Source organism: Ensifer adhaerens, assembly GCF_013283195.1.
GTDB classification, from domain to species: domain Bacteria; phylum Pseudomonadota; class Alphaproteobacteria; order Rhizobiales; family Rhizobiaceae; genus Ensifer; species Ensifer adhaerens_G.
In genome coordinates this window covers 442,994-554,387 of sequence record NZ_JABEKT010000003.1, presented here as the reverse complement: position 1 = coordinate 554,387, position 111,394 = coordinate 442,994, and the positions used below count along the sequence as shown (strand labels likewise).

Genomic DNA, 111,394 nt, shown 5'->3' with positions numbered 1-111,394 from the left:
GGATCGGCACCACACGGCCCATTCTGGCTTCATCGTGTTGCGCTCTTCGCCGAACTGCATCCGAATGAGGTTCTGGATGAGGTTCTGGGGCGCTGTATTCGGCCTTGTCCGCCGATTGGTTCCATAATTCACCTTACGCGATTTTTCATATCCCATTGATATAAAACGATTATACGCGCTTATTGAATGTTGCCGTCTTGTACATCGTGGGCGCAAATACGGTATTGATCTGCTGTGGATGATCATGTGCCTGAACGTTGCAGCAAAGAAAGCAAACCAATCCCGCTTCTTGAGATGGCGTCCTGGACCAGGTCCGGATCTACGTCGATCAACCCATGAAGGGTCGGCTAGCGAGCTGCCGCCGCTCCGCTTTCGTCTGCGCGGTGATCGCGACCGTTCCTGTTCCTTTTGAGGAGCCATCAGCGGGAATTGACCCGCTCCGATGGAGCACTCGACCATGGCACACGATCTTTCCCTCGCCCAGGCCCACGCCTTCCACCTCTGCAATGACCTGAGGGTTCCGATCACCCTTTTCAAATCCGGTGACGAATTCGGCGTCCTTCCGTCCGACGAACTCGATGACAAAGACGATCTTGAGATTGTGCATGAATATTTCCCGCGCGGGTTTCATTGAGACCCGCATTTTCCTGCCGCTGGCGACCTGTCGGCCGCAAGGGAAGCTTCGCCGCTGCACCTCGCTGCAACTTTTGTCAGTTGCATGCAGCGCCCTTGCCCCCTCCGCTCTTAGCGGCGGGGTGGAAGGTGACCCGCAACATGCGGGAATAAAGAAGGGACGGCCGCTCTGCGACCGAAGAAAAAATGAAACGAGAAGAATTAGAGGCGCTGCGCGCCAAGGTCGGTTGCGAAGCCGTGCTGGAACAGGCCGGATACGAAATCGATATAAAGGAAAGCACCCGCCGCGCCGCCAAATACCGGCGTGGCGGCAACATCGTCATTGTCACCCATGACGGACGGGGCTGGTTCGATCCCCTCAGCGACGAGAAGGGCGATGTCTTCGGCCTTGCCATGTTTCTGGATAGGATCCCCTTTCCGCATGCAGTGGAAGCTGTCGCGTCGCTGGTCGGGTTTCAAATTTCCCGACCAGAATGGAAACCCCAGCGGACGTCGAGGCGGGTGGAAGACATTGTTGAGCGTTGGCGAAGCCGGCTCACGCCGTCGCGCGGCTCAGGCGCCTGGCGCTATCTGTGTTGGGAGCGCTCAATTCCGGCCGCCATCGTGCAGCAAGCCATCCGGGAAGGCCTCCTGCGGGAAGGACCTTTTGGCAGCATGTGGGCGGGCCATGTCGATAGTGATGGCCGGATCGTTGGCTGGGAAGAGCGCGGTCCCGATTGGCGCGGATTTTCCACTGGTGGCTCCAAGGTTCTATTCCGGCTAGGCCCGACCGATGCCAGCCGCCTTTGCGTGACTGAAGCAGCAATTGACGCGATGAGCCTCGCCGCGCTCGAGGGGTCGCGCGAGGAAACTCTCTATCTCAGCACCGGCGGTGGGTGGTCTCAAACGACCGATGTGGCGCTCGCCGAACTTGCTGTTCGGCCGGGACTAACCCTGGTCGCTGCCACGGACACCAATTCCCAAGGGGACGTCTATGCAGGACGGTTGCGCACGCTCGCTGAGGCGTCCGGCTGCGACTGGCAGAGACTACGCCCGCCGGCGGAGGACTGGAACGGGGTCCTCCAGAACAGGGAGAAGGAAAAACGGGAAAGAAAGGGGGGAAGTAGGCAATGGCCTGCCGCATGCGCGCCGGCCGCATCAAGGGAAGCTTCGCCGGGCATGCGCCGGCCCTTGACCCGGCCGGACACGGACGCAGCAACGCGGAAGGGGTCATGAAGGACTGAAGAGGATAGTGAGGTCGAAACGCCACCGCTGCCTTCGGTCCACAACCCCGGAAGGACCAAGCTGATGACCTCGATATCCCTCCCGCGCAAAGTGTTTCAGGGCGTTGCCAGGCGCGCCGACATGTTCCGCTTGTTTGACCGGCACGCCAAGCGCCCCGACCGTTTCGATGGTGATCAGTCTGCCGTCTATGCCGGCGAATGGTTCGAGATCGACAAGACCTCCTACAGCTACATGCTGGACATCCTGCCGCCGCTCTCGATGCGTGGAGATATTTTTGCAATGCGGGAATTTATGACCGATTCCGTGACCTCGGTATTCTGTGCGATCCGGATCGATGAAGCCGTTCGCTATTTCCACACTTACTGCGACCTCTCCTATCCGAGCTCGGTCGAGGCGATGCGTGCCGCGATCGTCGATCGGGAGTGCCAGCCGGTGCGGGCGATGAGCCGCGAAGAACGGCTCGAACATATCTGGAGCACGACCACCGATGACTATCGCGGCTACGCCGGCGACCGCTGGCCGACAGTGATGCAGGGCCACCGCACGGTGGTGCTCTATGGTGGGGCGGAGGGAACCTTCCTGAAACTGCTCGATGCCCTGACTGATGACGAGATCGCCGCCAAGCTGCCGGTGCACCTTCGCCACCTCCCCTCGCCGCTGGCCGCGTAGAGCCAGCACACCCCTCCCCAATCACAGCGCATCCGGCCGGGCGGTTCGGCTGGTCGATGACACGCGCACTCATTCCAAAGGAAACCTCACCATGAGCAATGATCCATTCACGCTCGACATGTTTGGCAGCTCTGCATTGTCATCCGGCCTTGGGCTTGTTGTCACCGCATTCGGCGGCTTTGACCCGGTGGCTGCCAATGACGACGACCCCGATCCGACGCCGCCACCCCTCGCCCCGGCTTTGCCGGTTGCATCCTCGCCCAACAACCGGGGTGGCCGGCGCCGAAATTTTTATCTCGATGCTGACCGCGGCCTCGGTTTTTCCTGGAAGGATCGCGCCCGCGCCAACGTAGCGGCGATCCTGGTTGCCGACGTAGTATCGAAGCAGGCGCGGCCGGCAACCGCCGAGGAGCAGGCCCAGTTGATCCGCTTCACCGGCTTTGGCGCCTCGGAACTCGCCAATGGAATGTTCCGCAGGCCGGGCGAGGTCGATTTCCGTGATGGCTGGGACGCGCTCGGGTTGTCGCTGGAAACCGCGGTCTCGGAATCCGACTATGCATCGCTGGCGCGCTGCACCCAGTATGCGCACTTCACCCCGGAATTCATCATCCGGGCGATCTGGTCCGGGATCCAGCGCCTCGGATGGCGTGGCGGCCGGGTGCTTGAACCCGGTATTGGCACGGGTCTCTTCCCTGCCCTCATGCCTGCCGATTACCGATCGAGCACTTACGTCACCGGAATCGAGCTCGACCCGGTCACGGCACGGATCGTGCGCCAGCTGCAGCCGCGGTCCCGTATCATCGAAGGTGATTTCGCTCGGACCGATCTGGCGCCGATCTACGATCTCGCCATCGGCAATCCGCCCTTCTCCGATCGCACCGTCCGCTCGGATCGAACCTACCGCTCGCTCGGCCTGCGGCTGCATGACTATTTCATTGCCCGCTCGATCGATCTGTTGAAACCGGGCGCCTTGGCTGCTTTCGTGACCTCGCACGGAACGATGGACAAGGCGGATCCGACGGCACGCGCGCATATTGCCAAGTCCGCCGACCTGATCGCCGCCATCCGATTGCCCGACGGCAGTTTTCGCCGGGACGCCGGCACGGATGTGGTTGTTGACATCCTCTTCTTCCGCAAGCGCAAAGCCGGCGAGCCGGAAGGAGATCGGATGTGGCTCGATGTCGATGAGATCAGGTCGGCCACTGACGACGAAGGCGCGATCCGCGTGAACCGCTGGTTCGCCCGGCACCCCGACTTCGTGCTCGGCACCCACACCCTCACTTCGGGTCCGTTCGGCGAAACATATACCTGCCGTGTCCGCGACGGATCAAGTCTCGAAACCGCTCTCACGGCTGCCATCGATCTGCTTCCGGCCGGCCTGTATGACGGCGAGCCCTCCCCCATCGATATTGATTTGGAAGAGGAGCTTCATGAGATCGTTGATCTCAGGCCAAAGGACAGTCCGGTCCGGGAGGGTAGTTTCTTCGTCGACCGGGCTAAGGGCCTGATGCAGATGCTCGACGGCTCGGCCGTGCCGGTGGCGGTGCGCAAGGGCCGATCTGCTGACGGCATTCCGGAAAAGCATATCCGGATCGTCTCGAAACTGATCCTCATCCGGGATGCCGTCCGCGAAGTGCTGAAGGCGCAGGAGACTGATCGCCCATGGCGCGACCTTCAGGTGCGCTTGCGCCTCGCCTGGTCGGCCTTCGTCCGCGACTTCGGCCCGATCAACCACACGACCGTCTCGATCCATGAAGACGCCGAGACGGGTGACGTGAAGGAAACCCACCGCCAGGCAAACCTGGCGCCCTTCCGCGACGATCCCGATTGCTGGCTGGTCGCCTCGATCGAGGACTATGATCTGGAGACTGACACCGCGAAGCCGGGTCCCATATTCAGCACCCGTGTAATCGCTCCGCCGATGTCGCCTGTCATCATCAATGCGGCTGATGCGCTGGCGGTCACACTCAACGAGCGTGGATATGTCGACCTCGATCATATCGCCGAGCTGCTGCATCTCGACGTTGCTGCCGTCATCGATGCGCTCGGAGATGAGGTGTTCCGGAATCCCGCTGATGGATCCTGGCAAACCGCGGACGCCTATCTCTCAGGCTCGGTCCGCACGAAGCTCGCCGTTGCTCAGGCCGCGGCCGAGCTCGATCCGGCTTATCAGCGCAACGTGCGCTCGCTCCGTGAGGTTCAGCCTACCGATCTCCGTCCATCGGATATCACAGCCCGGCTCGGTGCGCCGTGGATCCCGGCCGCCGATATCGTCGCTTTCGTGAAAGAGAGTATGGAGGCGGATATCCGCATTCATCATATGCCGGAGCTCGGGTCCTGGACGGTGGAGGCGCGCCAGCTCGGCTATTCCGCAGCGGGCACATCGGAATGGGGCACCAGCCGCCGGCATGCCGGAGAACTGCTCGCCGATGCCTTGAACAGCCGGGTGCCTCAGATCTTCGACGTGTTCAAGGATGCCGACGGCGAACGGCGCGTGCTGAATGTCGTCGATACCGAGGCCGCTCGCGACAAGCTGCAGAAGATCAAGCAGTCCTTTCAGGACTGGGTCTGGACCGATTCCGATCGCACCGACCGGCTGGCGCGCGATTACAACGATCGCTTCAACAACATCGCGCCGCGCAGATTCGACGGCTCCCATCTTAAACTTCCCGGCGCCTCAGGCGCCTTTGTTCTTTATGGGCATCAGAAACGCGGCATCTGGCGGATCATCGCTGATGGCTCGACGTACCTCGCCCATGCCGTCGGCGCGGGCAAGACGATAACCATGGCGGCCGCGATCATGGAGCAGCGTCGGCTCGGGCTGATTGCCAAGGCGGTGTTGGTCGTGCCCGGCCATTGCCTGGCGCAGGCCGCTCGCGAGTTCCTGGCGCTCTATCCAAGCGCGCGCATTCTCGTTGCCGACGAGACCAATTTCACCAAGGACAAGCGCGCTCGCTTCCTGTCGCGGGCAGCGACCGCCACCTGGGATGCGATCATCATCACGCATTCGGCGTTTCGTTTCATCTCCGTGCCGTCGGCCTTCGAACAGCAGATGATCCAGGACGAGCTGCAACTCTATGAGGATCTTCTGACCAAGGTCGACAGCGAAGACCGCGTCTCGCGAAAGCGCCTCGAGCGATTGAAGGAGGGATTGCAGGAGCGGCTCGAAGGGCTCGCCACCCGCAAGGACGATCTCTTGACCATCTCCGAGATCGGTGTCGACCAGATCGTCGTCGATGAGGCGCAGGAATTCCGAAAACTCTCCTTTGCCACCAACATGTCGACGCTGAAGGGTATCGACCCGAATGGCTCGCAGCGCGCATGGGATCTCTATGTCAAATCCCGCTATATCGAGATGAAGAACCCCGGCCGGGCACTGGTGCTGGCATCGGGCACGCCGATCACCAACACGCTCGGCGAGATGTTCTCGATCCAGCGCCTGCTCGGCCACGAAGCGCTCCATGAACGGGGCCTGCATGAGTTCGATGCCTGGGCGTCGTGCTTCGGCGATACGACGACCGAGCTCGAAATCCAGCCGTCGGGCAAATACAAGCCGGTCAGCCGCTTTGCCTCCTTCGTCAATGTGCCCGAACTGATCGCCATGTTCCGCTCGTTTGCCGATGTGGTGATGCCGGACGATCTGCGGCAGTATGTCAGAGTCCCCAACATCTCGACCGGCCGCCGGCAGATCCTGACGGCCAAGCCGACGGCGCTGTTCAAGAGCTACCAGCAGACGCTTGATGCCAGGATCAAGGCGATCGAACAGCGAGAGGGACCAGCCAAGCCCGGTGATGACATCCTCTTGTCCGTTATCACTGACGGGCGCCACGCCGCGATCGACCTGCGCTTCGTCATGCCGGCGGCCGGTAACGAGGTCGACAATAAGCTCAATCTGCTGGTCCGCAATGCCCATCGGATCTGGAAGAAAACTGGTGAAACCATCTATCGCCGCCCCGATGGCAAGGACTTCGATCTACCGGGGGCCGCGCAGATGATCTTCTCCGACCTCGGCACGATCAATGTCGAGAAGTCACGCGGCTTTTCAGCCTATCGCTTCATCCGCGAAGAACTCATCCGTCTCGGCGTGCCTGCCTCCGAGATCGCCTTCATGCAGGATTACAAGAAGACCGAGGCCAAGCAGCGATTGTTCGGTGATGTGCGCGCCGGCAAGATACGCTTTCTGATCGGCTCCTCCGAGACGATGGGGACCGGCGTCAATGCCCAGCTCAGGCTGAAGGCGCTCCATCATCTCGATGTCCCCTGGCTACCGTCGCAGATCGAGCAGCGCGAGGGCCGGATCGTGCGGCAAGGCAACCAGCATGAGGAGGTCGATATCTTCGCCTACGCAACCGAAGGCTCGCTCGACGCATCTATGTGGCAGAATAACGAGCGCAAGGCGCGATTTATCGCTGCTGCATTCTCCGGCGATACATCGATCCGTAGGTTGGACGATATGGGCGAAGGTGCCGCCAACCAGTTCGCCATGGCAAAAGCCATTGCGTCCGGCGACGAACGGCTGATGCAGAAGGCCGGGCTTGAGGCCGACATCGCGCGGCTCGAACGTCTTCGTGCCGCCCACGAGGATGACCAGTATGCCGTCCGCCGGCAGATGCGTGATGCCGAGCGGGAGATCGAGGTCTCGACCCGGCGCATCGGTGAGATCGGCCAGGACATCGAACGGCTGCAGCCGACCACGGGCGAGGCCTTCACCATGACCGTCCTCGGTGACACCTATGCCGAACGAAAGGAGGCCGGCCGCGCGCTGATGAAGGAGATCCTCATGCTTCTGCAGCTTCAGCAGGAGGGCCAGGTTCATCTGGCCGCGATCGGCGGGTTCGATCTCGTCTACGAGGGCGAGCGGATCGGCAAGGGTGACGGCTATCGCTACGAAACTCTTCTGCAGCGCACGGGAGCCGACTATGAAATCGAGCTCGCCATCACCGTCACTCCACTTGGGGCAATCTCCCGCCTCGAACATGCGCTCTATGGGTTCGAAGAGGAGCGCCGGCAATATCGCCGGCGTCTCGAAGATGCCGAGCGTCGTCTGGCCTCGTATCGTTCGCGCCAGAATGAAGCCTTCGCCTTTGCAGATGACCTCAAAGACAAGAAAGCGAACCTCCGCGACATTGAACATGAGCTCGCATCAGACTTGGCAGACCCGACCAACGCAGCCGCTTCATAGCTGCATTGCACAATAAATGTTTTCCAGATGGTCAAAAATTAGGCATAACGCTTGCAGCTGATGCAGATGGCGGCTTCCTCCCAGTTCCGCCGCAGCAGCTGTTCCCCTCTGGAGGTCAAGGATCTCCACACTTGATGGGCCGCGGTTTACTCCGTCGGCCCTTTTTTCTGTCCAGTCTTGGGCAGAGAGGCGTCAAAACGTGTCGCTCAGACTTGGTGGGGTACCGTCCTCGCATTCCCGTTTGCAGATCGCTCTGTGTGAGCGTCACCACGGATGACACGCTGATCCCTTGAAATCTCCCACCCCCGATATTACCTGACGATCACTTCCCGTTTTGATGATGTCCTGCTCGCGGCGTTTGGTCCGTGGCTTTCGATGTTGTCCGGGATCAAAAAAGGGCGCTCCCCTCGCGGGTCGAGCGCCCTTTTTGCGTTTCAGTTCCTTGGCAGGGTCCTGCATGCCATACGCGCCGCAGCGTGCACGGAGCGGTTTTTAAGGAGAGAAACGGAGAAATAAACGGAGGGAGAAAACCCATCGCCGACCGGTCCTCCTGGCGACGCATGCGCTCAACCGCCGTCTGCGCAATCCCGGCCACTTGGTCCTTGGCAGGCCTGTGAGCCCCGCTTGTCCTTCGCAGCAGGGATGCTCGACCGCAGTTGCGCCCGTCCGGCCGTTCGGCGGTCCTGGAGGTGTCTTCGGAAAAAAAGAAGACGGGAAGGGTCGGCAAGGTGCCGTCCCTCAGACCTCGAAAGGACAGATACTATGCAGATCGTGAAGGTTGACCCGCGCGCTTTGAAAGAAAACCCCGACCGGATGCGCCAGTCGAAGTCGTCGCCGCAGGCCGATGCGCTGATGCTTGCGACGATCAAGGCCGTCGGCATCGTCCAGCCGCCTGTGGTCGCACCGGAAGCCGATGGTGGTAATGGCTACATCATCGACGCTGGTCATCGCCGTGTCCGCCTTGCCATCGCCGCCGGTCTCGACGAGATCGAGATCCTCGTGGTCGATGCCGCCAACGACAATGGCGCAATGCGCTCAATGGTCGAGAACAGCGTTCGTGAAGCGCTGAACCCCGTCGATCAATGGCGCGGCATCGAACGCCTCGTCGCTCTGGGGTGGACCGAAGAAGCGATCGCGGTCGCACTCGCCCTGCCCGTTCGACAGATCCGCAAGCTGCGCCTGCTCGCCAACGTATTGCCGGCGATGCTCGAGCAGATGGCACTAGGCGACATGCCGTCCGAGCAGCAATTGCGGGTCATCGCGGCCGCCGGGCAGGTGGACCAGAAGGAAGTCTGGAAGGCGCACAAGCCGAAGAAAGGCGACACCGCGGCCTGGTGGCAGATCGCCAACGCGCTCACGAAAAAGCGCATGTATGCCAAGGATGCGAGCTTTGGCGACGATTTGCGCGAGGCCTACGGGATCGAATGGGTCGAAGACCTGTTCGCGCCGGCCGACCAGGACGGTCGTTACACCACCAATGTCGAGGGCTTCCTCGGCGCTCAACACGAGTGGATGACCAGCAATCTGCCCAAGCGCAGTGCAATCGTCGAGGTCAACAGCTGGGGTCAGCCGGAACTGCCGAAGAAGAGTGCTCAAGTCTACGGCAAGCCGTCCAAGTACGATCACGCGGCGCTTTATCTCGACCGCGATGGCAAAGTGCAGACTATCCATTACCGTATGCCCGAAACTGCGAAGCCGAAAGGCACTGGCAGTGACGGATCGGTTGCCGGCGGTGCGGGCGGCGGCGCCATCACTGTCTGCAACGTCCGGCCCGAGGTCACGCAGAAGGGCCATGACATGATCGGCGATTTCAGGACCGATGCTCTCCACGATGCGCTCGGCCGGGCTCCGATCGAGGATGACATGCTGATGGCGTTGATGGTTCTGGCCTTCGCCGGGCAGAATGTGCGGGTCGACTCCGGTGCGGATGGGACGTTTTACGGAGGCAAGCGCTTTTCCCGTCACACCGTTGGCCTGTTTGATGAGCATGGCAAGCTCTCCTTCGATCAGGATACGTTGCGGGTCGCCGCGCGCTTGGTACTGATCGACGCCCTTTCGTGCCGCCGGGGCATGTCCAACAGCGGGATGGTCTCGCGCATCGCGGGCGACGCGATCGGCGCCGACGCGTATCTGCCGAACATGGGCTCAGAAGACTTCCTGTCGTGCCTGTCGCGTCAGGCCCTGGAAGCGTCTTGCGCCGAGGCGGCTGTCCAGCCGAGGTCGAAGGTTCGCGAAACCCGCGCAGCGCTCGTCGAGCACTTTGAAAACGAGCACTTCGTTCACCCGGCAGGCCGCTTCGCGCCTCCGGCTGACGAGTTGCTCGACTGGATAAGGGTAGGCGCTGCCACTGATGTCCTTCGCACAACCTCTGAAAATGACGCCGGCAATCAAGGTGGTGACACCATAGAGGGGGAGCAGGAGCACGACGTTACAGGTCAGGACGATCTGCAGAATAGTGACCTCTCGACTGACGAGGCCATTGACCAGAGGGCTGCAGCATGACCGCCGCCACTACGAAAACCATCGCCGCACCCACCCCCGAACTGTCGGGGGTGGAGTTTGCCACAAGCAAGGACGGCTTGCCCGTTGCCCGCATCGGTGACCTTGTTCTTGCCATGGTCACGGCGCCCGGCGGCTTCGCGTTCATTGCGAGTGCCGTCGCATTCCATCGTCCACTGACGGAGCTGACGCGTGCCGATTTCATCGGCCATGATGGCCGCATCGCCAACGAGGCCGAATTCCGGCAGCGTGTCGCCGAGACCGCCAACCATAAACGTGAACTGGAAGGTCTGCACCGCGTCCAGGGGCGGATCGCGGCCAGCACTCCCTGGGGCGGATCGCAAATGGCAATCATCTATGCCGAGGGCGTCGTCGCGCACATGACGGCCGGCCACGGGGGCTTTCACCTTTCTGCCGATCGCAACGCTACAGTCCATCCGTTGCTGCGCAAAGACAGCCCTTGGTACGAGGAAGATTGCGAATGGGCGATCGTTGCGATCAGTTTTCCAGATCTGTTCACGTCGTATGAGCGGTTGACGGCAGAGAAAACGTTCCGCAATACCTGGCCGGACGCATGGGAGACGATCCGCGGTTGCTCCCTTGCCCCTGGTGAAAGTTGGACCAGGGAAGGCGAGGTGTTCGATAAACGTCATGGAAACGACTTCATCGTGACCTCCGCGATCCGGTCAGATCAGAACCCGGGCATGACGGAGGTTGTGGCGAGGGTTGGCGGCGGCCGTATTCGCGGCTCCGAGGAACGCCGTTTTCTGGTTCCAGCGGACGAGTATTCCGCTCGAGGGCGGTTCGGTTTTGTGATCGATCCCGGTCGCCATCCTGAATATCAAGGCCCCTCCTCCTTCATCGGCTGGCAAGCCGCGTTTCAAACCCGCTGGCAGAGGCAATCAGCGCCCGGTGCGAGACACAGCGCTATCTCGACTGCGTGACGCGCCAGATTGCGGCGCGTGCCAGAAGGCAGGCCATCACAAAGACTGTCCGGAGCCGGATGCGACGCCTTGTCAGACCCCGTCTCGACCAGCGAGAGTTTATCGAGCGCCTCGTCTTCGAACGGTGGGGTGAACTCGATACGATCGCATGCAGGCTAACGATACACGAGCAGGTCATCGGTGAACTCCAGCATCGCGACCCTAAGCTTGTATCTCATCGGGCGGCATAGGCCGGTACGGGACGCAGCAGTTGTCGATGTCGCACGTCGGCGTCGATCCGCCGGCAGGGCGGGCTTGGCGATGTTCCATTCTCTCGGCTTGGGGCTGATGTCGGACCCGTGCCGGACTGCCCTTCTTGTTCGCTGCGGTCTGAACCGGCGGCCGGTCGTTTCAAGGCCGCTGTCGCGCCGCGGGGCGGCCGACCCAGCCTCTCTGCGCGAGGGCAGGCTTGCGGTCTGCTCAGGTCAGGACCTGCTGGTCCGCAAGCCTGCCCTGCTTGTTCTGCCGGGTCGGACCTGTGAAGCCGCCCGTCCCTTGCCGGTTCTTGAGTGTCCGCATCGAAGGGCAGACCGGCACGAGCCGGAACCGCTTCGGCAGCCAAGGAAGGAACAGACATGGCCAAGCCCTCTACCCCCAACCGGTCCAACGCCAGGTCCTCGCAATCACGCAAAGGCGCGACCCTCGAAATGGTCCGCCTCTCCTGCCCCGACGCGACCCAGGCGCACAAGATCGCGGAGAGCTTCGGCACAGCGCTCGTCGACAGCGACGGTATCCGTAGCCTCCACGAGCGGTTGATCGTCGACACAGCCGAAAGCCTCTCCGAAGGGCTTGGCGAAAAGGCGATGCAGATCCACCTCCAGCGCATCGTCGGGGCTTTTGTCGGATCGGCGCATGGGGCCGGGCAGTTCTACTCTCGCGCTGTCACCGAAGCGCGCGACGCAACTGCCAAGGCGTCGAACGACGCCCGCGATGAGGACCTCGACGGTCCCGTCGGCTATGACAGCGCCGCTCAGCGCAAGCGCGAGTTTGCGGCCGACATGGGTGTTCAGTCCCATGCGCTGCGCATGGCAGCCGAAGGCGCCGTTGCGGCCTACGAGCAGGTCGTTGGCGAGAACTGGAAGCCCTTCGACCGACCTGTCGAAAGCCCGGGCGCATCACTCGACCGCAAAGCTGCCGAGGCCCAGATGGCAGCGCTTGGATGAATCCGTCGGCGGGGTGAAGAGCCCCCGTTCCACTTTTCCCAACGCCGGCGCGTCAACGCGCCGGCCTTTTTTCGGGTCTGAAACAAATGGAGCGCACCCAACGCGGCCCGTCCCGGTGCATGCACACCCAACAGGCCCCTGACTTCGGACCTCCATCGCGGACCGCGATAGGCGCGGTTTCAGAATGGAATAAGGAGAAACAAATCATGAGCAAGAAAGTGGGAATCGACCGAGCCGACATCTACACGAAAATCAGCGATCGGATCATCGAGGATCTGGACAAGGGTGTGCGTCCCTGGATGAAGCCATGGAGCGCCGCCAATATGCATAGTCGTATCACGCGGCCCGTGCGCCACAACGGCCTCCCCTATTCAGGCATGAATGTGCTGCTGCTGTGGTCGGAGCAGATATCGCGGGGCTTTTCCTCCTCGATGTGGATGACGTTCAAACAGGCCCTGGAACTCGGAGGTGTTGTCCAAAAAGGCGAGACAGGTTCGACGGTCGTCTTTGCCAGCCGATTTACCAAGTCGGTGGCCGACGGAAACGGAAACGATGTCGATCGGGAAATTCCGTTCCTCAAAGCGTATTCCGTCTTCAATATCGAGCAAATCGACGGTTTGCCCGAAAGCTACTATATCCCGCCGGCCACGGTATGCGATCCCGTTGCGCGGATAGAAGCCGTTGATCGCTTCTTCCGCAATACGGGCGCGGTGATCCGGCACGGCGGTAACCAGGCCTATTATTCGCCGGTCATGGATTACATCCAGATGCCGCCCTTCGAGGCGTTTCGCGATGCAGCCGGGTACGCAGCCGTCCTCAGTCATGAGGCAACCCACTGGACAGCGGCGCAACACCGCGTCGGCCGTGACTTGTCGCGTTATGCGAAGGACCGGACAGACCGGGCGCGCGAAGAACTCATTGCCGAGCTCGGCAGCTGCTTTCTCTGCGCCGATCTCGGGATCGCGCCCGAACTTGAGCCGCGGCCGGACCATGCTGCCTATCTGCAGTCATGGCTCTCGGTTCTGGCAAACGACAAGCGGGCGGTATTCCAGGCGGCGGCACATGCGCAGCGAGCCGTTGCATTCTTGCATTCGCTGCAGCTGGAGGCAGATGTGAAGGCGGCGGCCTGACATCAATGGATCAGGAACGGGCGTCATCACCTTTGGCGGCCGCTTGATCCACGTTCCGCTCGTCGTTCAGACCTTGAGCAATATCAGCACCCAGCCTCCCCCATATCGACAGCCTCTGAGCATCAGGTTTGGGTTTGCGGGACGGTTTGCGTTCGATGATGAACGGCTTTGTCTGCTGACGCATTGATCCTCCAGGCTGCGATCGCGACCTCACGATACCGCATAGATCGTCTCGGGCAAGCGGGCTGTTCGAAGGTCAAATCCCGGATATTGCACCTGATGTGATGGATATCGGTGGGAAGAAGGAGCAGCAGCCGTGCAGCGCTTCCTATGCGGTGCTGAACGCCTTTGTCATATCCTTTCACTTCAGAGTTTCCGGCAACCCATCTGCGGGCTCGATGAGGCATGTCTGACCGGAGACCGGCTTCGCCTCGATCGTCTTCCCGCAACGGCAGTCGCAGATTTCTTACCCCGGATCCCTACGGTCTCCTCCTCGCCAGCTAACAAATCTGCGACTTGCCGCCCTCCATTGCATTGCGGCCCAATCGCCACCCCAACGCGCGAGCGCGATGGGGACCCCGGCTGGGTGCGGTCCGATCGTCCCCGGTCTTTGCGACTGCCATCGAGGCCGCGATAGGCGCGGCCCGAACTCGAAAAGGAATACGACAATGGCAACCATCGGCACCTTCACCTCGACCGAAAACGGCTTCACCGGCTCCATCCGCACCCTCGCCCTCAACGTCAAGGCGCGCATCGCCCGGGTCGAGAGCCCCTCGGACAAGGGCCCGCAGTTCCGCGTCTACGCGGGCAGCGTCGAACTCGGAGCAGCCTGGCAAAAGACCTCCGAGCAGGGCCGCGACTACCTCTCGGTCAAGCTCGACGATCCGAGCTTCCCTGCCCCGATCTACGCAACGCTCGCAGAGGTCGAAGGCGAGGATGGCCTCCAGCTGATCTGGTCCCGCCCGAACCGGGACTGAGTTTCTCAGGGGCTCCGCCGTCGGCGGGGCCTCGTCTCTACATAGAAGACAAAGCCAGACCCGGCATCGAGCCAGGTCCGGCTTTTTTGGTGGCATACGGTGAGCGGGGAAGCTGCTCAGAGTGAGTGATCCTACCAAGCTGGCATGTCGGCCCCAAGGATGACCGGTTCCCCCAATTTTCTCCGCCCGCCCAGAGGGCAGCCTACGCAAATCGGCTCCCCCACTCCCCGGCTTTGCCGGTCGCTGGCGCGATCCCTGACCCCGCCATCCCGTCTCGGGGCCGCCGGTCATCTTTCGCAAACGTCAAGGAGACGAAGATGACCTACAAACTCGAAATCCAGATCGAAGAGCTGCGGGCCGAGCTGCGCAACGCTGTCGATGGCGCGGAGCGCCGCGAGATTGAGACAGAACTCGAAATCGCCCAGGCAGAACTGGCCGTCGCGGCCGCCGAGATGTTTGGCTTCGCAGAAGCCGAGCCGCCTTTTTGAGCCGGGCGACGTCATCCACGATCATCATGATTGATCTGCTGCAGTTTGCTGTCGATCTCATTTCATCGACACAGGGAAAGATGCGGATCGTTCGCCCCGCCGCAACCTGATGACGGCAGAATTTTCCTTGGCCGCGGCTCCTTGCGAAACAAAATTCAGCCGCCATCAGATCCTCCGCTGCTACGGCCGTACGCGCCTTCCCATTGCGCAAGCGCAACGGGGTCCCTCGGTGCTGCCCTTCTTCCCGATCCGCATTTCATCCTCGCGACGAAACGCAATCGACAGGAGAAATCAAATGCAACAACTCGCCAAATTCCTAGCGCAACAGGCCGCCGTCTTCGGATCCTTGCAAAGGTGGTCTGTCACCTCTTTCGCAAGGCCAAGCTCGGACTGAAGATCGCGATCAAGATTCCGTTCTTCGTCAAGGTCGAAGTCAATTTCGAGACCGACTGGGACCGGCGGCGATAGCCGCCGTATCGGCCCGGTTCGCCGGGCCGATGGCCCTCAGCTCAGCACCATGGCTCTCGTCTGCCACTCCATGTTCTGGCGAGGCCTTCTGAGACGAGAATGTCACCGAGGCTCCTGCCGTCGCGAATGAGAACGCGCAGCTTACGACCATAACGGTCAGTATCACGGCCCGGCCAGGCCCGGAGTTCGAAAGGGCCATCATTGATGAGCTCGAGCATTCTGTCCGTGGCGTGGTTTCCAAGATCCAGTTCGGACGAACATTTCGGTTCGCTCACCTCTGGCGTGTCGATATCCGCGACACGGATCTTCTGGCCGCCCAACCAGATCGTATCTCCGTCAACGACGCATGCCGTGCGCGAGCCGTCGACGCATTTTTGAAAATGCAAACTTACCTTTGTCCTGGCATCGCGAGTGTCCGCATAATCGTTTGCCGAGCCGCTGAAAGCTGGGAGGATTGTGATCGTCGCCAGTACGATCAGTTTGACGAAGCCCCTCATTCGCCGATGTAGGATATCAACAGACCTAGTTTTCATGCCTATGCCCCAAATTCTATGAACAGGTATCAATCATGGGGCGGCGGTCCATGCACAACTGCGGAATAGCCGCGCCGCCTCTTCTGCCGGAGGAGATCGAGAAAAAGGACGACGGCCTCGCGCTCGGATGCAAAATGGTGGCACATCGTCTGCCCCCTCGTTCCGATACGTCCCCAACACCGCGTCAGGCAAGTCTCTCCGAACAGGTTCGGCTCGATGGCCATCGAATAAAACCGGGCCATGTTTTTCGACGCGTCCGTTCTCTCGGCATAGAGGCGGTAGGGCTGAGTGATCATGCTGATATGATCGTGTTTCTGGAGTACTCTCGTCCAACGAGAGTTATGAATCACTCAGTGTCCTTCGATTCATTTTGGTGATGGAGAGACCCTGGCAAGGCTGAGCGGTCCGCCTGCGGCGTACGGCTCTTTTCGCTGAAGCGAACGAAACCCGCACGCGGCCTTCGCCCATCCGAGTTACGATCCTTCCGCAGAGAATCCGGTTCCCGCCGTGTCCTCTTTGCTGCTGCTCCACTTCTTCATGGATGGAAGCGACCGTCTTCAACACATGCCCTCATCTCCTCCCGGCGAAACCATATCGCACGCCCGCATCGCAGCGGTGCGTTGCCAGCCGTGAACACGATCTGCTCGTCTGCCCTCATTCGAAGGACTTCATGCGGCTGGATCAGTGGCCGGGCCGCTAACTGCTTTGACCTTGTCCGCGATGATCCGCGTGATTGAACACTGCGGCTAACCTGATCGATCTCGACTGTCGTCATGCCGCAGCGACGCGAGATGTAGTCAGCAGTCTCCGGATCGTTGATCGCGGCGAAACTGATCCAGCTCGCACTCTCGAACCACTTGCTCGACGCGTCGCGGCCGCCATAGGTCTCGCGCAGTTGGCCGATCGACTGGTAGATCATCGTCAGCGTAATACCGTACCTTCTACCTGCATCTCGCGCGGTCTCCAGAATTCGCATGTATCCGAGGCGGGCGACCTCATCGAGCAGGAACAGGGTGCGCCCTTCCATCGCACCGTCGCGATTGTAGATCGCGTTCAAGAACGAGCCGATCACGACTCGCGCCAACCCGGCATGCGTCTCTAGCGTCTTCAGGTCTATGTTGATGAACACGTCCGCTTTGCCGGACGCGATATCCTCGGTTCGGAATGTTGTTCCTGAGACCAGCGCCGCGTAGTTTTGGTACGAAAGCCAGTGCGTTTCCTTGATGGCGTTGGCGTAGACACCGGAAAAGGTTTCCGGCGTCATGTTGACGAACGCGGCGACGTTCTCTTTGACAAAATCCGACTCCGAATTGTCGTAGATGTCCTGCAGTCGCTGCCGAAGCTTAGGTTCCGGCTCAGATAGATTGGCGCGCACCTGGCGGAGCGTTTGCTGCTCTACCGGCGTGTGGCCGGATAGGCAGACGTCGGCAATGATTGCCGTCAGCAGCTGCAGGCCGGAGGCTCGGAAGAAGTCGTCTCGCACCCCGCTCGCGCGAGCGCTATCGCTCATAATCCATGACGCGACCGATGCGATATCCTCCTCCTTCGTGCCGCCAAACTGGCCGACCCAGTCCAGCGCATTGAAGCCGGTTGCCGGTTTCCTGGGATCCAGGATCCTGACACGGCGTCCGGCTCCCTCCCGATGTTTCGAAACCATGGGTGCGACCTCGTTGGAAGGGTCGAGCACAACAAGGGATCCGCCCCATTTCAGTGCCGTCGGGATCGTCACCGAGGTCGTTTTAAAACCGCCGGAGCCGGCAAAGACGATCCCATGGGACGAGCCGAAGGATCCATCGAAGCAGAGCAGCGGAGCCTTGCCCCCGTCACCCCAACTTTCCCTGTCATCGGCACGGAACCCTCGCGCCGCCGCGCCATTGTGATCGACGCGATAGCGCTCCCCGACGACGATGCCACCAGTATCAGCGAACAGGCGTTCGGCTTCGCGCATTTTCATCCAATCCGCCTCGCCATGGAGGGCGCGCTTTCCGACAATCCGCTTGGGCTCCGGTTTGAGGAAAGCTGCGTTTCCCATCACGGCAACACGAAGCGCGAAACAACCGGCCATAAGCACTCCAGCCGCACCGATCATGGTTGCGGGATCGAGATAGGTGAAGATCGACTTACTCGTGCGAACCTTGTCGGCGAACGCAGCCAGCCGCGATGTCTCGCGCGCCGCCCCTACCAGAATTGCGCCGGCACTCCCGGCGACCACGCTCCAGCCAACGAACCGGATGCTCGCCGATCCCGCCGACGCGAAGAGCCAGATCAAGCCAACTGCGGCGGCTGCAATGTACGGTATCGCAATCCCTGCCCGGCCCAAGGAAAGCTTTGCCGCTTCGGTCTTCCCGAATTCAGCAATCCACGTTTCGATTCCCGTCATCGCGAGTAGCGTTGTGATCATCACTACGATGGGCACAGCGACAAGGAGGATCTTATTCGCCTTCATTGCCGAACGCCTCCGCCCCGATTGCGGTCAACCGTGCTCTTAAGCCATCGTCGGACTTCAACCGTTGCTGCAGTTCAATCAGCGCGCCGAGCAAAAGCACCCGCTTTTCGAAGCGAAGGCCCGCTTTGACGATGAGGCCGCCGAGTTCGATTTTGTCGCGCGTATCCTTCTTTCGAGCGTTAGACGTGGCGGTTCTGTTCATCCGCTCAAACCTCACTAGAGCTGCTCGAAGCCGCGCCAGCTGGGTTCGCCGACGTCTGCCCTGCGCTCGCCCCTCCCCTCTCTTTCCCGCTCGATCCGGTCTTGCCTCCGCGAAACCGTTTCGCCAGATCTTCGAAGGCCACTTGCAGGTCCGACTCGTCGATCTCGATCTCTCCGAGGCCTGCCCGGAGTGCGATACGCCCGATGCGCTCTGCTTCTCTCGTCTCCGCGTGCTTCAACTGCTCCTGGAGCTTGGCGATTTCTTCCCGGATCTTGGACGATGGCTTCTTCATCTACGGTCTGTCCTCTGCCGTGTTTATCTTGTGACGAAAGCAGAGTTCTCCAGATCGGCGTGCCGATCTACTAACAGAAATGCGAGTAGGCGCCGCCTACGCTTTTGACCATGATCCCGACCGTTCCGAAGGAGCGGATCCGAAGGGCGCAATTATACGTCGCTGATGCGACGCTCTGCTTGTGCCAGTTTGCGGTGCCTTCCGCTCCTAGCGAACCCGTTGAATTCGTTGGAGCAAGGAGCTTTTACTATCAATGGCCGTCCCGCACTTTTCAGTCAGCATCGTTTCCCGCGGATCCGGCCGCAGCGCGGTGCTGTCTGCGGCCTACCGGCACTGCGCCAAGATGGACTATGAGCGGGAAGCCCGCATGATCGACTACACCCACAAAAAGGGATTACTTCACGAGGAGTTCGTCATCCCCGCCAATGCGCCCGACTGGATCCGGCCGATGATCGCGGACCGGTCTGTGTCGAGCGCGTCGGAGGCTTTTTGGAACACGGTCGAGGATTTCGAGAAGCGATCGGATGCGCAGCTCGCCAAGGACATTACCATAGCCCTACCGATCGAACTGTCGGCCGAGCGGAACATCGAGCTCGTCAGGGAGTTCGTGGCACGGCACGTCACGGCACAGGGCATGGTGGCCGACTGGGTCTTCCACGACGCACCTGGCAATCCGCATATTCATCTGATGACCACGTTGCGGCCGCTGACCGACGAAGGTTTCGGCTCTAAGAAGGTGGCGGTCACTGGACCTGACGGCAAGGTGCTGCGCAACGATGGCGGCAAGATCGTCTATGAGCTTTGGGCTGGCGGGCTCGATGACTTCAATTCGTTTCGCGACAGTTGGTTCTCCTGCCAGAACCGGCATCTGGCCCTCGCCGGTCTCGATATTCGTATCGACGGTCGGTCCTTCGAGAAGCAGGGCATTGAGTTGACCCCGACCATCCATCTCGGTGCCGGCACGAAGGCGATCGAGGGGAAGGCAGAGGGCGCGGCCGAGAAAGCTGCGCTCGAACGTCTGGAGCTGCAGCAGGAGCGGCGGGCGGAGAATGCCCGCAGGATACAGCGTCGCCCGGAGATCGTGCTCGACTTGATCACGCGGGAGAAGGCTGTCTTCGACAGCCAAGATGTCGCGAAGCTCCTCTATCGCTACATCGATGATGCGGACCTCTTCCAGAGCTTGATGGTGCGCATTCTGCAGAGCCCCGAAACCTTCCGGCTCGATCGCGAGCGGCTGGACTTCTTGACCGGGATCCGGGCGCCGGCAAAATACACGACACGCGAAGTGATCCGACTTGAAGCCGAGATGGCCAACCGTGCGATCTGGCTCTCGCAGCGGTCATCACACGGTGTTCGGCAGCCGGTGCTCGAGGCGACATTCGCGCGTCACGATCGGCTGTCCGACGAGCAGCGCATGGCAATCGAACACGTTGCTGGCAACGAGCGCATCGCAGCCGTGATCGGCCGGGCGGGGACCGGCAAGACCACAATGATGAAGGTGGCACGTGAGGCCTGGGGAGCCGCCGGATATCGTGTCGTCGGTGGCGCGCTTGCGGGCAAGGCGGCGGAAGGTCTGGAGAAAGAAGCCGGCATCGTCTCGCGTACGCTGTCTTCCTGGGAACTCCGATGGAGCCAGGGGCGTGGACAGCTCGACGACAAGACGGTCTTTGTTCTCGACGAGGCGGGGATGGTGTCGTCGCGGCAGATGGCGCTGCTCGTTGAAGCCGTCACCAGTGCCGGTGCCAAACTCGTACTCGTCGGTGATCCGGAGCAGCTTCAGCCGATCGAAGCCGGTGCCGCGTTCCGGGCAATCGCCGATCGCATCGGCTATGCGGAATTGGAAACGATCTATCGCCAGCGTGAGCAATGGATGCGTGACGCATCGCTCGATTTGGCGCTTGGCGAGATTGGCAAAGCGGTCGCAGCCTACCGGGCAAATGGCAAGATTATGGGTGCCGAGCTGAAGGCTGATGCCGTGACGCAACTCATCGCCGACTGGAACCGTGACTACGATCCCGCCACGTCGACATTGATCCTCGCTCACCTGCGTCGCGATGTCCGGATGCTGAATGATCTGGCCCGCGCCAAGCTCATCGAGCGCGGCATCATCGAGCAGGGTTCGCTGTTCAAGACCGCCGATGGAAACCGCAGCTTTGCAGCCGGTGACCAGATCGTCTTTCTGAAGAACGAGGGCTCAATCGGCGTCAAGAACGGCATGCTGGGCAAGGTGGTGGGGGCTGCGCCCGGACGCATCGTGGTCGAGATTGGCGAGGGCGAACGTCGCGCGCAAGTCTCGGTCGAGCAGCGTTTCTATAACAATGTCGATCACGGTTACGCCACCACCGTGCACAAAAGCCAGGGCGCCTCTGTTGATCGGGTAAAGGTATTGGCATCGCTTTCGCTCGATCGTCACCTGACTTATGTCGCGATGACCCGTCACCGCGAAGATCTCGGCGTCTATTACGGCAGCCGATCCTTCGCGAAGGCAGGCGGCCTGGTCGAGATCCTGTCGCGCAAGAATTGCAAGGAAACGACGCTCGATTATGCCGGCGGCAGTATTTACGGCCAAGCCCTCCGCTTTGCCGAAGCACGCGGGCTTCACATCGTCAACGTTGCCAGGACCGTCGCGCGCGACCGTCTCGAATGGACGGTGCGGCAGAAACAGAAGCTGGTGGATCTCGCCGGCCGGCTCACGGCCATCGGTGCCAAGCTTGGCTTCTCAATTTCGAAGGCCAGAACAATTTCCATAGCAGCAAAGGAGGCAAAGCCCATGGTGGCGGGTATCACCACCTTCCCGAAATCGATCGACCAGGCCGTCGAGGACAAGCTCGCGGCCGACCCTGCGCTCAAGACGCAATGGGAAGAAGTTTCGATGCGCTTCCATCATGTCTACGCGCAGCCCGAAGCCGCATTCAAGTCGGCAAATGTCGATGCGTTGTTGAAAGATCGGGAGGCCGCGGAGAAGACGATAGCGAGGATGGCAGCAGAGCCAGAAACGTTCGGCGCGCTCAAGGGTAGAATCGGGATCTTCGCGAGCCGCGCCGACAAATCGGACCGGGATCGGGCGCTCAGACACGTCACGCCGCTTGCGGATAGCATAAGCGATTATCTACGCCTACGCGGTGATGCCGAACGCCGAAATCACGCCGAGGAGTTGGCAGTACGCAAGCAGGTCGCACTCGAGATCCCCGCTCTCTCGTCCAATGCGAAAGGTATTCTGGAACGCGTTCGCGATGCCATCGACCGAAACGATCTGCCGTCGGGTCTGGAACATGCACTTGCGGACAGACAGGTAAAGGCCGAGCTCGAAGGTTTCACCAAGGCGGTCACCGAGCGTTTTGGAGAAAGGACGTTCTTGCCGCTCGCGGCCAAGGATACAGGCGGCGAGGCATTCCAGCGGGTCACCTCGAACATGAACGCCGCGCAGAAAAGTGAAGTCCAGCGGGCTTGGAACATGATGCGGACGGTACAGCAGCTATCGGCCCATGAGCGTGCAGTGACGGCCCTGAAAGTTTCGGAGTCCATCCGTCAGACGAAGAGCCAGGGGTTGGGGCTGAAATGACGGTTGCGGTTGAAAAGGCCCCGCCGCTGCGGCTCCGTCGTCGGGCTGCGGCTGTGTCTCTGGGCGCCATGGTAATCATGACGTTCGTCGGGATCATTGGCCTCGGCGCCGCCGGCTTCCGGGTCAACCTCACGCCGAGCGAGCCCTTGGGGCTCTGGCGAATCCTGCGGCTGGATCGGCCGGTAAAGGTTGGCGATCTTGTCTTCGTCTGCCCACCAGTCTCGGACGTCATGCACGAGGCGCGCGCGCGCGGGTATCTTCGCCATGGGCTTTGCGCCGGCGGCTTCGCGCCGCTGATCAAAACCGTGGCCGCGACCCCCGGTCAACACCTGGAGGTCGACGATATGGTGCGTATCGACGGGCGATCACTTGCGCACTCGCGGTTCATGACACGGGACGGTCGGGGACGAGAGATGTTGCCCTATGGCGGAGGCGTCATTCCGTCAGGAGAAGTCTATCTCCATTCCGATTTCGCCGGTTCGTTCGACTCTCGGTATTTCGGACCTCTTCCCGTCAAGAACCTCCTCGGACTGGCACGGGAGGTATGGACCTATGCGCCTTGATCATCTTCGCACGACAGGTCTTATCGTAATATCAATTGCAATCGGGTTGATCGGCTGGAGCGGCAACACTCTGCTCTTTCCGGTCGCGACTCTGTTCCCCGCCATCTGGGCGATTGCAAGAACACGCTGGCAGGCGGCCGCCGTTTCCGCTGCATATTTCCTGGCCGCATCGCGAGGCTTGCCGCAGGGCGTGGCGAACTTCTACTCGTCCGATATCTGGCGAGGTCTCCTGCTTTGGCTGATCGCTTCTGCAGGATTTGTCATCGTGCACGCGGCACTCTGGACGCCCTGCGGCGGCAGGCGAAAACCACTTCGCTTCCTGATGGCCTGTGTCGTCATGGCTGTCCCGCCCTTTGGAATAACAGGCTGGGCGCATCCGATGACGGCCGCCGGGATCTTGTTTCCGACTTGGGGCTGGTGGGGTTTGGCGGCGATGGCAGCCGCCCTGGGCGTGATGACGACGCGCTGCTGGCCGGCTGCAGTGATTGCCATGACAGGCTTCTGGCTCTGGTCCGCCGCTCAGTGGACGGCTCCGAACTTATCTGCGTCGTGGGTGGGTGTCGACCTTGAATTCGGTGCATCCTTGGGGCGCGACGCCGGTCTCGAAAGGCAACGGGCTCTCATTGATGCTGTTCGAGCCCATCCGCCGGGGTCCACGATCGTGCTTCCAGAAAGCGCCCTCGGCTTTTGGACCGTGATTGTTGCAGGGCTCTGGCAATCAGCACTGGAAGGCACGGACATTACCGTGATCGCGGGAGCAGCTGAAATCAATGACAGCGGCTACGACAATGTGCTTGTGAAAATATCGTCAGGGGGCAGCGAGGTTCTCTACCGTGAACGCATGCCGGTTCCCGGATCGATGTGGCAACCGTGGCGCGCTTTGCATGATGGCGGTGGAGGAGCCAAGGCGCACTTCTTTGCGAACCCTGTTGTCGAGATCGAAGGTATCAGGCTCGCACCGCTGATCTGCTACGAGCAGCTTCTCGTTTGGCCTATCCTCCAATCAGCTCTACACGAGCCCGACGCTATCGTTGCGATTGGAAACGGTTGGTGGACATCAGGTACGTCGATCATCGACATCCAGCGGGCGAGCAGCGAGGCCTGGGCCCGTTTGTTCGATCTGTCTCTCGTCATCTCATTCAACACTTAAGATTAGGAGTTCGCATGCTGGATGCTGCACTGATCAAGGAATGTGCCGACCCCTCATTGAAGCCGGCCATTGTCGAACAGTTCGTAGAAGCGGTCGGCTCGGACGATCCCCTCGCCGTTACGGTCAAGTCAGGCGGTCGTCTGATCCTCGTTCCCAAACCGAAAACGCCTGAGGAGGCAATCGCAATTGTTCGCCAGAACATCGGCAGCTCCGTCGTGCGGGTCGGTCTCACCCAGATTCCGGCAGGCATTGGCTTGAGAGACAAGTCGGAGTTGAAAGCAGATCTCGTTGATCCCTGCGCCAACCTTCGAACGGGGACAGCAATGTTCTCCAAGGTCATGCGTATCGTTGCCAAGTGGTATGGAAATCCGACAGCCGAAGACGCGTTCCCGCAGCTGTTCGACGATGCGGTACACGCTTGGCAAACCGGAAAGTTCGAGGGCGAGAGCGTGTTCCAGGCACAGGATCCCGGTGGTGCGGTCGTGCAGCGATCCCCGGCGGAGGTCGACGATGCTGAAGAACATGGCGAAGACCGCCCCGGTTTGATGCCGGAAGAGGATCCAACTCAACCCCACAAGGCTGGTATCCGTGTCGATCTCTCGGGAATGGTGGGCAGAGATAAATAGAGAGCGGATCGCTGTTCCGGCGGTGGAAAGGGACGTGACCGCAGTGCTCTCAAATTACCGGAAAAGAGTAGCGGGTGAGGGCCGCTTCATCGTCTTGGATGCTGGTCTCGCTTACCTCGTTGAGATACTCGCCGCCGCCGGCAATCTCTTGCAGATTGAGTTCGAAAAGCTCTCGCTGCAACGCTTTTGACGACTTCAGGTACGATGATGACCAATCCGTCATGGAGCTATTGCCTGCCGAAGATCTTTCGGAAATCCCGCGCGTTGTTCGTCACGACGATGCGTGTCCAGCAGGATCTCGATCCTCTTTGTTGCTCTAGCCAAGCCAATGATGTGAAAGCCATCCTGGCCGTTATCGTGAGCAACGGCCGCGAGCGACGTGTGCAGGCATTCATCGATCAGGAGCGTTACGGTTTGAGCCGCATAGCCGCAGGACCGTTTGTTGGGGGCCCACGGCAGCGAGAGACGCTTTGCCGATTTCACGGTAACACCAAAGTCAGACAGTTTGCGCGGTCAGCCTAGCGCCTGGTGACAGGCAGTCCAGATCTCCGCAAGCTCGACCACACTCACGGTGAGCGACGGATAACCCTCGACGGTCTCCTGTGTGGTCGCACCCCCGAGCCTGCACGGGGGCAATGGTCCTAAGCCGCAGCATCCGTCAAGGGGCAAGACTTTCAGCCTTACCATCATCTCGAGTTCTAACCGTTGCCTGGGGGCTTATTGGTGTAGTGCGCGTTTCCAAGGCCCGTGCCAATGGTTACCACACCCCAATTGCTCACGCCCGTGAGAAAGGGTAGCTGCGACAGTCCCTGTACTACGGCATCATTGTGCATAATGAAAAAACTGTCATGGTCACCGATCTTCGGCACGACCTTGCGCAGCGCTTCGGGAAGATTGAAATGATCACCCTCCCAGTTGCCGCCGGGCAGGTTCTGGGCGCCGCGGGCTATCGACCCTTCTTCTTCGACTATTCCCGGACAGGCGATACCGACCGCCGGCGCCAGGTCCAGTTTCTTTTTGCTGGCGACTGCAATCATATCAGTCAACATTGCCGCCAGCCTATCTACGCTCGCCGTACGGCTTGGCTTTTCATCACGATGACGCCAGATTCGGGATTTGTAGACTTTCGCGTGGGCCAAGTTCTTCGCCTTGTTGCGGTTCAGCAGTACGATGCCCACGCGGATGTTGGTGCCGCCGATATCAATTGCCAGAATTGCCTTGTGCCCCTTGAGCATCCACCGAGGCAACAAGTGGGCACTCCCCACGAGCCCCGCGTCATCAGGATGATGTCGAATTTTGATCAACTCGACGGCGTTACCTTGCTCGCCCAAAATCAATTGCGCCCGCGCTATGCTGAGCGCGCCAGCAGCGCTTGAGACAAAGCCGCCTCCAACTATGATTTTCTCTGTCCCCTTCCAGCTCTCCTGCGCCAGAAAACGGCTCAATACCTCCGATAGTTCGTGGGCGAACTCCTCGACCGCGCTCCACACGACCGCGGCGGTCATGGACTTGTCTTTTGTCAGGAAATGATCGATCTCGCGTTTCGACAGGTCGGCTGTCGGTTTTCGCCCCAAGGGGTCGAGGCCGTTCCCCCGTGCGCCCTTTCGCCAGCGCTCGAGGATTTCCTGGAACGCACGCTTGTTGGCTTTGTCGCCGATGAAGCCGTCTCTGTTTCGCAGTTCAAAATTGTACTCGTTAACGTGAACCGCCGGCAGGTCACCTGCCCCATGAGTAAGAGGCTTGCCCTTACCCTTTTCCATCTCACTCCTTGCCCTGGTCTTCGCAGCCATTGTAATCCCTCTCAAACGCGCGCAAGCGCTGGTATTCAACAGTTGCCTTCTTTCTTGTCGGCTTGGTCGTGGTATTGGCACGACGATTTCCCTACGAAAAACTCGGCGCGCCATTCCTCGTGCACGGTGTCGGCCGGCTGACCAGCTATTAGCTTAAGAACCAGTTCACCGGCACGTCTCCCGGCGCAACGCAAGGAAGCACGCGTGGATGTCAAAACTGGATCCATGTGTTCGGCGCGCATAGCTGCGAGCCTGTCGTCGTGTGCAACAACAGATAGATCTCGTCCCACGATCAGGCTGCAACTGCGAGCAGCACGATAGATGCCAAGGGCGCTTTCCGTCGTGCCCGTGACAATTGCTGTTGGGCGCGTTGGGAGATTGAGGAACGCGCGAGTGAAGAGAAACCCGTTGGTTTCAGTCAGATCGCCATTTGCAATGATCTCCGGATCATAGCTGATCGCTGCGGCATGAAGAGCCTGACGGTAACCTGCTTCACGGCGGCCCGACAAATACTGGTCGGAAGGGGCGTTTATCATCGCGATACGACGATGCGCGAGGCTGATGAGGTAATCCACGGCGCGTCTTGTCAAGGCGGTGGTGTCAATGTCCAACCAGGCGTGAAGGGGGTATCCGGATGCCCTCCCGAAAAGAAGACATGGCAGGCCCTGCTCTTGCATCGACATCAGGCGATGGTCGCCAGTGACAGGCGCACACAGGATGGCAGCATCGATGCGGCCGCTCTTGACCAATCTGTCGCATGCTTCGACATCGCGTTCTTCGGATCCTGACGCCAGTGGTGCGACCGAGAGTTCGGATCCGCATTCCACCAAAGCCTCACCCACGCCTGCGATGAACTCGACTGAATGGGATTGCATCGCGCGGTCGAAAATCACGCCTATCGCCCCCGCTCTGCCGGTCGCAAGACCTACTGCCGCACTGTTGGGACGATACCCGTATCTGGCGGCTTCCCGCAGGATGCGGAGTCGGGTTTTTGCCCTGACCTCGGGATAGCCAGCAAGTGCGCGGCTGACGGTCGTAGGTGATAGACCAAGCTTATCTGCAAAATCCCTTAATCTCATAGGGCTCGATTCCATGGGGCCGTTGGATACGGGCAAAACGACCAGCTCGGCAATTTGATCCCTCTTCCCGCTTTTCATGGAGAGCAATAGGGGGCGTCGACTTTCACAGGCGTTCGTGCGTTTCCACGGCCACGGTCACTCGGGCGACGGGGAACCACGGAACGAAGGAGCCCGGATGCGCGTTGATTGTGGTAACGGAGGTTGAGGAAAACGATGGTAACCGGATCGGGAAAGGAGTTTGACGTAGTTGGCCTGTTGCCTTCGCTCAAGGGGTTTGCAAGTTCCCTTGAACCTGACCCAGAGCAATCCCGGCTCCTGGTCCAAAGGACACTGCATCGCGCAGTTCGGGAACTCCCATCTTACCGGATCGGAACCGACCTTCGAAGATGGCTCTTCCGCCTTATGCTCGACATTAGAGAAGTGCGTGCGTCACACGGCAAGATGGGTGCTGCACACTTCGATTGCGGTCAACGCGGCCGTCACTTGGATGGCTGATCCCAGCTGACGACGCTCGCTCCCTTATGCTTCTTTCCTTTTTCGTGTCTTTCCGGCATCCGATGGCTTGTTCCGTTCCGTGTCGGTCAGGACTTCTCCCACGGCATCTCGATCGGTGTCGGGACAATCCTTGGCAGGCAAGTATCCTCGTGGGCGGGTCTCTTTGGGCCCTTCCCAACGGGGTGATTGGTCGGTCGTTCCAGGTTTGCCGTCCCGTGGTTCCTTCATTTCAACCTCCATATAGGTTGCAGCCACCTTTACTGCGGACGTAGTTTCCCGGCCAAGGCGGCCCACTTGGCATCATTGCTGTAGAGCTGGCAGAGCATCTAAACCGCGCAGAACAATTGGAGCTTGCTCGTGCGACGACACAGCCGGACTTCAATACGAAGTACATGTCTCGGCCAGAATGTAGAGCGGGCGACCGTGATCGTGGCTGAGCCCATCTCCTGACCTTCAACTGGTCCAACTGTTTACCTTGATACCTGCATCGCGCGCGGCGGTTATGAAAGCCTCGCGCGCTTTATCCGGTGAGGCATTTTCACTCAGAACCGTCTTGCAAATTGCGAGTGCCTTGTCGCGAGAGGCGCCTTCACCGACGTTCCAATAATTCCTTAGCAACAGATAGGCGTCCCGGGTGCTTTGAACACGCAGCGTCCGCGGACCATCTTCCAGGAAGATCTCCTCATCCCATAACCGATCGTATTTGAGTTCCTCTGTCATGTCCCGGCCTTCACAAAATCGGCCGGTTCGCGGTCCGACTCCGTTGTCTTGGTCAGGATCATGCCCGCTAGCTGCTCGTGAGTGCGTGCAATATCCGCAACCGCGATCACGCCGACGGCGTGGTGCTTGTCATCGATCACGACGAGACGCCTTAGCTTCCGGTCTGCCATCTTTTGTGCGGCGTTCAGGAGGCTGTCTTCGCGCCTGCACGTCTCTGGGGAAATGGTCATGAACTCACGCACTGCGCGTGTGGTCGCCATTCCCTTCGCGAGCACCGAGACAACAATATCGCGGTCGGTTACAATGCCCAGGATCGTTCCTACGCCAGGAGCTTCGACTGGAAGCATCCCGGCACCTGTCGCAGCCATCAGCCGAGCTGCTGACTGAGCGCTATCATTTGGTGAAATCGTATAAAGTGTAGGTGTCATGAGCGAAGCAACTGTCTCTGCTTCATCAAAGCTTGCCATTGATCAGGCTCCTGCCATTGATTGAGGCTGGTACCGCGATCTCCTCCGCCGGAGATTTAGGTAGATTTAAATCTACTCTGTGGGGCGGTACGATCTGGACTACCGATACTGCATTCCGACGGTGAGTAACTGGCCCAAAAAACTCCGGCTTGGGAAGTCGCGGGGGTGGGCGCTTCAGTTTGAAACGAAGGCGCATTGATCAGCTCCTTTTGAATTATTGTCTAAAACCTAACTCCACGCCGCCATTTTGGTTCCGGCTGGACTAAATCGCCGAGCAATCGAGGGTGCCCTTCGGTAAGCCGGAAGAGAGTTCCTGCTCTTCGCGGCCGACAACTCTACTTCGGCCCCATTTGACGCCGACGATCTGGTTCAGGAGACGAGGCTTCGGGCAGTGGAGCATCGGTCCCTTCAGGCGAGGGGGACCAATCTCCAATCCTGGTTGGATGCACCATACATTCCGCACCTATCTAAGGTTCGTGGGTGCAAGCCGCCCGGCCCGACCGGTCGCGTTGAGTTGCCGCTACTACCGGTAGGACACCCGGGCTGGTGCGCGATGGAAACTGATCTGCCGCTCGCGCTTGGAACTGACTCCGGAAATTCGTGAGGTACTCGTTTTGGTAGCAGGCTACGGCTTCAGCTATGGGCGCGGCCGCCCACCTTGCTTGCGCCCTCGGACCGATCGAGAGTCGCCTTGACCCGCGACGAGACGATCTATGGAACTCCTTGCTTTGAAGCGCTTTGCGTTTTTGTCGAGCAAGTGACCCTCAAGCAGTTTAAGACCGTGTCGATACTTGCGTGTGTCGAGGCCAGCCGATCGCGCCTGCGAAAGATTGTCCTCCAGATCGGCCCGCTTGACGGTAGTGCTAAGTTCGCTCGAACATGCACGGGCGATAAATGTTTCCTCGTCCTCGTGCTCGCGCCGGGTCAGCGCGAGGACCGCGTCGAGTATGCTCGACGAAAATCCTTCCTGACGGAGACGTTCGATATCCCACGCTGCCGATTTTTCCAAGATATCGTGAAGGTAGGCCACAGTCTTGGCCGGAGCACCGGCCACGTTTTCCGCGACCCTCTGACAATGCCCGAGATACGGTCCGCCGGTCTTGTCCAACTGACCCTCATGCGCATTTGTGGCGATTTCGGCCGCTCTCACGCATTGCGCCTGGGCTTCGACGCGAGGAACCTCAACCATAATCTTCCCGCTGGCTGTGAAGCCCTCCCGGTTCTGTAACTCCCTTAAGGCCAGTCCCGGCAATCCAGCTATCCGTACGTGCGGCGTCAGCCAGTGATACGACGCCCACCAATCTTTTTTCCCTGTTCACGACAGGAAGTCTGCGAACCTGGACGTCAGCCATATTTCTTGCCACATCGGAAACTTCCTCGTCGTCGAAGCAGTATCGGACATCATTGGTCATGATTTCCGAAACTGGCATGTCGCCGTCCCTCCCCTGTGCCACGCAACGCACAACGATGTCTCGATCGGTAATCATTCCGATCAACCTGTCATTCTGTCCAACCGGAAGGAAACCGATGTCGTGTTCGGCCATGTGACGGGCAATCATCCCCACCGTGTCGTCGGGACTTGCGACGTGGACGTTATGCGTCATGATGTCGGCAATACGCATGATGTTTTTCCTCGTCTGATCAATTACGCAAGTATGGTTGCCCACCCCCAACAGGCGGGCTCGACTGATCGAATTGCGTCTGGTCGGAGGAGGTGTCGAGCCCGTCAGCATCGCCTGCTTCGCCCGGCGCCATCTCGCGCACGGCTTGCTCCCAGTGTTCCTTTTCCTGGCCATCGGGTCGGCCGGCAATCTCCCACAGCGCATAGGCTCGCCGACGTATCATTTCGTCCCTGTCGCTCATCTCGATATCTCCGTTGAACGTACCCGCTTCGCAAACCACGCGACCCGACTATTGTTCCATCCTTGCCAGTGGAGAAATTTGGCACCGATCGTTGATCACGCACATTTGAGGATAAATCTGGAGAGCGCCCGCCAGGGGCGGTACCCCGAAGAGAGGGACGGCTACTCTTCGTGTCGGCCTGTTGGACGAAAACTACGCGCCGCTTGTTGGCCAACGCGAACCAACAAAGGCTGATCTCCGGAACATATCCACGAGCCGATGATTGGGTGATCTCATGCGAGGTGGAAGTTATGCCGCGACTCGTCAGGTTCACAATTGTCCACATGTCGTATGGCGGCCTGGTAGGAATCCTCACTGCGACCGCAATGATGATGATCCGACCAGAGGCATTCGGCCATGGCGGCGGCGTCGAGTATATCGCTCTGATGCTCCAATTGTATGCCTTTGCTGCCACGTTTTCTCTCGGAAGCCTTGCCACAGCTCTCGCGCTGCTTCAGCGGCCCTGAGTTACGGGCAGGTCCTATTTTTTTGCCGGGCGCCTTTTAGCGTTTCGCCATCAGCCCCACGAGCGCCAAAGCAAATAGACATGTCGACGCCCAAGCGCCCTAACCCCGATGAACAACCCCCATGCCAGCTCCAACCTGGATCCCAAGACCGATCGAAGAACCAGAACCCGACAAACTGCCCGACGAAAAGAGAAATCCTAACCCTGATGAAAGTCCGCAAACGCCCCGTTATCTCCAGTGCGTGAGTGACCCAGGTGCCTGCACGGAACCTGTCACTCACGCACTTCGCAGCGGTGTCGATTTAGGGAACCAATCGCGAATTGGCGGGTTGGGAAGCCGAGGCCAAGGATGGCCCCATCGCAAAAGAGGTAGATCGATGAAACGAGCATTAATGATTATCCCGGCGCTCCTTTTGGCTGGTTCGCCAGCCTTGGCACAGACTACTCCGTCGACCGATGGTGAAGCCCCGGCCGTCGCAACGCCAGAAACGACCAATCCGACCGCACCCGTTGCTGGTGCAAACAGCTTTACCGAAGCGCAGGCAAAGGAACGGATCGAAGCGGCCGGCTTCTCCGACGTGAGCGCTTTGAAGCTGGACGATCAGGGCGTTTGGCAGGCGACTGCGATGAAGGATGGTAAGTCAGCCGCCGTAGCCCTCGACTACCAGGGTAACGTCACCACGAAATAATCAGGAGACATCATATGAGAACCGTATCTGGTCTTTTCGACAATTACGACGATGCAACGAACGCCGTGGTTCAACTCGAGGCCGCGGGTGTGCCCTCCGCAGACATCAGCATTATCGCCAACAATGCCGACGATCGCTATTCGGATCGTTACTCCGACAGAGATTCGAATGCCGGGGAAGGTGCCGGAGCCGGAGCGGGCCTCGGTGCGGCCGGGGGCGGTGCTGTGGGACTGTTGACCGGGCTTGGGCTGATGGCAATCCCCGGCGTTGGACCAGTTGTGGCGGCCGGATGGCTGGCGGCGACTGCAGCCGGGGCAGCCGCCGGCGCTGTTGCCGGTGGCGCGGTTGGTGGGATCATTGGCGCCATGACGGATTCGGGTGTCAGCGAGGACGATGCCCATCTCTATGCTGAAAGTATCCGTCGCGGAGGGAGCGTAGTGACCGCTCGCGTCGATGAAGGACTTGTCGATGAAGCCGAGACAATCCTGCGCAACAATTCGGTCGATCCTGCCGGGCGCCGTCAAGCATACGCAGCTGCCGGCTGGCGCCGGTTCGACGACCGTTCGGCGCCTTATACGTCGACCGAAATCGAAGACGAACGTCGGCGGTATGGTACAACCCTCTAACGGGGACCAAAGTCATTCCTCGCAGGCGCTATTCAATGGCGCCTGTGAGGAGAAGTGTTTCGATACCAGCCACATGTCCTCATCCGTCAGGTTACGTGCCGCGAAAGCCATCCTTTCCTGATTAACACTCTCAACCCGATTTCCTCCACGAAACAGCGCCAGCTGAGTGGCGATATAGGCAGCCGGAAGGCCGTCGAGCACTGGATAGTCGGGTCGTTTCCCATCGTGGCACCCATTGCAAGCGGGTATTTTTCGCACTTCATCTCCCTCAACGACTAGCGTGGGGGCTGAAGCGGTCCCAATATGGCGACAGTTCCTTGCAGTCTTGGAATATTCACCTGTTATGTTCGCAATCTCCTGCAGATCCATTCCCGCGACCACCACCTGCATGATGCCGCTTGATCGCTTTCCTTCCAGGTAACCAGTCAAGCTGTTGCGCAGGTAAATCTCACTTTGGTTCTGGAAGTTAGGGGCGAGCGCATTTTTCCCATCATGGCACTGCGCGCAACTTCGACCTTTTTGAATGTGCCGCGCATTCAAAAGATTTGAGTAACCCGCAGGATCAAGCCCAGGAAGTTTTCGAAGAAATGCGACCATCGTCCAGACCTCGTCGTCGCGATGGGTCGCGGGCCAGGCCGGCATCCCCGTATAGCGGATCCCGTCCCTGACGATCACGAACAACTCCTCGGCGCTCCATGAACCAATGCTTTGCGAAAGGTCGGGAGGAGGCGGAAGCATGGCGAGTACATCGGGGGACTGTTTGCGCCGTGGCGAACCGTGGCAAGTGGAGCAGGCCCTCTCAAAATGCACAGCGGCAATAGTCATACCGCTTTCGGGAGCTCGCGTCTTGGGAGCCTCGATGCCTATTGCCGCTGTGCGAACCGATGCGCGCATGACGCTGTGCAGGACCCACTCCGTCATGGCATAGTGGCCGCTCGCCGCCCCGACATCGACGAGACCGAGCCCCGCGATACTTAGTCCACCCACTCCGGCAATCACCACAGCGCCGGCGATACAAGTCAGGCAGCGCTTCATGATCGCCTTTCCTGCCATCGATCTGCATTGGCTAACTGCCTCCCCAAAAGGATCAGTGCGCCGACCAGGTAGCTCGCTGCCCCTACTAGAAGCATGAGGATCCCTCCGAGCTGTTGATCCTCCAATGGGGTCAAGGTCAGGCCGAGGCACGTTACTTCTGTCCCGCCGTAAAGAGCCCGGGGTGCCATGGTCAAAAGGACGCCGAGCAGGGTCATGTGCATCGAAGTCAGGAGCAACGCGCCGATGCCTGCAAGTGTTCCTCCCTGCCGCGGAGCGCTATTCATACAGGCGAGCCAGAAAAGGGTGGCGACGGTAAGGAAGCTCACCAGTTCAAGCGTGCGCACGGCGCTCGACGTTTCCGCGGCCTGGCGAATAGCCGGAAAATGCCAGGCCCAAATAACAACCAGCTCGATCAGGGAGAGCAGGAGCGTGCTCGTCGCCTGCCAATGGCGACTGACGTCGACTGCGGTGCCATGAAATGAAATAGCAAACAAGGGTGCGCAGATCGCGACAAGGATCATGTGGACGCCCATGTGGCCGACGAAAGCTCTGGCGACCAGGGTCTGAAGGGAGGCCCCGAACGCGAGTGCTGTGACCAAAGCCGCCAGACAGAACCAGTGCTTTCTCATGACGCGCACCTCTCGATGGCCGCAAGCGGCAATGCGACAAACAGCACAGATACGAAGCTGAGCGCAGACAACAACAGCGTTGCGAACCCTTGAAACAGTCTGCGATCCTCGCGCGTCGGCTCTTCATGCGGCGGCTCCTGCGTTCCAAAGCCCCATTGCCGCCAGGCGAGTGTTGCCGACAAAACGATGGTGGCAAGCGCCAGGACCGTCGCGACTGCAAGCATAAAGCGGATCGCCGCAAGCGATGCGCCGGGATCGACCTTAGCGCAGTGGATCGCCACGGTCAGATAGCAGACGAGGAAATGCAGCGCCCAGACAACCGGCGCCGTAAACAGCGTCCAAAGGGTCTCGAGCTCGCGTGGAAGTAACCGCATGAAACCTCTCATCGCAGCGCCGGGAAAAAACCGACGACCGTTAACGTTGTTAACGCGGTAATGGTGAGAAAGTGCCAATAGAGCACTACGTTGACGAGGTCTCCGTCATGCTCACGGTTCATCAGCCCCCGGAAGCTGCGAGCCGCGCAATAGAAGATCATGAGTGCACCGACCAGCGCATGGAGGACTAGCCAGCCAAGCAGGATCCATACGATTGCGGGATAAACATGGACGACCCGGTCCATGCCGGTTGTCGTGGGGCCGACAAGCGCGCTCGCTGCAGCCGAAAGGTCCAGGATCAAAACGAGCCCTAAGAGCAGTCTCGTGACACCTGTTGACCCGGCCCGGTTCGCCCTGCGCGCCGCGATCAATGCGACCCACGCCGCCAGGAACAAGAGAAGGGATATTGACGGCCACACCCATCCGGGACCGGGCAGGCCTGCGGTGAAGTCGTCGTGTATCGTCCAATAGAAGAAGTAACCGAAGATCAGGCTTCCGAATGCCGTACCATCCCCCACCATGGTGATAAACATGGCCCACCAACCGACAGAAGCCGGCCCGGACACATAAAGTGGCAGGCGCAAACCGAGGCCAACGTTCTTGTCGACATGCTCTGGAATGGCTCCCGTCCCCGTCCAAAGCCACCACCAGACCGCCACGATGAACACCATCCCGCAAACGCCGGCCACTACCCACCAATGGAATGTGGTGGCGACAAAAACACCACCGAGTGCAACCGCGCTCAGAATAGTCAGCATCGACGTTCCGCCGACCCTCAGGCACTGGATTGGCTCGGCATCAAGCACCGAGGTGACCAGTGTCTCACGATAACCTTCCCTGGCATCGGGAAGGTAGAAGTCACCCGCGTTGATTTTTGCTCTTAGCTCTGGCTGATCCCAAAGCGGATAGCGGCTGGCAATGATCGGGATCGAGCGAACGCCCCAGTTTTCCTCCGGTTCGCTGATCCACTCGAGCGTGCCGGCATTCCACGGATTGAACTCTTCCTTGGGTTGGCGGTGTTTGGGCCTGACCACGTCGGCAACCACGATCAAGACACCAGCCGCGAAGACAAAGGCACCGATGGTCGATGTCAGGTTCAAGACATCGAGACCCGTTCCCTCCTCGTAGGTGAATACCCTTCGCGGCATTCCCCACAATCCCGACAGGTGCATCGGGAAAAACGCCACGTTGAATCCGACGAACATGTGCCAGAAGGCGAACTTGCCGAGGCGGTCGGATAGCTTCCTGGCGTTCACCAGGGGATAATAATAGTAGAGCCCGGCGACGATCGGGAAAAGCATCCCACCGATCAGAACGTAATGAAGGTGAGCCACCACGAAATAGGTGTCGTGAGCCTGCCAGTCGATCGGCACCAGGGCGACCATCACCCCGGTCAGCCCGCCGATTATGAAGATCGCCAGCCCTCCCGTGCCAAACAGCATGGGTACGGTGAACAGGACACGGCCGGCGAGCATGGTGGCGATAAAAACGAATATCTGGACACCGGTCGGAATTGCGACCGCCTCGGATGCCGCCGAGAAAAAGGCGAGCGAAATCTGCGGAAGCCCTGTTGTGAACATGTGATGCACCCACAGCCCGAAGCTGAGGAAGCCTGTGCCGACTGCTGCCAGCACGATCCACGAATAGCCGACAATCGGACGTCGGGCGAAGGTGGGAACAATCATGGCCATCAAGGCGATCGCCGGCAGGAAGATGATATAGACTTCCGGATGGCCAAATATCCAGAAGAGGTGCTGCCATAACAGCGGGTCGCCTCCGCGCGCCGCGTCGAAAAACGGCCAGTCGAACATTCGTTCCATCTCGAAAAGGATGTCGCCGGCAATCAGCGGCGGGAAGGCAAACAGGATCATTCCTGCAACGATCAGGAGATACCAGGCAAACAGCGGCATCATGTTGATGCGCATCCCCGGAGCGCGGCATTTCATGATGCCGACGATCAATTCCACCGCTGCGGCAATCGAGGCCACCTCGATGAAGGAAAGTCCCAGTAGCCATATGTCGGCCCCGATGCCGGAATAGGCCTTGTCGGTGGCAAGCGGGGGATACATGAACCAGCCGGCGTTTGGCGCGGCATCGAAGAATATGGAACCGCACACGAAAACACCGCCCAGAAGAAAGCTCCAGAAGCCGAAAGCCGAGAGGCGCGGAAACGGCAGTTCGCGCGCACCGAGCATTGGTGGCAGAAGGAAGATCGCGATCGCCTCGAAGATCGGAACGGCGAAAAGGAACATCATGACGGTGCCATGCAGGGTGAAAACCTGGTTGAAGACCTCCGCGGTGAGAAAATCGTTTCGCGGGGTCGCCAGCTGAACGCGGATCAGCAGTGCCAACACGCCTGCAAACAGCATGAAGGCGAAGGCCGTCGCACAGTACCAAAGCCCGATCTGCGTGTTGTTGACAGTCGTCCAATAACGCCAGCCGGGTGGATTGCTCCACACTGCGCGCAGGCGTGCCTCCTCGCCTGCCCTATCGCGGCTCGTTTCGTCAGGGGCCGATATTGTCCACGTCATCTCGCGGCTCCCAGATAGTCGCTTATCGCACGCAGGTCGCTTTCGTTTATTTCCGGGAAGGCCGGCATCAACGCACCGGGCTTGATGGCGCCTGCGTTTCTAACAAAGGCCATGCGGCCGCTTGGGTCGTTGGCACTTGCGCCTGCCCCGATCCGATCGCGTTCAAAAAGCCGGGTCAGGTTGGGGCCGAGCCGGCCGCGGGCAGCCGTACCATCGATTGCATGGCAGGCGCCGCAGCCGTGTTGCAGAAAGGCTTCCTGCCCGTGAGCCCTTGCATCTGCCGGAGACTTGCGCGCAGAGGATACTTCCTCCACCCAGGAAGCGAAGGCTTGAGGTTCAAGCACCAGGGCCTGCATCGACATTCGCGTATGCGAGGTGCCGCAAAACTCCGTGCAAGGTCCGCGATAGATCCCCACGCGTTCAGGTTCGAGCCAAAGAATATTGGTTCGGCCAGGGATCATGTCCATCTTCCCGGCAAGTGAAGGTAGCCAGAACGAGTGGATGACGTCATGCGCCCTCAGCAACAGTCTTACTTTCCGGCCCGCCGGAAGGCGTATCTCGTTGGCGTTTTCAAACAGAACGTTGCCCCGTTCGTCGAGATAACGAACGCGCCACCAATACTGCTCGCCGGTAATTTCGATCTCGACGTCGGCGCGGCTCTTCTCGAACCACGGACGGGTAGCCGGCATGGAAAACAGCACATAAGCAAGGAGTATGAAGAGGAGACTGGCTGGCAACACCACGCCGCCCCAGGCGATAACAAGGCCTGCACTTTGCTCTGCCATCGGCTCGCCGCGTCGGGCAGCCGCGAAAAGCATCAGGCCGACGACGCAAACCCAGACGATTGCCCCGGCGGCGGCAGTCACGACGATCAGATGGGCAATATCCTCTGCTTCGCTGCCGGCCGTGTTTAGCGTCGATTGCTCGCCTTGACACGAGATTATCAACGGCAGCGTCAAGATCATAACGCTCGCTCGAGGGCAAACCGTTCGTTTCGGTGCGCTGCCACGGGTTTCGTCATGGATTCTTGCCAATCACCCACCGCCTCCCCGCCGGGCATTTTATCAAGAACCGCTGCCGACGGTCGAAGTTCCCCTGTGATGATCCGGTTTTGGTTGAAACGTTTGGGCGAGTTGCGAGTTGGAAGGAAAACGCCTGCAGCAAAGGGAACCTTCATGCGTCGTGTTCTTGTCGCCATCGCCGCAATCTTCATTCTCCTTCTCGCGCTGGGCGGGGTGCTTGTCCTTCTCAACCGGGAAGAGGCGACCGTCTCCGTCGAACAGGGCTACGGAACCTCGCCTGCCCTTCCCGCGCCGAACCCCACGCTATTGCCCACAATAAACGTCGCCGATGCGGCCATGTGGGGTGAAGGGGAAACACCGGTGCCTGTGTCGGGAATGGCCGTCGGTTCCTTTGCCACGGACATGGACCACCCTCGCTGGCTCCATGTTCTTCCCAATGGAGACATTCTGGTTGCCGAAACCAACAAGCCACCCAAGGAGGACGAAAGTTTCAGTCTTCGCGGCTTCTTCATGAAGGTATTCATGAGCCGCGCGGGCGCTGAGGTTGCAAGTGCAAACCGCATCACGCTGCTGCGCGATACCGACAAGGATGGCGTCGCGAACGAACGATACCCCTTCCTTGAAAACCTGAACTCCCCGTTTGGTATGGCTCTTTCTGGCGGCGTCCTCTACGTCGCCAACACGGACGCGATCCTGGCGTTCCCCTACCAAGATGGCGTCACCACTATCCGCTCGCCCGGCGAGAAAATTGCTGATTTGCCGGCTGGCCCCATCAACCATCACTGGACGAAGGATATCATCGCCAGCAGCGATGGCAGCAAGCTATTTGCAACCGTCGGCTCAAACAGCAATGTCGGCGAGAATGGCATGGAGGCGGAAGCAAACCGTGCCGCCGTTCTGGAAATCAATCTTCACGACCGAAAAGTGCGCCTGTTCGCGTCGGGGTTACGCAATCCCAATGGCTTGGCATGGCAGCCGCAATCCGGCGAACTATGGGTGGCCGTCAACGAGCGTGACGAGATCGGCAGCGATCTCGTGCCGGACTATATGACCTCAGTGAAGGATGGCGGATTTTATGGTTGGCCATACAGTTACTTCGGCCAGCACGTCGATATCCGCGTGACCCCGGCCCGGCCGGACCTGGTTGAGAAGGCGCTCGTCCCGGACTACGCGCTCGGCCCCCACACGGCCTCGCTTGGACTGGTCTTCAACGGCGGAGATCTCTTTGGACCGGAATTTAAGCATGGCGCCTTCGTCGGCCAGCACGGCTCGTGGAACAGGCGTCCACGCAGCGGTTACAAGGTCGTTTTCATCCCCTTCGCGCAAGGCAAACCCTCCGGTGCACCCGTCGATATCCTGACGGGTTTCATCGGCAGCGACGATAAGGCACGCGGTCGGCCCGTCGGCGTTGCGATCGACCGTGAGGGTGCCCTGTTGGTTGCCGATGATGTCGGCAATACGATCTGGAGGGTAACGCCCGCCATTTAGTTTGCGTGCCGCTTCACGCGGATCTGCGTCGATGACTGAAAGGATGTGCAAATGAAACAGAGTGAAATCACAAGCCGGCTCAAGGATCTGGCCGCGCATTACATCACGCTTGGCGGACAGCGCAAAACCGCACTCGACGACAATGAAATCTCTCTCCGGCTCTGGGAGACTGAACCTCCGGAAGCGGAGAGGTTCTGGCAGGAAAACATCGCCTCCCTGCCTCGGCAAAAGCGCGAGGAGCTGGAGACATTTCTCCCGACAATCAACCATCTATGAGGCGTTCATCATGTCGAACAACATTCAAAACCCGGACTCCGAGGCAAAGTTGAGCGGTGAAAGCGACACGACGTTTGGCCGCTCTACCGAAAGTCAGGCGCAATTTAATGATGCAAGGAGCCTGGCTTCAGCCACCGTCGGCATCGGTGACCCGCTGAACGTGTACAGGCTCGTCCCGACCGCGCCGCAAAGCGATCCGAGATGGCGCAATTCTCCATTTCAAGGGGAGGTGGTTGTCGCTGCGCGCACGGCCGGCGACGCACGAGTAGTCGCGTCGGGATGCGAGCTTGATTTCATGGAGGTGGATGCAGCACCGGCCGAGGGCGTTAGCACGGCAGATGCGAGCGCGTTTCGTGACGAAAAACTGTATTCGGTTGTCGAAATCGAGCGAGGACGGCGCGACCTCCTTCGGGGAAAGCTTGAGGGCACCGTCTCCGTCGCGACCATCAAGCCCGTTCAAATCTAGCGCGTTTGAGCCCCGCTTTTATTTCTCGAGATGTGTTTGGTCGCCGGCAAGCTCAGCTGCCTCGACAGGGAACAAAGACGCCCCTTCGTGGTTGAGCAGATGGTTGATGCTATGTTGGCGGTCGACGATGTCTCGATGAGAACGCACGGGAGGAGGTGCCATGAAAGAAGTAACGACCCAAGGGCCGACGCCAGAGGATGTCGCCATGCTGCGAAGGGTTCACGACCGGGCGTGCCTGAGCGCCAACATCCAGCGCAGGGGAGCGCGCGGTGAGTATGTTGCAAGGTTCATTGCCGATGAATTTGCCATGGGAAACCGCGACGAAACCTCGCTCTCGGAATGCGCTCTCTGGCTCGTTCGTCCACGAACGCACACGGCTTCGGACAAAAGTTATCGTATCGATATCTCAATCTATGCTTTGTATTGAGGTCAGCCGTCGTTGCCCTCCGGGCCGCTTTCCCAACCGAACACGCTGCGCCCGCCCAGTGTAAAAGAGCGGTCGAACTCGCCTGCGACAATGTCATTTAGGTCCGGTCCGGTCGCATAATGCTCCAGGCGCCGCGCTTGGTCGTCCAGGCGTTTCAAGGCATTGAGTTCCTCGCTTCTCCCCAGACGGGCGCGACGGACCGCCGACTTCATCACACGTATTGTTTCATCGTAGACCTTAAGCGGAACGGGAAAGGGATGGCGATCCTTGCCTCCATGTGCGAGCGAGAAGCGAGCCGGGTCGGCAAAGCGGCAGGGAGCGCCATGGATCATTTCAGCCACGAGCGAAAGTGCTTCAACGGTTCGCGCGCCGATCCCCGGCGTCAGAAGCAATTCCTGAAAATCCTTCGGGCCGCGATCTGCTGCCGCAGCCAGAGCGGCGTGCAATCGTTTCATATTGACATCACTTTGACGAACGTCGTGATGAGAGGGCATTACCACGTGCGGCAGCAACAACTGGTCCGATGGGGGTGATGATTGGCCGCTCGTTCCTTTCAGACCTACCAGATCTGAAACGATACGATCCGGCCCGGCTTGGGATAGAAGATCCAATTGGCGTTCCCGCGAGGCATTTGCACGGCTGTCTGACAGGTTTAGTATCCGCCCCTGGTTCTGGCCATCGATTGCCGCATGGGGTGAATCAAGAAAGTTTTTCATCCCTTCGGCGAGCCAGTGGTATCGCCTTGCAGTCTTTTGGGCCCCGTTCATGCCTTGTTGAACCACCATCCACTTCCCGTCGTCGGTCACGACAAAGCCATGCAGATAAAGATCAAAACCGTCCTGGACCGCGGCGCTGTCGATCTTGGCGACCAGGCGACTTGTCTTGGCCAGTTCATCGCCGTCGATGCCGACCTTCGCTGCTATTGCGAGGAGTTCGCCGGGGGTCCTGCGCGACTGAGCGCCACGACCGCCGCAGACGTGGACACCGAGTTCGCTGGCCCTAGGCTGTAGCCCACGTTTCAGCGCGCCGACCACACTTGTAGTGATCCCGGACGAATGCCAGTCCATGCCCATGACGGAACCAAACGACTGGAACCAGAAAGGATTGGCCAATCGACGCAAAAGCTCATCGCGGCCGTAGTGGACGATGATAGCCTCGCTGAGGACCGCTGCCAATTTCGCCATCCGATCAGATAGCCAGCGCGGCACGCGGCCCCCATGCAGAGGCAAGTCGGCGCTGCCCGTTCGATTTGCCATTCCTGTTGTCTCATTTCTTGGCCGGCTGCTAATGGCAATCAAGCGGAGCGGGTGCCTCGTGCTTGACGCCGTCAGTTAATTGAGAATGGTCGACTAAGGAATTGAGAGCCTCTCTCACCGAACCGCCATGGTCGATCAGCGTCCTTCGTAATGCCAATACGCACCCCTGTCACCACCTCTACTGGCACACTTGCGGGCTGAAGCTGAAACGGCGCCATTGTCAGCGGTGCTCCATCCAGATCCCCGGTAACACCCAATGCCTGTGCCAGGCGACCTGGTCCGGAACAAAGGGCGCGCGCCCTCCCACCTCCCCTCCGGCTTTCCATGTCGGCCAATCCCGTGGTTGGTGCCAACGCCCTGATCAAGACCGCGCTTCCCGGCAGACAGACGAAGTTTAGACACCAGTGAATCCCATAGGTCCTGTAGACATAGGCGTGGGCTGGATTTCCAAACATCGTTGCATTTGACCCTGTCGGGCCACGAAAGCTATGAGACGCGCGGTCGTTTTCCGTGTAAGCCTCTGTTTCGACAATCAAGCCACCTACGCCGGCCACAAGAAGCGGGCAGCCAATGAGCTCACGAGCGACCTGAACGGCGTCCCTCGAGAAAAAACCAGAATCCAGCATTCGCCGCGAACGCTCCTTTGTAGGCGCGAGGTCAACGAGCTTGGGAACTGTCCATCGGCATTGCAACCTCGATGTGCCATTTCCGGCGGGTGGGTTATCTTGGCTTCGAACACTAAGGCAAACAGGTTATTGCTTGAAGCCGGCCTCCTCCACTGCGTTGACGAAAGCGATGCGCGACAGGTAAGCTGGGGCGTTTCCGGAAAGAACCTGTGAACATGCTGCCAAAGCGGAGGTGTAGGAGGCGCCAGTAGAATGCGCCGGCCATCGGCGCGAGAGGATCTCGTGGGCTTCCCGCGCATTGGCGACGATCTCGGCATTCTGTGCATCGGGCAATTGTATGAGAACAGGTTCGTTCCACGGTCCGGGATTTGGTGACATCGACGATAGTCCTTTTCATCTCATGAGGGTGCGTGCCATCACCTGTGTCATCCACCCGCAAGGGGGGGTGAACATGTGACACTCCGCAGATCGCGTCGACGCAAACTTCTGCTCGGCGTTTGTCCTGAGGAGACCCGCGCGGGCCCTTGCCACGGAACCGATCCTTGCGCCGGCGCTGTTTCGCAGCTTCGTGGCGACCCGGATGCAACCCCATCTCGCGCCTTTTCTCAGATCGACGTCTCAAGGGCGCGGCCGTAGCGTTCCTCGCCTTCAAATCCGTGTTGTGCCATCGGAGTGTCTCCTTGAAGGACACACAACAATGTTTGATCCATTCTGTTCCGCGTCGACCGACAGAACAATCACCTTTGGTTAGTCGAAGGTGGATTGATCGTTGACAATGTACGAACAGCAGTTGCCCCTCTCTCAGGCTTTGACGGAGAAACGGGCAAGGAGCGGCAGGTGGTCAGACGCAAGCCTGGCCAATCCGGATTTGACAGTTTCGATCGATAAGAGTTGCAGCCAACCATTGTGCATAACGTGATCGAGTTGCAGAATTGGAAACCGGGATGGAAAGGTAGGGCAACGCTGCACCCTTGCCGAAAACAATACATCGGAAAATCTCTCGAAGGCCCCGGACCCTGGGACCGCATTGAGATCCCCAACGAATGCGGTCGGCTTGTCAACGCAGCGCTCGTTCCCAAGCCAATCATCGCCGAGCAACGCGTTCGCTTGAGCGATACGCTCCCGCCGTCTCAAACCCAAATGCGTATTGACCACGTTCACACTCCTGTCGGCGATATGGATTTCCACCCACAAGGCGCCCCGCGGTTCGCCGATAGACGGCAATGGGCCTGCCCGCACAAGTTCGGATCGGTGCGCTGTCAATACGGCATCTCCATACAATTCCTCTTCAAGGTTGAAAGCGGGGTGAAAATGAGACCGCATCTGCAGGTGTTCGGCGATGGCTTCGGCTTGATCAATCGACTGTGTGCGTTGCCGTCCAACATCCAGTTCCTGCAAAGCGATCACGTCCGCGTCGCATGATGCGATCACGTCTGCCACTCGCTTGGGATCAATGCAGCGGTCGGTGCCCACACAGCTGTGGACATTGTAGGTCAATATAGAGAATTCCATTGGACAAGCCCTGTGAGATTTCACTTTGACAGGAACAGGCGGGACCGGCTTTCGTTCCGCCCGCGGCATCGTGTGAACAGCCGGACTCCTAAAATCCCCGCTTCCTGCACGCTCGCAATGGAAACTGCCTTTTCCTATTCTTTGTCGTGCCCGGCTGGGTTGAATGCCGCCTCCTCGGCGAAAATTGTCCAGGCGGAGATAAAGAGTGCTGCGATCAATGGTCCAACCAGCAAGCCATTTGCCCCGAGGACCGATAGACCACCGAGCGTCGAAAGCAGCACGACAAAGTCGGGCATGCTGGTTTCGCTACTAACCAGCCGCGGGCGAAGAAGATTGTCGACGAGTCCTATTGCCAGAACCCCCACAAACACGAGGAGCACGGCCTTCAGCCACAACCCGCCAACAGCAAGGTAAATTGATGCGGGAGCCCAGACGATAGCGGTGCCGAGGACCGGAAGAAGTGAGAAAAAGAACATCACAACGGCCCACAGCATTGCCGGCTCCAAGTCGAGAAACCAGAAGGCAAGCCCTCCGATCGTGGCTTGGACCAAGGCAATGATGAGGCTGCCACGAACGGTGGCTTTAACAACAGCAGTGAATTTATCTGCGAATTTGCGTGTATGATCATCACTGAGAGGAACCGCGTTGCGGACAGCTCGTACGAGCTCACGGCCGTCCCTGAGGAAGAAGAACAGGAGATAGAGCATCACGCCGGCCGAAATAACAAAACCAAACGTATTTTGGCCCAGGCTGAGCGCGCGACTGGCAAAAAAGCCCCCTCCCTCGACAAGTCCGGCCGATAGAGAGGCATTCAGGTCCTTGAAGCTTTGGATGTCCAACTGTTGCAGCCAGGTGGTGACGAATTCCGGCAAGATGGATTCTAATTTTTCCGCCAAAGGCTGCAAGTCAAGTGAGCCGCTTTTGATCTTTGTGTAGAGCTTGCCGCCTTCCTTAAGCAATGCGCCGAGTACTGCCAGTCCCGGCACGATGACCAGAAAAATGCAGCCGCCGACACTGATGGCGGCAGCCTGTTGGATCTGCGACCCCATCTGTCTTCGACAAGGCGATGGAGCGGATGAAACACGATGGCCAAGACAAGCGCCCACAGGATGGCGGAAAAAAAGGGCACCATAATCCCTACGAACGCAAGCGTGACCAATGTAAGCAGCAGATAAAAGCAGATCCGATGTAGGGCCATTGGCGTCCTCCAGGGTAAGGCGTTTGGCTGCCGCGCAGTCATCCCTTCAGATGGAAACGCCTGGGCTCAGGGATCGTTTCGATGCTTCCGAACGCGTTCGGGGAACGATCGCTACGGGCGGAGGTTGGAGTAGCCGAGAGCGTTCTTATGAGTGCCCCGGTATGCCTATCCAATATGCAGTCCGGGAGATTGATCGTGAGGTGTCAGATGGCAAAAGAGAAACGAGCAAAGAAGAAAAATTCAAGGAAAGTCACAAAAGAAAAGATCGAGCCGATGAGAGCAGCCGAGATGTCAGCGCCCCAGCAGGCTTTCGAAAACAGAACAGCCTCGCGGTCGATGGTCGCACGCCAGTACGTCCGTTCGAAGTTGGTTCGATCGATGATGTCGCTTCTGTCTTCCTATATCAACCAGGCAGGCCAACGTTTTTGGCTAAAACGAATGCGGGACGATGTGAACAAGCGCGAAAGGCAAAAGGTCCGTGGTTGAACCGGTGCGATGCCATGTAGAACCGACATCGAGCGTGCTTTAGACAGCAATGGAAAGGATCGAAACGAGAGCCGAAACGAGTTGGTCCTCGTCGGCGGGCTTCTCCAGGCTTTTTACCGCAAAAAACTCTTGCGGAACCACCGTTCGGTCATATCCAGTGAGGAAGATAAAGGGAATTGAACGACGCGCGAGTTCACGCGGTATTTCAAAGGACGGACCTGCACCGATATTGATGTCCACGACCGCTGCCGAAATATACATGGAAGAAAGATGCATCATGCAGCCGTCGATCGATGGACACGGACCGACCACTTGTGCGCCGGACAGACTGATCACTCGAACGATTTCGTCCGCCTGAAGAAAGTCATCCTCCAACACAAGGATTGTTTGTCCGGCGAGTTGCATGAATGGATCCTTGGCTGGTCGACGATCAATGGGAGTGCAAAGCATCGGGCTAAACGGACTGCTGCTCTATAACGCCCCAGACGTCCAAGAGTTCAAACCAGCGAGTTCGCAGTTGCCGCCAGCGCGATGTACGCACGCAGAAGACTTGGCGAGCGCAGCCTACCCCGCGCGCACGTTGCCGATGACGCTTCGCCCACGCGGATGGAATGTCCGCCCAACGCGTTGGCTGCTGCAAACATCGTTTCGTCCGTCAGGTCGTCTCCAATCGCCAGGGGAAGTCGGCCCCGGAACGTTGGCTCGGCCATGAAGCGCTCCAGCGCGTCGGCCTTCGAGGCGCGAGACGGTCGAAGTTCGCAAACCATCTTGCCCAGCTGCAGGGCCCAATCAGGTCCAGCCATTTCGGCGTACCGCCTCATCATGCCTTCCACTGTAGCAGCCATCGATGGAGCCAGTCGGAAGTGCACGGCAATTGCAGGTCCTTTATCCTCCACCATCACGCCCGACAATTTTCTCGTTTCAGCAAGAAGGTTGCCTTTCAAGACAGCGAAGGCTTCAGGGACCTGACGCAGCGTGAGTTCCCCGGTCGTCCCCCGCAATTCTCCCCCGTGCAGGCCGGCCATGGGAAACTCAAAAGGGTGAAACAGACCTTCCGCGTAAAGAAGCGCGCGACCCGTTACAATTGCCAACGCGCCGTCCATTCGCCGCGAAAGTCGGTGGAGGTGCTCCCCTAACTCCGCTGGAACACGAATAGCGTCCGGCGTTTCAGCGATGTCGAGCAAGGTGCCGTCAATATCCAGAAAAAGAGCCCAGTGGCCCGGGCGACCTAGTAGATGCAGTAGGACGGGATCCAGATCGGATGTTTGAAGGTCCACCGGCACTTCGTTGCGAGGGGAAGTCATCGTCTACCAGATAGGATTGTGTCGCTTACCGGCAAGTGGGGTGAACGGAAAACTTGGCGTTCGTCTCTTGGCGATCGCACCTCAGGAACAATGAAGCATCTGGCGAATTTGGATGATAGCAATTGCAAGGAGGTCGATATGTTGGAGAGCCCTTTCTTTTCCCCGGAGGAGATAATCACCGGGCTTCTCGCCACGGACGTTGATAGGGTCCTCAAGGCGGGTTCACTGGTCCTTGCCAAAGCTGCCGGACTACCGTCGGAGGAAATCTTGAAGGCAGTGCGGGAAAGTGAGAAGCTAGGTTCCACTGCTAATAGTGCTGGCGTGGCAATTCCGCATGCTTTTCTTCGCAAACTGCCGGAACCACTCAAGCTTTTGATCCTTCTTCGGGACCCCGTTATCTTCAACCACGACATAAATGTACCCGTCGATGTCGTCATCATGTTGATCTGGCCGACGTCGCGCCAGAATGGCTTTCTGCCTGCACTTGCCCGTCATTCCCGAATCTTTCGGGACCCAGAACTGTTGGCGCGGCTGCGCGCTGCGCGCGACGTGACCGATGTTATCGTTGCACTTGGCGATCACAGTCGGGGGACCCCTACAGTGCGCAGCGGTCAGGGACTGTCGTTACGATGAGGCCTGCTCAACTCAACCCGAAGAACGAGAGAACGGCGATCACGATGACGACAAGTCCGACGAGATAGACAATCTGGTTCATATCCACACTCCTTTGCTGTGAGGTCGTAACAACGAGCGAGACGGTGTGTTCCCCGGTGGTAGCTCTTTCTGCCCATCAGTGTGGAACACTTGATCGGTTGGGCTGTTCTAGTCCTCGCACGCAACAAGGAATTCCCATGGCTCGTTCACCCGTGGCGCTCGTGACCGGCGCCGGCTCCGGCATCGGCAAAGCCGTAGCGCGCCGTTTGGCTCGCGAGAAAGTGGCTGTCGGCGCGCTAGGACGTGGCCTTACCGATTTGCGCCGAACGGTCGACACCATCAATGCGGAAGGTGGTCGGGCTATGGTGCTTGAAGCAGATATAGCTGATGAAAAACAGATGAGATCGGCTATCGAGCTATTAGTCGATCAGGAAGGGCACCTCGATTTCGTTGTCGCCAATGCCGGCATTAATGGGGTCTGGGCGCCCATTGATGACATTAAACCTGATGAATGGGATGAAACGATCGCGGTCAATTTGCGCGGAACGTATCTTACGCTCCATCTGACCATACCGTATCTAAAGGCGAACGGAAGCGGATCCATAGTTGTCATTTCCTCGATCAATGGCACTCGTACGTTCACCACTCCTGGCGCCACCGCCTATGTTGCAAGCAAAGCCGCCCAAGTTGCAATGGTGCAGCAACTCGCCCTTGAATTGGGCAGGCATCACATTCGGATCAATGCCGTTTGTCCAGGAGCGATCACCACAAAGATAGGCGATAACACGACCTTGCGCGGCGAGGAAGAAACGGCCATCCCGGTCGAATGGCCAGAGGGGGACGTTCCGATCACCGGGGGGAAGCCGGGGTTGCCTTCCGACATCGCCGATGCCGTCTGGTTTCTGTGTTCAAGCCAGTCACGACATGTCACCGGCAGTCCCCTTTGGGTCGATGGAGGCCAGGGGCTTCTTCGCTGACGCGAAGTTGGCCGAAGTCTCCCATCGTTGAAAGGATCGAAAGGGCCCCCACCAAACTCCACTCGAATCTGCGACCGAGGGAACATTGTCAAGCAGAGCGCATTCCTTCTGATGACACTCCCTCCTAAAGAGACAAGGTGGCGTTTTATGACCATACATGCTGAACGAGAACCAGCTGCGATCGAGGACCAGGTGGTGGATCTAATTCCGGCCTTACGGGCCTTTGCTCGTACCTTCGTTTCTTCGCGATATGAAAGTGACGATCTGGTGCAGGAAACCCTCTTTCGGGCACTACGCAGCATCGACCGTTTCGAGGTTGGGACAAACCTCAAATCCTGGCTTTTCACGATCATGCATAATACGTTCCGGACACAGTACAAAGTGCGCAGACGAGAAGCTCCCGGCGTCATTGATTGTGCCGACATGCCCATCGCGATCCCGCCGTCGCAGGAGTGGTTCGTCCTGGACCTGGACATGCGCGCGGCGCTGCTGGCGATGTCGCCAGAACATCGTGATGTCCTTGTACTCGTCGCTGGGTATGGAATGAGCTACAAGGAAGCCGCTGATGTATGCGACTGTGCGATCGGTACCATCAAAAGCCGCCTCAATCGAGCTCGCGAGGAACTCACGAACAAAATGAGTGGCAATCCAATCCTTTAGGTCAGATCAAGGCGAGCCAATGCTGGCCCTATCTCTTTGATATCAGTTCTTTTTCACAACGCTTAGGTTCGGGCATGTCGCGATTTTTGTGCGCTTGGCGCCCGAAGCCGAAGTCCGCGCAAGCACCGTCGAGGCTACGTTTGGAGTTCCCCTTTCCTGTCGAATAGTGGAGTGGTGTCCGTCGATTCCGCGGCTCGCTTCTTCGCCGTTTCGCCGTGACGTGTCGCCTAGCATTCAGGAAGACTCCTCGGTTTCCCAAAGCCAATACGCCAAGCGCTTTATCATCTCTCATACCATGCGGTGCGGCAACCGCCATCGACCGCTCATGTTCCAGATGTCCTAACCTCACCCGACGCGCGATGGTGCTTTAGGACCCCGCGGCTTGCGACAGGAAGACGGACACAGACTGGCCCTCTATCATATCGACCTCGCCACATTCCGGTATTGTACTGGTCTTGCCAGAACTGTCGAATGCACGCTGCCACGAGCGATGGGCCGGTTCAGGCAGCTTCAGCTCACACGCGTCACCCGCATTGAAGACCAGTAGAATCTGGGTGCCTGTCAGTTCTTGATGTCCGGTCAACAAAACGACCAGATGGTGCCTGTCCATTTCATGCCAGTTCTCCTCCTTCAGCGGCCGCCCATCCAGACCCAGCCACTGGACAGTCACACTGTGTGGATCGCCGACCTCGCCGGTCATAAACCGGTCGTGGCGAAGCAACTGAAAGCGGCCTCGAAACTCGATCGCGGCGCGACAGAATGAAAAAAAGTCGGGGTCCCCGCCGTCCCAGTCGATCCATCCTATTTCGTTATCCTGGCAGTAGCTGTTGTTATTGCCGTTTTGGGAGTTGCTCAACTCATCGCCCCCGAGCAGCATTGGCACGCCTTGACTGAACATCAGCGTGGCCATCATCGCGCGCCGACGCCGGGTTCGCGCCGCCAGAATATCCCTATCCTCCGTTGCACCCTCCGCGCCGAGATTGTGCGAGTTATTGTTGGAATGTCCGTCCTGATTGTCTTCACCGTTTGCGTCGTTGTGCTTTTCATCGAAGGCCACAACATCGGACAAGGTGAAGCCATCATGCGCACTGAGGAAATTGATGGAGGAAGTCGCGGCCCGCCCGGAGTGATCGAACTGGATTGGGGAGCCGACTACGCGTTCAGCCAGCGTCGGCAACACGCCTTGGTCTTGTCTCCAAAAGCGACGAACATCATCCCGAAACTGATCGTTCCACTCGCGGAAAGGATGGGGAAATCCGCCAAGCTGATATCCGCCCTCCCCAATATCCCAAGGCTCCGCGATAAGCTTGACGCCCGCGAGGACCGGATCCTGCCGGATTGCATCGAAAAAGCCGCCGTTCCTGTCAAACCCATCCCCCTCCCGCCCGAGCGTGCTTGCGAGATCGAAACGGAAACCGTCCACATGCATGACGGTGACCCAATATCGCAGGCTGTCGAGAACCATGCGCATGACCATCGGGTGGGCGACGTTGAGGGTATTGCCCGTTCCAGTCGTGTCAAACGTATGACGCATCTCATCTGGCGACTGCAGATAGTAGCTAAGATTGTCGATGCCCCGAAAGCTCAGCGTCGGACCACGTTCGGAGCCCTCGCCGGTATGATTGTAGACCACGTCCATTATGACTTCGATGCCAGCGGCGTGGTATGCCTTGACCATAGCCTTGAACTCGCCAATGCCCTCGGAAAGATATCCAGGTTCGGGCGCGAAGTATCCAAGAGGCTGGTAACCCCAATAATTGGTGAGGCCCTTCTCGATGAGGTGCCTGTCATTGATGAAATGCTGGATCGGAAGCAGCTCAATGGCTGAAACCCCCAAGCTGGCGATATGATCGATCGTTGCGGGGTGGGCCATTCCCTTGAAGGTTCCGCGGATGGCGTCCGGCACTTTCGGGTGAGTCATGGTGAGCCCGCGCACATGCGCTTCGTAGATGATGGTATCAGTCCAGGGTCGACGAATTGCCTCCTCTCCCGACCAGTCAAACTCCGGGTCCTCGACGACGGCCTTGGGCATGAATGCAGCGCTGTCGCGGTGATCGAATGACATATCGCAATTCTTGTGACCGATCGTGTAACCGTAAAGTGCATCGTCCCACTTCAGGCTTCCGATGATCTGTTTCGCGTAAGGATCAAGCAGCAGCTTGTTCGGATTGAAGCGGTGGCCCTTTCTTGGTTCGTATGGTCCGTGAACGCGATATCCGTAGACGACGCCGGGTTTGATCCCCTCGATGTAGCCCGTCCAGATATCACCCTCCCGCTCAGGCAGTGGCATGCGCGCTACCTCTTTTTCTCCATCGTTTGAAAAGAGGCACAACTCAACCTTCTCGGCATGTGCGGAAAAGAGGGCGAAATGAGTCCCTTGGCCGGTGTATTCGGCCCCGAGTTCCGGCTTGAGAAAATCGAGCTTAGAAAAAGTCAGATCCATTGTGACCCCGCGGCTCAAAAATGCAGCCCAGTACGAGACCAGCTGGCGAGGCTTGAACGCTGATCCACCCCCTTTGTTCCCGGCGGCATTTTTCTCTTTTGTCAGGAACGTTGGAGTGCTTCCCGGGTTTGTGTGGTGCAACGCAGGGAATCTACGGAATGCTTATCCAAAAAGTTGAAGACAATCTTTCCCCAGTCTGGGGAACGTCCATAACGTCGCCGCCCGGCAAGACATTGTTTCGCATCTGGGCGCCTGACGAGCAGCGGGTGGGCCTTGCCTTGTGTGGGCAGGAGCTGGAGATGTCGCACGCTGGGGACGGTTGGTTTTCCTTGCACTGCGATGTGCAAGCAGGAGCCGAGTATCAGTTTGTTCTAGCCGACGGAACAATGGTAGCTGATCCTGCCTCGCACGCCCAAGTGGGCTCGCTTGAAGGTCCTTCGCTCCTGGTCGATCATTCGATCTACCAATGGAAGCATGACGACTGGCGTGGGCGCCCTTGGACCGATGCTATCATTTCGGAGATACACGTCGGAACGTTTTCGCCGGAAGGAACGTTCCTTGCGGCGATACCTCGACTTGCCGAACTTGCCGAGATCGGTATCTCGGCAATCCAGCTCATGCCGGTGGGACATTTTCCGGGAGATCGCGGATGGGGGTATGATGGTGTCCTCCACTTCGCACCCCACAACGCCTACGGCACCCCGGATGATCTCAAAGCACTCGTGGACGCCGCCCACGGACTTGGCATGATGGTCATTCTTGACGTGGTGTACAATCATTTCGGTGCGCGAGGAAATAAGTTGTCACGCTATGCCTCCGCATTCTTCAATGGCGATCGAGATACACCGTGGGGCGCTGGCATCGATTTCGATCGTCCCGAGGTCCGTCGATATTTTCTTGACAATGCATGCCATTGGCTGGGCCGGTTTCGTATTGACGGTCTGCGGTTCGACGCGGTGGAACATATCACCGACACAGGAAAGCCGCCTTTCCTGGAACACCTCGCTGTATCATTGCGTGAAAGCTTTCCCGATCGAAAATTGCATCTGATCGTGGAGGATGCCGAGCGGCGACCGCGGTTGGTGGCCCATGACGAAGACAGACCTTTATTGTTTTCGGCGGGATGGAACGATGACTTCCACCACGCTTTGCACGTTCTGCTGACGCACGAACACCATGGTCACTATAAACCGTTCGCCGCCGAGCCGACGGAAGTTCTCAAGGAGGTGCTGGCCACCGGCTTCAACTCTCGCACGTCAACTGGCAAAAAGGCGCGAGTTCCGCTCTATGCCCGCGTCAGTTTCCTGCAAAACCATGATCAGGTCGGCAACCGTTTGCTGGGCGACAGGCTCGTGAGCCTTATCGGTCAGGACAAGATGGATGTCCTCACATCTTTGCTGCTTCTCACTCCTCACATCCCGTTGCTGTTCATGGGTGATGAATATGGGGAAACAAGTCCGTTTCACTTCTTTGCCGATTATGGTGGAGAGATGGCGACGTCCATTAGAATGGAGCGCCCGCAAGAGGCACGTAACTTTGGTAACGTCCCGCGCGATCTGAAGATCGAGGACCTGCCAGACCCCATTGGGCGCGAAACCTTCCTTTCATCCAAATTGGACTGGCAGAAAGCGGAGAGTGCCTCGGGGCGCAGGACGCGCAAGCTAATTCGCGAACTAACACATCTACGGTTCAAGCATGTGGTGCCGCTCCTTCCGATGGGGCCACCGCTCGTACAGGTTGCAGCTACCCGTGCGGGTATCATCGCTGTTGACTGGCAATTCGGTGATGACTGTCTGCAGTTGCGTGCAAATTTTTCCGAAATGCCGTGCAACGCCACGCCAGTCAGTGGTTCGACCATATGGCGGTGCGGTGGCAAATTCCATGGTCCAGAAATGCCACCGATGTCACTCTTGATAGCGGTAGATAGCAAAAGCCCAAGGTCCGACCGCTGATTGGCCGCAACCTATCGCACTACCGCAGCCATACCGGCAGCTGAGAGCAGTCGACAAGTTGTCGGTTACGCCCCTTATAGCCAAGGGTTTCCCAGGCGAACTCCTGGGCTGCCCGCCGCGCAGCGTCGCGGTCTGGATATTGGTCGGGCAGGACATAGTCCCTCGATCCGCACGACAGCAACGCGCGGTGACTTAGCAGGTCGAAGTGCAGCTGCAGCTTGTCGGCGGTATCCATGTCCAATCTCCTTCGTATCCTCAACAGCGACCAGTCGCGAAAGTTCCGCCGCTCAAAATACCGTCATCCAGATACCTCGCCAAAAAAGTGAGTTGGGATCCTCCATTTTTTCCAGCTGACCGGCGGCCTCCAGACGGTCCAATCGGTCAGTGCGCGGCGGGATGGGATCCTCCCGTTCGGCGCTCTTTTCACGAGAACGACCAATCACGTTCTGGTTACCCGTCAAAATCCATGGCATCGAAGTCCCTCACACTCCCTGGAGCCTCGACCCGTTGCCCGGTTAAAGGGCAATGCGCGACGGAAACAGTGTCTCGTCGGTCCCGTCTACGGTTCCTTAACGAACAAGCGATTCAACCGTTTGTTCCCGGAATCGCCAATATTCCTTTCAGGCCTTTTTACCTGGAACATTCCGCCCCCGCGCTGGGTTGGACCTCGGTCTGGAGTGGTGACCGGAGCATAAGAAGGGATGGCGGATATGAACATTCTTGCCGTGACAGCAGAAATCTTCCCCTTGGTGAAGACCGGTGGACTGGCCGATGTCGCGGGTTCTTTACCGAAAGCCTTGGCGGCATTTGGAGTGCGCGTGAGAACGCTCGTCCCTGGATATCCGACAATCCTTCGCGCCTTGCCTGAAGCATCGGTTGTGAGGAAGTACGATGATCTTTTTGGCGAACGGGCAAAACTCCTTTCCGCTCAATTCGATGGACTGGAGCTTCTGATACTCGACGCTCCAGCGTTCTTTGACAGGACGGGAGGGCCGTATCTTGATGTTCATGGAAAGGACTACGCCGATAACTGGAAACGCTTCGCCGCACTCTCCGCCGTTGGGTCGGATATCGGGGAAAACGGCGTCGCCGGTTGGAGGCCATGCATCGTTCATGCGCATGACTGGCATTCGGCGCTGTCGCTGGTTTATCTCAAATATGGGCGACAGCCCGATATCCCTCGAGTGCTTACCGTTCACAACCTGGCGTTCCAAGGTCAGTTCCCCGCCTGCCACTTTGCCCGGCTAGGGCTGCCAGACGAAGCTTACGCCGAGGTGCTGGAATACTACGGCGAGCTCGGTTACCTCAAGGCGGGCGTGATGAGTGCTCACACTATCACAGTGGTCAGCCCCACCTACGCGCGCGAGGTTATGTCGCCGGAGGGAGGGATGGGCCTTGATGGCGTGATGAACGCACGCCATGACGATGTCGTGGGGATTGTCAACGGGATTGACCTCGACGTTTGGGATCCGTCCCGCGATCCCCATATCAACTACCCGTTTTCGTCTCGCACTCCCCTGAAGCGCCTTGGTAATCGTAAAGACCTGCTGGACCATTTCGATCTTGCGGACCGCAACGGCCCAGTGTTTGCAAGCGTCAATCGCCTGACTTGGCAAAAGGGAATGGACCTCCTTGCCGATGTCGTCGATGAGTTTGCCACGCGGGGTGGAATGCTGGTCGTTCATGGACAGGGAGATCCCGCCATTGAACGGAAATTTATCAACGCTGCCCAGAGGTACCCCGACCATGTCTCCGTTCGCATCGGCTATGACGAAAGGCTCGCCCATCTTATCCATGCCGGTTCCGACGCGATGCTGGTCCCGTCACGCTTCGAGCCCTGTGGCCTCACGCAGTTATACGCGATGCGGTACGGTTGCGTTCCGATTGTCGCGCGTACGGGCGGCCTTTCCGAAACGATCATTGATGCCAACGACGCCGCAGTTCACGCGCAGGCCGCGACTGGCATTCAATTCCTGCCCATAGACCACGCCGGACTAAGGCATGCCTTGAGGAGGGCCTTCAAGCTATATCGCAGACACCGATCCTGGGACAGGCTTAGACGACAAGCGATGAAGGCCGACAGTTCCTGGGAGCGAAGCGCTAGTCAATATTGCCAACTCTATTCCCGACTGCTGAGCAAGGAGGAGGAGTTTCGGCGCACTGCCTGACGCTTGCACCCTGAGGGGTGTGTGGGGCGCCGGTCGAAGTTGATCCCATGGAACAAGCGTACCCCGTGCCCCGTTGGCCACACTAACAAACCGGTTGTTGTTGATGGAAAGTCGTCTTGCTGACTTCGCTGCGGTGTCCGCTCTTCTGAACCCCTCTCACTGTTAATCCATTACGGCCTTTCGACCCCGGGCGTGGTCGTCCTGCTCGCTATGCGCTGCTTGTTTTGGTGTTCGTCACGCTGTTTGGCCAGTTCGGGTGCAGACGACATCGATTGTAGTGGCAGTGCGCGGCAGGCCTGCCGGTCGGTCTGGCAGTCCACGGAACATTGCAGGAGATCGCAGCGGGGATCATGCTTCTCGTCTCGCTCCATCATCTCTTCGAAACGGAGCTGCTGACCAAGGATTGTCTTTACCTCATGGCGCCAAACTCCACGACCTGGAACACCCCGATCACAACCATGGCCTTGAGTTGCAAAGGCGGCTGCCATCGCCAATCACGTCACGTCACTGTCGGGAAAGTGGGCGCAAGGTTTTGGCTTTCGAGGCGACGAGCGCGTGACGGCTCATCCCGGTCCTCACATCCATGCCCATGATCTGACGGCGGAAAAACAGACGTGAAACCGGAATATGGGGCACGGGCCGTAAAATCGACAAAGGCGAAGGACGAGAGCATTGCAGGGGCAAAACGAGAGCACGCTGGTGCCGGCGTTGCTTTGAAATGGCTGGATCGGGGCAGGTCCTGCGTCCTCGACTAATCCCGGTCGATAAACTTGTTGAAACGGCTGAGCTTTCCGTCCGACGTCTTTTCCTGGTGCAGGAATTGCAGTTTGTTGTGATCGAAGATCGTGAAGAACTCATCCCAAGAAATGGTTTCGAGGTTTTCCTCCCGCTCACCAAAGTCTATGCGCAACACGCCGTCGCTCGACGCACCCTTGACGCGGGATGGACGGCCTTTTCGCTTTTCCACCCACGTCCTGATGGTTTCATGATCCTTTGTGGCAACCGCTTCGCTCATTGCATCCTCCATTGTTGCGGCAATCGAACCTTTAGGGACGACGTTTGTTCCCGCCACATCGGGCCCGGCTTCCACGTGAGGCGGGTGCGTCCCGCAGTGTGCAAGTCGATCGTGACTATGGAGTTTGGAGCCTAGTTTGGTCCGAAGGGGCTCTGGGCAAAGACGGCGAGCATGATCTGGTGGAGCCATGTATCCAGGTCTTGGCCCTCAGCTCTGGCTGACACCTCGCAAATCGCCCTCTCAAGCGTCCTCTCAACCAAGGCGTCCGCCGCGCGCGGAGAGGGCAAGAGCAAACGAGCACGCAATCGAAGCGCAGGCACGAGTTGAAGAACGCATTCCTCAAGTCCCTCGCGCCTCATTGGAGGTAAGGTCGCCAGGCTCCTGAGACGCTGTTCAAACACTGCATTCACGAGATCGCCGGAGCTTGCCGACTTGCTGATCTTCATTGCGCTCGAGAACCGCTTCGGAACTTCGAGGTCATAACCGGTATAAAAGACCACCGGGACGTCCCGTCTCGCGAGCTCGTCTGCAACGGGATAGATGAGCTCGCCGTTCAAATTGATGTCGAGAACGGCAACATCGATCTCGGGCGCCCCCTTGAGTCGTGCCAGTGTCCGCTCAACCGAAGGCAAAGGACCGACAACGGTAGCACCCGCGCGTTCTAGCCACGATGCTATGTCGTCCGCCAACAGGAACTCGTCCTCCGCGATCAACACGCGCATCGGATGGCGATCTGACATTCCTGCACCTTCCTGGGCTGACGTTCAATGTTCGGTTGCGCGGCTCTTTTTTATGGGCGCGGGCGTCGAACGCGCGTCAAGCGCCTTCTGTAGACGGTTTGCAAGTAGCAAAAGCGCGTCAGGCGTGTCATCGATAGCGACGCCGCGATCTTCTTCGCTCAGGGAGCCGGAATCCGCTTCAACGCCATAATCGCCCTTTTTTTCCGATACCATCACACTCGCCTGAGTTTTCTTGATCGCGTCCTTACCGCCATTCCATCACGATATGATTTCCTCGCTTACAAGCCAAGAAAACTTTTCGGGGCGCGTGGAACGGCGACCTCCGCTGAACGTTGAAACGACGAAACGAACGTTCGCACTTGAGGCCCTAATGAAATGCCGTCTTCCCTGGCACATAAGTCTACCTATGACCCAGCCGAGGAAATCCCGTCGGTTTGGCTTTGCCTTCCCGGCGGCGCTACGATTACCTTGAAGTGCCCAGCGAGATTTTTGAGGCTTTCAGTCAGCCTTTGCCCAGGGTCGATTCATCAATGACCATGTTCGCAATGAATTCAGGTCCAGGTGCGGTGAAGATATTGGTCTTTCCTGACGACGTCTGCCGGCCGGCCAGCATGTTTCCAGCGGTCCTAGCGCACAAATCTGAGCAGAAACGCCAATGCCGCCTATAGCCGGAAATTGCGGAACATGGCGTCCATCTTCCAGTTCGGTCCCATTTCGTTTCGCATTCCGGGAGGGCGACATGGAAGAAGAAGTACAATTGGATCTGTACAGATCTGAGCTGGAAGTTCTTGATCGAGTCTTCCAGCGTGCGTGCCTCCTTGCAAACAGGCAAGTCCGTAAAGACGACGCTGAACGCCTTGTGAGGTTTATCCTTGAGCAGTATCGGCAAGGCAACATCAACGAAACGACGCTGAGTGCCTGTGCCATATGGTGGTTGCATAACAGGTTCCATCCTACGTTCATGCAAGGTGAGTGTATCGATATTTGGTTCGAGCGCTGACCACCCTCGAATCGAGAATGTCGTCCGCCAGTTGACCGCGGAGTGAACGCATCGCGCGCTCACGCGTTACCTGCTTAAGCATGGTATGGAGCGCACAGGATGCGTGGCGTATTCGTCAAGCCGGGAGCCGACCAACCTGGGTTCGCGGTGGAACTTGAATATGATCGTGGAACTTTGGAGAGGTTCCGTCAGAAGTTTCCACGCGCTCGTTGGCGCCCTGAGGAAAAAAGTTGGTTCGTACCGGGCACCACCGCGGCTCGGCGGGTGGCGAGCTTCCTCGAGTTCGAAGCCACGCGCAGCGACCGCTTTGCCGATGAAAAGGGTCGTGACGGTTTCTCATTTGAGCCCATCGTCAGTCCGTATCTGGAAGCATCATCCGATCTGATTGTAAAAACGCCCTTTTCGCACGGGGTGGTGAAACTCCTGCGTTCGCTGCCTCTTGCTCGATGGGATCGAGTGGAGCGCGCTTGGCATTTGCCTTTCCGTTCTTTCGAAGCACTAAAGGCCCTATGGCCGAGCCTCGAAGAGGAGGCTCACCGCGCCGAGCCAGGAGAGAGGCGCCGCCGGCGCGAAGTGGAACGTGGAACCAACAAGGCGATGCTCGCCAGGAAAAGGGCATCGGAGCTTGCAAGAAGGCGCCATCCCCTGCTGGCAGCCGCGTTGCCAGCCCTCGGGCGCCCCGTGGATACCGCAACATGGGGCATGGTCTCGTTTGAGAAGGTGACCGGAGAGGTGGTGGGCACGGATGTCTTGGAGAGCCTTTATCCCGACCTTTATCGTCTTGCTGGGGCTGGCCATTACGTGTGGGGAAAATGGCGACGACCGTCATTGGCGGAGCTTGTCCGCGAATGGCCCGCACGAGACCCTCCGACCATTCAGCAAATGCGGCGAGGATGGTGGCGTCCACTGCGCCCCGAACTCACTGAGGCCCGGCGGAAGGCACGCGCCCGCGAGCGCCGTTAGTATGTCAGTGGTACCGTGTCCTAACATTTGTTGCGATAGTTTGAAGGGAGTCGCTGATGCCGCTCATCCACGAAATTTACACCCTCGCGAACTAGCCAATGCAGCGGCCGGATGCAGAATTGCTTGGCGGCTCTCGGGCCATTGCTAGCGGACTTCACCGGCAAACCTGACTCTCTTGGTGCGGAACCGGCCGGATACATCGGCGATGATTTCCGTCCAATGCGCCCGAGCGGCTGGATGGGAACCTGAAGGCATCGGGGTTGCCCTCGTGGCCTTGGCGGGCGAATACGAAGCGGCGGAGCTGCGCTCGTTGACTGAAGGAGCGCGCCCTGTCTTCCGTTTCATGCAGGTTCCCACTTATCGTAGCCTCCGAGCATAAACCAACATCGCCAAGCCGAGAACGGCGATCGCGATCCCAGCTGTGACCGGCGTTGCTCATACGGCGGGAAGGCCGCACTCACTCCACCTGGTTTTGCGGCAGCCTCAAAGAGATTGCCATGACTGATGCTGGCCAGGGCTACGCGTTGAAAATATCTAGCCACGATTTTCGCCAGGATCCACGCTGAAAGCTTGAGCGCCACAAAGTGGCCAAGGCGCGCCGCGAACGCCATCGCGTCCAGTGTAAGCGACGCGAGAGAAACTTTTGCCAGATGAAGGATGGCGCGGACGGCGCGGCGCATCATAGACCGGCGGAGGTGCTGTCAGCCTGTGACCGGTATAGTTCGCTCCCCGTGCGCTATCCCTGCCGCTTCCATAAACGTTGGATATCATCGTAGATGTGAATGTCGCGATAGGATCAAAGCTCGGCGCGAAGGGATTGGCTGAACACCGTGAGGCCGAACTTAATTGCAGAATAGGTAGCCGCGAAAGGGGCGCAGGCAAGCCGCCAAAGGAAATCATGCGCCATGTTTCTGACGTTTGAATATCGGAGTAACAGCATACTCGTCGTTGAGATGTCCAATGAGGTTCGTTCGGATCACGTGCTTATGGACATCTTGGGGCGTTTCGTCGAATGGGGCTTGGTGACGTCGGTGGGGACCACCAGCACTTCGGCTCGTTCCCGGCATCGCACGGCGACCGGATGGAATGCCGAAGCATTCCGTGCCGTAATCAGCAGTCTGGCGCTTTGGCGAGAGAATGCTTCAGCGTTCGCTTGCCCGATACCTGATGATGCGGCAGTGATCACGACGACGGGTCGTTTCTTATTTTCGTTCTCTGTCGCGTCCTTTACTTAAACGGCCTCCCCCGGATAAGGGGCATCCGCAAGCAGCCTTGCGAGGTGGCTGGCGTTGCGGGCCAACATGCTGGCCATCTTCTCAACAGGCTCGGGCACTTGCTTGAGATCGGCAAAATTTGTTTCTCCCATGGCCTCGCCAACCCAGTAGCAGACTGCATTGGCGGGGATGGAGAACCCCACATCGTTCAGCGCCTGAAAAATCTCGGCTGATACATGGTGCGCACCATCCTCGTTTCCGACGACTGCGACAGCTGCCACGCGGCCATAAGAGATCATGCGGCCCTGCTCGTCTGTTTCGTCCAGGAAGGCGTCCATACGCTCAAGCACCCTTTTGGCGACGCTGGAGGGCTGGCCAAGCCAAATGGGAGTTCCCAGGATCAGAATGTCGGCGGTGAGGATCTCTTTACGGACGTCCGGCCAGTCGTCGCCTTCTCCTTCATCTGATGTCACACCGGGCAGGATTGCAAGATTGGCAAGACGGAGGTACTTGGTCTTGACACCGCTTTTCTTCAATTCGCTGGCAACCAGTTTCAGCATCCGATCGGTGGACGATGGCTCCCCAGAGCGGGTCTTGAGGGTGCAATTCAGTGCTACGGCTTGCAGCGGCATTTGGGGTTCCTCTGAGTGGCGAACATGTCACGGGCAATTCAAGTGCCTCTTCAACCAGCCGATGACCAAAGTGTTCCAAATTGCTGCATCGGTATCGGTACTAACGTGGCGTAGGGGAGATATTTCTCGATGAGCCCTGCAAAGGAGGGAACCTTTGCGCCGTCTGCTGGTTTGACACCGTGCCAGGGAGGCGCAGGCGAATATGTCCAGGCACGCCAAGGGTACCGATGTCATCAAAAGTCCGAACCGGCCGGTCTATGACGTTGTGCAATATTGCCGACAGCAAGGTCTTCCAAGCGAGGTCAGGCGACGCGTGGTTGCTTTACTCGGCGCCTATGCGAGCCGGCATGAATTGGAAGCGAATGTCCCCTCAAGACGGCAGAAGTTAGATGAATGAAAACGGTGACAAGCGGCCCATCGATGCCACTGGCCGCAGAGAAGTGAAAATCGGTGCGAGCGCCGGGCATTCACTCGATACAATTCATTTTCTCCATTACGATCTTGAAGAGTTCATAAGCGCCTATCGCCTGACACCGCTCGAAGGGCGAAAGATCTTTGTGGAAATCGGCCCACGTCGCGATGACCTGGATCTTCATATGACCATGAAATGCAATGATGGCACCCTGCAGCCGGCCCGAGAAGACTAAAGGCGCTCGCCAATTGCGCTGATTGTGATTATTGTTCGATGTCTGTCGTAAAACCGGAAAGCTGGCCCTGCAACGTCCAGTTTAAGCGAAACTTCTCGCGAATGATCTCACCCGCCGACCCGAGCGCTTGCGGCGCGACTCTTCTCAAGATCACCGATCCAAACCCCGAGCTTGGCTCCCCGGCAGCAGGAAATGGGTCAGACGTCTTCTCGTCCCATTGGACAAAGAATGTCTTCGGGTCCGCTGCTTGTCCCACGTTCCAAGAAATCGTGATCGTGCCCGGCTTTCCGCTCAAGACGCCGTGCCTTGAGGAGTTTAGTGCCAATTCATGAAATGCCATGCCGAGGTTCTCGACAGCTTTCGGTGTCAGCATCACGGCAGGCCCACGAAATGCTATGACGTCGTCATGACCAAAGGGTTTGAGCTGTATCGCAACCAGGTCGGCAAGTGCCGCACCCTCCCAATCCGCAGACACGATGAGGTCATGCGAGGCGGATAGCGCCATGATCCGTTCCGCGATGTGACGCTCGAAGGTTTGCGGATCCGTCTCGGTCCATCGCATCTGTCTTATCATCGAGAGAATGATTGCATATTGATTTTTGACGCGGTGGTTGACTTCTCTAAGCAGTACTCGGATCCGCCTTTCGCGGTCCCTAGAGGCCGTGATATCGCGCGTGATCGCCGAAGCCCCCACGATATGGCCCTGAGCGTTCTTGATGGGGGAGAGCGTCAACGATACCGTGATATAGCTCAAATCCTTGAGTTGCCTGACAGTCTCGAAAGCGGGTATATGGTCTCCGACGCCAACCCTGGCGAGGATTTCCCGTTCCTCATTTTCAAGATGCGGCGGAACTATCTTGAAGATCGGCGCCCCGATCATCTCCTTCGCGCTGTAACCGAACACCTGTTCCGCCGCCCGGTTCCAGGTTCGAACCGTACCATCCAGATCCTTGCTGATGATCGGATCGAACGAAGAATCGACGATTGCCGCCAATCTGGCACGATCAAGCTCGTGAGCATCGGACTTCGCCATTTCCCTCTGTCTTTTCATTGATTTTGTGTCCGCCCCAATCATCCCCCGGAAAGCTGGGGATCGTTCGACGCGGCCTAAACGACCAAAGAGGCCCAAATGTTCCACGCATCAGGTCTGTCGTCGGGGCGATGGCGCCGCCACGCTCACGCTCGTCCAGCCTTGAACAGCCAGCCGGAGGGAAACAAAATGCAAGGCGAATGGTTTTAACTGGCTGGTGGGCCGGGTCTGATCGGGAACTTGTGACGTGGCGGTCGCTAACTTAGCGGCAGCGACAAATCCCGGAAGGAGTGCATATTGAGCAATCTCGAAATGTCCTGGAGTTCGAATTTCGCCGGCAAGCGCGTGCTTGTGGTGGAGGATGAGTTCTTGCTCGCCGATGAAGCACGCGGAAAGCTGGAAAGGCTCGGCGCGGTCGTAATTGGTCCAACTGCGCGTGTTGACGATGCTCTTTTGCTCATCGACCGTAACACGATTGACGCGGCAATCCTTGATATCTTACTGGACGGCAGCGAGGTGTTCCCGGTTGCCGAGAGGCTAAAGGAGCGCGGGATCCCTTTCGTCTTTGCAAGTGCTTTCGGATCATCGGCCATCCCGGATCGTTTCAGAGGGTATGTCTTGTGTGACAAACCACTCGAGCTTGAAAATATCGCACGGGGTCTGTTCGTGCCCCCGGGTGGTCAACATTGATTTGAGAGGCGTTCATGCGGTTCGTGAGGCAAGGCAACCAGAATTGCAGTCGGTCCACCTTCCAGCGCGCGATCAAGTCTAATCGTCCGCTTCAGAAAGGTTCGGCCTGTCAGGAGATCGATGTTTTGGTGGCTGAGGCCCTCAGGGAGTTCCACGATGGTATCTTGCCAGAAATCCCGCTCCGCGCAGAGTGTATGGGAATGGACATGACGTAACATCTGCGTGGAACCGATTGCTACCACCTGCTGGTGCCGATCGTATCGAGCAAATGCGATGACTTTTTCCGCTCGCCTACCCATCGCGCGCAAGGGGACGTAATCGCCTCGTGCAAACAGCTGAGGCCAAGCGCGACGTAGATTCAGGCCTTCTTTTATTAACCGGTACTTGGCGAGGGAGGCCGGAGAATTGTCTGTCGACCCATCGGGGTAGTTCGCCTGGAGAGGCTGCCGATTGTCCGGATCAACAAGTTCGAATTTTAAATTTTCGCATCCCTGATAGAAATCGGGAATGCCGGGCGCCACTAACTTCAGCAACGTCAACACCTGTGAATTGACAAGGCCAGCCAGCATGAACGGTGTTGAAAAAGTGTGGAACTCTTGAAGATGGGATATTCCCTGCGGCGAGAATATCCCCTCGACGAAGCGTCGCAACCGCGTCTCGTATTCCTCATTTACAGCCAGCCAGGACGTCCCCATCTTCGCCTCGCGCGCCGCCTTCACGGCATAGGTTAAGAAGCGTTGATATAGGCTGGCGAGCGAGGCCGAAGAAAGCTCGGCCGGCAAAACGGCAAGCAGCGCCTGGAACAGCGTCCACTCGGTATTCGCATCAAGCCGATCCTCAAGGTGGGACAGGGCGCGGCCTTTCCATCTTTCGAATTGCGATGACCAGGATCCAGCGTCCTCGGTGATCGCCCACAGCCTGCAACGCGCATCCTCGCTCCATTTGGTGTCATGGGTGCTCGTGGCCGACAGACCCGATGGCTGTGCTGAAAGGCGTTCAAGCATCTTGGCGTGAAAGCCGTCGATCCCTCCTGACGGAAGTTCAGCCTCGCATCCGACCTCGTTTAGGGCAAGACAGCATGTATATCGATAAAAGAGGGTATCCTCGACCGCCTTGGCGAGCACAGGACCGGTAAGCTGTTGGAACCGATTGCGAAACTTAACGCCTTCTTGCCCGGCAGGCGCCAGAAGGAGTTCAGCAACTGTATCCAAGAGCGCTGCGTCATCTACTTCGCGTAATGCGCTTGCGACAGCCTGAGCGAGAATGCGTTGATCGGCGGTCGATGAAACGGTATCGCTCAGGTAGGTCCTGTAGCGCGGAAAGCCGATCAGCACTTCCTCGATCGCTGGTTTCAGGCCCGTTTGTCCAGACGCTGTTTCGGCGATTTCGACAAGGCGTTCAACTTCACCAACGAAGTGCCTTCGCACCATCTCGCTTTGCGCCTTTCTTCTTGCCAGTTCGAGGTCAGACGTCTCCGGTGCTATCCGTTCATAGGCATCGCCAAGTTCGCGAAGCCCCTCTCTTGAAACAAATACTCCGCTCGATGCATCGATGAATTCGTACCCGGTCGTGCCCGCAATCGACCATTGCGGCAAACGCTCACCCTTGACCAGGATCTTCTCCACGACGATGAAAATATCGGGGCCTGTGGCCGCGCGCAGCCGATCAAGGTATCCCGCCGGATCGACAAGCCCGTCGACGTGGTCGATGCGCAGGCCCCCTACCTGGCCGGAGTTTACCATTTCAAGGACAAGCCGATGCACGTCCTCGAACACTTGCCGCTCTTCCACCCTTAACCCTACAAGTCCGCTGATTTCGAAGAAGCGTCGATATGACAGCGCGCGGGAGGCATCCCTCCATGGGATCATTTCGTAAGCTTGGGCAGCATGAAGCTGAATCATAAATTCCTTCGATCGCGCCAGTGTGTCGAGATCGGACCCGCTCATGACTGCTGAGGACAATTCGCTGCCGGAACATAAGGGGTAGGACACATCACCATATCGGATACACGGGCAATCTCGTTCGATCGTCAGCGTGAAAGCGCCGCGGGAAACCTCGTCGCAATACTGTTGCCGCAGGACTGGAAGTGTCAGGCGCCGACGCCAATCGATATCGAAACATTGAGAATATGGGCTTGCCATCCCGTGTGCCAGGACATCATGCCACCAGGGGTTTTCGACCGAAGCAGCCATATGGTTCGGCACGATGTCGACGATGATTTCGAGGCCGTGGCGCCTAAGGACATCACAAAAGACGTTGAAGCCTTCCATCCCGCCCAAAGCTGGCTCGATCATGTTGAAGTCGACCACATCATAGCCGTGTGTCGAACCCTTTACCGCTTTCATGATGGGGGAGGTATAAACATGGCTGACGCCCATACGCGCCAGATATGGAACAAGCTTGCTCGCGCGCCTGAAAGTCATCCCCTGGCGAAACTGAAGTCGATACGTTGACGTGGGCAAGGCCATGGCGAAGTGTCCGCTTAACGGTGAAAGCGGGTATAAGAGACAAGGCTCCTAAAGGTTCCGTCTGGCGCGTCTTGATTGAAACCCTTCAGAAAAATTGGAACCAGTTTGCCTGCCTTTCGTTGGGCCCCTACGAGGCTTGACGGACGGTTCTCATGCGATTGTTTTTCAGGATAATACTCGCCGTGGCGTTTTGCGGAGCGATCTTCCTCCTCTACCGAACGCTTCGCGAATATCGCTACACCGACATCAGCTCAGCCCTTTTTTCGCTCCCAGGCAGGAATATCACGTTCGCACTCGTCTTTGCTGCTGCGTCCTACGCGTGCCTATCATGTTTCGATGCGCTCGCGGTTCGCTACGTGAGAAAGCCGCTTGCGTTGCATCAAACCATGCTAGCCTCGTTTGTCAGCTTGTCGATCGGTCACAATGTGGGCGTGGCCGCCTTGAGCAGCGCTGCCGTGCGCTACCGCTACTATTCGAGATGGGGGCTTTCGACCGCCGACGTGGCCGTGGTCGTCGTGTTTTGCGGCACGACCGTCGCCCTCGGGCTTGCAGCGCTGGGTAGCGTCGCGCTCCTCCTGCGCCCGGGGGACGCAGCCTCGATGATAGGGGTCGGGGAAGGAACGGTTTATGCCTTGGCGATCGCCGCCGGGCTCTTTCCAGTCGTTTATCTGGTATTCTCCGCTACATCGCGTACGCCATTGACGGTACTGCGATGGAGCTTCAGGTTTCCTCCTCTGATGACTGCGGCTCTCCAGATCGTGGTTGGTGTGCTCAACTTTGCGTTTGTAGCCGCCTGCCTTCATCAGACGCTCTCCGCCTTTGCCGAAGCCAGTTACCTGAAGGTCGCCACAGTTTCGATTGTCGCCAACGTGGCGGCAATCATCAGCCATGTGCCCGGGGGAATAGGCGTGCTGGAGGCGACAGTCGTTCAGATCCTACCGGGCGCTGAATCCGTTGCAGCGGTTATCGCGTTCCGTACCATCTACTACTTCGTGCCGATCATGATCGGGTTGCCCCTTCTAGGCGTGAGCGAACTTGTGATCAAGGAACGCGACGCGTCAGGCCCCAAGGCCAAACAAGCGTGAGATCACACGTTCTACAAATCCGCGCACCGTCGCGATGGGGTGAAATGGGCGGCGGGGGTCGGCTAGGGCAGTGCCCGCGACGGCCTGCGTTGGTCCACGTGCAAGGTCGATGTCGAAATGGCGAAGCCCACGCGTGGATCTGTTCAACCGTCGAATTGTCTCCCTCAATGACCCCGTGGCCTCAAGCACATTGTGCACCTCGCTCGGTGTCGAGGCGAGATGTTCGGCAAGAAGGCGCGCGCAAACACTGGCAATTCCTTTCCGACATCCATCATCGCGACCTTCAATCGAAAAGTCGGCTTCCGTATCAAGTCCTTCCGATCGGCGATTGAGGTTGGAAGAGCCCACGCGCAGGAACAGATCATCGACGATGAGGACCTTTGAATGGACAAGGATCTCTCTTTCGGCCCCGGCCGTGTCAGGAACAACGGGGTACATGACCCACAAACGATCATGGCGGTCGGCGCGCTTGAGCTTTCGGATCAAGCGGTCCCGGTTATCGCCCATGACAAGCTTCTCGATTAGGCCATGCGAGGAGCGGGTCACCACCACTACGATTTCAGGTCCATCTTCCTCATAAAGCCGCTTGAGCAAAACCTCGGCGAGCCCGAACGACGCAAGATATTGAGCTTCGATGTAGATATGCTTTCGGGCTTGGCGCAAAACGTCGTGGATGAGGTTTATCGATTCGCGGCGTGAGCGCAGCCGATCGCGGTGCGGCTCGGTACGCGACAAAGCGGTCTGGCAGCCGCTAAAGTCCGCAGGCAGGGATGCGGGCCACTGGTCCGCGTTGGTTTCAACAGGCTCAACGACCTCTCCCGTCGCATGATACCAGCGCCGGCGTACCAACGCGCGGATCATCTGCGTTGCCGGTCCTGAAACCGCAGCCTGTACATCGTGCACAGGGTCATAGGGTTTGCCATCTGGTGTAACACGCATCGGATTGTCAGGCCGGTGATCGCTGTCATCCCATCGTCTAGCGGTCAGATCCATCCCGCCCACGAAGCCAAGGCCTGCATCGATTGTGACAAGTTTTTGATGGTGGGACCCGAAAAATGGGTGACGCAGATCGAAAGCGATTGTCACGCGCTCATGGGAGAGTATCCCGCGCTTGCGAAACAATTTCAGTGATTTTCCGGAGTAGAGAGGTCCAAACGCCCAAACGAGGATCCGGACCCGTAAATCGGGAGTTCTGTCCAGGGCACGTTCGAGCAGATGCGACAGCGTCTGCGGATCGTGGGCAGCAGGATCAATCAGAATATCCGGATCAAAGTCCCATCCCACAATCCAGATCTCTCGTTGCGCCTGTTCAAAGGCCATCTGTATCTGGCGAAAATACGCAGCAGCGTCGACAAGTATAGCCACCTTTTCGGCCCTCGCCGTCTTCCACACGTTATGTCCGAGATTAAAGAACGAGGAATCCTGAGAGGAGCCAAGCGCGCCAATAGGTATCGTCCGCTTCTGGGGGGCAAAGTGTTCGGATGTCATGAAAAATGCCGTAGCTGTTCGAGTTCTGCTCCGAGCACAGTTGCCACGGCATGAGTTGTACGCAGGCGGATAGCACCCGCAAGGCATTGGGTAAATGAACGACGCGAGCACCCCCCTCGTGCGTGGTCGGCGGGCTGCTTCTTCGTCCGGCAACGGTCTGCCTCATCTCTCATAAAACCAACACCTCGGTAACACATCGCTGGATCTGCTACCCAACCAGGTTTGTGGGGATATTGTTCCGGAAACCCAGAGGCTGGCTTTGAGCCGAGCGTCGGTTAGATCAGCGCACGGTGCGGCAGTCGCAGGAGTTGTCGTCGCTCTGCATGCCTCCAATGCCTCGACCACCGTGTCGATACACATTGCACATGGGCAGGATCGCCGGCAATGCCATGTGCTTGCTTTTGATCAAGATCGAATATCGCCCCCACCAGGTAGGCACCAGTGATCAAGTGATGCGTCGCCTCACGCGGCAGCAACCCCGAGGTTCCAACTGCTAAAGCCGGTTTTTCCGGGAACGGAAGCACTCCAGCGCGGTTTTGTGCGTGTCAATAACGGCACTTGGGCCGTTTGAAAGGAGAACGAAGATGTTTCTGAGAACCCTGACCGCCTTGACCTTCGCCGCAGCTCTGGCCGCTCCCGCCCTGGCGCAGACCGATCTGGTCTGTGATGCTGCGACGATGACGAAGACTGAACAGCAGATCGGGCAAATCTCCGACGGTGCAAAGAAGATCGAAGCGTCAAAAGAGCTCACGATGGCGAAGGATGCCATGTCCGCGAATGACCTGGAAAAATGCAAGTCGCACCTGGGCAATGCCGTCAAGGGCATGGATGCTATGTAGCCTGTGAGACGTGGGGCGGGATTTCCCGCCCCACGTCGCCTCCAGAGGTGTTTTAAGACCGAGGTCGATAGAAGCGTCAATTGGGTGACGAAGCGATCTCCAAGGGAGCGATGCGCCGCTTCATACGCAGCGTCAGCGCCGGTGCAAATCGCATCATCCAACAAAATCCGATCCCGATATCAACTACCATCAGGTCGGTGCCCATCTCCATTCTCTCCCGATCGCGATCCGAGACGAACGGTCCGTTTGTCGAGGATTCCTGGCTGTGAAATCAGCCGAGTTCGGGGGGCGGTTGGCGATATCTTCCACGTTTGTAAGCGTGTCATCTACTCCACCTCCACAGGGTCTGTTCGTTGAATAGTCGTCGCATGCCGACGCAAACACACATCCAGCGGCCAAGGTTGGTCAGGATAACACGAAGGAGGAGAAAGCCATGACGAAAGAACATTGTTCCGCTGACCGTGCCGTATCGCGAGTGCAAAACCACGCGTCACTACCTGCCAGGATGAAGCAACCAATGCGCCCCTGACTGCAGGAAAGAACGACCGGGAACTCAATCGCCGAACCCGAAAGCCCCCTGAACCAGAGTTCAATGGGTGATCTGGCGATCGCCCCATCATCAATGACGATCGCTTATGCAGAACTTTACGACGACCCGGTCTCCGAGTTCGGCGCCTCGACCGATTTTGATTCCGGCGAGCCTCTGAAGCGCAGAAAAATCGAGAGCACGACAAGCACTGCAGTCGAAAGAAATTCCGATTGCCAGTTTTGAAACGACTCGAACCAGAATTCCGCGCTTGCAATGTGCGCCACGAGGCTGACCCCTTCGTTTCCGTGAGTGGCGGCTTCCACATTGTGGGCGGCTTGGCTGAATTTGAGGTGGAGGACGAAACTGAGAATGAAGAGGCCCATCAGAGCCAAACCAAGCGAATAGGCATAGATGGTTTTCAGCATGCCTCCTTTCCTCTCTGGACTGTGTGGTAAAGCGATATGGCTCGGGCTCGCTACGAGGTCTGCTTCTTTCTCTTGGTCAGGATCTCGCGATTCGGCAGAGCCCCTTTGGAACAAGAAGGCGGTCAACACGACATAGGCCGACATTTGCAGGAACTCACTTTCCCAGTTTTCAAAGAGCGCCGAGAGAAAATGTCCGCTGGCGAGATAGGCGGGAAAAGATAATGGTTCGGTACTATGTTGCGCGAGTTCGGTGTTGTGAACGGAGAACCCCGACAGAACCATACCTGCGACCGTCACGCCCGTTGCAAGCAGGAGGACGATGGTTAACCCGTGATCACGCCAGTTCATTCCTCATAATCCTTTCGAACCTTTGAGTTCATGCAGCGTCCCGTTGGCAACGCAAAGGATCGAACCTCGAGACCCCAAAATTTGTTCCGGGTCGCGAGAAAGCCCCAGTTACAGGGATCGGGAACATCGAACGCTTGGAAGTGTTGTTTGATGATGCCTCGTTGCTTTCATGAACTGCCGAAATAGGAGGTCTTCAAAAATGCAGCATATTGGCACGACAGTTACCCGCCAGGCGGGGCTGGCAACGGTTCGATTCACTGGTGAGGGTGGCGAATATGTAGATGTCGCTCTGCGTGATGACGCGCGACCGTGTGATGATGAAAAAATGATCGAGCGCGCCAAAGCGGCGATGGTCCACTTGACCGCCTTCGGCACCAGGGATGGCGGAGGAAGCCTGAACGCCTATGACGCCTTGAGCAATGGTAACCTGGATGCTGGGGAGCCCCTGATATGCGAGCCAAGCCCACCGCCTGCCGGTAGTGAGGAGCCACGCGGATGATGGATCGTGTTGGAAACTGCCTTGGTGGGGGACGGGAAATACCAAGTCCGTGCGGATCCGCTTCAAGTGAGATCTGCGACTGCTAGCAGTGGCGGCAGGGAAGTGGTTCGGCATTCGCGTTTTTCAGTGGCAAGCGTCATTTGGGCTAGCTCAGCCGCAGACCAGAACTGGGAAGATCGACAGCCGATCGTTCCAAAGGGTCATGAACTGGCTGGACCTTTTGGCCAATCATAAGACGCCCTGTTGCGCAAAACCTGAGTGCGTGTTTACGAAGGCAGTCCCGTCATTCGCCGTCACAATGGATTTGCCTCAGGCAAGGCTCCAGCGCACTGTCCGGTTGTCAAGCCGTAGCTCGGCGTCTCGTCACTACACCATCTCAGCGATCAATCACCATCGCAATCCTGTCAATTTTGGATTTCCTTGGCTTTGGAACCTATGTGCTGCAGACAGGTTACTCCAGCATGCACATCATCAAATTATTCCAGTTGCTACCCTATAGCTAACCTCGTCCCATCATTTGAAGGACCGACCATGCCCATCTTCTACTTCCGCACCACCGATCAGGAAGGCTTCAGCGCCGAAGACCGGGGTTTCGAATTCGACGATGAGGAAGCTGCTCTGCGCGAAGCGAAGGTGGCGCTTGCAGAGATGGCTGCAGACGGATTGCCCCAGGATCCGGTTTCGATGATCGGAGTTCAGGTGTTAAATGAGGATCATATCTTGCTGGTGGAGATGAGGCTGGTGCTCAAGACAATTTTCCACGGCAACACTGCTACCCCATGACTTTGGGTTTGGGGAGCGGGAACGAATAAATAGGAGAAGCATCATGCGGGACCCAAAAAAATCGCCGGCCGTACAATCCTTGCGCAAGGAGCGCGCCGAACAAGACAGCAAAAAGCAAAAAGGAAAACTGGAAAAAGGATTGGAAGATACGTTTCCGGCCTCCGATCCGGTGTCAGTCACCATCAGTTCGGTTCCAAGTGGCAGGACCGATGCCGCCGAGGCTGAGAAGGTCAAGCAATCCAGTAAGCTGAAGAATTGATTGCCTTCTCAGCGCCATCCGGGAACATCCGATGGCTGCGGACGTTGGAAGAAAGAACACCGCGTTGTCTTTCGTCGACAAGGAGCGGGCGCACGACTAGAGGAACTTAAATGGAAACGGTCGGCACTCTCTTTATCAACCCTGACCGCCTGGCTGACTGCCGGGACATGGTGGAGGACGAACTGCGAGAGTTGATAGCGAACGCCTTGAAATCAGCTTACGCTCCGCACGAAGTTTTGGTCGCTATTAGCGAGCTGACAGCAGAGGAGCTTGGTCCGACCATCGGGCTTACAAGCATCCATTAATTACGCTTATCGCCTAGTCCCGCCGATAATTTCTTGCCGTCGGCGGAACATATGTCTCACGCAAAGGTTTGACGATAGCAAGTGAGCCGGACGGTTCATTGTCCCACCCGCGTTAGCCCCCCGCGAACCGTCCGGTTTTCTGGTCTTTAGGAAATTCGGACACCAGTTTCTGTTCGCGTCGGCGGGCTTACGCGGGTAGACGAAGCTTCCAGAGAATGTGACAGAGAACATCTATCGGTCCCGAAGGCTTGTTGCCCGGTTCAACCGGAGGAACGCAGATGTCGAAGCGATTCCTTTCCTGCCAGTCTGGTGCCGCAATCCTGCTCCTCGCTCTCTTTCCCTCGGGCAGCGTGGCACAACTGAAGGGCACTGCCGCAAAGTTTTCCGATGTCGTGATCCAAGGGCCTGTGATCGAACCTGAAAGAATGGTCATTGATGATAACAAATGAACTGGTTGGGATGATCACGGCACCACAGGGCTTCAAGGTAGACGTTTTGCCAAGGTGCTCAATCCAAGGATGCTTGCCGCTTCCAGGAGCGGTATTATCAACGCGACCCGACGGTCCATCGGTGATGTCATCATGCTCAAGGATGGAAACGGGGATGTCGAAGCTGATAACAACGGTGGCAAGGCGCCCCGGCGTGCACGGCATCGCCTTTGATGATGAGAATGTCTTTCTGGTTACCGTCAATGACGCTTAATGCGCACCCTATGGGGAAGGTGTATCGCGAGCACGTGGAATTCGCAGACACCGAAACACGGGCTGCACACGGCCGCTTCCGAATCCTTCAGAAACCGCAGGCCGAGGATAAGTGCGAGTTTGGCTTGCGAGTGGAACCAAAATCGGCCAGCCCAGTTTTACCTATGCACGCGCAAATCGGTTCCGATGATTGATCTCTCCGAATCGAGTGCAGGATGGCCTCTCGCAGGAGAGGCCATCTTCTTGGGATGACCCGACGTCGCGCATGCTGTCTAGTTTTCGATATCAGGCGCGTCGATGATATTTCGATCGAGTTGATCCAACTGCGCGCCCGCCGCCACCTGCTTGCCTGATCGAGTGGTGAGGACCGCCTCTCGTCGTGTGCAAGCGGCGTCGTGGCGCGCAGCATATGTGCCTACCATACTCGCAAGTAATGCGACTGAAGACGATGAAAATCGACCCCAAGACCGGGCGTTTCAGCGAGCATTGCCGGGGCCATTACCACCATGCGATATGTCTTGGATATTGCGTCCGGTCAGGTGTGCTCACCGCGTGATGAGCCGTTGACTAGCAGGCCCCGCGAAGGTCGGTCGAAAGGTAGATATGCCGCCGCCGCCCGGCTGATTGCTCTCTCGCAAAAGGACGCCCTCGAAATCATCGTGGGAACGTTCCTCACCATCCTTCCGCATGGAAATCCTCCGTGGTCGTTCTTCGTGCGCTATAAGCGATAGTTAAAAAAAGTGAGCAAATTCGGGGGCTAGGGTGAGCGCGTCTGCCGTCATTCATGCACGAATATAACAGCGACACCTGGCTTCACCATCGAGGCGAGTTCCTCTGCATCCCAGTTTGTCAATCGTACGCATCCGTGAGAGCCGACCTTGTCGATCAACGAAGGTTCGGGTGTCCCGTGAATGCCGTAGGTTGGTTTCGTAAGGTCGATCCAGACCGTGCCAACCGGATTGTTAGGGCCGCTTGGCAGCGTCAGAACGTCGGCATTCTTTCCCTGTTGGAAGTTTACCTTGGGGTTGTAGGTGTAGTCAGGTAAGTGCGCCACTCCCTTTACCTTATGGTTGCCCGTGGGCGCAGGCGTCTCTTCGCTGCCGATCGTGGCAGGATAGGCAGCGATCAATAGACCGTCCGCCTCGAAGGCGCGGGCTTGCCCCCTTCGACTGTCAACCTCGATGCGGGCGACCTGTCCCGTCTTTGGGGACCCGGTGCCTGTCACGCGTACTTTTCCGCCAACGGCCAAGGTCGCGTGCGGATTGAGCGCGTGAAACAGGTCTATGTCCATATGGAACCGTTCGGAAAGCCGTTCTGCGACACTTGTGAACCCCAGGTGGTCCATTCTCGCCATTTTAGCGAAGTCGTGCGGAATGCTTTCTGTCAAATTCTCCAGGTCGGCATCCGAAACGACATAGGTAATGATAATTGGTTCCCTCGTCTCGAGACGCGCAATGGTTTCGCGGTCCAGATCGCCGTCGACAGGCAGCCCCTGCATCGCCTCAAATGCGGTAATCGCCTTCTGGACGTTATCGCCGGCATGGCCGTCGATGACGCCTGGCGACGCACCCGCGCGATCGAGAAGCACTTGAAGACGGATGATGGCGGGATCGGGCGCCTCGGATTGCCTAGAATGAAAGGGTTTTGGCTTGGCTGTCAAAATCTCCAAAAGCGCCGTGGTGTTGACCATATCAGCCATTTCTTCTGCGTGAACAGGAGCGCAGGTGAACGTCGCCATGACGATGACAGTAGACATGATTGTGTTGTTCATGTTGGCTACAAGAAACAACATGCAGATTTGTTCCACACGAGCTGTCGACTACGTGCAGGTCCCGTCAACACCTTCGCGTGATATTTCACGGCTGGGGTTAAAATGCTTCAGGCCTGCTCCTCGCCTGGCAGAGGCCGCTCAGCAGTTGAAGGACCGCTACATCATCGATCGGTTTTTCGCAGCGCGGGATAGCGTCGAAGCGCTGTGGGATGATCGATTGATTGTAACCGGTTGTGAAAATGAACGGGACGCCAGTTTCTGTCAGCTTATCTGCAACGGGGAACACTATCTCGTTGTTGAGGTTGACGTCCAAAATCGCCGCTTCAGGATTTTCAGAAACAATCATTCCAAGGGCATCGCTAGCGCTTCCGGCGGGTCCTATGACGGTGGCACCGGCGTTCTCAAGCGTCCGCTTTAATTCCTCCGCCAAGAGATACTGATCTTCCACAAGCAAGATCCGTCGTCGCTCGAGTGAACGCGCCGCAGAACGCGGACCAGTCATTTAACCTCCTTCTCCCCTCCTTTCGATCAGCCAGAAGCCGGGAGAGGTTACCTTCCGGTCGCTTTCGAGATGCCAAATCTGCTCAAAGTGGCAGCACCATTTTCAGACAAAGCCCATCGGGCAGGAAATCTTGCTCTACTGATCCCGCGAACTCGCGCGGTATGTCCCGTTCGATCAAATGCGTGCCGAACCCCCGAAGCTTCGCTGTTCAGCTATTTTCTCAAGGCCGGTCTCACGCCAGATAAAATGAAGGAACTTGTGGTCCATATCCGTCTTCCAGGTCGCATCCAGTTGGCCACCGTAGGATCACACAGGGTTTGGTGCTCCAGTTCGGTGTTGATCTCCGCCCCGCGTATCGTATCAGGATGATGACTGAGCTCGTCTTCTCATCGTTTCGGGGAGACAGTGCAGTTGGCGGCGCCTGAACATCGCTTTCTATTGTTTGGTGCCGGGCTCCTCCCACAGTCCTAATTGGGCTTCGTCCGCAGACTGCACCTCGTGTTCGGTTGGCGTTGATACGGTGGGGAGAGGGGCACCCGCCTGCCCGGCCGCCTCTGATTGTGTCCTCACATCCGAGGGTGTCAAATCGTTACCCATCGGCACAGGCGTCTGTCGGCCTGAATAGGCCCTAAGTCGGTTGCTGCTGCGGGAATGGTCCCTGTACATTTGCTCGGCGGCTGGAGCGGCTGATGAGGGCGCAATAGCCTGCAGAGCGCTCCCATGCGCAAGGAGCGGGTCGCGGTCACCTGGACTCATTCCCGACCAACCTTCGTCAAACCAGACATCGACCCTCTCATCGAGATTGATTGCACCGTCATCATCGAGGATCTCGCGGACAGCGGCATACTCGTCGCCGCCAATCCCTGCTACCGCCACCAGATATCCGCCGCGGTTGAGCCCTTCGGCGTAGATCTTGCGGTCCTCGGCTGGAAAGAAGAAATTCTCCAGCGCCGACCAGAACGGTGTGATTGCCTCAATATCCTGTTGAGAGCCAGACCCCATCACCAGTTGGACACTAGCGGATCCAAGCTCCAGTTCTCGCAATCGCTCGACGACTGCTTCTGCAAGCGAGCGGCTATCAAAGAACGCAGTCATGGTACACGTGCGTCTGTCTGGGTCTCGAGCGTTGTTAAACATAAAAAGCTCCGATCTACCTTTGCCAAAAGGAGGTGCGGTTTCAAACGATGACCCGATTTTATTGTTCCGAAATCCGAGAGCCAAAGCGGTAAGTCGATCGGAACCAATCAGCGTTCAGGCGGTTTGTCAGGCATCGTGAAACCAGGAGACCATCCTCATGCGCATTTTCTTGACAGCTACAGCGCTGGCGCTTTCCATTCCGCTCGCGGTACCAGCTTTCGCTCAGTCGACGACAACTGTCGTGCTCCCGGGTGAGGTCCGCACCTACGTGCTTCAGCAACAGGCACCCTCCGTTGTATATGAAGGCGAAGTGGTTGTAGGGCAGCGGTTGCCGGATACCGTTAAGCTTTACCCGGTTCCCGAGCAGGATTACAGCTATGCGATTGTTAACGAACGGCGAGTGATCATCGATCCGCGCACTCACGCCGTCATCGAGGTGCTGGAGTAGCCCATGAGCTCCGGAACCCTTGGGCTCGATGTCCCTGCGCCAACCCGGCAGGCCGCTGATCCGGACTATGATGTGGAGTGTCAGGCAGCCCTCGATGCTCACCTTCGCGCCTTGTGCGACAAGGCCGGCATGGCAGGCTGGGATCAACGTGCGATCCTACAAGCAGCCGGGACGATTATCGAGAGACTAGGGCGCGAATACGCGGAAGATCCCGATCCTGCGGACAGCTCCTCGGAGAGTTCGCTTGACCTCTCCCAGCTGTCGTAAGGACTTGCTCGGTGATCGTCGCGCCCAAAGCAATGGAACGTCGAGGTGGTATACAGCTTTTATTGCGGCATGAAGCTGAAATGCGGCTGGCTATTCGTCACCGCCGCCGTCGTGATTCTCGGCTCAGCAGAATTCGTGCGCTCGAGCGACACGCGCAGCTTGCTTGCCGTAGATACGTCCTGGCTCAGTTCGCGCGCAAAAAGCATTGCCGCAACACGCAACGAGGAATTCGAAGAAACCAACCGTTAAAGTCGACCCACCGAGCCAGGCCAACTTACGGATTGTTCAACTCGGGCGGCCCTTTTCGATTGGAGACCTTCTCTCCGTTTAGCCGCCGGCGACAGATACCATGGAGATGTCCTTGAACGTGGATATCTTCGGACAGGCTCTGACATGGGGCCATGGCGCCTTGATCAAATGCGTAATTGCGGTCTGTGGACAAACCGTCGGTGAGCTCGTTCGTGTTCATGGAAGCGCTCAGGCCTGCGCGCTATGAAAACGGACAACGCGGGTCGCACGCTTGCGCCAATATTTCGATGGTATGCTGCCACCATTATCGATCTTTATTCGAGGAAGGCAGCCGCAATGATTTCGGCAGGGTCCTTCCGGTCGGCCTCCCTCAGGGAATTGCTGCCTATCCCGTCTTTGGCCGGGCATCATATTGATCGTGACAGGACAATAATCCTAGCCAATGCGTATTAGACCCCCGCTTGCCCACCCCGCACCATTGCCGTGGATAAAACACCAATGGGAGAAGAACCGTGGGAACAAAGCGATGCTTTGCATTGATCCTGTCAGCGGCTTTCGTCACGCAGGCCAATGTCGCCGGCGCCGAAACGCTGGTCCTCAACAGTTACGGCGGGCCTTACGAGGCGATCATCCAGGAGCGGATCATCAAGCCCTTCGAAGAACGCCACGGCATCGACGTCGTCTATGATGCTGTCGGATCCGCTCAGCAGGACTACGCTAAGATCAAGGCGACAAACGGCAGGCCGGGCTTCGATGTCGCGGTCATGACCGCATCTCAGTCACTTCAGGGATGTAAGGATGGATTGCTTGAAAAACTCGCAGTCGCGGAGATCCCCAACCTCGCTTCGCTCTCGCCAGGTCTGTCTTCCGCTGCCGGACCATGCGGCGCGGTGCACGAAGTTCAATATCTTTCATTGCTCTACCGGACGGACAAACTCACCTCAGCCCCGGTATCCTGGGCTGACCTGCTCGACCCGCAGCTGACGGGCAAGATCATTCTGCCGACGTTCCAGAACATCATGGCGGTCTACCTGCTGGAGATGATGTCGCTCAGCAATGGCGGTGATCTTATCGACAACATCGATCCGGGCTTCGATGCCATGGCAAAAGTTTCGGCCCAGTCTGTCGGCTTCGAGCAATCGTCGGCGATCCTTGAAAGCTATGTGCGGGATGGATCCGTCTGGGCGATGCCTTTCTGGAACGGGCGCGCGCAGCTCCTGGTCGATGAAGGCGTACCGGTCGACTACATCAGGCCGAGGGAGGGGACAATCCCCCTCATCGCCACCCTCAACATCCCGGTCGGCGCGGCAAACAAGGACGCGGCCGTCAAGTTCATCGATTTTTTCCTGGAGAAGTCGAGCCAGGAAGGCTGGGTCACCGGTTACCGAGTTGGAAGCGCGCGTACAGATATCGACGTGCCAGCCGAGCTTCAAAGGCGCCAGGTGCAAAGTGTGGCTGGTGACAAAAGTCTGCACCTGCCCGACCTGATGCTCCTGCAGGCAAAGCTTCCCGAGTGGGCCGAGCGCTGGGAGCGCGACGTCGTTCCCCATGCCAACTGAAAGGTGCGGATTGATGAGCAGCCTTGCCCTCGACAGTTCGCCGCCGCGCACGCGCCGACGCTTTACCGGATGGTTTTCCTATCTTGCCCTTTCGCCTTCACTTGTCGTGCTTGCGATCTTCTTTGCACTTCCTATGGGCATAATGATCGGGATGAGCTTTGCCGACCCGCAGACGCTTTCACCTACTCTCGACAATTATCATCGCTTTCTGACCGACGGCCTATCGCTTGCGGGGTTCTGTCGCACAGCGATCATGTCGCTGCTGGTTGCAGTGTGTGTCACGGCGCTTGGTTATCCCGTCGCCTATTTCCTGGCGCGGTCTCGGACACGCTGGCGTGCCGTCGTATTCGCGCTTGCCCTCTCTCCCGAACTGGCAGGTGTCGTCCTTAGAACCTATGGCTGGCTGATCATCCTGGAAGACCGCGGCTTCATCAACGACGTGCTGCTGTATCTGGGGCTGATCGCGTCGCCCTTACCGCTGTCGAAGAACCTGTTTGCGGTGGTGGTCGGTCTCACGCATGTGGTCTTGCCCTTTGGCATCCTGTCCCTGATGACCAGCATCCAGGGCATCGATCCAAACCTCGAGCGGGCCGCGCAGATGCTAGGCGCCTCGCGGCTTTCGGTCATTCGCTTCATCGTCCTGCCGCTCTCGGTGCCGGGCATCGTCAGTTCGATGCTGATCGCCTTCACGATGGCGGCCAGCGCCTACGCGACCCCTGCCCTTCTGGGCGGTGCCGGCTTCAAGGTTCTGGCGACGATGATCTACGAGCAGGTCCTTTTCTACATCAACTGGCCGTTCGCGTCCGTGATGGCGATATCGCTTCTCGTGATGATGCTTGCGATCTCGTTTGCAGGCGTCCGCTACGAAAGCCGGCGCCGGTTGCGGACCGCGGGCGCCAAGGGAGACAACTGATGACCAGAGTTATATCGATCCTGTTCTGGCTTTCGCTTGCGGCTGTGCTCGCCTTTATCACCCTGCCGCTCCTCGTCGTGGTGGCCGCCTCGTTCAGCCCGACGGCGACCGTTACCTTCCAGCCCTTTGAGTGGACGTTCCGCTGGTACGGAGATCTTCTGTCGAACCGATGGCTGGACCCGTTCCTGACAAGCTTGAAGATTGCAACCGTTGTTGCGGCAACAAGCGGTGTACTTGGTCTCTTGGCTGCATACTGCATTGTCTATGAGCGGTTGCCGGGAAGCGACGTGCTGATGTCCTACCTGCTTTCTCCCTTGTCTGTACCGCAGATCGTCAAGGGGGTGGCGATCGTCCTCTTCCTGTCGATGATCGGGTTTCAGGGCTTTCTTGGAACACCCGCGCTGATCGCGGCCCACGTCGTCCTGGCCCTTCCATTCGTCACCCGCATGGTCGCGACCTCGCTTGCCAACTTCGATGCCAATCTCGACCGGGCAGCGCAAATTCTGGGTGCAGGCAAGCTGCAACGCATACGCCACGTGCTATTGCCGATGATCAAACCAGGCGTTCTGTCCGGCGTGACCTTCGCTTTCATTATCTCGTTCAACAATATCCCGCTGTCGGTCTTCCTGGTGCGCCCCGGCGACTCGACGCTTCCAATCACGGTTATCAACTACCTCGAATACAGCCTCGACCCGGTCATGGCGGCTGTCAACGTCGCCTCGATGGCCTTCATCCTCGTCGTCATCTTCCTCTTTGAGAAGATCGGCGGCTTCTCTGCACAAATCCATGGTGGCAGCAAATGAACCTCCTCGACATCGAACTTGTTTCCGTCAGCAAAACCTTTGCCAACATGTCCGTGGTGAAGGACATCAACCTGGCCGTTCCTCAAGGCGAATTCGTCAGTATTCTTGGTCCCTCTGGCTGCGGAAAGACAACAACCCTGAACATGATCGCAGGGTTCAACGCGCCCTCTTGCGGCGATATCCGTGTGCGAGGACGAAGCCAGATCCGCGTGCCACCTGAACGACGCAATATCGGTCTGGTGTTTCAGAATTACGCCCTTTTCCCTCATATGACCGTCAATGAAAATGTTGCCTTCGGTCTGAAGATGAAAGGCGCGGGGAGCAATGAGATTGCTCTAACCGTCAAGGATGCTCTGCGAAGCGTGCATCTTGAGGGCTATGGCGAGCGTTACCCAAGAGAGCTCTCCGGTGGGCAACAGCAGCGCGTCGCTCTTGCCCGTGCGATCGCGCCTCGTCCATCCGTCCTTCTGCTCGATGAACCACTATCCAATCTCGACCTCAAGCTGCGCGAGGCCATGCGTATCGAACTGAAGGAAATTCACGAGCAGCTCGGGATGACGTTCGTCTATGTCACGCATGATCAGGAAGAGGCGATGGCAATGTCTGATCGCATCGTCGTCATGAGCCAGGGTTCAATTGCCCAGGAGGGCACACCCGCCCAGATCTATCGAGATCCGAAATCACGCTTTGTCGCCGATTTCATCGGTAAGTCCAACATTCTTGCCGTGAGTGACGTCAAGCCGAACGGGAAGACTGCGGAAATCGTCGTGGGGAACGATGTTCGTCTCATTGCCCGGGCGCCCGATGACGATAGACCGATCAGATACTGCTCCATTCGGCCGGAGAGCGTCTCGCTTGGCGCAGTTACCGCGTCTGGTGAAGATAAATCTAACCGGATCAATGCGGTTGTGCGCAGGGTGATCAATCTCGGCGGCAGTCTCGAGGTCCTCGCGCAACTGAGCGAGGAGCTCCACCTGCATATCCTTGTCCGATCGTCACGCTCTACTGTTGCGCCCGCCGTCGGCGAGACCGTGGCGCTTGGCATCGATGCTGCCGACATCCAGACGCTTGCGGAATGAGGGATCGATAGCGCCAGGCAATCAATCCGGCGCACTCGATATTGGAACACGCCCTGGCGCCCAACCTAGGATTGGAGGGACCTCCAGAAGGTCACCGTAAAGGAGATGAGAATGCTTGATAAACAACGGCTTCATGCCATCCAACACGACAGCAATGTCTGCGCCGACATCGAAGGTTTCAACTTCGACGACTATACGGCAGACGACATTGCACAGGTGAGACATTACTGGCTGCAGTACGGTGTTCTGCGCTTCAAGAACACGACAATGAGCGATGAGCAACAGGTCGCCTTCTCCAGGCATTTCGGCGAGTTCGTGATCCATCCCAAGCAGCTTCAGGAGGGCGGACATCCGACCCACAAGGAGATCCTGGTCATCAGCAATGCGATGAAGGACGGAAAGCCGAGCGGCGCCATGGGCAACAGCGAGGCAACCTGGCACACGGACACCTGGTTTTATGAGCGTCCGCCGGCTGGCGCGATCCTGCGTGCGGTGGCCGTACCGGAGGAAGGTGGCGATACCTACTTCCTGTCCAGCTATATCGCCTATGAAACCCTGCCTGACGCCTTGAAGACGGCGGTCGACGGTCGACAGATCTTCTTCCAGAACGTTTACGACAAGACCGGAAAACTGCGCCTTGGAAAAGCGACGCCGTCGAGCCGGGATTTCAGGGAGTGGAGTGGGATCGTACATCCGCTGGTGCGCCGGCACGGCGAAACCGGACGCAAGGCGCTTTACCTTGGCGGCACATGCGAGGGTGCCTGGATCGTCGGCATGCCGCTCGACGAAAGCGAAGCACTTCTCTCGGAGCTGTGGGATCACACGACCAATTCCAACCAGGTGTTCGTTCAGCAATGGGAGGTCGGTGACATCATGATGTGGGACAATCGCTGCACGATGCATCGCCGTGATGGTTTCGATCCCGTCACGATCCGCATCATGCATCGCACGACGACCTCGGGCGAACGCCCGGTCTGAACCAATCCAAGAACAAGTCAGGCGGAGAAACCGAAGTATGATGCAGTTCTATCGGACCGAAGACCGATGCCCGTCCCTCAGCACCGAACTGATCGGTCTCATGATGCTGACTGAGACGGCGACGATCGGCCACGTCGAACATACGGGGTTCGTTTCGAGTGACGTTCGCCCGGTCTTTCCTGGAAAGGTGGCCGGCTCCGCCGTCACCGTCGCGGCCCCGGGCCGCGACGGAACCATCATCTACAAGGCCGTCGACGTTCTCGGGCCCGGCGACATTCTTGTGATTTCCCGTGTCGACGGTGACGATATTGCCTGTGTGGGTGGCGGGGTGGCGACCGCGGTCAAGGCGAAGGGCGGCGCTGGGATCGTCATCGACGGACCTTGTACCGATGTGGCCGAGATTGTTGCTGTTGGCCTGCCCGTCTGGTGCCGAGGCCACTCGGCCAAGACGACCAACCGCGTTTTCCAGATCGGCGGCTCCGTCAACGAACCGATTGCCTGCGGGCGTGCAGCGATACTTCCGGGCTTTGCCGTCCTCGCCGACGATGAAGGCGTGTTTGCTGCGCCGGCCGAGCGAATGGAAACACTCTGCCGCCTCGGCATCGAACGTCAGCGACGCTCTGCGAAACTGCGCACGCACCTGGCCGCAGGTCGATCGGTCTTTGAATTCAATCCGGAGGCAGGAAGATGAAGGTCTCTTTGATCCAGATGAGTTCCCAGCCCGACCGTGCTTTCAACCTGAATGAGGCAAAGCGGCTGATGTTGCAGGCAGTGGTGAACGATCGCCCTGACCTCATCGTGCTGCCGGAACATTTCGACTGGACTGGCGGAACCCGTGAGCAGAAGCGCGAGGCAGCGGATCTCGTGCCTGGAGGCGAGGCGTACGTCATGGTTCAGCAGTTTGCCAAAAAGCACCGCGTTGCCATTCATGCCGGAAGCATGCTCGAAGTGTCTCAGGCCGACGATCGTATCTTCAATACGACGGTTGTCTTCGATCGGCACGGCATCGAGGTGGGCACATATCGCAAGATCCACCTGTTCGACATTATTGCGCCAGATGGAAAACGTTACTGCGAGTCGGAGACGGTGGCGCCTGGCGACCATCTTTTGATTTACGAGATCGACGGTTTTCGCGTCGCGTGCTGCATTTGCTACGACCTACGCTTCTCGCGGTTGTTTGACCGGCTTTCGTCCGAGCGCGTCGACATCTTCATCCTGCCCGCCGCCTTTACACGACAGACCGGCCAGGATCATTGGGAGGTCCTTTGCCGTGCTCGCGCGATCGAATTCCAGGCCTATTTCGTCGCCTGCGGTCAATGCGGCTCCTATGAGGCGCCCGGAGGCGAACGGCGCTTCATGTACGGACACTCGCTCGTCTGCGATCCGTGGGGGGCGCTTATTGCACGCGGCGGCGATGAGATTTGCGTGCTCACCGCCGAACTTGAGCGGGAGCGACTTGTTGCGGTCTCCGGCCTCATTCCCATGACTGCCCACAGAGTTGACGTCAGCAACATCAAGCTGATTTCCTGTTGAGCATGGGAGGCAGTGCTATCGCCGGTCAGGAGTTTCGTCACTGGCCTGCGGCCGTACGAGTTCCATGTGACTGACACCAAGGGCCTGTGCGATCTTGTACAGCGAGACGACGGTCGGGTTGCGTTGGCCGCGTTCCAGCCCGCTGACATACTGCTGGCTGATATTCGCCGACGCAGCGATTTCTTCCTGCGTCATCCCTTTTTCCAGACGCAGGCGCGCAAAATTCCGACCGACCAACCTGCGCATGTCCATGCGCCACTGATGGCAGTCCCGAAACTTTGAGTTTATCAACTATAATATGTAAATGAATGTTCGAGCGCACTTAGACGTCGATTGGCAAGTTCCCGAAAGCTGATCGACGAGGCGAAGAAGAAAACATCTGATGCGGAACGTGCGTAAAGCGACATCCACGGACCTGGAGATCGGCCGGCGACTGCGCCGTCGCCGAAAGGCCATGGGAATGCTTCAGCAGGAGCTTGCCGCAAAGCTTAGCGTCTCCTGCCAGCTCATCCAAAAATACGAGACCGGCCAGATACGGATCGGCGCCGGGCGCCTGAGCACGATGGCCGGCGCTCTTGGGGTTTCCGCGGCCTTCTTTTATGAGGGCGGGCAAGCGGCCGACGCCCCACAATCCGTTGCAGGTGAGACAGAACTCTATGCCTTCCTAGGCACGACCGAGGGCATGGCGTTGAATACCGCATTTCAAAGAATTCGTGACCCTCGCCTGCGGCGTTGTGTTCTTGCGCTGATTTTGGCGGCAGGCAACGATCGTGAGCGATAGCCCGCAGGTTTGGAGCGGCAAATCGCCTTTGTCCGCACGCCTATCCGTCATCGTTTCTTGATGCTCATGCAATGAGACAGCCAGAAGCTTATCCGAAACTTCGCATCGTACTTATCAGCGATTGCGTAAGCTCGACCCGGTCAAACTCGAGCCCGGGAGAATGGGATGGAACAGCAAGCTGACAGCGTGAATGTCGTATCAATTGATGAAATGCGTGCGCTTGGTGCGGAACTGACGATCCGCGAAACCCACGACGCGGTCGAGGCTGCATGGCATGATATCAGGCAAGGGCATGCAATCGGAGGGAAAGCCGTACTCAGCCTGCCGGAAGACGAGTTCTGGGCAATGCCTGAATTCACCAGGTTCAAGGACGACTTTCGCGACGAGCGTCTTGGCTGGAAGCTTTCGTCGCTGTTCAGCGCGAACCCCCGCTTTGGCGGGGTCAAGATCATTGGCGCAAATGCTTTCAATCGCCGTCGTGGGTACCCGCGCTCTACCTCAACGTACGTGCTTCTCGACAAACCCACTTTGCGTCCAGTCGCCATCCTCGACGGGACGGCGATCTCCGCCATGCGGACCGGCACCTACGCTAGTGTGGTGACGCAGCTCTTCCTGCAGCATCAAGCTACGTTCTCGCTCTTTCTGTTCGGAGCGGGTCCGGTCGCAAGGAGTGTGGTCGACTGCCTATCGTTGACGGGCGCAGGTCAGTTGGAAAGAATTTATGTCCGCAGCCGGACGCTCGAAAGCGCAGTTCGGTTTGTGGAAGAGACAGTGCCAGCTGGGCCAGTCTCGCTCATCGCAGTCGATGATAACCAGCGACTTTGCGAGTGTGCGCTCGTCGTAACCGCCTCGAACTCGCGCTACCCGGTTTTCAAAGATCACGAGCTCGCTCCAGATGCAGTTACCCTGCATCTCGGCGGGAACGAGGCGCCGATTGCCTATCTACAACGCGTCCTTCGATCGGGGGTCGTTGTCTGTGACGATATCGCCACGGTGTCGCGGCGCAACTCACAGAGCCTCCCACTCTATTTTTCTTCAAAGGGACTGAGCCTCGAGACGATCGGACCGCTGCTGGGCGTAGGTGAGTTGTCATCGGGGACGCAGTTTTCCAGCTTTCAGCCAGGTCCGGTCTGCATCACATGCGTGGGCTTGCCAATGCTTGATCTCTACGTCGCGGAAATGACCTGGAAAAAATATTGCCGAGCCCTTCAGGATCGCGCGCAGATTGCCTGACGACCCGGGAGAGAATTACGGAGCGCGCGATGCCCTTCATTGCTGAAATTCTTGGACAGCATATTGCTCGGTTGTCTCGTGAACCAAGTTCAGTCGTTGATCGGGAAATGGCGCTGAAATGTATGCTTGATCTGGTCGGGACGGCGATCGCCGGTCGAAACCTGCCAGGTCCCGCTGCCGTCAGGCGTACGGTTTCGAACATCTACGGACCAGGAAACGCTTCTATCTGGGCGACTGGAATGTCTGTGTCTGCTGGCGGAGCGTTGATAGCCAATGCCTCAGCTGCCTGCGCGCTTGATCTTGATGATGGCAACCGGCTCGCACGTGGCCACGCCGGAGCTTGTGTCATCCCGACGGTCTTGACACTTCTGCCCACCTGCAATGCTAGCGCCGCCGATGTCTATTCTGCAATCTCGGTTGGCTATGATGTCGGTGTTCGGGTTGCCAGTGCCCAAATGCCAGCGACAATCAGAACCCGTCAGACGGGGCGCTGGGCAGCCGTCGCCGCGGCGGCGGCTACAGGTCGGCTGTTCAGGAGCAATGCCGATGAGATCGCTCGCTCCCTCACGATCTCCGCCGTCCTGGCGCCCAATCAGTTGGCCAACGGAAGTTCGGGCTATTCACGGATGACCGGCAATGATGTGAAGGAGGGAATTGCTTGGAGTTGTCTTCTCGGGCTGAATGCGCACTATCTTGGTGCCAACGGCTATACGGGTCCACAGGACGTGTTCGATCATCCCGATTACTATGACCGCGACGCGATTTTATCGGGGCTCGGCCGGCACTCCCATCTTTCTGGTACATACTTCAAACGCTACGCCTGCTGTCGCTACATCCACGCTGCGCTCGACGCGTATTTTGACTTGGTCGAGGAGCACCAGATTGACGAGTGCTCCATAGCCGGGATCGAGGTTGAAACCTTCTCTTGGGCTTTGAAGCTTGGGAACAAGACACGTCCTTTAACGATCGTCGATATCCAGTACAGCCTGCCCTATTGCATGGCGATCGCCGTATTGGAGGGGCGTGGGGCCCTCGCCCCGATTGAGGCGGAGCTTCTTGGTCGCGAGGACCTCTCCACCTTAGCGGAAAAAGTGAAAGTCACTATCAACAGCGATATCGACGGGCTGTTCCCCAGCGAAACGTTGGCGCGCGTCACTGTTGACCACACCGGCGGTCGATCAAGCTCGGCTATTCGCGGACCTCTCGGGGATCCACAACGGCCGATGTCGTTCGATGCCATCGAGGACAAATTCATGAAAGTGACAGGTCGCCAACTGCCGTATGAACGCCAACGCGCGATCATAGATGGTGTCCTTGACTTTGACGCAGATGGCGGCTCAGGACTGTTGGCGGCTCTCCAGTAGAATCTGGTCTTTAGAGGATTACCGCGTTTTCCACCACGAAGCGGCCGTTGGCGATGACATGGCGAACCCGCGAAAGGTTGTGCGCGTCGCAAATGGCGAGATCGGCTCGTTTACCTTTCTCGAGAAGTCCGCGATCGTGTGCAAACTCCGGAAAGGCGCGAGCGACGTTGCCGGTGGCGAGTGCAACGGCGCGCGCCGGCACCATCTGCCCTTTGACGATCATGCGATGGATCGCTGCAAGAATGCTATCCCAGTCCCCGCCCGCAAAGTCGGTCGAGAGGGTATCGATGACGCCCTCTTCGACCAGGGCGTCGAGGTTTCCGGGTTCGTTTCGCCAGCGCGTCACGATACAATCAAGCGTCGACACGTCGATCGTGACGCCCCTATCACGCAGCAAACGAGCGGCGTGAACGGCTTCGTCAGCCGAAAACATCGGATGGTTGGAATGCCCTGCGATCATCCTTGCCCGCGGGTATCTTTCTGCAAGCCTCACCAGCAAATCCGCCGTGGGCGCGGCGTTGTGGAAAATCGCCGGCAACCTCAAGCGGTGGGATTGCGCGGCGATCTCTTCAATGCCCACAAGGGCAAGGCGCACGGGAGGCACGACCGTGTCGACCACTATCTTGCGGAGGGTGCGGGCGGTGAGGTGCTGGTTAAGCGCAAAGCTGCCGATAAGCTGATCGAGCTCATCGTCATCAATTGTCCCCATTCCGTCGAGGCGCCTGCCAACAACAGCATCCTTGAAGGCGCGCGCGACATTCGGATGGACGCAAATGCCGCAGGCTGCCTCGATCGCTTGTGGCAGGAACCGGTAATCCTGGGCGCCCCCGCCCAGGGTTTGGCCGCCGCCTGCTTCACCGAGTGCCTTGGCTCCGCGTGCTATCATTTCGTCGACCGTTGTGTTGAGGTGACGGTCGAAAAGTCCCCTTCCATCGACCTGCAACGCGGCTGCGACATTCATTGGCGTGTGAGCGGTCGAAACGTAGATGTCGATTGCATGAGGTTTGTCGTCCTTGCCGGCAATCTCTTCTGGACATGCAAGCCCGCATACGTTCAAAAGCGTGGTGGTCCCTGACGTCAGGTGGCGATTGCGCTGATAGGCGACTTCGAAAGAATGAAGCGGAGGCGAGCCCGAGGGCATCGAGGGCCCCGAAATACAGCCATGGGCATGCGCGTTGATGATACCGGGGATAATCGTGGTACCTGCGGCATCGAGCACCAGGTCGTCTGCGTTGGGAGAAAGATTGCCGGCGTAGGAGACGTCGGTGATCTTGTTGCCGTCAAGCCGGATGGCGGCCCTTTCGATGAAGGTGACCCCATCTCCCGTGATCAGGCTCGCATTCGCGATGAATATGGGCTGAGTTTCCACTAGTGTTCCCCCCTTTTGCCCAGTTGAGGACGCGCGAAGGCGCCGTCACCCTGCTGGTCTTCGACCGCAATGGCATATCCGACGCCTCTGACCGTACGGATCGGGTCCACGCCCGTCATGGTGAGCAGGCTTCTTCTGAGCCTGGCAATGTGAACATTGACCGTGCGTGCATCGACAAAGATGCCACTTGGCCAGGCGCTGGCGATCAATTGCTTGCGCGAGAGCACCTTGCCCGGCTCACACGCGAGATTGAGAAGAATGCGGAACTCGATCAGGCCGATGTGAAATGGACAACCTTCAAACGACACCTGGTGGCGCTCTCGATCAATCGTCAACCCTTCGACACCGGTCTGGACGGACGTCTGGTCGGTGCCAGATGGCAGTCCGAGCAATCGACGAAAAGCCCTGAGATATCGCGCGGGTTCGACCGGCCGGACGAAAGCCACGTCGATGCCGGCCTTGAGGAACGCCGGGTACTCGGCGGCCGCCCGCGTACTCAGCAATCCGATCACCTTTGCGTCGCGGGTCTCGTCGGAGCCCTTCAGCTCTTCGCACAGTTTTGCGGTCGCAACAGTGCGGGCATCAAGCAGCACGCCGCCCACGCTGCGTTGGCTTGCGATCGTCATGATGTCCTCAATTCGCGTACTCAGTTCCGTATCATGACCGGCGGCGGCGAGAATATGCTGGTGCGACAAACAGAACTCGGCATCACACGAACTGATCACGATCAAGCGTTTGAAGGTGCATTCGGCGACCGTCATCAGATCGCATTCCTGGCGTTTGGTAGCGACAGTCTCAAGCATCAAACTTTACATGCGAAAGTCACATCCTCAACCCTGAATGGGCGGCCGAGGCGTTAAGATTTGTTGCGCCGCAGCTCTGACACGCAAAATGGTGCCTCGATTGATTGCCTTGCCATATGAATGCAGTTACGCAAGAAATGGCCTTGTCGGGTGCGTCTGCGCAAGCTGGTGGGAACCCACTGCGGAGGCTAGCGTTCATGGCCGATCAACGGCATCTCACCGCTCATTTGTGCGAGCGCACTGAAAAAACAGCTGCTGCTTTGAAAGCCAACGATGATGACGGCCGAGCCGCCAAGCCGCGGTCCTGTTTGACTTGCCCGCGGCTTCTGGCGGGAGACTGCGTCGGTCGCATCGCGGCCACGCGCGACACAAAGGATCGATAGCCGCGTAACCGCATTTTAGCGAACCGTGTCAGCCGCCATCCCGCGGCAAACTCAGATACCATCAAAGTCGACCATCGACCCGAACATACCGTAAAGTTGCATTTCTGCGACTTGCGCGCGTCCTTCAGTCGCGCTAGCTCCCCAACTGGTTGTGTAAGCCAGAAGGGCGTCCTTCCGGCTCACTTGTTTCTCAACTGTTGTCCAAAGCCACAGTTTGCGAGGAATGCCATTGCCGAGGACGATAAAAATGCCCAAACGGCCCGTCAGCGTTCTGGTCATGACGGACGATAAGAACACGCGTCGAGGCCTTATGGACCTGTTTGCAGACGCGCGGTTTCGAGCCTCCTGTAGCAATGACGTACTGGCGATGCAGACCCTTCTCAATTGCCGCCATTTTGACCTGCTGATCCTCGATGCAAAACTCCGATGCAGGGAGTGTTGTGCGCTTTGCCATCTGGTGAGAACAATCAGCAATCTTGTGATCGTGCTGGTGGTCGAGAGCCACGACGACCCGGTCATCCTTGTTGGCCTAAATGCGGGCGCCGATGCCTACGTGCTTCGCAACGACCGGCCGATTGATATGCTGGCACGCCTGCAATGCGTCCTCCGGCGTGCCATGGGAACGCTTATTGTGCCCGTGGATATGCAGCCCATGCGTTTTGCCGGCTGGCGCGTCGATCCGCGCAATCGTCTGCTTCTGGATCCAAAAGGCACAACAGTTTCGCTAACGGCTGCCGAGTTCGACCTTCTTGTTGCCCTCGCGCGCAATGCGGGAACAGTGGTGTCCCGCAAGCAACTGTTGGCATCAACGTTTTTCGGGGTTGCGCGTCCAGTCGAGCGCAGCATCGATGTGCATATTGCCCGGCTGCGTGCCAAGATCGAGACTGATCCGAGGGCCCCGGCTTTGATCAAAACCGTCAGGCTTGGCGGCTACCTGCTCGCCGTACCCGTAGATCCCGAGCAATAACTCGATGACTGCTCATCATGGCTTCGCCGGTATGAGCGGCGCGTGAATGTTAAGTTTTATTGCGATCACAATACAAGAGGTTGCAGCAATTTCGCGTAGCACCTAAATCGTGTGTCGCAGCCTCGGCTCGTTTTTGTTTCGCCCGGGTTGGCAGTTCAGTTCTTGATGGGCGCAAATCCAAGCCTGATCCAAATTTCAGACCCTCGGATGCGACCCACCCCGTTTGTGCAGATTGAAACGGAGTCAGCATCCCATGAATGAACGTAGGATTTTTGAACGCCTGATTGATGTCTGTGAGGCCGCCACAAGTGACGAGGCACTCCGCGAGGCACTCATTCACCTGGCCCGATCGGCCGGGTTTGACTGCTATGCCTATTTCCATTCTCATCAAACGGACAACTACGCAATCAGCAATTATCCGATGGAGTGGCAAAGGCGCTATTTCTCGTGCGGCTATATGACAATCGATCCGGTCATCACCGCTGCAAAGCGTGGGACGAAAGCTTTTCGGTGGTCGCTCGACGCGGTGCGATCGCGTGCCTGCCCGCAGCTGCGACGCTTTTACACCGAGGCCGCCGATTTCGATCTGAAATCTGGACTATCCGTTTCCATCTCGACAGGTTTCGGTCGGATCGCAATCGTGACATTCGCGTCCTCCTCTCAGAAGTCGCCGGACGGTTTTCTTATGGGGGAGACGGCGGCACTGGCCACCACTGCAGCAGCCTACGTTCACGCAAGGATTGCCACCCGTGATCGACTTGGCGAGGGCCGTCACCTCTTCGACTTGAGTTGCGTTGAGACGGCATGTCTGCGTTGGTCAGCGGACGGTAAGACCTTCTCTGAGATCGCCGAAATACTGGGCATAAAATATGGGACCGTGCGGTTTCATGTGGACTCTGCAAAGTTGAAGCTCGGCGTCTACAAGCTTTCGCAGGCGACGGCGGCCGCTGCTCGCAATCTTCTGATATGACGACGTTGGGCGCGTTAGCGGAAGGCCCCGGGGAAAACGATGTCCTGGTCGACAAGGACATTGAAACGGTAGCCCGGGCGAATACGAAGCGTCGGCTGGACGTCGAGGTTCTTGCCGATCGTTCGTTCTGCCATGCGCCCGAAGGTTTCCGAAAAACTGCGCCGTACAGCATCAGAAGCGCTGTCGCGCCGATGTTCGGTCCTATCCTGGGGCATTGACATATCCATGCCCGCGCCAATCATTGCGATCAACGCCGCCGATCCGAACGTGCGCAGCAGGTGCCGATCAACCTTGTCCCTGAAACCTCCATTGCCCGCGGCATCTGTTCCGGCCATGCCCCCGATCTGCAAGGTCGAACCGTTCGGAAAGATGAGGTCGGTCCAAACCACCAGGACGCGCGACTGCCCGAACGTAACATCCGAATCATAACGGCCGAACAGCCGAGCGCCCTGCGGTATGAGGAGATGGCGACCCGTGGCACTGTCAAAGACTGGCTGGCTGACCTGAGCACTGATGCGTCCGGGCAGGTCCGAGACTATGCCGGTTATCAAAGTGGCGGGTATGACCGATCCGCGCTTGAGCTCGTAGGGAGATTGGGCGGGAACGACCTGGTTTGGCAGGTAACCGAGTTCCTTTATGTCGGCGTTGAGGAACGCCTGCTTTGAAGACTGACGATTGCGATCATCTCCGATTGCCGCGTCCAGGGCTGCCGAATAGAGATCCTTCGCGCTGCTACCTGCGGCGTTGCCTGCCGCAAGGTCTGTTCCTTGCTCAAACTGCTGCGAGGATCGCTGTGCGATGTCGACAGTGAGTGGAGAATCGAACGCAGCCTGATGTGCCTGTAGACGGGCCATTTCGTGTCTCTGGCGTTCGCGCAACCGCTGTTGCCTGTGCTCGCGGGCAAGTCGCTGTAACCAGTCTTGCTCGGTCTCGCGTTCGACTTCCGGCCTCATGTCCGCGCCGGCCTTATGTCGTGCAACCATTCCTTCATCGGACTGCGCGATTTCGGGGGATTGAAGCGGCGGCGCTTGAGCCGGCAGCATTACCGCTGGCTCGCCGATGATCCCATCGCTGATGCCCTTCTTGAGTTGCTCGGCATACGACGAGGCTGATCCGTCGGAGGCGCCCTCGATGCCGACGTTGCCGATTTTGGAAAGACCGCGCGAAGAAAGTCCGTAGAAAATCACCGCCAGGAAGGTCACCAACAGAACGGCAATGACAACAAGCGGTAATCGGTTGACGCGCTGCACACCAGCAGGCTCTCTCGACGTCAGTTGAAGTGATTGGACCATCAGAATTTACCCTTCAACCGAACGCGAGATAGCAATTGGGCTTGAGGGACGAGCGCCGGTAAGAGATACCTCGTAGGTCCGGCTCAACGTGGTTTGTGGCGTCATGAGACGCACGAGTAGGGTGCTTTCGAAGCGATAGATGTCGTAAGTGATCGGTACCGCGTTTTTCCGCTCACTGAGCGTGCCGGTAACGGCAAGGAACTTAAAACCCCAGGGACGCAAAGCGGTCTCAATTGCGACGGCACGATCGCTCCCGTTTTCTGCGACGTAGTAGATATCCGTTGGCTTGGTGCCGAACGCGTCGACAAGGTGGCGGGCCATATCGCCGGCAATTGCGCTTTGAGCAGCGCTTGAAATCTCTTGCTTTTCCGATCGTACAAGGGCGGGGTCAGGCGTTTGCTGGCACGCGCTGAGGCTAGCGATGGCCATGGTGAGGTGGATTAACGAGCGCATCGGCTTACCTTCCCCTTGCAATGGTGATCTTCTCCTGCCGCCAGCCGACGCCGGAGACGAGAACGGCGCGCTCGATGTTGAAGTCGACGACCATCGTGGCGTCCTTCATCCTGTAGTTGACCAACCTGTCTGTGCCTCCAGAAATGACAAAAAGAACCGGTGCATCCATCCCCCGGATGGATTTTGGGAACTGGACGTAGGTTTTCTGGCCGTCCGAATAGACCCGTGTCGGTTTCCAGGATGCACGGCCCCGGATCGAGTAGGCAAAATCCAGCCTCTCTGATGCCTGCCCGCCTGATCCGGCATCGAGCCTTGCATTTATGTCGGCAAGTCGGCCCGTCATATCCAATGGATACTCGAACCCGACGCGCGCCATGTACTGGGTAGGATGGGATTTCAGCTGGATGTGATAGGTCCGGCGCGAGGTGGTGACGACCATAGAGGTCGTGAGGCCGGATTCCGACGGTTTGACGACGAGATGGATTGCCTGGCCGTTGGCCGCCCCCGACGTTGCTGGTTCGATCTTCCACCGGACCGTATCACCGACGAGAACGTCTCGCACGACCTCGCCCGACTGCAGTTCGATGTCGCAGACCTGGAGTGGCGAGCAGACGACTGAAGGCTGGGTTTCGCCGTAAAGGAAAACGACCTTCCCGTCAGGCCCGTTCGTGATTACCCCACTAGAACCGCGCCATTTCTGAGACAGCAAGGAGGCCTTCGCCTCCTTGGCGTTCAATGTCTCGGCGCCCGCTGTCGTGGCTGTGAGGATCCCCACAAGCGTGACTGCTATCATGCGTGCTTGGTCCAAGTTTTCCTCCCGGTGATATTTAGAGCTGCGCCGTCCAATCAAGATCCTTGAGGTAGAGACCAATCGGATTGAGGCGGATGACGTTTTCGTCCTGCGGCGCGGTTAAGGTTACCGTTGCTATTGCCCGAAACCGCCTGGATCCGGTCTCCTTGCCTTTGCGGTCGCGCTCGAACTCCGTCCAATCTATCTGGTAGGTCTGGTTCGACAACGCGACGATGTTGTTGACCTCAACGGCGACTGTTGCGCGCCTGGCATGCTCGAAGGGTGAATTGCCGCGGAACCAGGCATTGACCTTCTCCGTTGCAGGATCAGCGGTGCGTAGCAGCGCATAGGTCCGATCTATATATTGCTTCTGCACAACCGCATCGGGGGTTACCGACCGGAAGCTGGATATAAAGCTGCCGAGTGTCGCCCGCACCACGCGAGCGTCGGCGTAAGCGATCTGTTCAGGAAAGCCCGCGTTTACCGACGTTCCGAGTTTGTCTACCTCGACAATGTAGGGAACGAGTTTCACCTCGGTGCTCTGGTAGAGCGCATATCCAAAGCCGATCGTTGCCATGACCAGACTGGTGACCCCGATCACCCGCCAGGCGATTGCCGAACGCACATAGGAGCCGTAGCGCTCGTTCCACTCCTGGCGTGCGGCGAGATAAGGGTTCTCGGGGTCATGCCTCAATACCATCGACCGATTTCCTTTTCGCTTTCAATTCGGCTTTGCTGCCGGACGCGTTGCGGGTTGGGATGTACCAGGCGCCTGATCGAGCTTGGCGTTGGCAAGGCCCATCAGGGATGCCGCATGAGCACCCGGTGCGCCGATGGCCTTATCCCTTGCGGCAGATGCGGCAGCGCTCGTCGACGTCGCGAGTGCTGATCCAACGCCTCGAAGGATCGAGGCCGTTGCCGAGCTACCAGAAGCATGAGCCGATCTTGCTGCCGCAAGTCCCTTGGCTGCCCCGCCCGCAGCAAGGAAGCCTCCTCCGAGGGCAAAGGACGCGACCTGCCCGCCGTGGCGGACGGCTTCCATCCCGCCGGTCACGGAGGCTCCCTGGACCACACCCTGCAGGATGTTGGGCACGTAAATTGCAATGATGAAGACAACCACCGAGATGCCGGCGATCGCAAGCGTCGTGATGAACTGGTCGGACTGGGAGACAGGCGCATTTGCAAGTCCGAGCAAAACATCCGATCCGATCCGCGCGATCATCACCAGCGCCATCAGCTTCAGGCCGACGCTGAAGGCATAGACGAGATAGCGGACTGCAAAATCCTTTGTGTAGGAGGATCCTCCAAGTCCGAGCATGATCATGCCCGCCATAAGGCCCACATACATCTCGACCATCACGGAGACGAAGATCGCAGCCACCAACGAAAAGGCGACGACGACCACGACCATTGCAAACACCCCGGCGATCGCCAACGCGTTGTCTTCGAAAAGCCCAAACTGGACTTGCGTCGACATCTTGGATGCCACTTGAATACCGGCATCAAAGATTGCAGCAGGAGATGCGGACCCGCCCTGTGCTCCAAGCTGAAAAAGGCTATCGACGATTGCCTTTGCGAAATCAGGTCCCTGTTCGAGCGCGAAGGCGAACAGACCGATGAAAAGGACGCGCCTAGTAAGTTCGGCAAACCAGCTATCGAGTGACGCTGTCTGTAGCGCCAGCCAGATCGCCGCAACCGCAACCTCGATACCAGCCAGGATCCAAAACAGTGAGCGGGCAGCCGCCATGACCGTCTCCTGCCAGCCGCGGGCGGCCGTCACCACCTGGTTCTCGAGCTCGGTCAGAACACGACCTTGTTGAGCCAAAGCACCGTCACAGGTCACGCATAGGATGAGGTAAATGAGAACAGTCACACCCGCTCGGCAGTTGCATATCCGTTCCATCATGGATCCATCTCCAAGTCAGGAGGAACCTCGCGTTGGATTTGGCCCGAGAAGGCAGCCCAGCGTTCTGTGGCGTGCGCCCGGTTGACGCCAGGGCGCCAGACGGTTTTCGCCACCGTCAACGCCGACGCCGACGCGGAAACGATCCTAAGTCGGCTCACCAGCGCGGCTCCATTTTTTGGCCGGGCGGGATGCCATTGATCGGGGCGTTGAAGAAGCGCTCGCGTCTCGCCTGGGCGAGATCCCTGTCGGTGCGGCTCGTCTGGTACCATGTCGCCGTCATCGTCATCTGCTGAGAGACGAGCCCTCTGAGCTTTTGCATTTGGGCGACCTGTTCGGCCGCTATTTGATGGCCGACCTGGATTGCCTTCATCTGACCGTCGGACGTTTCGGAAAGGTCGCGCAGCGACCGCATCGTTGCCTCTTCGTCGTCGAACTGCTTCGACGTCAGGCTTGCTGCCCTCAAGGTGCCGGCGAATGTCTCGCGGTTCGTGTCCGACCAGCTCTGATAGGTTGAGGAAAAGGTCTCTCCCTCCGGGAGCTCACTTTGGAACTGTGCGTAGCTCTTGAAGCGTTGCCGAAGAACGTCGTCCGCGTTGCCCATCGAAAAGGCGATGGCCTGTCCGCCGGTTACGACCTTCTGGAGTGCGCCAAGGTCGGCCGCAACATCACCCCACACGTGCTTTGGTAGCTGAGCGGTATTTTGCAGCATGTTATCGTAGATCCTCAACTGGTTCTGGATCTGCTCGGCAAGCTGTGTGATCTGCTTGATCTGATTTTCGATTTGGACGCCCGATTTCTGTAGAAGATTGATCAGCTCCGCATTATTGGCGAGCTGCGTCCATTCCGTTGCGGCTCCCGTAGCGCTTCCAGCCGACGCAATCGTTGGATCAGCCGCCGGAATCGCACACATGACGATCAGCCGTATCGTCCTGCCGCGGATCAATTCGCGCATCGTGCAAACCTCTCATCTTGAGCCAGTGGTTGGGCCAGTCCGCACCGTATTCAATGTGAAGGGCGCGCACGGATTTCAGGTCTTGCCTGCTTGAGGCGCCTGTGAACGAAAGGGTGAGTGGGCCAAGCGCCATTTCGAACAGCCGCCGTCCCTCTGGAGATGTGACATAATATTCGCGTTTGGGAGCGGCATTGGCGATGATGCCGATCTGCCGTTCATTGAAGCCGATGCGCTCGTAGAACTCGCGTGCGCCGGGGTGGCGCGCAGCTCCGTTGGCAAGGCATATCTTGGTGGGGCAACTTTCCAAAAGGATGTCGATGATCCCTGAGCGCTCGGCGTCAGAAATTGACTGGGTCGCGAGCACCACGGCGCAATTGGTCTTGCGCAGCACCTTGAGCCATTCGCGGATACGGTCGCGAAAGAGCGGGTGCCCGAGCATCAGCCAGGCTTCGTCTATAATGATCAGGCTTGGTGCACCCGAAAGCTGCTTTTCGATCCGGCGAAATAGATGAGTAAGGACGGGAACCAGCCCGTTCTCTCCCATGGTCATCAGCCGTTCTACCTCAAATGTCTGGAAGGAGCCGAGCGACAATGCATCGGTCTCAGCGTCCAATAGATGTCCGAGAGGCCCGTCGATTGTGTAGTATCTCAAGGCATCCTTGATCGCCCTCAACTGCACCCCGCTGACGAAATCAGAGAGACTGCGGCCCGGTGCCTTGGCCATGAGCTCGATCTGTCTCGCAATCGCGTTTCGCTGCTCCGGCGATATCGTCACCCCCTGGAGGCCGCAGACCATTTCGATCCATTGGCAGGCCCAGGCACGATCCTCTTCCCCTTCCAACTCGAAAAGGGGGCAAAATGACAGGTTGGTCTGGCCTTCGTCGGCGCCGACGTCGTAGTGACCTCCGCCAACGGCGAGCGTCAACGGCAGCATCGACCCCCCCTTGTCGAAGACGAAGACCCGCGCTCCCTGGTACCGTCGGAACTGGGCCGCGATCAGTGCGAGCAATGTCGACTTCCCCGATCCCGTCGGCCCGAAGATCAATGTATGGCCGACATCGTCGACGTGCAGGTTCAGGCGAAACGGCGTGGATCCTGACGCGACCTGCATCAGAGGTGGAGAGGAGGAAGGAAAGTAGGGGCATGGTGCTGCAGGGTTGCCTGCCCAGACTGTATTTAAGGGCAACAGATCAGCAAGGTTGCGTGTGTTGATAAGCGGTTCGCGCACGTTGGAATACCAGTTCCCCGGCAGGCTGCCGAGATAAGCATCCGTCGCATTCAGCGTTTCAAGACGCGCGCCGAAACCCTCTGCCTGAACAATACGCCTCACCGTTTCGGCTTTTTCCCTCAGGCGATCTTCATCCTCGTCGAACAGGACGATCACCGGGGTGTAGTAGCCGTAGGCGACGAGTTCGGAAGACGCTTCACTGATGGCGTCCTCGACTTCAGCGACCATGGCCAGCGCATCCTGGTCGATCGAATGACTGTCGGTCTTGAACAACTGGTCGAAGAACGGGCGCACTTTCTGAGCCCACTTCTTTCGCGCCCGCTCGAGCCGCTCTCGCGCTTCCTGCGGGTCGAGGAAAATGAAACGAGAGGACCAGCGATAGGATAGCGGCATCCGGTCGAGTGCGTTGAGTATTCCAGGCCAGCTTTCAGCCGGCAGCCCATCAATCGCGACGATCGCAACGCGCCGGTTGTCAACGACTGGGGTCAGGCCGTGTTGGAGCTCGGCCGTAGCCAGCCAGTCCAGATACATGGCGATCTCGGGGAGACGGACCGGGTGGTTTTCGCCTGAAATACAAAAGCGAATGAACTGGAAGAGTTCGTCGTAGCGTGCGGGGCGCGTACCGCCTTTGTCCACCGTCTCATGCGTTCTCATTCGGCGAATGGAAATGATGTTGGCGAGATACTGCTCAAGTTCGCGGATGCGCGCGCCGAAGAGTTGGAGTGCGCCATCGGCGTAGGATCTGTGCCGGCTCTTGTCATCGGCGTAGATGTAGCGGCTGAGGCCGTGTCGGCGCGGCTCATCTGGCCGCTGGGTCAGGATCAGTGCATGTCGACTTTCGAAATGTGACTGTCCACTCTCAAAGTGTGTCCGGCGTTCGGCGTCGATGGCTTTGGTTACGGGATCGGGGAAGTGCGAGCTGCCGACTGACGGATAGTCTGTCGCTTGCATGCGCACAGCTTCGACCTGGATCATCCAGCCCGAGCCAAGGCGCGACAGGACGGCATTGATCTGCCGTGAAATCTCGTTCCGTTCGAGATCGGTCGCACTGTCGCTGTCAGGTCCGGCGAAGTACCACCCCGCCATCAGCGACCCGTCTTTCAAAAGAATGACGCCGTTGTCGATAAGGGCTGCGTAAGGAACCAGATCGGCAAAGGAAGGTGCTCGGTTTCTGAAGGGGCGCAGAGTGGCCATCATCGTTCCTCAAAGACCACGCCAAGGGGTCGACGTTGGCCGATACGTCCGGCGAAAGGATATATGGCGCAGATAGACCCGACGCATGGCGGGATCGATCCTTGCCATCCACCGCAAGGCGCCGATCGTTATGGTCCAGGCTGCAAACCCGATGATTGCCGAATAGAGTGTCAGCACAACGAAGATCAGGATTACCGCTCCAAGCCCGGCAATCAGCACGAGTTCCCTGTCAGCTCCAATAAGCAGGTTGGGTCGCGACAGTGCACGGTGGATACGGTTTCTGGCGAGCTGACAAATGGGTTCATGCATTTGCCTGCCCTCCACCGCAATATGTGTGGAGGTTGGGCAGTTCGACACCGCCGGCAATCGTTGCGCCAGTCGCTCCAAAGAGGCCGACGATTTGGGTGGCGCCAAGCAGGATGCCGGCGACGAGGACGAGGTACATCAACCGCCTGGCGAAGTCGTTCAGCTCGCCGCCGAAAATCAGCATTCCACCGGCCACAGCAACGGCTGCAAGCGCAATGAAACCGGCGACCGGACCGGTGATCGATTGCTGGATCTGCTCGAGCGGCCCTTCCCAGGGAAGGCCGCCGCCAGATCCGGCGTGCGCAGGTACGATAGTTGCGGCAAAGATCAGGAGCGACCAACCAATCCCAGGCAGGCGTCTGTCATGCTGCATGGCGCTTCTCTCCGTCGTCTGAGGTGAACTGATAGGCCGTACCGTCATGGCCGACGACATTCAGGAGTTCCGCGACCCGACGGCCGGTCGGCACACGCTCAATCTGGACCACGAGGTCGACGGCATCGCCGATAACGGCATGCATCGATTGCTGGCTGACTTCGGCCGTCAGTTGTTCAAGACGCCTCAAGGCAGCGCGCGCCGAGTTGGCGTGAACGGTCGCTATCCCTCCAGGATGTCCGGTGTTCCATGCCTTGAGCAGAGAAAGCGCTGCGCCGTCACGGACCTCTCCGACGATGATCCGATCGGGTCTGAGCCGCATCGTGCTCTTGAGCAAGCGGGCCAAATCAACGTCGTCGGTGGAGCGAAGCGCAATTGCGTTTTCCGAAACGATACGCAGTTCTGCAGTGTCTTCGAGCACGACCAACCGGTCCGCCGGCGCGTGCCTTGCGATTTCGGCGATCAACGCGTTTGCAAGCGTAGTTTTGCCGGATCCGGTGCCCCCGGAGACGACGATGTTGCGCCTTGCCTTCACAGCGTGCGTTAGAACCGACGCCTGCCGCGCGGTCATGACGCCCGCTGCCACGTAATCTTCGAGTGGTATCAGCCTGACTGCCTTCTTCCTGATCGAAAACGAGGGGGCAGCCACGACCGGCGGCAGCAGTCCTTCAAATCGGTGGCCGCCGATTGGCAGTTCGCCGGAGACAATTGGGCTTTGCTCATCGACTTCACGACCAATTGCGTGCGCGACACTGCCAATGACGATCTCGACGGCGATGCGGTCCATTCTCCCAAGCGGGACAACCGTCTCGCCGAGGCGTTCAACATAAAGCCGCCCATCCGGGTTCATCATGATCTCGACGACGGTTGGTTCTTCCAGCGCTCGGCAGATCACCTCGCCGAGCGCATCCTTGAGTTTGCGCTCAAGGCGGTTACGGGAACGCTCCGCGATCATGTCCGCACACGTGCCCGCAGGGTCATGGGAGGGGTGAATTCGGAGATATATCCGGGTGGGCGCAGGCGCTCGAAGATCTCTTGTGTAGCAGGCAGAATGCCCGCGACGGCAAGTGTCTGGCCGACAAGGCAAGGATCGCCGAGCCGATCAAGTGGCCACCCTGCCCTTTTGAGAATTCGCTCGACCATAACGTCAGTTGCAGTGACGATCTCGCCAAAGCCGTTGATCACGCACCACTCGACGATACCGGCAAACATGCAACGAGTGATTTCGTGGATCGTCCCGTTCCCTGGCCGGCAAGCAGCTGTATCCACACAAAAGCGGGAGCTCTCGACCATCCGGCATTCGCGGGTAAGAGCGTGATTACCCAGGAGCTTTGAAAAGACCGTCGTGACCATCATCGGCCCACTCGCCGGCAGCAGACGCGTGCAGGCGACGACGTTGTCCTCCTCGTCAAAGGCAATCACGTAGGCTGGGCGAAGGTCGTCGAAGGCATCTCGTTCCCGGCCGTTCGTGATGGTGACGTTCCAGCCCAGACGTTCGCAGAAGACACGGGCTCGCAGTTGGAACATCTGATCTAGATAGGTGTCCGACCCGATGTCTCCGATCTTGATCGCTGTAATCCTGGCCACCTGTTTTCCTCCTTGCCTCTTGGTCTTGCAGGAGTGAGGCAGAACGATCGCTGGTTCTAGTCGCAGAAATGCAGCAAGGATTTTTGTCGAATCGGACGCCGGATGTCGCCGACAAGAGGAGATGTTGCCGATGCCTCTCTCGTCATCCCCAACCTTTAATGCCGGCTCTACTGCAGAAATGTTGGCAATTGGCTTGGCGACGTCCGCGCAAACATCGAGATTGGTTAGCAAAAGCAGTGTTGTAGTGATGGATGCGTTCTATTTCCCCCTCCCATCGTTAACCTTCTGTTAACTCTAATGTTCTGGACGCCTGGAGAGAATCGTGTTCTAGCTTTTGGCGGGCAATGGCCGGTAAACCGGTCGTAGGCCGACAAGAGGGACACATGGCGATAGCACAACGAGCAGAGACGATTGGTTCGACAAAGGAAGATGCAGGCAGCAAAATTGCGCGCCATGCTGGTCTTTTATCGGGTCAGTTACAGCAGCTCAGAACCCGTATGTATCCGCCGAAGTCTGAAAAGACGCTTCGTCAGTTCCTGACGAATGAAGTCTCCAAGCTCACATCTATTCCAGATTCCACGTTGAAGCTGATGTCCAGCGAAGGGCGCGGGCCCGTTCCGAGCCGGTTGGAGAATAACCATCGCGTCTATACTCTCCAGCAGATCAACGAATTGCGCGAACTATTTGCCCAGCAAAAACCGACCGAGGCACTTCGTTTTCTTCCTCGACGTCGGCCAGGTGAACATCTCCAGGTTCTCGCTATTGCCAATTTCAAAGGTGGAAGCGCCAAGACGACTACGGCTGTGCATCTTGCGCATCACCTGGCTCTCCACGGCTATCGTGTTCTCGCGCTCGATCTCGATCCGCAGGCCTCGCTCTCCGCGCTCTTCGGGGCCCAGCCGGAGATGGATGTTGGAGCCAACGAAACGATCTACGCAGCGTTGCGCTACGATGACTCCGAAAGGCGTCCAATTCGCGATATCATTCGCAAGACATACTTCGACGGCGTCGACTTGATCCCCGGAAATCTGGAGGTCATGGAGTATGAGCACGAGACACCTCGCATCCTCGCCAGCAAGTCGGGTTCGGGAGCTATATTCTTCGAGCGTCTCAAGCTTGCGCTGGCAGAAGTCGAGAACGACTACGATGTCGTCATTCTCGATACGCCTCCGTCTCTGGGATTTCTCACTCTTAGCGCGATCTACGCAGCAACAAGCATGATCATCACCGTCCATCCGGCCATGTTGGATGTGGCTTCGATGAGCCAGTTTCTGTTGATGATGGGAGATCTTATCAGCGTGCTGAACGAAAGTGGCGCGCAACTCGATCAGGATTTTATCCGGTATCTTATAACGCGGCATGACCCCAACGATGGACCGCAGTCGCAGGTTGTTGCCATGCTCCGTCACCTGTTCGGTTCCGACGTGCTCCTTCCGACGGCAATCGAGAGCACCGCGGTCGAGGCCGCAGGTCTTGCGAAGCGGTCGATTTATGAGCTTGAGATGGGTCAGATTGGGCGTGACACGCACAAACGCGCACGTGAAGCTGTTGAAGCGGTCAATGAAGCAATCATACGTCTCATCAATTCAAGTTGGGGGCGTGAATGAGCAAGTCACCCCGTAAATCGATCGTCGCCAACTTTGGCCTTTTGTCGGCCGAACTCGAAAACGACCAGGCGTCTGCGTTGGAGAGCCCCTCCCCTGCTCCCGTCGCGCGCGTCGGCGCTGGCGTTATCGGTGCGGCCCATCGCGCAATTGACGACATTAGGGCTGAACGGGATCGCTTGCGGGCGATTTTCGAGGCCGGTGGGGGGGCGATCCTGGAACTGGATCCGAATTCTATTGATCCCTCGCCTTATCCGGATCGACTTCCTGACGACGATGCCGGCGAGTTCGAAGTCTTTAAGCGGTCTATCGAGAACGAAGGGCAAAAGGTTCCTATCCAGGTGCGGCGGCATCCGTCTTCAGCCGACCGATACCAGATAGTATTCGGCCATCGGCGTTGGCGGGCCGCCCGAGAGCTCGGCACACCGGTACGGGCCCTTCAGGTTGACATTTCCGACCTCGATTTGGTGGTGGCACAGGGGATCGAGAATGCAAGCCGCCAGGACCTCACCTGGATTGAGCGTGCTCTCTTTGCCTCCCGTATGGATGATGCAGGCATAAAGCCACGGGATATCTACGCCGCACTATCGATCGAAGATGCCGAGCTAGCTCGGATGAGGAGCGTCTATCGGGCTATTCCAACGGATATCATCGAGGCCATCGGGCGCGCACCAAAGGTAGGTAGACCGCGCTGGATGGAGCTGGCCAAGACGATCCTCAACGAACCAGATGCACTTGAAGCAGCCCGGATTGAGTTGGCGAAAGTGACCGGACCTTCTGACCAGCGGTTTCAGCGCATTTCTAATGTCGTCAAGCCGGTGGTCGCGCGACAATCCGAGGTGACGCCAATTTCCAACGGCCTTGGAACACGAGTGGGCGCTTATCGGCGGTCGCCCAAAGAGGTGCGCATCTCAGCCGAGGGTGCCCTTGGGGCCGAATTCATAAGATATGTCGAGGAACAGTTGCCGGCGCTGGCCGAGCAGTTCACTCGTCAACGGAAGAGCAGTGAAACCTGACAGCTGTCAGGTTTCCGTATGAAGCCGACGAAAGGAACTGAAGCAAAAGAAAAAGGCCCCCAAACGTTGCCGTCGTGGAAGCCTCTCTCTCTGTGTGACAACTAGAGAATCGCATTTCCCCGAATCCCAGTCAAGAGTCTTTGGCACCGTAAATTTGGTGAGCGGATTTCTTTTGCCTTTTGAGAGGTAGAGGAAATGCAGGTTGGAAGTGTGACGACGCCGTTCGGGCGGCGGCCGATGACGCTTGCCTTGGTAAAGAGGCAGTTCACCACCGCTGAAATCAGTCCGGGCAAATCAGCAGAGAAGTGGAAGGTTTTCCGGGATGCCTCGGAAGCCAGGATATTGCTTGGCATCCAGGATCGGGCGCTCGCAGTTCTCGATGCCCTGTTGACGTTCTATCCGCAGGCCGAGTTGTCTCACGATAAGGCTATGATTGTCTTCCCATCGAACGCACAGCTTTCTGTCCGCGCGCATGGGATTGCTGGTGCAACACTGCGGCGTCAATTGGCAGCTCTGGTCAACGCCGGCCTGATCAACCGCAAGGACAGCGCCAACGGGAAGCGCTACGCTCGCAAGGATCGAGAGGGAGATATCGAGGAAGCCTACGGTTTCGATCTGTCGCCTTTGCTCGCACGGGCCGACGAACTCGCTCAAATGGCACAGCAGGTGGCTGCCGATCGTGCGCAGTTCCGTCGGACCAAGGAAACGCTCACGGTGTGCCGCCGAGATGTTCGAAAGCTCATCTCAGCTGCGATGGAGGAGGGTGTTTCAGGCGACTGGGCAGCGATAGAGGCGATTTATGTTCAACTGGTCGGCCGCATTCCCCGCACGCCTCTTATGAGCGACCTGCTGGCGATCCTCGAAGAGATGGAGATGCTGCGGGCTGAGATCCTCAATCGGTTGGAAATGCTGGTAGTTTCTGAAAAAATGAGCAGCAATGCCGCTCCAGATGAGCGTCACATACAGAATTCAAATACCGAAACCATCAATGAACTTGAACCTAGCTCTAGAACCGAGCTGGGGGCGAAACCTGAGGTCAAACCGGAGCCGAAGCGCGAGCCGATAAAGGCGTTTCCATTGGGCATGGTGTTGCAGGCCTGCCCTGAGATCGCGATGTACGGGCCGGGCGGAGTGATTTCGAGCTGGCGCGAGCTTATGGCTGCGGCCGTCGTGGTGCGATCGATGCTCGGGGTCAGTCCGAGTGCCTATCAGGATGCCTGCGACGCGATGGGGCCGGAGAATGCAGCGGCGACGATGGCGTGCATCTTGGAGCGTGCAGCGCACATCAATTCGGCTGGCGGCTATCTCAGGAACCTGACGACCAAAGCGCAGCGAGGTGAGTTTTCGCTCGGGCCGGTGTTGATGGCGTTGTTGCGAGCAAACGGGGTTGCAGCGCGAGCCGTCGGGTAGTGTATTGCAGAGCTCTACTGGAGGGACTTCTGCGGGGATTCGAACTCAAGCCTTGGGCGCCCTCTGCCCGAGGTTGGATCAGGAGGGACGAGGAAAACTCAGCTTGAGCTTCTCTCGCTCTGGTCGTGCATCGTGGCGGCTACGCTCAGGTAATATCGGGTGTGGCGCCGTTCACCGGTTCGCACGAGCGCGCCTTTTTCCACGAGGTCGTGAAGATCGCGAGTGGCTGTCGCTCGCGAGGTCTGTGTGATCGAGATGTAGTTCTCGGCACTCAAACCGCCCCGAAATCCCGAAGGGCCTTCTCGGAACATACCAGCGATCGCCTTTGCCTGCCGTTCGTTAAATTGTCCGCGGAACTGATCATAGAATTGCGCCTTGGCGAGGTAAAAGGCGACGCGCTTCAAGGTATTCTGTTGAGCCTCCAGGATGGTGCGTGCGAAATAGATCAGCCATTCAGTGATATCCAACGTGCGCTGATTTTTTTCCAACTGGCTGTAGTAGTCCTTTCGGGCACGCTCGATTGTGAATGCGAGTGCGATCAGACTTGGTTGTCCGATATTCTGCGCAAGTGATTTTTCGGCAATCGCTCGCCCGAGCCGGCCGTTGCCGTCCTCGAAGGGGTGGATCCTCTCAAAATAGATATGACCGATACCGGCTCGCGTCAAAGCAGGAAGCGGTGTCTCACCGTGAGTTGCCGATTTGTTGAACCAATCGACGTAGGCGGTCATCTGCTCAGGTACTCGTGGTGACGGCGGAGCTTCAAAGTGGACTATCGGTTTGTCGAGGCGACCGGATACGATCTGCATGGCATCTTGGTGCGTTCGGTAAGCACCAATCGTTCCGAGGTGACGGTTTCCAGTCATCAACATTTTATGCCATCGAAAGAGGGTCTCATGATCCAGTGGCCGAGACCAGGTGCCGTAGACGTCGGCAGGCTCTGCCAATAGCTCAGCCGAAATTGTCGTCCATAAGGGGCTTTGACAGTCGACAAAACCTTCACCCCGACGATGTGTGCAAAATTGACGTCGGCGACGCCTCGGCAATGGACCACAGCTCCCTTCCCTCATCGGCGCAGAGCGGTTGGGCGGCTGAGGGGGAAGTGGACAAAGGCCAGCACTTTCATCCTCGTCATGTCGGCGGCGTGCCTGGTAATCCATCCCCAAACGAAAGAATTTCTGGGAAGAATATACGGCATGTGCGCGTGAAGCCACGGTCTGATGGAACTCCGGAAAGTGATAGAAGTTTCCCTTCGACGGCATTTCGGTGATTGCCATCGGCGTCGATTAGAAGGCTATTGCGCTGTGGACCGTACCTGTCGCGACCAATGCCAAAGGTGCCCCTTCCCTCACCGATCGGGTGTTTGTGCTTGTTCGCCTATTGTATGATTCCGATCGCGACGCGCATCACCCATCACGGCGGCGGCGGTGCGGCCCAATCGACCGCCGCTATGTTCGACTGGTCGAAATACACAAACTTCGAATGTGGGCTAAAACAACCGGGGCACGCAGCGGCTGAGTTGACGCGCAAACATCTCCGGCGTTGCGACCGCTTCCGTGGCAATCTCGCCAAGGCGTCTTGGTTTCAAAAGTCCCTCCCCTGCCCCGCCCGGGGAATCAAAACCCAGCGCCGTTCTCAAATCTGCCCCACGAAGTAACCGGGGCGCATTTGGTGGCGACCTTTCGCGGCCGCGATGTAAGACCTGTGCATAAGCGGGCGATATGCGCCGTCGGCGATGGGTCAAGGATTCCGCCTTGGGCGCAAATCAGATTCGCTTCGGTCATGCCGAAGAAGCGCCTCCACTCACCCGAGCACGCCGACCCGCTATCCAGCTGATCCAGGCTCCGGGAAGGGATCTTCGTGATGTCGCGCCTAGTTCATCAGCATCGCCAGATGCCGCGAGACTGCTCCCATTTCGATGACCGAACACCGCCGTGCTTCCGCGATTCAACGTCTGTGCAAGGGACCGCATATGGAGCTTTTGCCTCTCTCATCAGCGCCGCCCCCAAATCTGCCCCAGGTACCATGTCTTACTAGACGTTGGGCCTTTTAGGATTGAGTTAACTATCTGGAAAAAAATGCCTTACCAGCGATAACAGAAGTTAACTTGACATTCAATTCGGGCACTTTGGTAAAGGGTCAGCTGGGGGCGCAGACTTGCGGCGCGCAGAATTGTCGATCGTCGACCGATTCCTGCGTCGTCCCGCTCCCGATGATTTCAGAGCGGACCCACCAGCCATCGTCCTGCGGGGCGACGCAGCGTTGCTGTTGTGCTGAGCCGCGCACCAGTCGCCGTGATTCATCCATACCGTGCCGTGGTTCCTTCAGGACGCGGCGGATCTCGCAGAATACGTTGATCATCACGTCGATCTGTTCATCGAGGCCGATTTGCTCTTCGAAGGACAAAGTCGTCGTGGGCCCATATCAAGCGGGGGTCGTCACGATGTAATCGACCGAACTGGAGGGCATGGACCGAATAGCATGAAGGCAATCGTCGACATGATTGGTGGAGCGGCCATCGAGGATGGGTGGGTCACGAAGCTCATTGTGTCGCAATGCGGAACAAAGACCGCCCGGTGTCAGTTGGTCCCTGAACTAGGAGCCCAAGATGAACACGATACCGACTGAACCAATCCCCAACCCACCGCCAGAAGTCCCGTCCGGTCTGCCGCCGGACATGCCGCAGCCGCCGATAGAGGAGCCGGAGCCCGATCTCCTTCCCGACGAGGCTCCCAATCCGAACCCGGATGAAAACGACAAGCCGCCGAAGTACATGGGCCCCAAGGACCCGAAACGGCCCGTGGAAGTTTTTCCCCGGGAAACACCTGATACGTTGCCCGAGCCAGAGCGGCCCATCGAGGAGCCCGGGCCGGACGACGTGCCGGCAGAGGCGCCTGACATCACGCCTGTGCCAGGAGAGGAAATTCCGGCGAAGATGGGTGGTTGAGCTGCCAGCCTGGCAATCGCTCGTGGAACAGAAGGGCAGATATCCATTTATCAAGTGCCAATCCCAAGGAGGATGCGACGATCACCATCTGGGAGGCGAATATCGAGGTAACGATCAATGATCGTTTTGACGTCATCAGGAGCGCCCGGAAGGCGGTTGCATGCCTCATGAAATTGTGGTCCAACACGAAGTGCGCGAGTGACGCTACGGCGCGGAAGGCCTGCCTGGATGCTGCAAACGGAACTGCCCCTAACGCGGAAGTGAGAGCGGCGATTGAAGCAGCAGCGAAGGATGCCGGCATCCTGCGAAAGTGTTGATGCTGTCCGGGCTGAGTAAAGTAATCGCCACAAGTCTGCGCGGCCTTATTTCTTTTGTGGACCCGGTTCATGCTCTCCTTGATGCGGAAGATCATCGAACTGGATTTCTTCGCGAAGGAGGTCTATTTCGACGCGCGATTGCCAGCAGCGCAGTTCCGTCCACTCTGCGGGCGATGCGACGTGTGTGCCAAGCTGGCGGCAGCCAGTTGCCGATGTAGAAGCTTGCCCTTTGGGCTGAGCTGAGTGAGGTCGAGCCTCGACGCCTTTTACCAATGATCGCCGCACCTCAAAGGGCAAGCGAGTGAAGCCCGCTTCTGAAATCACCAGCGTTGGATTTGCCGGTTGGATGGGGTGATACCGCATTGGTGCTTTCGGCTCGAACCTCAAATCTGTTTGGAAGGACGAGATCGTTGGTGCTCGCGTTATGCCGCGGCACCCTTTGCCCTCCCCTCGCCCAGCGCCAAGAACTTGCGGTGATCATACGAACGGTGCGCAGGTCACGGTTGTGCTGCGATGCGGCTCCCGCCAGCGGCCGTATGGAGAGAAAAACCCTGACAGCTGTCAGGGTTTCGCAGGAAGCCGCGGGCGCGTTTCATGTAGTGCCCCACTTGGAATGATCTGTTGCCTGACAGCTTTATTTGGGCGCAACGTCCGGTGATTAGGACGAGCTGGAAGCGTCAGTCCACGCCGAAAACCCTGACAGCTGTCAGGGTTTGCCGCCAGTTCTTAGTGACTCGCGCGCCAT

113 protein-coding genes and 5 pseudogenes are annotated in these 111,394 nt (G+C 58.3%); 57 read left to right on the top strand and 61 right to left on the bottom strand.

Features of this window, described 5'->3' with window-relative positions; translation table 11 throughout:
- Positions 1-328: 328 nt before the first annotated feature.
- Positions 329-607 carry a hypothetical protein gene (locus LPJGGPFB_RS32915; protein ID WP_210264618.1) on the bottom strand — a complete coding sequence of 93 codons (279 nt, stop codon included), beginning with the start codon at positions 605-607 and terminating at the stop codon, positions 329-331.
- A 212-nt stretch (positions 608-819) separates the two neighbouring features.
- Between LPJGGPFB_RS32915 and LPJGGPFB_RS25660 the strand changes: the two genes are divergently transcribed.
- The 7 genes from LPJGGPFB_RS25660 to LPJGGPFB_RS25630 all read left to right on the top strand — a co-directional run bounded on the left by LPJGGPFB_RS25660 (position 820) and on the right by LPJGGPFB_RS25630 (position 13,483).
- Positions 820-1,848: a DUF3991 and TOPRIM domain-containing protein gene (locus tag LPJGGPFB_RS25660; protein WP_173422742.1), complete on the top strand. Its 1,029-nt coding sequence runs from the start codon at positions 820-822 to the stop codon at positions 1,846-1,848.
- Between the two features lie 72 nt (positions 1,849-1,920).
- Complete coding sequence (locus tag LPJGGPFB_RS25655; protein WP_173422741.1) at positions 1,921-2,526, top strand: DUF1419 domain-containing protein; 606 nt, start codon at positions 1,921-1,923, stop codon at positions 2,524-2,526.
- 91 nt (positions 2,527-2,617) lie between these two features.
- Positions 2,618-7,708 (top strand): DEAD/DEAH box helicase family protein, encoded by a 5,091-nt coding sequence (locus tag LPJGGPFB_RS25650; protein WP_173422740.1) that lies wholly within the window; start codon positions 2,618-2,620, stop codon positions 7,706-7,708.
- A gap of 762 nt (positions 7,709-8,470) precedes the next feature.
- Positions 8,471-10,210: a ParB N-terminal domain-containing protein gene (locus tag LPJGGPFB_RS25645; RefSeq protein ID WP_173422929.1), complete on the top strand. Its 1,740-nt coding sequence runs from the start codon at positions 8,471-8,473 to the stop codon at positions 10,208-10,210.
- Positions 10,207-11,151 (top strand): DUF7007 domain-containing protein, encoded by a 945-nt coding sequence (locus LPJGGPFB_RS25640; RefSeq protein WP_234903044.1) that lies wholly within the window; start codon positions 10,207-10,209, stop codon positions 11,149-11,151. The genes LPJGGPFB_RS25645 and LPJGGPFB_RS25640 overlap by 4 nt, the downstream gene beginning before the upstream one ends.
- Positions 11,152-11,765: 614 nt before the next feature.
- The gene (locus LPJGGPFB_RS25635) at positions 11,766-12,353 is read left to right on the top strand and encodes a hypothetical protein (RefSeq protein ID WP_173422739.1); all 588 of its coding nucleotides are present in this window, start codon (positions 11,766-11,768) and stop codon (positions 12,351-12,353) included.
- Positions 12,354-12,559: 206 nt separating this feature from the next.
- Entirely contained in the window at positions 12,560-13,483 is a 924-nt protein-coding gene (locus LPJGGPFB_RS25630) for an ArdC family protein (RefSeq protein WP_173422738.1), read from the top strand.
- 10 nt (positions 13,484-13,493) lie between these two features.
- Here the strand turns inward: LPJGGPFB_RS25630 and LPJGGPFB_RS25625 are convergent, their stop codons facing one another.
- Complete coding sequence (locus tag LPJGGPFB_RS25625; RefSeq protein WP_173422737.1) at positions 13,494-13,667, bottom strand: hypothetical protein; 174 nt, start codon at positions 13,665-13,667, stop codon at positions 13,494-13,496.
- A 484-nt stretch (positions 13,668-14,151) separates the two neighbouring features.
- Here LPJGGPFB_RS25625 and LPJGGPFB_RS25620 point away from each other — a divergent pair, with 484 nt between their 5' ends.
- Complete coding sequence (locus LPJGGPFB_RS25620) at positions 14,152-14,460, top strand: DUF736 domain-containing protein (protein ID WP_173422736.1); 309 nt, start codon at positions 14,152-14,154, stop codon at positions 14,458-14,460.
- 317 nt (positions 14,461-14,777) lie between these two features.
- Positions 14,778-14,948, top strand: coding sequence for a hypothetical protein (locus tag LPJGGPFB_RS25615; RefSeq protein ID WP_173422735.1), 171 nt, complete (start codon positions 14,778-14,780; stop codon positions 14,946-14,948).
- A gap of 509 nt (positions 14,949-15,457) precedes the next feature.
- On the opposite strand, the gene LPJGGPFB_RS25610 is transcribed toward LPJGGPFB_RS25615, so the two are convergent.
- The 5 genes from LPJGGPFB_RS25610 to traC form a co-directional block, all read right to left on the bottom strand.
- A complete protein-coding gene (locus LPJGGPFB_RS25610) occupies positions 15,458-15,949 on the bottom strand; it encodes a thermonuclease family protein (RefSeq protein WP_234903043.1) in 492 nt (163 codons plus the stop codon).
- A gap of 29 nt (positions 15,950-15,978) precedes the next feature.
- Positions 15,979-16,245: a WGR domain-containing protein gene (locus tag LPJGGPFB_RS25605; protein ID WP_173422734.1), complete on the bottom strand. Its 267-nt coding sequence runs from the start codon at positions 16,243-16,245 to the stop codon at positions 15,979-15,981.
- A gap of 239 nt (positions 16,246-16,484) precedes the next feature.
- Positions 16,485-18,395: a Ti-type conjugative transfer system protein TraG gene (gene traG / locus LPJGGPFB_RS25600; RefSeq protein WP_173422733.1), complete on the bottom strand. Its 1,911-nt coding sequence runs from the start codon at positions 18,393-18,395 to the stop codon at positions 16,485-16,487.
- Entirely contained in the window at positions 18,382-18,597 is a 216-nt protein-coding gene (gene traD, locus LPJGGPFB_RS25595; RefSeq protein ID WP_173422732.1) for a type IV conjugative transfer system coupling protein TraD, read from the bottom strand. Before traD ends, traG begins: the two co-directional genes overlap by 14 nt.
- A gap of 4 nt (positions 18,598-18,601) precedes the next feature.
- Positions 18,602-18,889 carry a conjugal transfer protein TraC gene (traC, locus tag LPJGGPFB_RS25590; RefSeq protein ID WP_173422731.1) on the bottom strand — a complete coding sequence of 96 codons (288 nt, stop codon included), beginning with the start codon at positions 18,887-18,889 and terminating at the stop codon, positions 18,602-18,604.
- Between the two features lie 253 nt (positions 18,890-19,142).
- Between traC and traA the strand changes: the two genes are divergently transcribed.
- From traA to LPJGGPFB_RS25570, 4 genes are read left to right on the top strand one after another with little or no spacing between them, the layout of a single operon-like run.
- Positions 19,143-22,451, top strand: a complete 3,309-nt coding sequence (gene traA / locus LPJGGPFB_RS25585; protein WP_173422730.1) for a Ti-type conjugative transfer relaxase TraA — start codon at positions 19,143-19,145, stop codon at positions 22,449-22,451.
- Positions 22,448-23,014: a conjugative transfer signal peptidase TraF gene (gene traF / locus LPJGGPFB_RS25580; RefSeq protein ID WP_173422729.1), complete on the top strand. Its 567-nt coding sequence runs from the start codon at positions 22,448-22,450 to the stop codon at positions 23,012-23,014. The genes traA and traF overlap by 4 nt, the downstream gene beginning before the upstream one ends.
- The gene (locus LPJGGPFB_RS25575; protein WP_173422927.1) at positions 23,004-24,164 is read left to right on the top strand and encodes a conjugal transfer protein TraB; all 1,161 of its coding nucleotides are present in this window, start codon (positions 23,004-23,006) and stop codon (positions 24,162-24,164) included. The genes traF and LPJGGPFB_RS25575 overlap by 11 nt, the downstream gene beginning before the upstream one ends.
- 14 nt (positions 24,165-24,178) lie before the next feature.
- A complete protein-coding gene (locus LPJGGPFB_RS25570; protein ID WP_173422728.1) occupies positions 24,179-24,790 on the top strand; it encodes a TraH family protein in 612 nt (203 codons plus the stop codon).
- Between the two features lie 49 nt (positions 24,791-24,839).
- Here LPJGGPFB_RS25570 and LPJGGPFB_RS33310 read toward each other — a convergent pair whose 3' ends face one another.
- The 11 genes and pseudogenes from LPJGGPFB_RS33310 to LPJGGPFB_RS33780 form a co-directional block, all read right to left on the bottom strand.
- A complete protein-coding gene (locus LPJGGPFB_RS33310) occupies positions 24,840-25,013 on the bottom strand; it encodes a hypothetical protein (protein WP_234903042.1) in 174 nt (57 codons plus the stop codon).
- Positions 25,010-25,273, bottom strand: a complete 264-nt coding sequence (locus LPJGGPFB_RS33305) for a hypothetical protein (protein WP_234903041.1) — start codon at positions 25,271-25,273, stop codon at positions 25,010-25,012. Before LPJGGPFB_RS33305 ends, LPJGGPFB_RS33310 begins: the two co-directional genes overlap by 4 nt.
- Before the next feature lie 215 nt (positions 25,274-25,488).
- Complete coding sequence (locus tag LPJGGPFB_RS25560; protein ID WP_173422727.1) at positions 25,489-26,580, bottom strand: ROK family protein; 1,092 nt, start codon at positions 26,578-26,580, stop codon at positions 25,489-25,491.
- 35 nt (positions 26,581-26,615) lie between these two features.
- Positions 26,616-27,473: a substrate-binding domain-containing protein gene (locus tag LPJGGPFB_RS25555; protein WP_345791076.1), complete on the bottom strand. Its 858-nt coding sequence runs from the start codon at positions 27,471-27,473 to the stop codon at positions 26,616-26,618.
- 57 nt (positions 27,474-27,530) lie between these two features.
- A pseudogene (locus LPJGGPFB_RS33785) lies at positions 27,531-27,659 on the bottom strand (LacI family DNA-binding transcriptional regulator); the annotation flags it as partial.
- Positions 27,660-28,178: 519 nt separating this feature from the next.
- Positions 28,179-28,382 (bottom strand): hypothetical protein, encoded by a 204-nt coding sequence (locus tag LPJGGPFB_RS33300; protein WP_234903040.1) that lies wholly within the window; start codon positions 28,380-28,382, stop codon positions 28,179-28,181.
- A 225-nt stretch (positions 28,383-28,607) separates the two neighbouring features.
- Positions 28,608-28,874: a DUF982 domain-containing protein gene (locus LPJGGPFB_RS25550; protein WP_173422725.1), complete on the bottom strand. Its 267-nt coding sequence runs from the start codon at positions 28,872-28,874 to the stop codon at positions 28,608-28,610.
- Entirely contained in the window at positions 28,871-29,341 is a 471-nt protein-coding gene (locus tag LPJGGPFB_RS25545) for a CBS domain-containing protein (RefSeq protein WP_173422724.1), read from the bottom strand. The genes LPJGGPFB_RS25550 and LPJGGPFB_RS25545 overlap by 4 nt, the downstream gene beginning before the upstream one ends.
- A gap of 766 nt (positions 29,342-30,107) precedes the next feature.
- A pseudogene (locus LPJGGPFB_RS25535) lies at positions 30,108-30,530 on the bottom strand (HD domain-containing protein); the annotation flags it as partial.
- Positions 30,523-30,963 carry a CBS domain-containing protein gene (locus LPJGGPFB_RS25530; RefSeq protein ID WP_173422723.1) on the bottom strand — a complete coding sequence of 147 codons (441 nt, stop codon included), beginning with the start codon at positions 30,961-30,963 and terminating at the stop codon, positions 30,523-30,525. The pseudogene LPJGGPFB_RS25535 and the gene LPJGGPFB_RS25530, both read right to left, overlap by 8 nt.
- A gap of 19 nt (positions 30,964-30,982) precedes the next feature.
- Positions 30,983-31,204 (bottom strand): DUF2934 domain-containing protein, encoded by a 222-nt coding sequence (locus LPJGGPFB_RS33780; RefSeq protein ID WP_173422722.1) that lies wholly within the window; start codon positions 31,202-31,204, stop codon positions 30,983-30,985.
- Positions 31,205-32,101: 897 nt separating this feature from the next.
- Between LPJGGPFB_RS33780 and LPJGGPFB_RS25520 the strand changes: the two genes are divergently transcribed.
- Both LPJGGPFB_RS25520 and LPJGGPFB_RS25515 read left to right on the top strand, forming a co-directional pair.
- Positions 32,102-32,398 (top strand): PepSY domain-containing protein, encoded by a 297-nt coding sequence (locus LPJGGPFB_RS25520; RefSeq protein WP_427858498.1) that lies wholly within the window; start codon positions 32,102-32,104, stop codon positions 32,396-32,398.
- Between the two features lie 14 nt (positions 32,399-32,412).
- A complete protein-coding gene (locus tag LPJGGPFB_RS25515; protein ID WP_173422720.1) occupies positions 32,413-33,024 on the top strand; it encodes a general stress protein in 612 nt (203 codons plus the stop codon).
- A gap of 12 nt (positions 33,025-33,036) precedes the next feature.
- On the opposite strand, the gene LPJGGPFB_RS25510 is transcribed toward LPJGGPFB_RS25515, so the two are convergent.
- From LPJGGPFB_RS25510 to coxB, 5 genes are read right to left on the bottom strand one after another with little or no spacing between them, the layout of a single operon-like run.
- A complete protein-coding gene (locus tag LPJGGPFB_RS25510) occupies positions 33,037-34,059 on the bottom strand; it encodes a c-type cytochrome (protein ID WP_173422719.1) in 1,023 nt (340 codons plus the stop codon).
- The gene (locus tag LPJGGPFB_RS25505) at positions 34,056-34,688 is read right to left on the bottom strand and encodes a cytochrome c oxidase assembly protein (protein WP_173422718.1); all 633 of its coding nucleotides are present in this window, start codon (positions 34,686-34,688) and stop codon (positions 34,056-34,058) included. Before LPJGGPFB_RS25505 ends, LPJGGPFB_RS25510 begins: the two co-directional genes overlap by 4 nt.
- Positions 34,685-35,062 carry a hypothetical protein gene (locus LPJGGPFB_RS25500; RefSeq protein WP_173422717.1) on the bottom strand — a complete coding sequence of 126 codons (378 nt, stop codon included), beginning with the start codon at positions 35,060-35,062 and terminating at the stop codon, positions 34,685-34,687. Before LPJGGPFB_RS25500 ends, LPJGGPFB_RS25505 begins: the two co-directional genes overlap by 4 nt.
- Positions 35,063-35,070: 8 nt before the next feature.
- Positions 35,071-37,593 (bottom strand): cytochrome c oxidase subunit I, encoded by a 2,523-nt coding sequence (gene ctaD / locus LPJGGPFB_RS25495; RefSeq protein ID WP_173422716.1) that lies wholly within the window; start codon positions 37,591-37,593, stop codon positions 35,071-35,073.
- On the bottom strand, positions 37,590-38,558 hold the full coding sequence (gene coxB, locus LPJGGPFB_RS25490; protein WP_173422715.1) for a cytochrome c oxidase subunit II: 969 nt from the start codon (positions 38,556-38,558) through the stop codon (positions 37,590-37,592). Before coxB ends, ctaD begins: the two co-directional genes overlap by 4 nt.
- Positions 38,559-38,768: 210 nt before the next feature.
- Between coxB and LPJGGPFB_RS25485 the strand changes: the two genes are divergently transcribed.
- From LPJGGPFB_RS25485 to LPJGGPFB_RS25470, 4 genes are all read left to right on the top strand, one after another.
- Positions 38,769-40,103 (top strand): PQQ-dependent sugar dehydrogenase, encoded by a 1,335-nt coding sequence (locus LPJGGPFB_RS25485; RefSeq protein WP_173422925.1) that lies wholly within the window; start codon positions 38,769-38,771, stop codon positions 40,101-40,103.
- Positions 40,104-40,154: 51 nt separating this feature from the next.
- On the top strand, positions 40,155-40,379 hold the full coding sequence (locus LPJGGPFB_RS25480; RefSeq protein ID WP_173422714.1) for a hypothetical protein: 225 nt from the start codon (positions 40,155-40,157) through the stop codon (positions 40,377-40,379).
- A gap of 10 nt (positions 40,380-40,389) precedes the next feature.
- Entirely contained in the window at positions 40,390-40,845 is a 456-nt protein-coding gene (locus LPJGGPFB_RS25475; protein ID WP_173422713.1) for a hypothetical protein, read from the top strand.
- 160 nt (positions 40,846-41,005) lie between these two features.
- Positions 41,006-41,272 carry a hypothetical protein gene (locus LPJGGPFB_RS25470; RefSeq protein WP_173422712.1) on the top strand — a complete coding sequence of 89 codons (267 nt, stop codon included), beginning with the start codon at positions 41,006-41,008 and terminating at the stop codon, positions 41,270-41,272.
- 2 nt (positions 41,273-41,274) lie between these two features.
- On the opposite strand, the gene LPJGGPFB_RS25465 is transcribed toward LPJGGPFB_RS25470, so the two are convergent.
- The 5 genes from LPJGGPFB_RS25465 to LPJGGPFB_RS25445 all read right to left on the bottom strand — a co-directional run bounded on the left by LPJGGPFB_RS25465 (position 41,275) and on the right by LPJGGPFB_RS25445 (position 45,715).
- Positions 41,275-42,528 (bottom strand): DUF763 domain-containing protein, encoded by a 1,254-nt coding sequence (locus LPJGGPFB_RS25465; RefSeq protein WP_173422711.1) that lies wholly within the window; start codon positions 42,526-42,528, stop codon positions 41,275-41,277.
- Positions 42,529-42,599: 71 nt separating this feature from the next.
- Positions 42,600-43,154, bottom strand: coding sequence for a DNA-3-methyladenine glycosylase (locus tag LPJGGPFB_RS25460; protein WP_173422710.1), 555 nt, complete (start codon positions 43,152-43,154; stop codon positions 42,600-42,602).
- Between the two features lie 126 nt (positions 43,155-43,280).
- A complete protein-coding gene (locus LPJGGPFB_RS25455; RefSeq protein WP_173422709.1) occupies positions 43,281-43,532 on the bottom strand; it encodes a DUF982 domain-containing protein in 252 nt (83 codons plus the stop codon).
- A gap of 423 nt (positions 43,533-43,955) precedes the next feature.
- Positions 43,956-44,651: an endonuclease/exonuclease/phosphatase family protein gene (locus tag LPJGGPFB_RS25450; protein ID WP_234903039.1), complete on the bottom strand. Its 696-nt coding sequence runs from the start codon at positions 44,649-44,651 to the stop codon at positions 43,956-43,958.
- 149 nt (positions 44,652-44,800) lie between these two features.
- The gene (locus tag LPJGGPFB_RS25445) at positions 44,801-45,715 is read right to left on the bottom strand and encodes an AI-2E family transporter (RefSeq protein ID WP_234903038.1); all 915 of its coding nucleotides are present in this window, start codon (positions 45,713-45,715) and stop codon (positions 44,801-44,803) included.
- A gap of 356 nt (positions 45,716-46,071) precedes the next feature.
- Between LPJGGPFB_RS25445 and LPJGGPFB_RS25440 the strand changes: the two genes are divergently transcribed.
- Positions 46,072-46,350, top strand: a complete 279-nt coding sequence (locus LPJGGPFB_RS25440) for a hypothetical protein (protein WP_173422707.1) — start codon at positions 46,072-46,074, stop codon at positions 46,348-46,350.
- 39 nt (positions 46,351-46,389) lie between these two features.
- Here the strand turns inward: LPJGGPFB_RS25440 and LPJGGPFB_RS25435 are convergent, their stop codons facing one another.
- Together LPJGGPFB_RS25435 and otsB are read right to left on the bottom strand one after the other, a co-directional pair.
- Positions 46,390-46,755: a response regulator gene (locus LPJGGPFB_RS25435; RefSeq protein ID WP_173422706.1), complete on the bottom strand. Its 366-nt coding sequence runs from the start codon at positions 46,753-46,755 to the stop codon at positions 46,390-46,392.
- A 92-nt stretch (positions 46,756-46,847) separates the two neighbouring features.
- Entirely contained in the window at positions 46,848-47,654 is an 807-nt protein-coding gene (gene otsB / locus LPJGGPFB_RS25430; RefSeq protein ID WP_173422705.1) for a trehalose-phosphatase, read from the bottom strand.
- 90 nt (positions 47,655-47,744) lie between these two features.
- Here otsB and LPJGGPFB_RS25425 point away from each other — a divergent pair, with 90 nt between their 5' ends.
- From LPJGGPFB_RS25425 to LPJGGPFB_RS25415, 3 genes are all read left to right on the top strand, one after another.
- Positions 47,745-48,287 (top strand): PTS sugar transporter subunit IIA, encoded by a 543-nt coding sequence (locus LPJGGPFB_RS25425; protein ID WP_173422704.1) that lies wholly within the window; start codon positions 47,745-47,747, stop codon positions 48,285-48,287.
- A gap of 218 nt (positions 48,288-48,505) precedes the next feature.
- Positions 48,506-49,285, top strand: a complete 780-nt coding sequence (locus LPJGGPFB_RS25420) for an SDR family oxidoreductase (RefSeq protein ID WP_173422703.1) — start codon at positions 48,506-48,508, stop codon at positions 49,283-49,285.
- Between the two features lie 147 nt (positions 49,286-49,432).
- On the top strand, positions 49,433-49,945 hold the full coding sequence (locus tag LPJGGPFB_RS25415) for a sigma-70 family RNA polymerase sigma factor (RefSeq protein WP_173422702.1): 513 nt from the start codon (positions 49,433-49,435) through the stop codon (positions 49,943-49,945).
- A gap of 367 nt (positions 49,946-50,312) precedes the next feature.
- Here the strand turns inward: LPJGGPFB_RS25415 and glgX are convergent, their stop codons facing one another.
- Positions 50,313-52,388 (bottom strand): glycogen debranching protein GlgX, encoded by a 2,076-nt coding sequence (gene glgX / locus LPJGGPFB_RS25410; RefSeq protein ID WP_173422701.1) that lies wholly within the window; start codon positions 52,386-52,388, stop codon positions 50,313-50,315.
- A 158-nt stretch (positions 52,389-52,546) separates the two neighbouring features.
- Between glgX and treZ the strand changes: the two genes are divergently transcribed.
- A complete protein-coding gene (gene treZ / locus LPJGGPFB_RS25405; RefSeq protein WP_173422700.1) occupies positions 52,547-54,340 on the top strand; it encodes a malto-oligosyltrehalose trehalohydrolase in 1,794 nt (597 codons plus the stop codon).
- Positions 54,341-54,359: 19 nt separating this feature from the next.
- Here treZ and LPJGGPFB_RS25400 read toward each other — a convergent pair whose 3' ends face one another.
- Positions 54,360-54,575: a hypothetical protein gene (locus tag LPJGGPFB_RS25400; RefSeq protein WP_173422699.1), complete on the bottom strand. Its 216-nt coding sequence runs from the start codon at positions 54,573-54,575 to the stop codon at positions 54,360-54,362.
- A 475-nt stretch (positions 54,576-55,050) separates the two neighbouring features.
- On the opposite strand from LPJGGPFB_RS25400, the gene glgA reads away from it, so the two are divergent.
- Entirely contained in the window at positions 55,051-56,508 is a 1,458-nt protein-coding gene (gene glgA / locus LPJGGPFB_RS25395) for a glycogen synthase GlgA (protein ID WP_173422698.1), read from the top strand.
- Between the two features lie 206 nt (positions 56,509-56,714).
- A pseudogene (locus tag LPJGGPFB_RS33775) lies at positions 56,715-56,963 on the top strand (mechanosensitive ion channel family protein); the annotation flags it as partial.
- A 296-nt stretch (positions 56,964-57,259) separates the two neighbouring features.
- Here the strand turns inward: LPJGGPFB_RS33775 and LPJGGPFB_RS25390 are convergent.
- The 4 genes from LPJGGPFB_RS25390 to LPJGGPFB_RS25375 form a co-directional block, all read right to left on the bottom strand.
- Positions 57,260-57,523, bottom strand: coding sequence for a hypothetical protein (locus tag LPJGGPFB_RS25390; protein WP_234903037.1), 264 nt, complete (start codon positions 57,521-57,523; stop codon positions 57,260-57,262).
- Positions 57,524-57,654: 131 nt separating this feature from the next.
- Positions 57,655-58,263 carry a response regulator gene (locus LPJGGPFB_RS25385; protein ID WP_173422697.1) on the bottom strand — a complete coding sequence of 203 codons (609 nt, stop codon included), beginning with the start codon at positions 58,261-58,263 and terminating at the stop codon, positions 57,655-57,657.
- Between the two features lie 24 nt (positions 58,264-58,287).
- Positions 58,288-58,476: a hypothetical protein gene (locus LPJGGPFB_RS25380; RefSeq protein ID WP_173422696.1), complete on the bottom strand. Its 189-nt coding sequence runs from the start codon at positions 58,474-58,476 to the stop codon at positions 58,288-58,290.
- Positions 58,477-58,765: 289 nt separating this feature from the next.
- Complete coding sequence (locus LPJGGPFB_RS25375) at positions 58,766-59,215, bottom strand: hypothetical protein (RefSeq protein WP_173422695.1); 450 nt, start codon at positions 59,213-59,215, stop codon at positions 58,766-58,768.
- Positions 59,216-59,362: 147 nt separating this feature from the next.
- On the opposite strand from LPJGGPFB_RS25375, the gene LPJGGPFB_RS25370 reads away from it, so the two are divergent.
- Complete coding sequence (locus LPJGGPFB_RS25370; protein WP_173422694.1) at positions 59,363-60,226, top strand: hypothetical protein; 864 nt, start codon at positions 59,363-59,365, stop codon at positions 60,224-60,226.
- A 905-nt stretch (positions 60,227-61,131) separates the two neighbouring features.
- Positions 61,132-61,461, top strand: coding sequence for a hypothetical protein (locus LPJGGPFB_RS33770; RefSeq protein ID WP_427858414.1), 330 nt, complete (start codon positions 61,132-61,134; stop codon positions 61,459-61,461).
- Here the strand turns inward: LPJGGPFB_RS33770 and LPJGGPFB_RS25360 are convergent.
- The gene (locus LPJGGPFB_RS25360) at positions 61,458-62,072 is read right to left on the bottom strand and encodes a flavodoxin family protein (RefSeq protein ID WP_173422693.1); all 615 of its coding nucleotides are present in this window, start codon (positions 62,070-62,072) and stop codon (positions 61,458-61,460) included. The two genes, LPJGGPFB_RS33770 and LPJGGPFB_RS25360, sit on opposite strands and share 4 nt — an antisense overlap.
- A gap of 389 nt (positions 62,073-62,461) precedes the next feature.
- Here LPJGGPFB_RS25360 and LPJGGPFB_RS25355 point away from each other — a divergent pair, with 389 nt between their 5' ends.
- A complete protein-coding gene (locus LPJGGPFB_RS25355) occupies positions 62,462-62,719 on the top strand; it encodes a hypothetical protein (protein WP_173422692.1) in 258 nt (85 codons plus the stop codon).
- 28 nt (positions 62,720-62,747) lie between these two features.
- Here the strand turns inward: LPJGGPFB_RS25355 and LPJGGPFB_RS25350 are convergent, their stop codons facing one another.
- A complete protein-coding gene (locus LPJGGPFB_RS25350) occupies positions 62,748-63,752 on the bottom strand; it encodes a PAS domain S-box protein (RefSeq protein WP_173422691.1) in 1,005 nt (334 codons plus the stop codon).
- 294 nt (positions 63,753-64,046) lie between these two features.
- On the opposite strand from LPJGGPFB_RS25350, the gene LPJGGPFB_RS25345 reads away from it, so the two are divergent.
- The gene (locus LPJGGPFB_RS25345) at positions 64,047-64,439 is read left to right on the top strand and encodes a response regulator (RefSeq protein WP_345791072.1); all 393 of its coding nucleotides are present in this window, start codon (positions 64,047-64,049) and stop codon (positions 64,437-64,439) included.
- On the opposite strand, the gene treY is transcribed toward LPJGGPFB_RS25345, so the two are convergent.
- Entirely contained in the window at positions 64,430-66,907 is a 2,478-nt protein-coding gene (treY, locus tag LPJGGPFB_RS25340; protein WP_173422690.1) for a malto-oligosyltrehalose synthase, read from the bottom strand. The genes LPJGGPFB_RS25345 and treY overlap by 10 nt on opposite strands.
- A gap of 152 nt (positions 66,908-67,059) precedes the next feature.
- Here treY and LPJGGPFB_RS25335 point away from each other — a divergent pair, with 152 nt between their 5' ends.
- Positions 67,060-67,992: a putative bifunctional lysylphosphatidylglycerol flippase/synthetase gene (locus LPJGGPFB_RS25335; RefSeq protein WP_173422689.1), complete on the top strand. Its 933-nt coding sequence runs from the start codon at positions 67,060-67,062 to the stop codon at positions 67,990-67,992.
- On the opposite strand, the gene LPJGGPFB_RS25330 is transcribed toward LPJGGPFB_RS25335, so the two are convergent.
- The gene (locus LPJGGPFB_RS25330) at positions 67,966-69,480 is read right to left on the bottom strand and encodes a phospholipase D-like domain-containing protein (protein ID WP_173422688.1); all 1,515 of its coding nucleotides are present in this window, start codon (positions 69,478-69,480) and stop codon (positions 67,966-67,968) included. The genes LPJGGPFB_RS25335 and LPJGGPFB_RS25330 overlap by 27 nt on opposite strands.
- A 584-nt stretch (positions 69,481-70,064) precedes the next feature.
- Here LPJGGPFB_RS25330 and LPJGGPFB_RS25325 point away from each other — a divergent pair.
- On the top strand, positions 70,065-70,319 hold the full coding sequence (locus tag LPJGGPFB_RS25325; RefSeq protein WP_173422687.1) for a hypothetical protein: 255 nt from the start codon (positions 70,065-70,067) through the stop codon (positions 70,317-70,319).
- Positions 70,320-70,395: 76 nt separating this feature from the next.
- On the opposite strand, the gene LPJGGPFB_RS33525 is transcribed toward LPJGGPFB_RS25325, so the two are convergent.
- Both LPJGGPFB_RS33525 and LPJGGPFB_RS25320 read right to left on the bottom strand, forming a co-directional pair.
- A complete protein-coding gene (locus tag LPJGGPFB_RS33525; protein WP_282438154.1) occupies positions 70,396-70,524 on the bottom strand; it encodes a hypothetical protein in 129 nt (42 codons plus the stop codon).
- Positions 70,525-70,964: 440 nt separating this feature from the next.
- A complete protein-coding gene (locus LPJGGPFB_RS25320; protein WP_173422686.1) occupies positions 70,965-71,621 on the bottom strand; it encodes a DUF6766 family protein in 657 nt (218 codons plus the stop codon).
- A gap of 199 nt (positions 71,622-71,820) precedes the next feature.
- Here LPJGGPFB_RS25320 and LPJGGPFB_RS25315 point away from each other — a divergent pair, with 199 nt between their 5' ends.
- The 5 genes and pseudogenes from LPJGGPFB_RS25315 (at position 71,821) to LPJGGPFB_RS25295 (ending at position 73,916) form a co-directional block, all read left to right on the top strand.
- Positions 71,821-72,120 (top strand): hypothetical protein, encoded by a 300-nt coding sequence (locus tag LPJGGPFB_RS25315; protein WP_173422685.1) that lies wholly within the window; start codon positions 71,821-71,823, stop codon positions 72,118-72,120.
- Positions 72,121-72,651: 531 nt separating this feature from the next.
- Positions 72,652-72,903 carry a DUF6894 family protein gene (locus LPJGGPFB_RS25310; RefSeq protein ID WP_173422684.1) on the top strand — a complete coding sequence of 84 codons (252 nt, stop codon included), beginning with the start codon at positions 72,652-72,654 and terminating at the stop codon, positions 72,901-72,903.
- Positions 72,904-72,946: 43 nt separating this feature from the next.
- Positions 72,947-73,141: pseudogene (locus tag LPJGGPFB_RS25305) on the top strand (hypothetical protein); the annotation flags it as partial.
- A 131-nt stretch (positions 73,142-73,272) separates the two neighbouring features.
- Positions 73,273-73,467, top strand: coding sequence for a hypothetical protein (locus LPJGGPFB_RS25300; protein ID WP_173422682.1), 195 nt, complete (start codon positions 73,273-73,275; stop codon positions 73,465-73,467).
- 278 nt (positions 73,468-73,745) lie between these two features.
- Complete coding sequence (locus tag LPJGGPFB_RS25295) at positions 73,746-73,916, top strand: hypothetical protein (protein WP_173422681.1); 171 nt, start codon at positions 73,746-73,748, stop codon at positions 73,914-73,916.
- Positions 73,917-74,946: 1,030 nt separating this feature from the next.
- Here the strand turns inward: LPJGGPFB_RS25295 and LPJGGPFB_RS25290 are convergent.
- The 3 genes from LPJGGPFB_RS25290 to LPJGGPFB_RS25280 all read right to left on the bottom strand — a co-directional run bounded on the left by LPJGGPFB_RS25290 (position 74,947) and on the right by LPJGGPFB_RS25280 (position 77,536).
- Positions 74,947-75,960, bottom strand: coding sequence for a L,D-transpeptidase family protein (locus LPJGGPFB_RS25290; RefSeq protein WP_427858410.1), 1,014 nt, complete (start codon positions 75,958-75,960; stop codon positions 74,947-74,949).
- Between the two features lie 76 nt (positions 75,961-76,036).
- Positions 76,037-76,441 carry a response regulator gene (locus LPJGGPFB_RS25285; protein WP_173422680.1) on the bottom strand — a complete coding sequence of 135 codons (405 nt, stop codon included), beginning with the start codon at positions 76,439-76,441 and terminating at the stop codon, positions 76,037-76,039.
- 435 nt (positions 76,442-76,876) lie between these two features.
- A complete protein-coding gene (locus tag LPJGGPFB_RS25280) occupies positions 76,877-77,536 on the bottom strand; it encodes a hypothetical protein (protein WP_173422679.1) in 660 nt (219 codons plus the stop codon).
- Between the two features lie 199 nt (positions 77,537-77,735).
- Here LPJGGPFB_RS25280 and LPJGGPFB_RS25275 point away from each other — a divergent pair, with 199 nt between their 5' ends.
- The 10 genes from LPJGGPFB_RS25275 to LPJGGPFB_RS25230 all read left to right on the top strand — a co-directional run bounded on the left by LPJGGPFB_RS25275 (position 77,736) and on the right by LPJGGPFB_RS25230 (position 85,407).
- A complete protein-coding gene (locus LPJGGPFB_RS25275) occupies positions 77,736-78,026 on the top strand; it encodes a DUF1236 domain-containing protein (protein WP_173422678.1) in 291 nt (96 codons plus the stop codon).
- A 3-nt stretch (positions 78,027-78,029) separates the two neighbouring features.
- Positions 78,030-78,293, top strand: a complete 264-nt coding sequence (locus LPJGGPFB_RS25270) for a hypothetical protein (protein ID WP_173422677.1) — start codon at positions 78,030-78,032, stop codon at positions 78,291-78,293.
- A gap of 45 nt (positions 78,294-78,338) precedes the next feature.
- Positions 78,339-78,542, top strand: coding sequence for a hypothetical protein (locus LPJGGPFB_RS25265; protein ID WP_173422676.1), 204 nt, complete (start codon positions 78,339-78,341; stop codon positions 78,540-78,542).
- Between the two features lie 512 nt (positions 78,543-79,054).
- Entirely contained in the window at positions 79,055-80,101 is a 1,047-nt protein-coding gene (locus tag LPJGGPFB_RS25260) for an ABC transporter substrate-binding protein (RefSeq protein WP_427858408.1), read from the top strand.
- A gap of 13 nt (positions 80,102-80,114) precedes the next feature.
- Positions 80,115-81,014 carry an ABC transporter permease gene (locus tag LPJGGPFB_RS25255; RefSeq protein WP_173422675.1) on the top strand — a complete coding sequence of 300 codons (900 nt, stop codon included), beginning with the start codon at positions 80,115-80,117 and terminating at the stop codon, positions 81,012-81,014.
- On the top strand, positions 81,014-81,817 hold the full coding sequence (locus tag LPJGGPFB_RS25250; protein ID WP_173422674.1) for an ABC transporter permease: 804 nt from the start codon (positions 81,014-81,016) through the stop codon (positions 81,815-81,817). Before LPJGGPFB_RS25255 ends, LPJGGPFB_RS25250 begins: the two co-directional genes overlap by 1 nt.
- Entirely contained in the window at positions 81,814-82,896 is a 1,083-nt protein-coding gene (locus tag LPJGGPFB_RS25245) for an ABC transporter ATP-binding protein (protein WP_173422673.1), read from the top strand. The genes LPJGGPFB_RS25250 and LPJGGPFB_RS25245 overlap by 4 nt, the downstream gene beginning before the upstream one ends.
- A gap of 111 nt (positions 82,897-83,007) precedes the next feature.
- Positions 83,008-83,874 (top strand): TauD/TfdA dioxygenase family protein, encoded by an 867-nt coding sequence (locus LPJGGPFB_RS25240; RefSeq protein WP_173422672.1) that lies wholly within the window; start codon positions 83,008-83,010, stop codon positions 83,872-83,874.
- Between the two features lie 37 nt (positions 83,875-83,911).
- Positions 83,912-84,565 carry an RraA family protein gene (locus LPJGGPFB_RS25235; RefSeq protein WP_173422671.1) on the top strand — a complete coding sequence of 218 codons (654 nt, stop codon included), beginning with the start codon at positions 83,912-83,914 and terminating at the stop codon, positions 84,563-84,565.
- On the top strand, positions 84,562-85,407 hold the full coding sequence (locus LPJGGPFB_RS25230) for a carbon-nitrogen hydrolase family protein (RefSeq protein ID WP_173422670.1): 846 nt from the start codon (positions 84,562-84,564) through the stop codon (positions 85,405-85,407). The genes LPJGGPFB_RS25235 and LPJGGPFB_RS25230 overlap by 4 nt, the downstream gene beginning before the upstream one ends.
- 15 nt (positions 85,408-85,422) lie before the next feature.
- Here LPJGGPFB_RS25230 and LPJGGPFB_RS25225 read toward each other — a convergent pair whose 3' ends face one another.
- On the bottom strand, positions 85,423-85,659 hold the full coding sequence (locus LPJGGPFB_RS25225; RefSeq protein ID WP_173422669.1) for a helix-turn-helix domain-containing protein: 237 nt from the start codon (positions 85,657-85,659) through the stop codon (positions 85,423-85,425).
- A 130-nt stretch (positions 85,660-85,789) separates the two neighbouring features.
- Between LPJGGPFB_RS25225 and LPJGGPFB_RS25220 the strand changes: the two genes are divergently transcribed.
- From LPJGGPFB_RS25220 to LPJGGPFB_RS25210, 3 genes are all read left to right on the top strand, one after another.
- Positions 85,790-86,188 carry a helix-turn-helix domain-containing protein gene (locus LPJGGPFB_RS25220; protein WP_173422668.1) on the top strand — a complete coding sequence of 133 codons (399 nt, stop codon included), beginning with the start codon at positions 85,790-85,792 and terminating at the stop codon, positions 86,186-86,188.
- A 165-nt stretch (positions 86,189-86,353) separates the two neighbouring features.
- The gene (locus tag LPJGGPFB_RS25215) at positions 86,354-87,421 is read left to right on the top strand and encodes an ornithine cyclodeaminase (protein ID WP_173422667.1); all 1,068 of its coding nucleotides are present in this window, start codon (positions 86,354-86,356) and stop codon (positions 87,419-87,421) included.
- 29 nt (positions 87,422-87,450) lie between these two features.
- Entirely contained in the window at positions 87,451-88,785 is a 1,335-nt protein-coding gene (locus LPJGGPFB_RS25210; protein ID WP_173422666.1) for an MmgE/PrpD family protein, read from the top strand.
- Between the two features lie 10 nt (positions 88,786-88,795).
- Here LPJGGPFB_RS25210 and LPJGGPFB_RS25205 read toward each other — a convergent pair whose 3' ends face one another.
- Together LPJGGPFB_RS25205 and LPJGGPFB_RS25200 are read right to left on the bottom strand one after the other, a co-directional pair.
- Positions 88,796-90,154: an amidohydrolase family protein gene (locus tag LPJGGPFB_RS25205; protein WP_173422665.1), complete on the bottom strand. Its 1,359-nt coding sequence runs from the start codon at positions 90,152-90,154 to the stop codon at positions 88,796-88,798.
- The gene (locus tag LPJGGPFB_RS25200; protein WP_173422664.1) at positions 90,154-90,915 is read right to left on the bottom strand and encodes a winged helix-turn-helix transcriptional regulator; all 762 of its coding nucleotides are present in this window, start codon (positions 90,913-90,915) and stop codon (positions 90,154-90,156) included. The genes LPJGGPFB_RS25205 and LPJGGPFB_RS25200 overlap by 1 nt, the downstream gene beginning before the upstream one ends.
- Before the next feature lie 672 nt (positions 90,916-91,587).
- Here LPJGGPFB_RS25200 and LPJGGPFB_RS25195 point away from each other — a divergent pair.
- Positions 91,588-92,307, top strand: coding sequence for a response regulator transcription factor (locus tag LPJGGPFB_RS25195; protein WP_173422663.1), 720 nt, complete (start codon positions 91,588-91,590; stop codon positions 92,305-92,307).
- A 253-nt stretch (positions 92,308-92,560) separates the two neighbouring features.
- Positions 92,561-93,277: an autoinducer binding domain-containing protein gene (locus LPJGGPFB_RS25190; RefSeq protein ID WP_173422662.1), complete on the top strand. Its 717-nt coding sequence runs from the start codon at positions 92,561-92,563 to the stop codon at positions 93,275-93,277.
- Between the two features lie 14 nt (positions 93,278-93,291).
- Here the strand turns inward: LPJGGPFB_RS25190 and trbI are convergent, their stop codons facing one another.
- The 11 genes from trbI to traI all read right to left on the bottom strand — a co-directional run bounded on the left by trbI (position 93,292) and on the right by traI (position 103,358).
- Entirely contained in the window at positions 93,292-94,569 is a 1,278-nt protein-coding gene (gene trbI, locus LPJGGPFB_RS25185) for an IncP-type conjugal transfer protein TrbI (protein WP_173422661.1), read from the bottom strand.
- A gap of 6 nt (positions 94,570-94,575) precedes the next feature.
- Positions 94,576-95,022 (bottom strand): hypothetical protein, encoded by a 447-nt coding sequence (locus LPJGGPFB_RS25180; RefSeq protein ID WP_173422660.1) that lies wholly within the window; start codon positions 95,020-95,022, stop codon positions 94,576-94,578.
- 4 nt (positions 95,023-95,026) lie between these two features.
- Entirely contained in the window at positions 95,027-95,815 is a 789-nt protein-coding gene (gene trbG / locus LPJGGPFB_RS25175; protein ID WP_173422920.1) for a P-type conjugative transfer protein TrbG, read from the bottom strand.
- Between the two features lie 34 nt (positions 95,816-95,849).
- Complete coding sequence (locus LPJGGPFB_RS25170) at positions 95,850-96,512, bottom strand: conjugal transfer protein TrbF (RefSeq protein ID WP_173422659.1); 663 nt, start codon at positions 96,510-96,512, stop codon at positions 95,850-95,852.
- A gap of 21 nt (positions 96,513-96,533) precedes the next feature.
- Positions 96,534-97,715 carry a P-type conjugative transfer protein TrbL gene (trbL, locus tag LPJGGPFB_RS25165; RefSeq protein WP_427858495.1) on the bottom strand — a complete coding sequence of 394 codons (1,182 nt, stop codon included), beginning with the start codon at positions 97,713-97,715 and terminating at the stop codon, positions 96,534-96,536.
- 157 nt (positions 97,716-97,872) lie between these two features.
- Positions 97,873-98,628: a P-type conjugative transfer protein TrbJ gene (gene trbJ / locus LPJGGPFB_RS25160; RefSeq protein ID WP_234903080.1), complete on the bottom strand. Its 756-nt coding sequence runs from the start codon at positions 98,626-98,628 to the stop codon at positions 97,873-97,875.
- The gene (locus tag LPJGGPFB_RS25155; protein WP_173422656.1) at positions 98,606-101,092 is read right to left on the bottom strand and encodes a conjugal transfer protein TrbE; all 2,487 of its coding nucleotides are present in this window, start codon (positions 101,090-101,092) and stop codon (positions 98,606-98,608) included. Before LPJGGPFB_RS25155 ends, trbJ begins: the two co-directional genes overlap by 23 nt.
- Before the next feature lie 9 nt (positions 101,093-101,101).
- Positions 101,102-101,401, bottom strand: a complete 300-nt coding sequence (locus tag LPJGGPFB_RS25150) for a conjugal transfer protein TrbD (RefSeq protein ID WP_173422655.1) — start codon at positions 101,399-101,401, stop codon at positions 101,102-101,104.
- Entirely contained in the window at positions 101,394-101,771 is a 378-nt protein-coding gene (locus LPJGGPFB_RS25145; protein ID WP_173422654.1) for a TrbC/VirB2 family protein, read from the bottom strand. Before LPJGGPFB_RS25145 ends, LPJGGPFB_RS25150 begins: the two co-directional genes overlap by 8 nt.
- Positions 101,761-102,726 carry a P-type conjugative transfer ATPase TrbB gene (gene trbB, locus LPJGGPFB_RS25140; protein ID WP_173422653.1) on the bottom strand — a complete coding sequence of 322 codons (966 nt, stop codon included), beginning with the start codon at positions 102,724-102,726 and terminating at the stop codon, positions 101,761-101,763. Before trbB ends, LPJGGPFB_RS25145 begins: the two co-directional genes overlap by 11 nt.
- The gene (traI, locus tag LPJGGPFB_RS25135; RefSeq protein ID WP_345791071.1) at positions 102,723-103,358 is read right to left on the bottom strand and encodes an acyl-homoserine-lactone synthase; all 636 of its coding nucleotides are present in this window, start codon (positions 103,356-103,358) and stop codon (positions 102,723-102,725) included. Before traI ends, trbB begins: the two co-directional genes overlap by 4 nt.
- Before the next feature lie 383 nt (positions 103,359-103,741).
- Between traI and repA the strand changes: the two genes are divergently transcribed.
- From repA to repC, 3 genes are all read left to right on the top strand, one after another.
- The gene (gene repA, locus LPJGGPFB_RS25130) at positions 103,742-104,965 is read left to right on the top strand and encodes a plasmid partitioning protein RepA (protein WP_234903036.1); all 1,224 of its coding nucleotides are present in this window, start codon (positions 103,742-103,744) and stop codon (positions 104,963-104,965) included.
- Positions 104,962-105,978 carry a plasmid partitioning protein RepB gene (repB, locus tag LPJGGPFB_RS25125; protein WP_173422651.1) on the top strand — a complete coding sequence of 339 codons (1,017 nt, stop codon included), beginning with the start codon at positions 104,962-104,964 and terminating at the stop codon, positions 105,976-105,978. The genes repA and repB overlap by 4 nt, the downstream gene beginning before the upstream one ends.
- A gap of 195 nt (positions 105,979-106,173) precedes the next feature.
- Positions 106,174-107,388 (top strand): plasmid replication protein RepC, encoded by a 1,215-nt coding sequence (gene repC / locus LPJGGPFB_RS25120; protein ID WP_173422650.1) that lies wholly within the window; start codon positions 106,174-106,176, stop codon positions 107,386-107,388.
- Positions 107,389-107,486: 98 nt separating this feature from the next.
- Here repC and LPJGGPFB_RS25115 read toward each other — a convergent pair.
- Together LPJGGPFB_RS25115 and LPJGGPFB_RS25110 are read right to left on the bottom strand one after the other, a co-directional pair.
- Positions 107,487-108,317, bottom strand: a pseudogene (locus LPJGGPFB_RS25115) (Fic family protein); the annotation flags it as partial.
- Between the two features lie 1,207 nt (positions 108,318-109,524).
- A complete protein-coding gene (locus LPJGGPFB_RS25110) occupies positions 109,525-109,791 on the bottom strand; it encodes a hypothetical protein (RefSeq protein ID WP_173422649.1) in 267 nt (88 codons plus the stop codon).
- Positions 109,792-109,993: 202 nt separating this feature from the next.
- Here LPJGGPFB_RS25110 and LPJGGPFB_RS25105 point away from each other — a divergent pair, with 202 nt between their 5' ends.
- Positions 109,994-110,332, top strand: coding sequence for a hypothetical protein (locus tag LPJGGPFB_RS25105; protein ID WP_173422307.1), 339 nt, complete (start codon positions 109,994-109,996; stop codon positions 110,330-110,332).
- Entirely contained in the window at positions 110,329-110,649 is a 321-nt protein-coding gene (locus LPJGGPFB_RS25100) for a DUF982 domain-containing protein (RefSeq protein WP_210264599.1), read from the top strand. The genes LPJGGPFB_RS25105 and LPJGGPFB_RS25100 overlap by 4 nt, the downstream gene beginning before the upstream one ends.
- Positions 110,650-111,394: the final 745 nt, after the last annotated feature.

Bases quoted from the DNA above. Each gene is read 5' to 3' on its own strand.
- LPJGGPFB_RS25210 (WP_173422666.1), top strand. From the start codon at position 87,451: ATGCCCTTCATTGCTGAAATTCTTGGACAGCATATTGCTCGGTTGTCT.
- LPJGGPFB_RS25170 (WP_173422659.1), bottom strand. From the start codon at position 96,512: ATGGTATTGAGGCATGACCCCGAGAACCCTTATCTCGCCGCACGCCAG.
- LPJGGPFB_RS25420 (WP_173422703.1), top strand. From the start codon at position 48,506: ATGGCTCGTTCACCCGTGGCGCTCGTGACCGGCGCCGGCTCCGGCATC.
- LPJGGPFB_RS25575 (WP_173422927.1), top strand. From the start codon at position 23,004: ATGCGCCTTGATCATCTTCGCACGACAGGTCTTATCGTAATATCAATT.
- LPJGGPFB_RS25455 (WP_173422709.1), bottom strand. From the start codon at position 43,532: ATGTCACCAAATCCCGGACCGTGGAACGAACCTGTTCTCATACAATTG.
- LPJGGPFB_RS25390 (WP_234903037.1), bottom strand. From the start codon at position 57,523: ATGAGCGAAGCGGTTGCCACAAAGGATCATGAAACCATCAGGACGTGG.
- LPJGGPFB_RS25620 (WP_173422736.1), top strand. From the start codon at position 14,152: ATGGCAACCATCGGCACCTTCACCTCGACCGAAAACGGCTTCACCGGC.
- LPJGGPFB_RS25375 (WP_173422695.1), bottom strand. From the start codon at position 59,215: ATGGAACCTGTTATGCAACCACCATATGGCACAGGCACTCAGCGTCGT.
- LPJGGPFB_RS25180 (WP_173422660.1), bottom strand. From the start codon at position 95,022: ATGCGCTCGTTAATCCACCTCACCATGGCCATCGCTAGCCTCAGCGCG.
- LPJGGPFB_RS25360 (WP_173422693.1), bottom strand. From the start codon at position 62,072: ATGCCGCTGCAAGCCGTAGCACTGAATTGCACCCTCAAGACCCGCTCT.
- LPJGGPFB_RS25215 (WP_173422667.1), top strand. From the start codon at position 86,354: ATGGAACAGCAAGCTGACAGCGTGAATGTCGTATCAATTGATGAAATG.
- treY (WP_173422690.1), bottom strand. From the start codon at position 66,907: ATGGCCTTGCCCACGTCAACGTATCGACTTCAGTTTCGCCAGGGGATG.
- LPJGGPFB_RS25220 (WP_173422668.1), top strand. From the start codon at position 85,790: ATGCGGAACGTGCGTAAAGCGACATCCACGGACCTGGAGATCGGCCGG.
- LPJGGPFB_RS25550 (WP_173422725.1), bottom strand. From the start codon at position 28,874: ATGACAGAGGAACTCAAATACGATCGGTTATGGGATGAGGAGATCTTC.
- LPJGGPFB_RS25475 (WP_173422713.1), top strand. From the start codon at position 40,390: ATGTCGAACAACATTCAAAACCCGGACTCCGAGGCAAAGTTGAGCGGT.
- LPJGGPFB_RS25245 (WP_173422673.1), top strand. From the start codon at position 81,814: ATGAACCTCCTCGACATCGAACTTGTTTCCGTCAGCAAAACCTTTGCC.
- LPJGGPFB_RS25460 (WP_173422710.1), bottom strand. From the start codon at position 43,154: ATGCTGGATTCTGGTTTTTTCTCGAGGGACGCCGTTCAGGTCGCTCGT.
- traC (WP_173422731.1), bottom strand. From the start codon at position 18,889: ATGAAGAAGCCATCGTCCAAGATCCGGGAAGAAATCGCCAAGCTCCAG.
- LPJGGPFB_RS25355 (WP_173422692.1), top strand. From the start codon at position 62,462: ATGAATGAAAACGGTGACAAGCGGCCCATCGATGCCACTGGCCGCAGA.
- LPJGGPFB_RS25270 (WP_173422677.1), top strand. From the start codon at position 78,030: ATGAGCTCCGGAACCCTTGGGCTCGATGTCCCTGCGCCAACCCGGCAG.
- LPJGGPFB_RS25515 (WP_173422720.1), top strand. From the start codon at position 32,413: ATGAGAACCGTATCTGGTCTTTTCGACAATTACGACGATGCAACGAAC.
- LPJGGPFB_RS25190 (WP_173422662.1), top strand. From the start codon at position 92,561: ATGAATGAACGTAGGATTTTTGAACGCCTGATTGATGTCTGTGAGGCC.
- LPJGGPFB_RS25325 (WP_173422687.1), top strand. From the start codon at position 70,065: ATGTTTCTGAGAACCCTGACCGCCTTGACCTTCGCCGCAGCTCTGGCC.
- LPJGGPFB_RS25295 (WP_173422681.1), top strand. From the start codon at position 73,746: ATGTCGAAGCGATTCCTTTCCTGCCAGTCTGGTGCCGCAATCCTGCTC.
- LPJGGPFB_RS25645 (WP_173422929.1), top strand. From the start codon at position 8,471: ATGCAGATCGTGAAGGTTGACCCGCGCGCTTTGAAAGAAAACCCCGAC.
- repA (WP_234903036.1), top strand. From the start codon at position 103,742: ATGGCGATAGCACAACGAGCAGAGACGATTGGTTCGACAAAGGAAGAT.
- LPJGGPFB_RS32915 (WP_210264618.1), bottom strand. From the start codon at position 607: ATGCACAATCTCAAGATCGTCTTTGTCATCGAGTTCGTCGGACGGAAG.
- LPJGGPFB_RS25470 (WP_173422712.1), top strand. From the start codon at position 41,006: ATGAAAGAAGTAACGACCCAAGGGCCGACGCCAGAGGATGTCGCCATG.
- LPJGGPFB_RS25635 (WP_173422739.1), top strand. From the start codon at position 11,766: ATGGCCAAGCCCTCTACCCCCAACCGGTCCAACGCCAGGTCCTCGCAA.
- glgA (WP_173422698.1), top strand. From the start codon at position 55,051: ATGAACATTCTTGCCGTGACAGCAGAAATCTTCCCCTTGGTGAAGACC.
- LPJGGPFB_RS25255 (WP_173422675.1), top strand. From the start codon at position 80,115: ATGAGCAGCCTTGCCCTCGACAGTTCGCCGCCGCGCACGCGCCGACGC.
- LPJGGPFB_RS25615 (WP_173422735.1), top strand. From the start codon at position 14,778: ATGACCTACAAACTCGAAATCCAGATCGAAGAGCTGCGGGCCGAGCTG.
- LPJGGPFB_RS25380 (WP_173422696.1), bottom strand. From the start codon at position 58,476: ATGGTATCGGAAAAAAAGGGCGATTATGGCGTTGAAGCGGATTCCGGC.
- LPJGGPFB_RS25370 (WP_173422694.1), top strand. From the start codon at position 59,363: ATGCGTGGCGTATTCGTCAAGCCGGGAGCCGACCAACCTGGGTTCGCG.
- LPJGGPFB_RS25275 (WP_173422678.1), top strand. From the start codon at position 77,736: ATGCGCATTTTCTTGACAGCTACAGCGCTGGCGCTTTCCATTCCGCTC.
- LPJGGPFB_RS25660 (WP_173422742.1), top strand. From the start codon at position 820: ATGAAACGAGAAGAATTAGAGGCGCTGCGCGCCAAGGTCGGTTGCGAA.
- LPJGGPFB_RS33525 (WP_282438154.1), bottom strand. From the start codon at position 70,524: ATGGGCACCGACCTGATGGTAGTTGATATCGGGATCGGATTTTGTTGG.
- LPJGGPFB_RS25195 (WP_173422663.1), top strand. From the start codon at position 91,588: ATGCCCAAACGGCCCGTCAGCGTTCTGGTCATGACGGACGATAAGAAC.
- LPJGGPFB_RS25610 (WP_234903043.1), bottom strand. From the start codon at position 15,949: ATGAAAACTAGGTCTGTTGATATCCTACATCGGCGAATGAGGGGCTTC.
- LPJGGPFB_RS25250 (WP_173422674.1), top strand. From the start codon at position 81,014: ATGACCAGAGTTATATCGATCCTGTTCTGGCTTTCGCTTGCGGCTGTG.
- LPJGGPFB_RS25290 (WP_427858410.1), bottom strand. From the start codon at position 75,960: ATGTTGTTTCTTGTAGCCAACATGAACAACACAATCATGTCTACTGTC.
- LPJGGPFB_RS25655 (WP_173422741.1), top strand. From the start codon at position 1,921: ATGACCTCGATATCCCTCCCGCGCAAAGTGTTTCAGGGCGTTGCCAGG.
- LPJGGPFB_RS33300 (WP_234903040.1), bottom strand. From the start codon at position 28,382: ATGAAGGAACCACGGGACGGCAAACCTGGAACGACCGACCAATCACCC.
- ctaD (WP_173422716.1), bottom strand. From the start codon at position 37,593: ATGACGTGGACAATATCGGCCCCTGACGAAACGAGCCGCGATAGGGCA.
- LPJGGPFB_RS25630 (WP_173422738.1), top strand. From the start codon at position 12,560: ATGAGCAAGAAAGTGGGAATCGACCGAGCCGACATCTACACGAAAATC.
- LPJGGPFB_RS25385 (WP_173422697.1), bottom strand. From the start codon at position 58,263: ATGTCAGATCGCCATCCGATGCGCGTGTTGATCGCGGAGGACGAGTTC.
- glgX (WP_173422701.1), bottom strand. From the start codon at position 52,388: ATGGATCTGACTTTTTCTAAGCTCGATTTTCTCAAGCCGGAACTCGGG.
- traA (WP_173422730.1), top strand. From the start codon at position 19,143: ATGGCCGTCCCGCACTTTTCAGTCAGCATCGTTTCCCGCGGATCCGGC.
- LPJGGPFB_RS25235 (WP_173422671.1), top strand. From the start codon at position 83,912: ATGATGCAGTTCTATCGGACCGAAGACCGATGCCCGTCCCTCAGCACC.
- LPJGGPFB_RS25650 (WP_173422740.1), top strand. From the start codon at position 2,618: ATGAGCAATGATCCATTCACGCTCGACATGTTTGGCAGCTCTGCATTG.
- traF (WP_173422729.1), top strand. From the start codon at position 22,448: ATGACGGTTGCGGTTGAAAAGGCCCCGCCGCTGCGGCTCCGTCGTCGG.
- LPJGGPFB_RS25145 (WP_173422654.1), bottom strand. From the start codon at position 101,771: ATGCAGCATGACAGACGCCTGCCTGGGATTGGTTGGTCGCTCCTGATC.
- LPJGGPFB_RS33310 (WP_234903042.1), bottom strand. From the start codon at position 25,013: ATGACGGATTGGTCATCATCGTACCTGAAGTCGTCAAAAGCGTTGCAG.
- LPJGGPFB_RS25505 (WP_173422718.1), bottom strand. From the start codon at position 34,688: ATGAGAAAGCACTGGTTCTGTCTGGCGGCTTTGGTCACAGCACTCGCG.
- LPJGGPFB_RS25285 (WP_173422680.1), bottom strand. From the start codon at position 76,441: ATGACTGGTCCGCGTTCTGCGGCGCGTTCACTCGAGCGACGACGGATC.
- LPJGGPFB_RS25350 (WP_173422691.1), bottom strand. From the start codon at position 63,752: ATGGCGAAGTCCGATGCTCACGAGCTTGATCGTGCCAGATTGGCGGCA.
- LPJGGPFB_RS25530 (WP_173422723.1), bottom strand. From the start codon at position 30,963: ATGCGTATTGCCGACATCATGACGCATAACGTCCACGTCGCAAGTCCC.
- LPJGGPFB_RS25640 (WP_234903044.1), top strand. From the start codon at position 10,207: ATGACCGCCGCCACTACGAAAACCATCGCCGCACCCACCCCCGAACTG.
- LPJGGPFB_RS25440 (WP_173422707.1), top strand. From the start codon at position 46,072: ATGGCAAAAGAGAAACGAGCAAAGAAGAAAAATTCAAGGAAAGTCACA.
- LPJGGPFB_RS25400 (WP_173422699.1), bottom strand. From the start codon at position 54,575: ATGGATACCGCCGACAAGCTGCAGCTGCACTTCGACCTGCTAAGTCAC.
- LPJGGPFB_RS25335 (WP_173422689.1), top strand. From the start codon at position 67,060: ATGCGATTGTTTTTCAGGATAATACTCGCCGTGGCGTTTTGCGGAGCG.
- traG (WP_173422733.1), bottom strand. From the start codon at position 18,395: ATGAAGGCGAATAAGATCCTCCTTGTCGCTGTGCCCATCGTAGTGATG.
- LPJGGPFB_RS25310 (WP_173422684.1), top strand. From the start codon at position 72,652: ATGCCCATCTTCTACTTCCGCACCACCGATCAGGAAGGCTTCAGCGCC.
- trbG (WP_173422920.1), bottom strand. From the start codon at position 95,815: ATGATAGCAGTCACGCTTGTGGGGATCCTCACAGCCACGACAGCGGGC.
- LPJGGPFB_RS25465 (WP_173422711.1), bottom strand. From the start codon at position 42,528: ATGGCAAATCGAACGGGCAGCGCCGACTTGCCTCTGCATGGGGGCCGC.
- traD (WP_173422732.1), bottom strand. From the start codon at position 18,597: ATGAACAGAACCGCCACGTCTAACGCTCGAAAGAAGGATACGCGCGAC.
- LPJGGPFB_RS33770 (WP_427858414.1), top strand. From the start codon at position 61,132: ATGTTTCTGACGTTTGAATATCGGAGTAACAGCATACTCGTCGTTGAG.
- LPJGGPFB_RS25155 (WP_173422656.1), bottom strand. From the start codon at position 101,092: ATGGCCACTCTGCGCCCCTTCAGAAACCGAGCACCTTCCTTTGCCGAT.
- LPJGGPFB_RS25315 (WP_173422685.1), top strand. From the start codon at position 71,821: ATGCAGCATATTGGCACGACAGTTACCCGCCAGGCGGGGCTGGCAACG.
- otsB (WP_173422705.1), bottom strand. From the start codon at position 47,654: ATGACTTCCCCTCGCAACGAAGTGCCGGTGGACCTTCAAACATCCGAT.
- LPJGGPFB_RS25425 (WP_173422704.1), top strand. From the start codon at position 47,745: ATGAAGCATCTGGCGAATTTGGATGATAGCAATTGCAAGGAGGTCGAT.
- LPJGGPFB_RS25435 (WP_173422706.1), bottom strand. From the start codon at position 46,755: ATGCAACTCGCCGGACAAACAATCCTTGTGTTGGAGGATGACTTTCTT.
- LPJGGPFB_RS25225 (WP_173422669.1), bottom strand. From the start codon at position 85,659: ATGGACATGCGCAGGTTGGTCGGTCGGAATTTTGCGCGCCTGCGTCTG.
- trbB (WP_173422653.1), bottom strand. From the start codon at position 102,726: ATGATCGCGGAGCGTTCCCGTAACCGCCTTGAGCGCAAACTCAAGGAT.
- LPJGGPFB_RS25560 (WP_173422727.1), bottom strand. From the start codon at position 26,580: ATGGCTGCGAAGACCAGGGCAAGGAGTGAGATGGAAAAGGGTAAGGGC.
- repC (WP_173422650.1), top strand. From the start codon at position 106,174: ATGCAGGTTGGAAGTGTGACGACGCCGTTCGGGCGGCGGCCGATGACG.
- LPJGGPFB_RS25280 (WP_173422679.1), bottom strand. From the start codon at position 77,536: ATGACTGCGTTCTTTGATAGCCGCTCGCTTGCAGAAGCAGTCGTCGAG.
- LPJGGPFB_RS25240 (WP_173422672.1), top strand. From the start codon at position 83,008: ATGCTTGATAAACAACGGCTTCATGCCATCCAACACGACAGCAATGTC.
- LPJGGPFB_RS25150 (WP_173422655.1), bottom strand. From the start codon at position 101,401: ATGCATGAACCCATTTGTCAGCTCGCCAGAAACCGTATCCACCGTGCA.
- LPJGGPFB_RS25520 (WP_427858498.1), top strand. From the start codon at position 32,102: ATGATTATCCCGGCGCTCCTTTTGGCTGGTTCGCCAGCCTTGGCACAG.
- LPJGGPFB_RS25320 (WP_173422686.1), bottom strand. From the start codon at position 71,621: ATGAACTGGCGTGATCACGGGTTAACCATCGTCCTCCTGCTTGCAACG.
- LPJGGPFB_RS25330 (WP_173422688.1), bottom strand. From the start codon at position 69,480: ATGACATCCGAACACTTTGCCCCCCAGAAGCGGACGATACCTATTGGC.
- trbJ (WP_234903080.1), bottom strand. From the start codon at position 98,628: ATGTGTGCGATTCCGGCGGCTGATCCAACGATTGCGTCGGCTGGAAGC.
- LPJGGPFB_RS25545 (WP_173422724.1), bottom strand. From the start codon at position 29,341: ATGGCAAGCTTTGATGAAGCAGAGACAGTTGCTTCGCTCATGACACCT.
- LPJGGPFB_RS25625 (WP_173422737.1), bottom strand. From the start codon at position 13,667: ATGCGTCAGCAGACAAAGCCGTTCATCATCGAACGCAAACCGTCCCGC.
- LPJGGPFB_RS25300 (WP_173422682.1), top strand. From the start codon at position 73,273: ATGGAAACGGTCGGCACTCTCTTTATCAACCCTGACCGCCTGGCTGAC.
- LPJGGPFB_RS25500 (WP_173422717.1), bottom strand. From the start codon at position 35,062: ATGCGGTTACTTCCACGCGAGCTCGAGACCCTTTGGACGCTGTTTACG.
- LPJGGPFB_RS33780 (WP_173422722.1), bottom strand. From the start codon at position 31,204: ATGAGCGACAGGGACGAAATGATACGTCGGCGAGCCTATGCGCTGTGG.
- LPJGGPFB_RS25230 (WP_173422670.1), top strand. From the start codon at position 84,562: ATGAAGGTCTCTTTGATCCAGATGAGTTCCCAGCCCGACCGTGCTTTC.
- repB (WP_173422651.1), top strand. From the start codon at position 104,962: ATGAGCAAGTCACCCCGTAAATCGATCGTCGCCAACTTTGGCCTTTTG.
- trbI (WP_173422661.1), bottom strand. From the start codon at position 94,569: ATGGTCCAATCACTTCAACTGACGTCGAGAGAGCCTGCTGGTGTGCAG.
- LPJGGPFB_RS25480 (WP_173422714.1), top strand. From the start codon at position 40,155: ATGAAACAGAGTGAAATCACAAGCCGGCTCAAGGATCTGGCCGCGCAT.
- LPJGGPFB_RS25570 (WP_173422728.1), top strand. From the start codon at position 24,179: ATGCTGGATGCTGCACTGATCAAGGAATGTGCCGACCCCTCATTGAAG.
- LPJGGPFB_RS25605 (WP_173422734.1), bottom strand. From the start codon at position 16,245: ATGATCACTCAGCCCTACCGCCTCTATGCCGAGAGAACGGACGCGTCG.
- LPJGGPFB_RS25445 (WP_234903038.1), bottom strand. From the start codon at position 45,715: ATGGGGTCGCAGATCCAACAGGCTGCCGCCATCAGTGTCGGCGGCTGC.
- LPJGGPFB_RS25510 (WP_173422719.1), bottom strand. From the start codon at position 34,059: ATGAAGCGCTGCCTGACTTGTATCGCCGGCGCTGTGGTGATTGCCGGA.
- LPJGGPFB_RS25105 (WP_173422307.1), top strand. From the start codon at position 109,994: ATGAACACGATACCGACTGAACCAATCCCCAACCCACCGCCAGAAGTC.
- trbL (WP_427858495.1), bottom strand. From the start codon at position 97,715: ATGGAACGGATATGCAACTGCCGAGCGGGTGTGACTGTTCTCATTTAC.
- LPJGGPFB_RS25200 (WP_173422664.1), bottom strand. From the start codon at position 90,915: ATGACGGTCGCCGAATGCACCTTCAAACGCTTGATCGTGATCAGTTCG.
- LPJGGPFB_RS25485 (WP_173422925.1), top strand. From the start codon at position 38,769: ATGCGTCGTGTTCTTGTCGCCATCGCCGCAATCTTCATTCTCCTTCTC.
- coxB (WP_173422715.1), bottom strand. From the start codon at position 38,558: ATGATCTTGACGCTGCCGTTGATAATCTCGTGTCAAGGCGAGCAATCG.
- LPJGGPFB_RS25415 (WP_173422702.1), top strand. From the start codon at position 49,433: ATGACCATACATGCTGAACGAGAACCAGCTGCGATCGAGGACCAGGTG.
- treZ (WP_173422700.1), top strand. From the start codon at position 52,547: ATGCTTATCCAAAAAGTTGAAGACAATCTTTCCCCAGTCTGGGGAACG.